Here is a 110513-nt window from a genome sequence, read left to right on the forward strand (position 1 = left end):
CTGTGCGGTGGGCTCATCCGCCTTCTCACATCAGCTTTGACGGCCTCGCTGTAACGACGCATTGGTCATGTCCTCAAGCCCCCGGGTGTACTGATTAGGGGGTGACAACTTTCCTGAAACTGGGGGGGATGCGCCCCATAGCTTCTCTATAGCTGATGCTGGCGTAGCTATCTGGGTTGTATTCGGGCTGATCGATGTCCACGAAAGCGAGTTTCAGCTGCTCCCCATGGCGCTGCCTGTCTTTGCGGCCAAGTAGCTCCACCTCCCGCAGGCATAGGGGGCAACCCCCGTCATAGAGAAGGGTAAGAGCCGGGCAATTGGCTGCCTTGAAGTGTTTGTGGCTAGAAGAATTCACTTTTTGCGGCAGTAGTTTCCGCCTACGTTCATCCACCCTTCAGCGCAGGCCTTGCCATTGGTGGGTTGCACCGTGTATGTCATCAGACCCAAGGTGCTGCACTTGCCGTTCAGCATGTCTACGTACCCCATGGGACAGATGTCGCCTATTTTCGAGACTTGGCGCTGGGCTTGGGCGGCTGGGGCGGTACCTGCCAGGCCAGGTAAAACGATCAACAAGGAAAGAAATATGCGCATGGCAGCCCTTCGGGGCACTGGATAAGTATCAACCCTATCTTAGGGAGCATGCTATGGATGATCTGAAACATATCCATCTGTATGCTTCGCCAAAGCCTCGAGACCCTGCGGGTGGTGACCCTAGGCGAGGGCTTTACCGACCTCACTGGCCGTCTTAATGCAGCCTTGGCCTCCAGTGGCATGGAGCAAGGGCTGCTCAACTTGGTTTGTCTGCACACCTCATGCAGCCTCACTATCAACGAAAACGCCGACCCCCGCGTACTGCGCGACCTTTCCAGCTACCTGCGAGCCCTCGTGCCCGAGGAGGGCATACGTCCGGTCAGCGGCCGTGGTGAACTGCGCCCATACGTACACGCTGATGAAGGCTCCGACGACATGCCGGCTCACATTCGTACGGCCCTCACCACCAGTCAGCTCAGCCTTTCTTTTGAGGCTGGCCGTCTGTTACTTGGCACCTGGCAGGCTGTTTATCTGTGGGAGCACCGCAGAAGGGGCAGCGAGCGGCTGCTGACACTGCACCTATTGGGTTCTTAGGACTCCGTTTGTTTGGTTAGATCCATGAGCAGCACCCCCTGTCCTATCTGCAGAATCCATGACGATCCCGCAGCGCGGGGAGCCTATGAAATCGGTCGCGGTTCGCTTTGGCTGTTGCGCCACCATCCCGACCCCGCCCCCCTGGTTGGTTGGCTGCTCCTAGATAGTCTCCGTCATGTAGCGGGCCCCGCTGATTTCAACGACCAGGAGGCAGCTTCCTGGGGGCTTGCTGTGCGCTACGCCAGCGCTCTGCTCAAGGAGCAAACCGGCTGCGACAGGGTTTATGCGATTGCTTTTGGCGAGGGTGCGCCCCATTTGCACCTCCACTTAATCCCCCGCTTTGCTGGCGATCCCCGCACCAGCGCCTGGTTGGTGGCAGATCATTACCGTGCAGTGGCGGCTACAGAGCTGGAGCCCGCTCCTCCTGAGCAGCTGACGGACCTGGTGGACCGGGCCCGCAGCAGCTTTTCGTACGTGCTTTTACAATGACCTACACCAGCACCGGTAGCTTGGCCGGATCGCTTTGCTGGAAGCGCAGCTGGCGTGCCTCGCCTTCGGTTGCAACATCCACCGTGATGGTGTGGCCGCTGGTGAACGTCCCGGCCAGGATTCCCTTGGCTAAAGGGGTTTCCAGCTCCCTTTGGATGGCCCGCTTGAGCGGCCGGGCTCCATACACCGGGTCGTAGCCCACACCGGCCAGCCAGTCGAGGGCATCAGCATTGAGTTGCAGTCCCAGTTTTTTGTCCTCCAGCCGCCTGGCCAGCCGCTGCACCTGCAGCTCCACGATCTCGCGCAATTCCTCCTGCTTGAGGCTGTGGAAGATGATCGATTCATCAAGCCGATTGAGGAATTCAGGCCGGAAGTGACCTCTGAGGGCCTCATTCACCCGGGCTTCCATTTCGCCGTGGCGGGCTGGATCACCTGCCAGATCCAGGATCGAGGCGCTGCCGATGTTGCTGGTGAGGATTAGCACCGTGTTGGTGAAGTCCACCGTGCGGCCCTGGCCATCGGTGACGCGGCCGTCATCGAGGATCTGCAGCATCACGTTGAACACATCCGGGTGGGCCTTTTCCACCTCGTCGAACAGGATCACCGCGTAGGGCCGGCGCCGCACCGCTTCGGTGAGTTGGCCGCCCTCTTCGTAGCCCACGTAGCCAGGAGGTGCCCCGATCAGCCGGCTCACCGCGTGTTTCTCCATGTATTCGCTCATGTCGATGCGCACCATCGACTCCTCGGAATCAAACAGCTGGGCTGCCAGGGCCTTGGAGAGCTCGGTTTTGCCCACACCCGTGGGGCCAAGGAACAGGAAGCTGGCAATTGGCCGGTTGGGATCGCTCAGGCCTGCCCTTGATCGCTGAATTGCATCGGCTACAGCTGTGACCGCCTGGGCTTGACCGATCACCCGGGTGTGCAGCTCCTCCTCCAGGTGCAGCAGCTTCGCCATCTCGCTCTGCACCAACTTGGCCACGGGGATGCCGGTCCATTTGGCGATCACCTCGGCGATGTCGTCTTCGGTGACCTCTTCACGCAGCATGGTTTTATCGCTGCCGCTGGCATTAAGCGCCTCTTCTTTGGCCGCCAGTTTCTTGTGCAGCTCGGCCAGGGTGCCGTATTCGAGCTCGGCGGCCTTGTTGAGGTCGTAGTTGCGCTTGGCCTGCTCCACCTGCAGCTGCACCTGCTCAATCTCCTCCTTGATCGCGCCAAGCTCATCAATCGAGCTCTTTTCTGCCTGCCATTGGGCATTGAGGGTGCTCTGCTGTTCGCTGAGATCGGCAAGCTCTTTCTCCAGTCGCTCCAGCCGATCCTTGCTGGCGGGGTCGGATTCGCGCCCCAGAGACAGCTTTTCCATCTCCAGCTGCAGGATGCGGCGATCGAGCTCGTCGATCTGCTCCGGCTTGGAGGTGATCTCCATCTTTAGGCGGGCGGCCGATTCATCCATCAGATCGATGGCCTTGTCTGGCAAGAAGCGATCGGCGATGTAACGGCTGGAGAGCACGGCCGCTGCTACCAGGGCGTTGTCGGCGATGCGCACGCCGTGGTGCACCTCGTAGCGCTCTTTCAGGCCGCGCAGGATTGAGATTGTGTCCTCCACCGTGGGTTGATCCACGAACACCTGCTGGAAGCGGCGTTCCAGGGCCGGATCCTTCTCGATGTGCTGTCGATGCTCGTCGAGGGTGGTGGCGCCGATGCAGCGCAGTTCGCCCCGGGCCAGCATCGGCTTGAGCAGGTTGCTGGCATCCATGGCGCCGCCGCTGGCGCCGGCCCCCACCACCGTGTGGATCTCGTCGATGAACAGCACGATCTGCCCCTCCGAGGCGGTGACCTCCTTGAGCACGGCCTTGAGCCGCTCCTCAAATTCACCGCGGTATTTGGCGCCAGCGATTAGGGCGCCCATATCGAGCGACACGAGCTGGCGGTTCTGCAGAGCCTGGGGCACATCGCCATTGACGATCCGCTGGGCCAGCCCCTCCACGATCGCCGTTTTGCCCACACCGGGCTCGCCGATCAGCACTGGGTTGTTCTTGCTGCGGCGACTGAGGATCTGGATCGTGCGGCGGATCTCCTCATCGCGGCCAATCACCGGATCGAGCTTGCCCTCGCGGGCTGCGGCCGTGAGATCCCGGCCGTATTTCTCCAGGGATTCGTAGGTGCCTTCTGGGTTCTGATCGGTCACGTTTTGGGATCCGCGGATGGCCTGTACGGCTTCTTTGAGCTGGTTGGTGTTTGTGCCCGCTTGAGATAGCAATTGCTTACCGCAGCGGTCGTCTATCGCTAGCGCCAGAAGTAGGTGCTCAATCGCGATATAGCTGTCGCCGTAGGACTGTTTGAGCTCCTCAGCCTGGTCAAGAACGGTATTGAGTCCCTTGCCCAGATAGACGTTGTCTGGAGCGGCACTAAGGCTTGGCTGAGCAAGGATCCAGGCTTCCACCTTCTGACTAAGGGTGCCCACATCCACGCCGGCCTTTTCCAGAATGCGGCCGGCCAAGCCCTGCTGGCTTAGTAGGGCGGCGAGCAGATGCTCGCTTTCCATCTGCTGCTGACGCCGCTGCTGCGCCAGTTGCTGGGCCGCCACCACGGAGGCCCAGGCTTTTTCGGTGAAAAGTTCGGCGGTGGGATGCATGGCCACTTGCCTCGTTTGAGCTGCTGGATTAAACGTATGTCCGTTGTCACAATTCAGCAGCGAGGAGAACCGACCGGATTGATTCGGTCCTCCCCCGAGCTGGTGGGCCTAGTTCTTCGGGAGCTGAATCACACCAGCATCGGCGCCGCACATGCGCAGCGGACAGCCATCCGCTCCATACATCGCGTCGGCGGGGGAGAGGCAGCCCATCGCGTTCTTTGCCTGCACTTGATTGGCTTGGATCCGCCTGGGCTGGAGCAGTTTCTGGCTGGCGGGCACCACTAGGGGACAGGAGGGCTTAGGCAAGGCCTGAGCCTGAGCCTGGCCGTTGAAGCTGCCCAGCAGCCCACCCCCGGCGATGGCGAGTCCAAGCAGCAGTTGGGCCTGGGGCGATGGGGTATGGGCTGCCATGCCGATGCACTAGTTCAGACTGCTCCCACTCTGGCCCCCCGCATGGGGGATCGCTGCCGTGAACGACATCTGGAACGACCCCTTAATTGAGCAACTGGCTGCTGAGTCCCGAGAGTTTGATGGCACTGGTCGGGATTCGGAGCGCAACTGCTGGCTGGCCGTGCATCGCTATGTGCACGGTGTACTTCCCAGCGAATACGACATCCGCGAGGTTCCGGAGGAGCTTTATCTGGCCGTGCTGGCTGCCCGCCGAGGCCAGAACTGAGATCCGGGCAGAGTTTTTCCCGGATTTTCGCTCAGCTACGGAGGCCAACAAAAAACCCCGACCTTGGCCGGGGTTTGCTGAAGGACTAATTGGATAATTGAGTCAGGAAGACCAGCCCAGGAACACCGGCCCCGGAAGACCAGCCCTTAGATCAGGCCCAGCCCTTAGAAGACATGTCTTCGACGTAGGCAGCGACATCAGCGATGTCACCTTCGCTGAGCTTGCCACCGAAGGCAGGCATGGCGTTCTTGCCGTTGGTTACCTGGTAAGCAATGGCAGCTTCGTGGCCTTCGCTGTAGTTGGCCAGGTAGGCCGTTAGGGCATCCTGCTTAAGGGTGCGCTCGGCGTTAACAACGTTGCCACCACCCATGTGGCAAGCGGCGCAGTTGGCGGAAAAGATCTGGCCGCCATGGGCCACATCGGCAGCGAAGCTAGGAGCAGCACCCAGCACGAGCGCTAGGCAGAGAGCGATCAGAGAGAAGAGACGGCGCATGGGGGGCGCTTAAAAGCATGGGCAACTCGACAAAATTAAGGCGTGAACGGGGCTGATGTGACCTCTGGCAACCAGGTTCGAAACAATTGCCACAAAGTTGGCTGTGAGGTGGGATCAGCTAGGTGCCAAGACGTTGATTTCAGCGGTCATCCCTGCTGCCCGATGGGGCTCACACCAGATCGCGTAGCGGCCGGGCATATCAAATTTTTGCTCCCAGCTTTCGCCCAAAGCGAAGCTGAGGGGTTCATGGCTCCATTCGGGATGGCCTGCCACGATCAAGTTGTGGGGGCCGAGCCCCCGCACTTCAAAGCTCACTGTGTCGCCGGCGTTGATCGTCAGCTGTTCGGGTTGGAACACCAGAAAGCCTTCGTCGTTGCCCAGCAGCATCGTGAACACGAGGCAGCCCAGCAGCAGCCTCCCGACCAGCCAACCATGCCTGTGCTTGCTCATCTGTGCGGCAGGCCAGCGGTTTCGAACACCGCTTGGAGCGTTGGTGCATAGCTCACCAGGCCAAAGCGTTCTGGTGGGCTCACCGGCTCGTGCACGAAGTGGCGCTGGCGAATTGAGAAGCGATCCCAGGCATTGACTTCAATGCGTAGCAGTTTGATCAGGGCTTCGATTAACCAGCCTTGCAGGTCGATCCCAAAGGATGGCTGCCAGCTGCGGCGCCAACGGCAGAGCTGGGCCACGGTGTCATTGACGCTGATCGGCGCCTGGCCGAGCACCAGGCGCCGCAGAGCTCCCTGGTTTGGTTCCGGATTGGGTTGATGGGGCTGGGTGGCCAAATGGGCGCACACCAGGGCTATGTCGGCGGCGTGGATGAAGTGGAAGCTGGCTTCGGTGCGCAGCCACTTAGCAAGCCACAACCAGCGGGTTGCCTCCTTAATCCCGGCGGTGAGATAGCTGGTGGGATGGCGGTCGCCCGGACCCACCTGACCCCCAAATACCAGGGTGGGAAATACGGCCACAATTTTGGCGGCTAGGGGGTGGGCCTCCAGTTGCTGCAGACAGAGGGCCTTGGTTTGGATGTATTCCGTGCCAAATTCCGCTGCCTCGGGCAGCAGCTGCAACTGCCGATCCAGAATTGAGGCGGTGGAGAAGTAGATCACCTGCTCCAGCCATACAGGGCTGGTGAAAGCCAGCAGCTGCTTGACCGCGTCCACGTTCACCTGCTGGGCTCTTAGGGGATCGCCCCAGGCGGTGGCCGTGTGGATGATGCGAGTAGCGGTGGCGATTGCACCGGCATGGGGCGTTAGCTCCCGCAGGTCACCGACCAGCAGGGTGACCCGAGGATCAGCTGCTGAAACAACCGTGAGCTTGGTTGGATCACGGAGCAGGAGCAGCAACTCCGCATCGCTGTGGCGATAGAGCTGCTCGGTGATGTATTGGCCAACGCAGCCACTAGCCCCTGTGATCAGGATCCGCTGGGGTCGGGATCCTCCCGCGGGGCTGCTCAAGCCGCCGCTCCGATGCGCTCCATCACACTCTTGCCGGCTTCAAAGAAGGCACGGCCGTTTTCTTCTGGAGTGCCCGGCAGGATGCCGTGGCCCAGGTTGAGAATGTGCTTGCGGCCGCGGGCTTTGCGCACGGTGTCGTCGATGCGGGCCTGTATGGCCGCTGGGGTGCCGAATAGCAATCCGGGATCCACGTTGCCTTGCACGCCAATGTGCTCGGGTAGGCGGGCCAGGCCCTCGGCCATGTCCACGGTCCAGTCGAGAGAAATGATGTCTACCCCGGTGCGTGCCATGCGCTCAAGTACGCCGGCGCTGCCGGAGATGTAGAGGATGAAGGGGGTATCGGGGTGGGTTTGCTTAACCAGATCCACCACTTTCTTCTGGTAAGGCGCCGCGAAGCTGTCGTAATCCATGGGGCTGAGCTGGCCGGCCCAGGAATCGAACATCTGCACCACCTGGGCGCCGGAATCGATCTGGTAGCGCAGGTAGGTGGCAATTGACTCGGCGAAGTGGTCTAGGAGCTTGTGCAGCAGCTCCGGCTCTTTGAAAGCCATCGCCTTGATCACGGCGTAGTTCTTGCTGCTTTTGCCCTCCACCACATAGGCGGCCAGGGTCCAGGGGGCACCCACGAAGCCGAGTACAGCAGCTTCATTGCCAACCGATTGACTTAAACGGGTGAGCACTTCACCCACAAACGGCATGCTCTCGGCCGGCTCCAAGGCTCGCAAAGCCTCTACTTGGGCAAGGTTGCGGATTGGGTCCTGGATCAGGGGCCCCTGGCTCTCAATGATGTCGAAGTTGATCCCCATGCCCGGTAGGGGCGTGAGGATGTCTGAAAAGAGGATCACGCCGTCGGGCTTGAAGGCGTGGAAGGGCTGCATGGAGATCTCGTAGGAGAGATCTGGGTTTTCTGAGCGCTCGCGGAAACCGGGATGGCGGTCGCGTAGGTCGCGATACACCTTCATGTAGCGCCCGGCCTGGCGCATCATCCAAACCGGGGGCCGCTCCACCTGCTCACCTCGGGCGGCGCGCAGCAGCAGGGGGGCGGTTTCGGTCATGGTTGCAAGCAGAGCGAAGCGAGAACTTACCCGAGCAGGGCCCCGGAACCGGTGGCTTCGTCACAGGTGTCTTTATCCAACTGCTGGCTGCGCTTTTCATCGCGACGGAACACCAGCACTGAAAGGGGTGGTAGGCAGAGATCCAGAGATTGCTCATAGCCATGGATGCCCCACTGGTCGGTGAATTTGCCGCCCAGGTTGCCAAGGTTGCTGCCGCCGTAGCGCTCAGAATCTGTGTTGAAGGCTTCCTCATAGAAGCCTTCCAGCGGTACTCCAACTCGGTAGTGGGAATGGCTCTGGGGAGTGAAGTTGGCCACCACCACAATCCACTTGCCCGTGGCACTTTCACGCCGCATGAAGCTGATGATCGAGTGGCGATTGTCGTTGCAATCGATCCACTGGAAGCCGAATTCGCTGAAGTCGTCGCCCCAGAGAGCCCGCTCCGATTTGTAGAAGACGTTGAGATCGTCGACGAGACGCTGTAGCCCCTGGTGAGAGTCGTGCTGCAGCAGCTCCCACTGCAGGTCGCCCCATACATTCCACTCAGCCCTCTGGCCAAATTCCATCCCCATGAAGATGGTTTTCTTGCCGGGATGGGTCCACATGTATGCCAGCAGTGCCCGCACGTTGGCAAATTTTTGCCAGTCTTCACCAGGCATTTTATGCAAGAGGTTGCTCTTGCCATGCACCACTTCGTCGTGGCTTAACGCCAGCATGAAGTTCTCGGTGAAGGCGTACCAGATTGAGAAGGTGACGTTGTTCTGATGGAACTGGCGGAACCAGGGATCTAGCTCGAAGTAATCGAGCATGTCGTGCATCCAACCCATGTTCCATTTGAGGTTGAAACCGAGGCCGCCAATATTGGTGGGCTGGGTAACCATGGGCCAGGTGGTGGATTCCTCGGCGATCGAGAGTGCTCCAGGAAAGTGCTCGAACAGCACGTGGTTGGCCTGTTGCAGGAAAGTGACTGCCTCGGTGTTTTCACGACCGCCATGGTCATTTGGCAACCATTCACCATCTGGGCGCAGGTAGTCGCGGTAAAGCATGGAGGCCACCGCATCTACGCGGATGCCGTCGATGTGGAACTCCTCAAACCAATAAACAAGGTTTGCCACAAGGAAGTTGCGCACTTCGTTGCGGCTGTAGTTGAAGATTAGGGTGCCCCATTCCTTATGCTCGCCGATGCGCGGATCGGCATGCTCATAAAGATGGGCGCCATCAAAGAAGGCCAGGCCGTGGGCATCTTTGGGGAAGTGGCCTGGCACCCAGTCGAGGATCACGCCAATGCCTTCGGCGTGGCAGCGATCCACGAAGGCGCGGAATTCATCCGGTGTGCCAAAGCGGCTGGTGGGGGCGTACCAGCCCGTGACCTGGTAGCCCCAGGAACCATCGAAGGGATGCTCCGAGATGGGCATCAGCTCGATGTGGGTAAAGCCGCGGGCTTTCACGTAGGGGATGACCCGATCAGCTAGCTCCGGATAGGTGAGCAGGCGAGCGCCGGGTTTGAGATCGGCTGCAGGCACCGGCGGGCGCGGTGTGCCGTCAGCTTCGATGTAGGGCTGGTCGGCAGCGCCGTGCATCCAGCTGCCCAGATGCATTTCATACACAGACACCGGCTGGTCGAGGGGGTTGCGGCTATCCCGCTCCTGCATCCAGCTCGAGTCTTGCCATTGGTGCCCCGCAAGGGACTCAACGATCGAGCCATTGTTGGGACGAATCTCATGGCGGAAGCCATAGGGGTCTGCTTTTTGATAGCAGTGCCCGTTTTGAGCTCTTACTTCGTATTTGTAGATCTCACCTGGCTTAAGCCCGGGAATGAATAGCTCCCAGGATCCACCCACCCTTGCCTGCATCGGATGGTGGCGGCCATCCCAGCCGTTGAAATTGCCCAGCACCGCCACGCTGCGGGCATTGGGGGCCCAGAGGCAGAACTGAACGCCCTTGACGCCGTTGTGCTCCACCACGTGGGCACCCATACGGCGCCATATGTGGTGGTGGTTGCCCTCTGCAAACAACAGGCGGTCTAGTTCGCCCATCCATTCATGGCGAAACGACCAGGGATCGGGCTGCACGTGTTCGATGCCGCCGCGGTTTACCCGCACTTGGTAAGCGGTACCGGGATCACTGCCCCAAGCTGCTTCGAAAATCCATGGGTGATTCGGAGTGGCCATCGGCAGCGATTGGCCATCGATCAGCAGCTCAACACGCTCTGCCTCAGGCATCCAGACGCGTAGCACCCATCCGCCCGATTCGAGGGGCTGGGGCCCCAGCACCGCAAACGGGTGGTCGTGCCGGCATTCAGCCAGCCGCTGGCAATCGTCCGCCATCCAGTTAAGGGTGAGCAAGGACATGTACCAGCAGCGATCGGAAGGCGAGCTTAGGCGGCTCGGGGCTCAGCGCACCGGCTTGGGGGTGATTGGATCGCTGGGAAAGTCGATGCCGATTATTTCGTTGTTGGCATTAAGGATCACAAAGAGGGAATCGCTAAGACGATTGAAATCGGTATTTACCAGTACAAGGCGCTGGTCGCCGCCGCCCTCGGCCACTACAACTTTGCGGATCCGTACAAATTCGCCGGTTTGACGTTGCAGCTGCTGCCAGCGCACCTGCAGGCTGCTTGCGGAGATCTCCTTCTGCAGTGACAGGCTCAAAAAGCTACGTGCTGAGATGAACTGGCCACTGGTTAGGGCGGTGACAAATCTTTTGGCAACCACGCTCGGTGCCTCATCGGTTACATCCAGGTGGTAACCAGCGAGCTTGCCTTCGGGGTTGAGCACTATGAACAGCTCTCGCTTGCCCATGGTTGTGGTGATGCTGGCCTCAACGGTGGTGTTGCGCAAACCCCCTTGCACGCTGAGCAGGGTCCAGCTCAACAGTTTCGGTTGGGTGCGCATTGTCTCCGCCACCATCGAAGGGCTGCTAACCGCCTTGAGTTCCTCTGAGAATTGGCTGTAGCGCAGGTTGGGATCGCGGCTTTTAACTGCTGCCAAAATCCGATTGGCTGCATCGCGGGCGGCTTCGACGCTGAGGGCTGGACGATCCACACCACCGCTCTGGCTCTGGGCCAAAGCCGCACTGCCTGATGTTCCTGGCGCTGCGGCCATGGTGATGCTCAGGCCGGTGGCCAGCGCAAGCATGCCGAGAGCCATGCGGCTGAGGGCCTGGGGCTGTTGAACAAAGCGCAGGTGGCGCAGCGACATCGCAAAAACAAACATTTGGATCAGTGTGCCCCAAATTTGCCGCCCAAGAGGGGCAGCAGCTGCAATTGGGAATCAGCCAGTTCAAGCTCCAGCGTGATGACTCGATGGTGCGGGCCGGTAGGCCCGAAGGTCTCGAGGCCATCTCCGGGGTTTACGGCAATCTGCGGCCAGGCCGCTCCCGCTAGGGAGAGTCGCAACCGTTCCCCGGGGCAGAGCTCAGCTAGCAGGGGCTGCAATTGAACTCGCAGCAGCTTTTTTTCGCCTGCTAGCTGCTGCGTCCTGGCCACACCCGTGCTCAGTTGGAGCACCCTTCCCTGGGGATCAATCACCGAGAGAGCTGCACAAAGGTCAAAGCTGGGTTGGTCGGCCCGCACAGAAATGGTCAATAGGGGCCGTCCCTCAAGCTCCAGGTGCGTGCTTAGTGGTGAACTGCTGAAGCAGATGACATCACTACGGCGGTCCAGGTCGCCGCGTTCACACGGGCCTGGATCGAGGCCAAGGTGGCCGCCCCGGCCTGGAACTGGTCGCCAGGGATCATGCACTAGGGCGACCTCGCCGCTGCCAAATTGATCGAGCAGCAATTCGCCCTCCTCCACGTCGATTGTGGCCAGGCCACGACTGCGTAGCCCCCAGCTCAGGTTGCTGCTGTCTGAATTGGGGGGCCGCCAATGGAGGCTTGAGTTCTTGCCGTTTGTAAGGGGGGCTTTTTCTACAAGAACGGCAGCGCTGAGTTGTTCTGGAGCGGCTTGATCCTGAAGATGGTGCTGAAAGAAGGCCAGTTGCAACCGATCAAGGCCGCCGTTCCAGTCGAGGTGGGTATAGGCACCAATGCGGAGCAGCGGCGAGCCACCTGCAGCGCTAGCAAGTGCAAAGAGGTTCAAGATGCCGCGCAGATGGGGGTCGTACCAGCCACCGATCAGCAGCATCGGGCGCTGCAATAGAGCTGCGACTGGTTGGTGGCTAACCCACCTAGGGGCCTCGCTTGCCGGCAGCTGCAGCCAGCGGCAGGCCATGCCTTGGGGGTCATGGCGCTTGAGCAGGTCAAAGCCTTCAGACAGAAAGTCGCCCGAGTCGATGCTGCGGCGAATCTCTTGCCAGCCGGCATCGTCCCCAAGTTTCTTGCAGCGAAGGGCTGCCAATTGCAGTCCCCAGCCGATGCCTAGGGCCCACCAGTGGGCTCCTCCCTCGCAGGCCCAGTCACCGCGCTCGTCCAAACCAGCCATAGCCGGTGCCAGGCAGTCGGGCAGGGCCGCTGGATCGTCGCTTAGCAGTTGGGTCAGGCCTTGGTATGAAAATCCATAGCAACCGACTCTTCCGTTACTGCCTTCAAGGTTGCGAACCCAGCGGATGGTGTCTGCCCCATCGGATAACTCCTGCTCGAATCCTTGGAACGTCCCTTGGGAAGCACCTTGACCGCGCACATCCTGAACAACTACCAGAAAGCCATGGGCTGCGTACCAGCTGGGATGGGCATAGGTAATAGTTGAGGCGATCGCTCGGCCGTAGGGCTGTCGCATCAGCAGCACCGGCCATGATCCTTGGTCGGCTGGTTGCCAGACTCGGCTGATCAGCTGGGTGCCATCCCGGCAATCCATGGCCTCGTCTCGCCGTCGAACCTGCAAAAGGTTTGGCGCCGGGCTGCTCACTCAGCGCACATCGGGGCAATAAAGCCCAATCACATAGGTGATAAGAACCTCAGAATCCATGGGACTGAGGTTTTCTTGGCGGGCGATCTGGCTCACGGCCGAGCTGGATGTAGCGGAGAGCCCCTGGGCGTTGAAGCCCTGAAACTGGCTGCAAAGCGCCTTCGCCCGCGCCGGGTTTTGCTTCACGGACTCAAGCAATTGGGATTGGGCCAGGGCAGGTGACCACAGAGCTGCCAGGCTGATCAGCAGAAGCGGCACCAGGCCGAAGATGTAACGGCCGCAGGTCGAATTACTGGGTGGGGAGTGGAGATTTGACAACGTATGCAGCCCCAAGGCACTTCCATTTGAGCCACCTGGGGCGGCGGCTGGTGGCTGCTCTGGATCAGTTCGTGGGGCGGCGCTGAGCGCGCCGGATCCATTCGCTCAAGGTGGTCAGATCGAGCAGGGGGGAGGCCATGCCGGTGAGGCTTCGTTGCAGCCGGCCCATCTGTACCAAGAGTTGGTGCGGGTCACTGGCCGCCAATCCAGCCCTGCTAGCGATGCCGGCGTAGAGCAGCAGGGCGGCTTCTGCCGGCTCGATTCCCACTTCTACCACTAGCCGGGCCTGGCCCCGAAGCTTGATCAGCCGGGCCTCGCTGGCGCCGCCGCTGCGGCCGAGCCGGCGCAGGTCCTGGTCTTGGAGTCCGGCGAGTTGGGGCCAGCTATCGATGCCGGCCAGCTCCAATTGGCGTTGTTCACGCTGAAAGTGAATCGGCAGTTGCCACATGGCTAGGGCTGTAGCTCAACATCACCACTTGTCAGGCTGCGCGTGGCTTCTGCCAGCACCACTGGCTTGCTCAGCCCCGGGGCGATCGTCTCGACGCGGCGCAGTCGCACGTGCACCAGGTTGTCGGCGCTGCTGCGGCCGCCACCCCTGAGGTTTTGGGCGACTTGCTGAACTGTGGGTGCGGCGGCCCCATCCGCTATGCCGTCTGGCGCTGCTGCCACCACCAGGTCGATGCCGTTGTCAAACACCACCGGCACGCTCACGGCCCCAGCTAGCTGCACGCGAGGGGTATAGCTCACCGCAAAGGCAAGGCAGGAAACGGCGAGCAGGGCCGTGAAGCTGGTGACACCAACCAGCCGAAAGCGAATCCCCCAGCGGCTCACATAACCAAGAATCGTGGTCAAAGCCAGGACCCCACTGGCGGCCCCCAGCCATTTGCCCGCTGTCAGCAGGATTGGATCAGCGGCCATAGGGCTGGATGTTTGGGTTAGTGCCTTTATATTGCGCCCGTCGCAGGGGTGGCAGCCCACGGGAATGGCGGAGTTGCCAGAACAGAACCCTGGGCCAGTCCCCGCTTTGCCGTCACTTGCACCCCCAACCTGGCCACGGGGCCCCGGCGGAGTCCGCTTTCTGGCGGCGTTTACAGGCGTCTGCGGTGCCCTGATTCTGCTGGTCTGGGGCGGGGATCAGGCCCTGAGAAAGCTCTACGAGCACTGGAGACCTCGGGTTGATCAGTCGCTCAGCCAGCTTTCTGGCCATCCCGTTGAGCTTGGCGACTATCAGGGTCTGGGCTGGGGTGGTCTGCGCATTGGGCCCAGTCGCATCGCCCCTGGGCGGCTGGATGGCTCCTCAGTCTTGGTGCGTTCGGTTTTGGTGAGCTTGGATCCGCTAGCCAGCCTGCGCCAGCGGTTGCCAGTGGTGCATGTGGGCCTGACTGGTGTGCGCGCTGAGTTGCGGCGCAACTCCCAAGGTCAGTATTGGGTGCCAGGGCGCCTTGCTGTAGGCAGCGAGCCGCCGCGCCTGGATCTCAGGTTGCGCCTGGTGGATCCCGCCTTGCTCAACCTGCAGCCTTCCGGTATGAGCCTCCGCCTCACGGGCCGTGGTGCAGTGCTGCCCCATCGCCGGGAGGTTGAACTGGCGGCTTGGCTGCGCTCGGAGGTGGCCGCTGGCGAGCTGGCCATGGAGCTCCAGGGCAATTGGCAGAGGCAGCGCTGGGATGGAACCCTGCGGACAAAGGCCTTGCAGCTACCCCCTCTGCAGCGCCTGTTAGGCCTGCCTGGTCAACTTGCGGGTCACGCAGATGGCAAGTTCGCCTTGGCCTGGAGGGATCGCCAGCCCTTCTGTCGAGGTGGAGCCCAGCTGCGCCAATTGCGCTGGCGGCCTGCGACCGGCGTATCCCGACTGGAGTTGCCATTCAGCCAACTGCGCTGCAGCGGCCAGGCGCTCGAGTTGGACCGCTCTGCCTGGCGCTGGGGAGCACCGGGCAGCAAGGGCCTGCAGGGCACCCTGCGGCTTGAGGGGCTGTGGCAGCGAAACCAGCTTCAGCTGCGCCAGTTTGAGCTGGCCCGCGGTCGCTCCTGGCTAAAGCTCAAGGGGAGCTTGGCCAGGCGTTTTGATCTGACGGGGCAATGGCAGCTCCGGCCCGGTGACCTTCCCCTGCAAGCCGGCACCCCTGAGTGGCTGTTGAACCAACAGGTAAGCGGCTCAGTTTCGGCCAGGGGGCCGTGGCGCCTGCCCCAGCTCCAGGCCCGCTTTGGTCAGCCCAGTAACCCGTTGCTGGGTCGCTGGGATGCGGTTTTGGATTGGCGCGATAAGCGCCTAGTGCTGCAGCGTTTCAGTAGTGCCCACCTCTCCGCCCGTGGCGTGTTGCCCCTGGGCCTGCGGGCCGGTGAGGGGCTGGTGCCAGGCCAGCTCGATCTCAACTTGGAGCTGCAGCGCTACCCCCTCGAGCGGCTCGATTTGCTTGTGGGCACCCAATTGCAGGGAATCTTGCAGGCCACTGGCCGGGTTCGGGGCCCTCTCAAAGCCTTGAGGCCAGACCTGGATCTCCAGATCGACCAGCCCGGTGCGGGCCCCCTCAGCTTGCGGGAAAACTGGCATGGCCAGTGGTTTGGTGATCCGGCTGGTGGTGGGCGCCTACGCATGCAAGCTCTCGCCCCTGCGCCGGTGGGGGTGCTTACGGCCCGCCTCGATTCCCGTTGGGTCCCCCGTGCAGTTCGCCTTGACCGGGCCGGCGGCACTCTGGAACTCAACGGCAGCCCTCGGGCCTACCGCTGGCAGGCATCCCAGTTGCCCCTCGACGGATTGCAGCTAGCCCTGGGGCCAAATTCGAGGCGTCAACCCCTGCAAGCCCGGCTGAGCGGTCAGGGCCTGCTTGAACTCCAACCCCTGGCCTTCAGCGGTAGCGCCCAGCTTGATCGGCCGGTGTTTTTGGGCGTCTGGGGGAAATCGGCCCAGGCGAATATCCGCTATGCCAAGCGTCGCTACTCAGTCCAAGGAGCTATCTCTCCCCTTGCTGGGGGCAACCTTGCCATCGATTGGAGTGGCGTGTGGCATGGCGCCTTCCGAGCCCGCCTTCAGGGTGAGCGATTACCGCCGCTGTTTTTGCAGCAGTTGGTCAGGGCCTGGCCCCAGTGGCGCGGAGGGAGCGCGCCGATCCTGGGCCGGGCCAGCGACATCGGCACCCTGCTGATCGATACGTTTAGCGGCAGCGTGCAGGGCCAGCTGCGCGCCCTGGAGCTTGCTAGAGCTCGCCTGAGCTCTGCCCGGCTGGAGCGTGACCGGCAAAGCAGCCCCCAGGAGCGACTGCAGCGGCTGGCAGGTCAGATCGATGCAGACCTGCGCCTTGACGGAGCCAGCCTGCTGGAAGCCCGCGCCGACCTCCAGGCCCGCGCCCACCTCTGGTTGCCTGAGGCAAACCAGGACCAGCCCCTTACCTCTGTGCCGGTGCTGGTGAAGTTCACCGGGCCCCTGCGCCGGGGGGCTGGCAATTTCAGCCTGGCTGACCTGCCCCTTGAGCTGTTGGCGCTGCTTACCCCTGTGCCCGCCGGATTGCGTGGCCGCCTATCTCTGCAGGGGCGCTACCGCCTCGGCACTCCCCAACCTGAGCTTGCCCTCAACATCAACCTGGTTGATGGCTATCTAAGGGAAACGGCTTTGGTGCTGGAGCGGAGCACCATTCAGCTGGAGCAGGCCAGGCTGCTCCTCGATCTTTCTTTGCGGGCGGCCGGGGCTTCAACCAGCGTCGAATTGGCGGGTGTTGTGCCCTTGGATCCGGGGAGGCAGGGTCTTGAACTGCGCCTGGCTAGTCGTGACGACGGCTTGCGCTTCCTGGCGGGGCTTGCCCAGCCTGCCCTGCAGTGGAATCAGGGCAGCGGCGACCTCCAACTGCTGGTGCGCGGCAGCGTTAGAGAGCCGATCGCTAACGGATTTTTGCGTTTTCGGGGTGCTCAGTTGCAGTTCATCGGCCAAAAGGTTCGTGACGTCGATGCCACCGTGCTGTTCGACTTTGAGCAGCTCCTGCTTCAGGAGTTCAACGCCAAGGTGGGAGATAAGGGAGTGGTGCGTGGTCAGGGAAGCCTGGGGCTGTTTCGCCCTGAGGCCACAGCTGATGGCAAAGACGCCACGCTGAAGGTAGAGCTTGAAAAGGTGCCCTTTGCCATGTCTCGGATCAAGGCCGTGGCTGATGGGTCCCTTCAAATCGGAGGCAGCGTTGCTGCCCTTGATATTGGCGGGGAGCTGGCTATATCCCGGGGCAGCATCAACGTTCAGCCGGCTCGACTGGCCAGTGAAGCCAATCTGGCGGCACCGGTAGCTAGCGCTGCTGAATTGCTCGAATCCAGCTGGAATTACGACCAGCCCTTGGTGCTGCTCGGTCCCGATGTGGAGAGCAACGCCAGTGAGGCCCTGCGTGCCGCCGTACCTAATGCCAGCTTTGTGGGTTTCGACGACCTGAGGTTGAAGCTGGGCCCCGACCTGAAGGTTGGCATCCCCAACCTGGCCAGCTTTGGCACCAGTGGTTTGCTGCGACTTAATGGGAGGCTTGATCCGAGCCTGCGCTTGCAGGGTGTGGTGCGATTGCTGAACGGGCGACTAAACCTGTTCACCACCACGTTTGGTCTCGACCCCGACTCCCCAAACGTTGCGGTGTTCACACCCTCGATGGGATTGATTCCTTTTTTAGATATCTCGCTGCGTACCAGGGTCTCCGACAACCTGCCGACCACCAGTGGTATTGGGACCGCCGGCAGCCTTTCATTGCAGGACTTTCAGGCGGTTGGCGCCACCAACTCCCTCGACCAGCTCAACTTGGTGCGTGTTTTTCTGAGTGTGAGCGGCCCGGCGGACCGTCTTGCCGACAACCTGGTGCTGCGCAGTTCGCCGCCGCTCTCGGAAGATCGGCTGCTGGCCCTGATCGGCGGCAATACCCTGGCCGGCCTGGCGGGATCTGCAGGCGGCACCGTGCTGGCTACCGCCCTAGGACAAACCCTGCTCTCGCCTCTGCTCGGCACCCTCGGCGATGCCTTCGGCCAGCGACTCAGCTTTGCCCTTTATCCCACCTACGTGAACCAAGGTGTGGCCAGTGGCGCCGAACGTCGCTCAGGTCGGGTGCCGCCCCAGCTGGTGCTGGGAGCTGAGTTAGGTCTTGATCTCACGGAACGCTTCAATGCATCTGTGTTGGCTGCCCCCAACCGCTCCGACGTCCCCCCCCAATTAAATCTGAATTTCAAGGCCTCAGAATTGCTCAACCTGCAGGGGGCTATCGACTCCCAGGGTGCCTGGCAGACCCAGTTGCAGCTGTTTTTCCGCTTCTGAGCTTGTTTTGTTCGATGCAGCGATTCCGATGAACCAGTTGATCGGGGTGGATCTCGGTGGTAGTGCCATCAAGTTGGGGCGCTTCAGCGAAGCCGGCGACCTGCTTGCGGAGTTGCAGGTGCCTACTCCCCAGCCAGCGGTCCCTGGTGCTGTGACAACGGCGATCGTGGCGGCGGTACAGCAACTAGATCCTCAGCGGTTGGCCGATCGGATTGGGGTCGGCCACCCCGGGCCCAGCGACCAAGCCGGCCGGGTGGCGCGCATCGCCATAAACCTGCCGGGTTGGCTGGATGTGCCCTTGGCCAATTGGCTCGAGCCCCTGCTGGAGCGCCCTGTGACCCTGGCCAATGACGCCAACTGCGCCCTGATCGGTGAGCACTGGCGCGGGGCAGCCCGGGGAGTTGGCGATGTCTTGCTGCTCACCTTGGGCACGGGCGTGGGCGGTGCGGTGTTGCTCGATGGCCAATTGTTTACAGGTCATCGGGGGGCGGCCGCCGAGCCCGGTTTGATAGGCCTCGATCCCGCTGGTCCGCCCTGCAACAGCGGTAACAACGGCTCCCTGGAATCCTTCTGCAGTCGCCGCGGCTTCGATCGCCTATCCAGCCTGGATCCGGCCGAACTCTGCCGCCGGGCCACTGGCGGCGATGGCGAAGCCCTGGCGGTGTGGCGGGCCTATGGCCAGCTGCTGGGGCAAGGTTTGAGCTCGCTGCTTTATGTGCTCACACCGGAGCTAGTGCTGATTGGTGGTGGCCTCAGCGGCGCCAGCGATCACTTCCTGCCAGCGGTGTGGCAGGAGGTGGAGCAGCGGGTGCAGGCAGCCAGCCGGGAGGGTCTGACGATTCGTCGCTGCAGCCTCGGCAACGGAGCCGGCCGGCTGGGGGCGGCTCGCCTGGCGCTGCAACGTTTGGCGCCCAGCTTGGGATGATGGCTTGATGATTCCTGATCCCTCCCCAGACCTGCTGGCCCGGGCCGCCCAGGTGCGCCGCTGCGCCATGGCCCTTGGCCAACTCGACGATGGCAAGCGCCGTCAGGCCGTGCTGGCCATGGCAGAAGCCCTAGAGCAGGGCAGTGAAGCCATTTTGGCCGCCAACCAGGCCGATCTTGAGGCCGCTGCCGCCGAGGAGCTGGCGCCGGCGCTGGTGGCCCGGCTCAAGCTCGATGGTCCCAAATTGGCAGGGGCGATCGCGGGTGTGCGCCAGGTGGCGGAGCTTGCCGATCCGGTTGGCCGCCGTCAGCTCCACACCGAGCTAGATGAGGGGCTGGTGCTGGAGCGGTTAACGGTGCCCCTGGGGGTGCTGGGCGTGATCTTTGAGGCGCGGCCAGATGCGGTGATGCAGATCGCCTCCTTGGCTATTCGCTCCGGCAACGGCGCCCTGCTCAAGGGTGGTCGCGAAGCAAGCCGTAGCTGTGAGGCCATTCATGCAGCGCTGCGCCGTGGCCTGGCCGCTAGTGCGGTGCAGCCCGATGCCCTGGAGCTGCTCACCAGCAGGGAGGAAAGCCTGGGGCTGCTCAAGCTCGACGGCCTGGTGGACTTGATTATTCCCCGGGGCTCCAATGCCCTGGTGCGCTTCATCCAAGACAACACCCGTATTCCAGTGCTGGGTCATGCCGATGGCATTTGCCACCTGTTTGTGGATAGGGCCGTGGATCTGGATCTGGCACTGAAGGTGGCGCTGGATTCCAAGACCCAATACCCGGCAGCTTGCAACGCGATCGAAACCCTGCTGGTTCACGCGGAGACAGCTGCCGATTTTCTGCCCAGGGCCGTGCTGGCCTTCGGGGCAGCCGGGGTTGAATTGCGCGGCGATGCCGCCGCCATGGCGCTGGGTGTGAGCCATGCCGCCTCAGACGACGACTGGAGCACCGAATATTCAGACCTGATTTTGAGTGTGAAGGTCGTTCCCGACCTCGAGGCAGCCCTCGATCACATCGCCCGCTACGGCTCCCGTCACACCGATGCCATCTGCACCCGGGATGCTGCCATGGCCGACCGCTTCCTGGCTGCGGTAAACAGCGCCGGCGTCTACCTCAATTGCTCCACCCGCTTTGCCGATGGCTTCCGCTACGGCTTCGGCGCCGAGGTAGGCATCTCTACCCAAACCATGCCCCCCCGGGGCCCCGTTGGGCTGGAGGGTTTGGTGACCTACCGCTACCGGCTGCGCGGCGAGGGCCACATCGCCGCCGATTACGCCGGCGGCGTGCGCCATTTCAGCCATCGCCCCCTGCCCCTTTGAATTTCCTGCCATGAGCGATGCGATTCAGGTGCGCGGCCTGCGGCTTTGGGCCCATGTGGGGGTGCTCGATTTCGAGCGCAGGGATGGCCAGTGGTTTGAGCTGGATCTGGAATTGGGCGTGGATCTCAGTGCTGCTGGGCGCAGTGATGCCCTAGGCGACACCCTCGACTACAGCCAGTTGATCACCGCCCTGCAAAAACAGGCCCGCAGCCTGCGCTGCCAAACCCTGGAGCACTACAGCGAGAGGATTCTCGAACGGATCGAGGAGCTTTATGGCCCGGTGCCGCTCCGCCTTGAACTGCGCAAGTGTCAGGCCCCGGTGTCAGGCTTTGGCGGGATTGTGGCGGTGCGGCGCAGCCGGCATCACTAGGCAAATTTGAGGCAGAACCCGCTTCTGTGGTGAAAGTCAGGTTCGCTGCCAGGATGGGCCACGGCCCAGTAGGCCAGCTCTCCGCTGGAGCTTTGGAGTACGGCGGAGACCCCAACTTCGATCCCCTCAGCTGCCCGGTGGCTGGCCAGCGCTGGTGGCAGCGCGCAAGTAAGGCTCAAGCTCAATTGTTTGTCATCACCCATCACACTGAAGGGGAGTTGCTTGTAAGCAGGTTCCTCAGCTAGCCCCTGCCGGTAGCCCTCTAGGTGATAGACGTTCCAGTGACCGGCGGGCGAAAGGTTGTACTCCCAGTAGTCGCTGTTACCTGCAGCGGCAAGAAAGAATTCCAGGCAGGTTGCTTGCCAAAGAAGGTCTTGTCGCAGTGGTGGGCCGCTGCTATGAGCAATCCTCAACTTGGCTAGTTCGCCCTCAAGCTGGAATGTGATCTGCAGAGTATTCTCAGCCATGCTGAGTTGGCCATGGAGTGAGTAGAGGGCAAGTTCTCCCTGCATTTCGGCTGCAAAAGGAATTAATTTGAAGCTGGTGGTGTTCATCGCAGTTTTGCCACAATCTGCCGGATTTGTTCTTCCTGGGCCTCAATGCTTTCGGTGAGACGAAATTGGACCAAAGCCCTATCGAGGTTGTGGTTTGCATGGGTGGTACGAAAGTAGACATTGCCTGCTAGATGGTCGCTTAAGAAGCGCAGGCCTAGCTCGAAGCTGATCAGCCTTGCCGACACGTAGATGTAATCCAGGTCTGTATCGCTTAGGAATGTTCTTGCCGCGTCCAGGTAGCCCTCTAGGAGGATCTCGCAGAGATCGAGATCAAATTTGACGCTATCAGGTTCACAGGCTTCTTCCCCCGCTGGATTGCAGGCTGAACGCAAGCAATCACCAATGTCGTAGTGCACCAGGCCTGGCTTAACTGTGTCTAGATCCACCATGCTCACGGCAGTTCCCGTGTGGGCGCAGAGCATCACATTGTTGATTTTGGGGTCGCCGTGAATAGGCCGCAGCTGCAGAAGGCCCGCTTTATTGGCGTCCTCAAGGATCGGCGCCAGTTCGCGGCGTTGCTCCACGAATGCCGCACACCATTGCTCCCGATCGTCATGACCTATTGGGCTGCATAGCAAAGCTTGGTCGTAGGCCGCCAGGTAGGTCGGTGTGACGTGGAAACCCGGCAGGGTGTCGGCTAGTTGCTCTGGGGGCAGGTCGCTGATCAGGAAGTGGAATAGCCCTAGGCCGCGGCCTACCTGCCGGGCCTGCTCCCGGTCCGTGATCGCCTCAACCGTCACGGCCTCTTCGATGAAGCTCTGTAAACGCCAAAATTGGCCCTCTGCCCATAGCCAGGGTCGGCCGGTATGACGGTTTGCGATTAGCCGCGGCACTTCCCATCGTTGTCCGATCAGAGGGTGCTGCTCGGCATGTTCGCTGAGCGCCTCCAGGTTTTGCATCACCAGCTCCGGCTGGGGAAACACCCGGGTATTGAGCCTTTGCAACACGTAGCGGCGTGCTGCTGCCCCCCCCGAGTGCACCTCCAATAAATAGGTGTCGTTGACGTTGCCGTTACCTAGGGGCGCAATCGTTGTGACAGGTCCGGGGAGGGCGAAGGCCTCGGCGACCGCCACCAGCTCCGGTGCAGGAGTGGCCATCAGGCGGCCACCAGCCCGGAATGGCGGATAAGAGCCTCGCTGCTTGGCTGACGCCCTCGGAAGGCTTCGAACACCTCAGCTGGGGAGCGGCTGCCACCGAGGCTGAGCACGGTGTCGCGGAAACGGCGGCCGGTGGCCACGATCTCCTCCTCCTGCTCCAAGCCAACCTCCTCGAAAGCGCTGAAGGCATCGGCGCTGAGCACCTCAGCCCACTTGTAGGAGTAGTAGCCGGCCGCATAGCCGCCGGCGAAAATATGGCTGAAGGCGCAGAGGAAGGCGTCCTCGGCTATGGGCTCAAGCACCGTTGTGGTGGCAGCGATATGGCGGCGCAGTTGATCGGGACTATCACCGCTGTCGGGGGTCCACTGGCTGTGCAGGCGTAGATCGGTGAGGGCGAAGTGCACCTGGCGCAGGGTGGCGCCGCCAGCCATGAAGGTGCGAGCTGCCAGCAGCTTTTGGTACTCGGCCTCCGGTAGAGGTTCGCCGCTCTGCCAGTGGCGGGCCATGCCCATCAAGGTGGCACGGTCGTAGCACCAGTTCTCCATGAATTGGCTGGGTAGCTCTACCGCGTCCCACTCCACGTTGTTGATACCGGCGGCCTGGGGCCGCTCCACCGTGGTGAGCATGTGCTGGAGGCCGTGACCAAATTCGTGGAAGAGGGTTTCGACCTCGTCGAAGGTCATCAGGCTGGGGGTGTCCCCCACCGGTGGGCTCTGGTTGCAGATCAAGTAGGCCACCGGCAACACGGGCTCGCCGGTGGCGCTGCGGGAGCGGCCGAGGCATTCATCCATCCAGGCACCACCGCGCTTGCTGCCAGGGCGGCTATAGGGATCAAGGTAAAAACCTGCCAGGGGCGCCCCGTTACGGGCTTCGAGCACTCGGAAATAGCGCACGTCGCTATGCCAGATCGGCGCCTCCCCATCTGCGGCCACTATTTGTATGTCGAACAGGCGCTGGCAAAGAACAAACAGCCCCTGCAATACCTGCTCCAGGGAAAACCAGGGTCTTAGGGCCTCGCTGTTGAGCTCGAAGCTCTCCTGACGCAGCACATCTGCCCAGTAGCTCACGTCCCAGGGCTTGAGCTCAGCTGCCTCTGGTGCCCCGTGGCGGCTGGCGCAGGCAGCAAGGGCGGCGAGCTCCTGCTGGGCCACTGGAAAGGCTGCAGCGCGCAGGTCTTCAAGTAGGTCTTCCACCTCTTGCACCGAGCCGGCCATCTTCGAGGCCAGGCTTACCTCGGCCCAGTTGGCATAGCCCAGCAGCTGGGCTTGTTTCAACTTCAGCTCCAGGATTTGGGCAATCAGGGGATTGTTATCCAGTTCACCGCTGGCGGCCCTGCCCACCTGGGCGCGGTAGACCTTTTCGCGCAGGTCCCGGCGCTCACTGAATTTTAGAAAGGGCACCACCCTCGGCATATCTAGCCCCAGGCGCCAGCCGCTTTCACCAGCATCTGCCGCAGCTTGGGCCAGCAGCTGCCGCAGGCTGGCGGGTAGGCCGGCCAGTTCGGCTTCGCTGTTCAAAGTGAGGCTCCAGCCGTTGGTGGCATCGAGCACGTGGTTGCCGAAGGCGGTGGCGAGTTCGGCGAGCCGCTCACAGGCGGAGTTGAAGGCTTGCTGCTCCTGCCCCTCCAGGCCCACGCCTCGCAACTGCATGTCCCGTAGCTCCGCCGCCAGGATGCGGCTCTGGGTGGCATCGAGCTGGCTGGGATTGGCTTGCAGTGCCTCGAGAGCCCGATATATCGGACGCGATTGCCCAGCGCGGTTACCGAATTGCACCACGGCCCCCTGCTGCTGTTGGTGGGCCTCCCGCAGGGCTGGTGTGTTGCAGACGCCATTGAGATGGCTCACCACCCCCCAGCTCCAGCGCAACCGCTCACCAAGCTGGTGTAGAGGATCCATAACCTCCTCCCAGCTGAGCGACTCGGATTGTCCTAAGCGCAGCTCAAGGCTGGCTTCCAGGGCGGAAAGCGATTCGTTGAGCTCGCTTAGTAAGGCAGGGATCGCCTGCTCTACCTGCTCCGGCGTGATCACATCGAAGGGCGGAAGACCCTGACCAACCAGCAAGGGCAGGGGTGCGCTCAGGGTCATGGATGGGGGATTTGGTGCACCCATTCCAGCCGATCCAGCAAGCTTTTGTGAATTAGCCCAGGGCGGTGACCCGGCCCATGGCAACCAGGGCAGTTGCACTCAATTGCTGGGCAAGGGCGTTGGTTGAGGCCTCATAGACATCGATTGCCAGCCGCGGCCAAAAGCCAATCGCCAGCGTTGGTATCAGCAGGGTGAGACCAATAAAAAGCTCCCTTGGACGCATGTCGCCCACCACTGCTAGGGCTGGGATTCTGGGACCGAAGAACACCCGGCGGCAGAGGCTGAGCAGATAAACAGGAGTAAGCACTAATCCGATCGCTGCCAGCACGATGGCGATCACCCGGAAGCCGATGGTGAAGTCGTCGTTCGCGGTGATGCCGAGAAACACCGTGATCTCGCTCACAAAGCCACTCATGCCGGGCAGGGCAAGGGAAGCAAGAGAGCTGGCCAGGAAAAAAGCGAAGGTGATCGGCAGGGCTTTGGCGAGGCCGCCCATGTTGGGGATTGAAAGGGTTTTGGTTCGCTCGTAAAACACCCCGGTAACAAAAAACATGGCAGCTGCGATCAGGCCATGACTGATCATCTGCAACATGGCGCCGCTAATGCCAAGGGCATCTACTGCGCCAATACCGAGCAGCACAAAACCCATGTGGCTCACGGAGCTGCAGGCAATTCGCCGTTTGACATTGTCCTGGGCAAAAGCATTCAGGGCGCCATAGACGATGTTGACAATGCCGAGCACAATTAGGGCTGGTGCCAACCTGAGATGAACCTCCGGAAGCATCTGCACGTTGAAGCGCAGCAAGGCGTAGCCACCCATCTTCAGCAGCACCCCTGCAAGCAACATCGATACGGGCGCATTGGCTTCACCGTGGGCGTCGGGCAACCAGGTGTGCAGGGGGAACATTGGCAATTTCACCCCGAAGCCCACCAAGAAGCCCAGATAACAGAGCAGGCCAAAGGTGCCACCGGGGGAACGGCTGGCGAGATCTGAGAGGTTGAAGCTGAAGCTGTCGCCTGAGAAGGCAAGAGCAAGGCCGCTCAACAAGATCAGCAGGGAGGCTGTGGCGGTATATAAAATAAACTTAGTGGCCGCATATTGACGTTGCTTGCCACCCCAGATTGCTATTAATAGATATACAGGAACCAGCTCAAGCTCCCAGGCAAGGAAGAAAAGCAGAAAGTCTTGGGAGAGAAAAACCAGGCCCTGGGCTGAGGCCTGAACCAGCATCAGGGCGAAATACAGGCGCGTTTTGGTCTTGATGTTCCAGCTGGCTGCCACCGAAAGCAGGGTTACCAGGCCTGAGAGCAGCACCAGCGGCGTGGAAAGGCCATCAGCTGCCAGGGACCACTCCAGGCCCATGGCCGGCACCCAACTGACCCTTTCCACCAGTTGCAAATCACTGCTGGAGCCATCGAAGTGCCTGCTAAAGCAGAACACCATCAGGCCAAGGTCAATCGCCAGGGTGGCGAGGGCCAGGGTGCGGGGCCACTTGGGGTCGCTGCCATCTCCCGGCAGCAGCGGCATTACCAGGGCGACTGCTGCTGGCAGCAGCACGATCAGGCTCAGCCAGGGAAAGGCCGATTCCGCTGCTGGAGCGACCAGGCTGGACGCGGCTAGCAGGGGCATGTTGACGTCCATCACGGCCCGATTGCAGATCTGGTGATTCGCTGAACAAGGCCGAGGTCAGGCGGTGTTCAAATCGAGTACCAACCTATCAGCCCCAGTCGCTCGACTGAGTAAATTTACTCACTGGCGCCCAGCTTCTGGTCTGGCAAGTGCTCCCAGCGGCTGCCCAGTTGCTGGATAGCCAGCACCTCGGAGCGGGACTCAACCCCGGCTTGGTGCCAGGCCCGAACCATCGCCCTGCCGACGTTCTCGGCTGCTGGTTTTGGGCAAAGGGCAAGCAGGCTTGGACCGGCGCCACTGATCACGCAACCCCAGGCTCCCGCTGCTAGGGCCGCCTCCCTCACAGCCTTGCCACCGTGGATCAGGCCCCAGCGGTAGGGCTCATGCAGGCGGTCGTGCATGCCATCGGTGATCAGGTCGCCATTGCCGGTGCGCAGCCCCTGCAGCAGCAAGGTGAGGGAGCCCAGGTTGATCACCGCATCCCCCACCGGAATTGATTTGGGCATGGCCCGCCTTGCTTCGCTGGTGGTGAGCCGGATAGCGGGGATTGCCACTACGGCCTGTACCAGGGGCGACCACTCACAGCGCACCACTCGCCATCGGTGGGACGCCGCTTTGGCTGTCATGCACAATCCCCCCACCAGGGAGGGCACCACGTTGTCGGGATGGCCTTCGATATCGATGGCCAACTCCAGCAGTTTCTCGCGGCTGAGGGGCTCGCCCACCAGCGCATTGGCGCCGATCAGCCCAGCCACGATCGCTGTGGCGCTGCTGCCTAGACCTCGGGCAGGCGGCACCGCCAGCCGCACTCTTGCCTCAAGGGCCACCGGCTCCTCGCCAGCTTCTTTCCACACCCGTTGGGCCGAGCGATACACCAGGTTGTCGGGCCCACCGCGAAGGTGGGCTCCTTCGCTGCCTTCAATAATCAGATCAAAGCGCTCGCTGCCTCCCTCGATGCAGCGCATCTGGAAGACATTGTCGAGATCCAGGGCAGCCCCCAGACAGTCAAAGCCGGGGCCCACATTGGCGGTGGTAGCGGGAACGTGAACCTCAACCCCTTGTCCGACCCGGGGGCGCACCATGGGACAACTTCTGCTGCGCCCAGTGTCTCAGGCCAGCAGCATGCGCGCCCGGCAGGCCGCGCTGAATTGGCCAATGGCCGGATCAACCACGGCCGTGATCGGCATGCTTGCCAGCACCGGCTCTAGCCGACCTTTATTAAGGAAAGCCCGGTTAAAGGTGGGCGAGCGCAGGGTCTCCAGCAGTTTTCCTGCGGTGCCGCCGGCCAACCACACCCCTCCCCGGCTCAGACCAGCCAGGGCCAGATCGCCACACACACTGCCGTAGCAGCCGATCCAGATCTCCAAGGCTTCGCAGGCCAGGCTTTCCCCTAGGGCAGCGCTGGCTGCCACGGCAGCGGGCAGTTCCGACCCCTCGGCTAGCGGCAAAAGGGGATGGTCTCCGCCGGGGTGGCGGATGTGAAGCAGCCAGCGCGCCACTTCGCCCAGGCCCGTGCCGCTCACCACCCGCTCGATCGAGACTCGCTCCAGGCCCCGCTCTTGGGCGAGCCACCGTTTGAGTTCCCATTCCTGCTGGCTGCGGGGGGCGAATTCAGCGTGGGCGGCCTCACTGGCCACCGCTATCAGCCCAGTTGGGGTTGGTACCCCGTAGGCCACCCCCAGACCCGTTCCCGCACCTAGCACCAGCAGGGGCGCCTCAGGCCTCGCCACCCCCGGGCGGATTGGCGCCTGTTGCTGTGAGGTGAGGTGGGGCAGCCCGTAGATCAATACGGCGAAATCATTGACCAGCTCAAACCGCCCTATACCTGTGGCAGCAGCCAGCTGGTTGCCATCGAGCTGCCAGTGGAGGTTGGTTAGTTGGGCTTGACCCGCCTCCACCGGCCCAGCCACCGCCAGGCAGGCGGCAGCTGGGGTGGGCTTGCCAACCCCTAGAAAGCTGTCAAGCATTGGGGCTAGGTCGTCCCAGTCGGCGGATAGGTAGCGCTCACTGCGCAGCAGCTCCAATTCACCCCCGGCCTGCAGCTGATACAGGGCGAGAAGGGTCTTGGTGCCGCCGATGTCCCCAGCTAGAAGGGTGGTCACTGGCCGGGTGAAGGGATCGCCGGTAGGCCCAGGCCAGCTGCCCGCTCGACATTTGCCTTCACTGCTGCAGCCAGCAGATTGGCCACGGTCACGCTGCCGAGCTCGCCTTCGCGTCTGCTGCGCAGGCTCACGGCACCTGTTTCAGCCTCCTTGGCGCCGATCACTCCCAACAGGGGGATTTTCATCTGTTCGCCGTTGCGAATCAGCTTGCCGAGGCGCTCGCCGGAATGGTCCAGGGTGGCACGGATGCCAGCGGCCTTGAGCTGCTCCAGTAGCTGCTCGGCGTAGGGAATCACCTCATCGGTAACGGGTAGCAGCCGGATCTGCTCGGGCGCCAGCCAGAAGGGGAAATCGCCGGCGTAGTTCTCGGTCATGATCCCGAAAAACCGCTCCAGCGAACCGAAGATGGCCCGGTGAATCATGATCGGGCGCATTCTTGAGCCATCTGCGGCTACGTACTCCAGTTCGAACCGTTCTGGCAGGTTGAAATCGAGCTGGATGGTGGAGCACTGCCACATTCGCCCGATGGCATCCTCGATTTTCAGGTCGATCTTGGGTCCGTAGAAGGCGCCGCCGCCTTCATCGATCTTGTATGCCCAGCCCTTGCGATCGAGGGCCTCGATCAGGCCTTGGGTTGCCAGTTCCCACACGGCATCTTCGCCGATTGATTTCTCCGGCCTGGTGGAGAGGTTTATTTCGTAGGTCTTGAAATCGAAGGTGGAAAGGATCTCCTCTGTGAGATCAAGAATGCGCAGGATCTCATCGCTGATCTGCTCTGGAAGGCAAAACACGTGGGCGTCGTCCTGGGTGAAGCCGCGCACCCGCATTAGGCCGTGCATCACACCCGGGCGCTCGTAGCGATAAACGGTGCCCAATTCGGCCCAGCGAATTGGCAGCTCCCGGTAACTGCGCAGGGTGCTTGCGTAAGTGAGCACGTGAAAGGGGCAGTTCATGGGCTTGAGCTGGTATTGCCGCTCATCTACTTGCATGGGGCCAAACATGCTCTCGGCATAGAAGTCGAGGTGGCCTGACGTTTTCCACAGGCTGATATCAGCCACGTGTGGTGTGTACAGCAGTTCGTATCCAGCTGCGAAATGGGCCTGACGCCAAAAATCCTCGATCAACAGGCGCATCCGCGCCCCGCGGGGATGCCAGAACACAAGCCCAGCCCCGGCCTCATCCTCGATCGAGAACAGATTCAGGTCGGTGCCCAATCGCCTGTGGTCCCGTCGTTTGGCCTCTTCCTTGCGCCGCTTGTGTTCCGCCAGTTGTTCAGCTGTTTCCCAGGCGGTGCCGTAGATGCGCTGCAGCTGGGCTTTGGTTTCATCGCCACGCCAATAGGCGCCGGCGACGCTCTCAAGCTCGAAGGCCTTGGGGTTTAGCTCGCTGGTGTTGGCTACGTGGGGCCCCGCGCAGAGGTCCCACCACTCCTCGCCCAGGGTGTAAAGACTTATGGGCTCCTGGATCCCTGCCAGGATCTCCAGTTTGTAAGGCTCGTTTTGGGCTTTGATCCTGGCCTCGGCTTCAGTGCGGCTTACTTCGATCCGCTCAAGCGGAAGACGCCGGCCAATGATCTTGCCCATCTCCTTTTTTATTGCCTTGAGATCGGCCTCGGTGAAGGGATCGGGATTGTCGAAGTCGTAATAGAAGCCGCTCTCCGTCCAAGGGCCAATGGTGACTTGGGCCTGGGGAAAGAGCTTCTGCACCGCCATGGCAAGCACATGGCTCATCGAGTGACGGATGCGCAGCAGCTGGTTGCTTTCGCTGGTTTTGGGCAGGGCGATCGGTGCGGGCTCGGAGCTGCTTGGGTTCACGGGCACTGATCGCGCGGCTAACTAAGGCGAATCTCGATCCTACGCAGCGCTCCTAAGCTGGATCTATGGGTTTTTCTCCTCCAACACCTGAGCATGAATCCCCCGGCGTCCTGCTTGATCAGCTGCTTGGGTCCTTGCTCGACGACTTCAGTTCCTGTTTTGAACGGGGTTTGTTGCTGCTAGATCACTGTCCGGAAACCGTGATGCCCCAAGACCAGCAGCTGATCCTGCGCGATCACCTAGTGCAGGCCCGCAAGGAACTCTGCGCCGCCACAAGCTTGCGCCAGGCGGCTCCGATACCAATGGCCCTCGAGATGGAAACCCTGGCTCCCTGGCATCAACTTGTGTTGTCGGTGTGGAATCTTTCGGCGGCCCTGCGCCGGCATGGAGTGACCCTGCCGTGATGGTCGAGCGCCGCAACCTGGCTTTGAGCTACGTCCTCTGGGCCCTAGGCCTGGTGGGAGTGTGTGGCGTGCATCGCTTTTACAACCGCAAGCCCCTCAGCGGCACTCTCTGGTTGCTCACTTTTGGCCTCTGCTTCGTGGGCCAATTGGTTGATCTCTGGTTGATGCCCGAACTGGTTGATCAGGCCAACCGGCCTTTGGTGTTATCAGGCTCGACCCTCTCGGTTGAGCGGCAGCTAGTTCATCTGGCTAGGCGCAGAGGTGAGCTGGGCTTCACCCTCAATGACGCCCTCGTCGAGATGGAGTTGCCGGCTGGGGTGGAGAGTCGCCAGGTGCGTGATGAGATCCAAAGGTTGCTCCATGCTGAGCTGCTGGATGTCGGCAATGACGATCGGGGCCGGGTGATCTACAAGGAGCCTTGAGACAGGGACGTTTTTTGCTGTTGATAGGGCTGGCGGCTGGAGCGTCGGTGCCCATGGGGTTGTGGAGTTGCCCCCTGCGTCAGCTCACGGGCATACCCTGCCCCACCTGCTACTTAACGCGCTCCGTGCTGGCGACTCTGCATGGCGACCTCGCCCAGGCCCTGGAGTGGCATGCATTTGGCCCGGTGCTGGTGGGGCTAGCGCTGGCCCTGGGGCTCTGGACTCTCTTAGGTGGCCGCCTGGCGTCTCGGCAGCTGCTGCAGTTGGCCTGTGCCGCTGCGCTGCTCGCATTTGGCTACTGGCTGCTGCGGCTCTGGGGCTGGAGCCAGGGCCAGCCTTTGCCGGCCTGAACTGCCGAGAAAGTTCCTAGGCGGGCGGCAAGAAACCCAGAGTTTCCCGCACCCGTTTGAGGGTCTCATCGGCCACGGCCGCAGCCTTGTGTTGGCCATTGCGCAGCACCTCTGCCACCGCGCCTGGCTGCTGCCGCCACTCCTGATAACGCTGCTGCACTGGCCTCAATGCTTCTACGGCAGCTTCTGCCAGCAGGGGCTTAAAGGTGCCCCAGCCCATGGCGCCGCACTGCTCGGCTGCCTGCTGCCGGCTTTTGCCGGACAGCAGGGCGTAGAGCCCCAAAAGGTTGTCTGCTTCAGGGCGCTCGGGATTACCGAATTCCAACCCCATGGTGGGGTCGGTTTTGGCCCGTTTGATTTTTTTAACCACCAGTTCCGGCGGATCCAGCAAGCTGATCCGCGAGCCCTCGTTGGGGTCGCTTTTGCTCATTTTTGAGCTGCCATCGGTGAGGCTCATCACCCGGGCCCCTTCGCGCAGGATCAAGGGCTCGGGCACCTTGAGCACTGGAATTAGCTCACCGTCTGGATTGCGCTTACCAAAACGGGTGTTGATGCGCTGTTGAGCAATGTCGCGGGCGAGTTCAAGGTGCTGCTTTTGGTCCTCCCCCACCGGCACCAGATCAGCGTCGTAGAGAAGGATGTCGGCAGCCATCAGCACCGGGTAATCCAACAGGCCCACAGACACCTGGTCTCCCTGTTTGATGGCCTTTTCCTTGAACTGGATCATCCGCTCCAGCCAATTGAGCGGGGTGACGCAGTTGAGCAGCCAGGCAAGTTCGCAGTGGGCGCTCACGTGGCTCTGCACGAACACGGTTGAGCGATCGGGATCTATGCCGCAGGCGAGATAGAGAGCTGCTGTTGAGAGCGTGTCCTCGGCGAGCTGGGCTGGCTGATGGGGAACTGTGATCGCATGAAGATCCACCACACAAAAAAAGGTGTCGTGGCTGCTCTGGAGATCAACCCAATTACGGATTGCGCCCAGCCAGTTGCCGAGGTGCAGAGCCCCAGTGGGTTGCACCCCAGACAAAACCCTCGGCCGTGCCATGGGACTCAGCTCTCGGTGCTCTCAGAGGTTTCGGTGCTCTCAGCGCTCTCAGGGGCCAGATCTTCAGCGGCAAGATCTTCGGCGGCAGCTTCGGTCTGCTCGTCCGCGGCAGCCTCTTCAGAGTTGGTTTCGATGGGCTCTGCCACGGGAGCAGGAGGCTTGCTTGGGCGAGCAAATGGATCGATTCGAGGTGCCCGCTCCTGGCGGATCACCCGGCTCTCGCCACCCCCCGGCCGGCGCTCCGCGCGGGGGGCATCACCCCGTGGACCGGCCTGGGCCCTTTGCTGAGCGACTAGTTCGTCGAGCTTTCCATCCTCGAGCAGCTGGGCCACTGTCCGAATGGCGAAGCCCAGGGCAGCCACTGTGGAGCGCAGCGCGAAACCCTCCTGAATGGCTCTGGCGGCACGCATCTCGTTGTCGCTGAGCCGGATGCGGAATCCGCCGGGTTCGCGGTTGCCTGGCGAGCGGCCGCCACCGGCGCGCCCTCCCTGGTCATCGCGAGATTGAGAGGGGGTGGTTTCGTCGGCCATCGCCTCAGTCTGTGCAGTCTGGGGCAAGTGTGCCGCATCGGCTGGCCAAAGGGGGGGTGAGCCAGTGCAGCCGATGGGGCTCCCGCTGCCCGCTGCGAGCCAGCACGATCAGGGGCAAGGACCGCACGGTTCCTGGTTGAAACTGGTTTCTATAGGTCTCCAGCAGCTCCAGATAGGCAGTAAGAGTCCAGCCGTGGTTGCCTCGCTCCTGGTGACCCCAAAAGTGGCGCAGCGCCTCCTGGCAAGCCGGTTGACCGAATTCCTGCCAGCAACGCAGCTGGGCTGACCAGGCCGGCTGTCCGGCGGCGATCCAGGCCCGATAGCGCACCAACTCTGGTGCTTCAGCACTGGCATCTGGCGGCAGCACAAGGGCGAGCTGCTCCAGTGATATGCGGCGCAGCCTCAGCCAGCAGCGCTCAAGCAGGGCCACCGGCAGGCTGCCAACCCAATTGGGAGCAGCCTGCAGTTCCACTGCCCAATCCAGCAGCTGGGCCTGCTGCTTAAGGGTCAATTGCGGGAGTGTCAATTGCGGCTGTGTCAGTTGCGGCAGCTGCTCAGCCATGGGTGCCCTTAAAGGTGATTGCGGCGCTTGCGTATTCGCGGGGTTCGAGGTGGATCGTGCAGCGCACCCGACCAAAACGGGCCTCTAGGTGCTCCTCCACCAATTCGGTGATCCGGTGCGCCGTTGGCAGGTCATTGGCGTCCACCACCATGTGCATGTCGATAAACACCTGCTGGCCGAGCACCCCGCGGCTGGCGATGTCGTGGCAGTTGAGCACCCCAGCAACTTCCATCGCGACCTGGTGAATGGCCTCCGGAGCAATGGCGATCTGATCAACCAACTGGGGCAGGTTGGTTCGCAGCACCGACCAGCACACCCGCACCAGCAGCAAGCACAGCGGAATTGCTAGGGCAACATCGAGCCAACTGAGGTTGAGCCACAGCGCTCCGGCCAGGCCCACCAGCACCACCGCCGTTGTCCAGATGTCGCTGCTGGTGTGGGCCGCATCTGCCTTGAGGAGGGGACTGCCTAGCCTTCGCCCCTCGGCCCGCTCGTAGCTAGCTAACAGAATGTTGATGCCGAGCACGAGCAGTAGTACCAGTAGCTCCCGGCTGTCCATTCGCAACGGCTGTAGTCCGTTGCGAAGACGTTCGAGGGCGGCCTGCAGGATCTCGAAGGCAGTGAAGAGGATGAAGGCTGCAATAGCCAGGGCACCGACCGCTTCGTACTTGTGGTGCCCGTAGGGATGGTCCCGGTCTGGTTCGGGATCCGAAAGTCCATTGGTCACAAGTCCTAACAGACTCGAAAATCCGTCAGTGGCACTGTGCATGGCATCCGCCAGCACGGCTAGTGAGCCACTCAATAGCCCCAGCAGCAATTTCAACAGCGTCATGCTGATGTTGACGGCTAGGGCCACCAGCAGCACTCGCTTCACTTGTTCTCGGGTGTCCTGGCGAACCTCTATTGGGTTGTCCCTTACTCCTGGAGTTGGCAAGGCAGACCCCCGACTCGCGCCCAAGCTATTGGCATTTGCCGCCTGCGCAGCGTCTCAAGGTGAGCTAGAGATGCATCAGCTTGTCCAGCGCCGTTGACGCCGCCGGTGACCCTCCCCCAGCTCGCCGGGTTAGCCATGGTCCGCCAGGCCATGCCCACGACCATCAAACCTTGGCTGCCGGCTATCGGCACCGGGGTCATGGGCTGGTTTGCCCTCGATGGGCTGCTGCGGTTGAGTCACCTGCCCATCGCCTCTGGCCTCACCTTGGCTGGCCTGGGCCTGGGTGCTTCGCTGCTACGCCGCCGCCAACCCCGGGGGCCAGCCCCTACGGATTTGCCCGGCTGGCTGGGGCGCCTGGAGCAGCTTGAGGGCCAGTTTTTACGGTTGGCAGCGGAGCCAGCCCCAGCCAAGGCTGAGCTAGCCAGCCGGATGCGCAAGAACCAACTGGCAGCCCTGCGCCAGGAGCTGGATCGGCAGGGCTTGCAGTTGGCCTTAGTGGGTACCTGTCCTCCGGCTCTGGCTCTGCAACCAGATCTGATCGAGGCCCTGCGTGGTTCCGAGATCCTCCAGCTGCACTGGGCCCACCCCTTGCCGGCATGGAGCAACGATTGGTCTTGGCCTGAAGCATTTGCTGCCTGCGACCTGCTGATCCACCATCTGCGCACTCCTCTCTCAGCTGCCGATCTGCGCTGGCTCGAGGCCCTACCCGCCGCTCAGCCCGCCTGGCTGCTGGTGGAATTCAGCAGAGGTGACCAGACTCTCGAAGGTCTGGCAGCTGAATTGCGCTCCCAGCTTGGACAGGATCTTTCCCAGCGTCTGCTCTTTTGGAATGGCCTGCCCACGACTCTTGCAGCCAGCATTTCGCCCCTAGCCCGGCACCTCGCCAGTGCCGGAGCGGAGCTGCGCCGCGGCCGCCAGCTGCGTCGTCTTGAGCAATTGCATGGCCTTTGGCAGTGCGAGCTCGAGCAGCTGCGGCGCCAGCACTTTCTGCCACTTCAGCGGCGCACCCAATGGCTGGTGGCGGCCGGGGTGGTGGCGGCCCCCCTGCCCAGCCTTGACCTGCTGGTGCTGGCGGTGGCTAATGGCTTGATGCTGCGCGAGATGGCTCGCCTCTGGGATTGCCCCTGGACCTTCGAGCAACTGCAGGCCGCCGCTAGCGAGCTCGCCAAGGCAGCCCTCGCCCAAGGGGTGGTGGAGTGGAGCAGCCAGCTTCTTACTGGCCTAGTCAAATTGCATGGCGCTACCTGGCTGGTGGGGGGGGCGTTGCAGGCGCTCAGCGCTGCCTATCTCACCCGGGTTGTGGCCAGGTCCATGGCTGACATGTTGGCCCTCTCTGCGGGGGTGAGCGAGCCGGATCTCGCCGAGATCAAACGCCAGGCACCCCTGTTGGTGGCCAAGGCAGCGGCGGCTGAAAAACTCGACTGGCCTGCCTTTCTCGAGCAGGGCCGGCAATGGCTTCGCAACCAGTCTGAGACTGCCTCCCTGGCCGAAAGCGTCTGAGGGAGAGGGCTCAGAACTGCATGAATTCAAATTTATTCGCTAATGCTGCGTTGTCCTTCGCGAGGTTTCGGCAGGATTCAAGATTCAGGCAGGCCACCGCGCTCCTCTTCCCGGCCCTGCTGGTCGGCATGCTGACCGGCTGCCGCCAGCCTCTAGCCGGCTCCTCGGCCTCCACAAGCGATGGACGCCCCCTGGTACTCACCACCTTCACCGTGCTGGCCGATATGGCCCGCAATGTGGCCGGAGACCGCTTGCAGGTGCGCTCGATCACTCGGCTGGGAGCAGAAATCCACGGCTACGAACCCAGCCCCAGCGACCTGGAGGCCGCCCAGGGGGCAGACCTCATCGTCAGGAACGGGCTGGGGCTGGAGCGATGGGCCGATCGCTTCATCCAAGCCGCTGGTAATGGAGCCGAGGTCACGCTCAGTGATGGCATGAGACCCCTGTTGATTGAGGGAGATGCCTATGCCGGCAAGCCCAATCCCCACGCCTGGATGTCGCCCCAGCGAGCCCAGCATTACGTGAACCGGCTGGTGCTGGCCTTCTCAACCCTCGATCCGGCCGGGGCTGCCAGCTTTCGGGCCAATGGCGAGACCTACAAGCGCCGGCTGGGTCAGCTGGATGCGGACCTGCGGGCGGCCCTGGCGAGGGTTGCGCCCGCCCAGCGCCTCTTGGTCAGCTGTGAGGGTGCCTTTTCTTATCTGGCCCACGACTACGGGCTTGAGGAGGCCTATCTCTGGCCTGTGAATGCGGAGAGCCAGGTCACCCCCCGACGCATGGCCCGTCTCATTGAGACGGTGCGCAGGCGTCGAGTGCCCGCTGTTTTCTGTGAGAGCACGGTGAACGCCGATGCCCAGCTTGAGGTGGCCCGAGCCGCCGGTGCCCGCTTCGGCGGTACCTTTTACGTGGATTCGCTCTCGGATACTTCCGGCCCCGCTCCCACCTTGCTGAAGCTGCAGCGTCACAACGTCGATCTGATCGTCAAGGGTCTAGGACCCGACGCAGTTGGCCGCTGATGCGCATCGAAGCCGACCACCTCTTCGTCGACTACAACGGCATCGTGGCCCTATTCGATGCTTCGTTGCGGCTGCCCGCCGGTTGCATCTGCGGCCTCGTAGGCATGAACGGCGCAGGCAAGTCCACATTGTTCAAATGCCTGACGGGCTTTGTCCGCCCATCCAGGGGCCGCATCCTCATCAACGGCCAGAGCGTTGCCCAGGCCCAGCGTTACCAGGCGGTGGCCTATGTGCCCCAGAAGGAGGGCATCGACTGCAGTTTTCCCATCTCTGTCTGGGACGTAGTGATGATGGGTCGATACGGCGCGATGAACCTGCTTCGCCTGCCCCGCTCCGCGGATCGGCTGGCAGTGGGTGAAGCTCTTGAGCGGGTTGAGCTGCTCGATCTGAGCGACCGGCCGATCGGGTCCCTCTCCGGCGGACAGCGCAAGCGGGCTTTTCTGGCCCGCGCCATCGCCCAGGGAGCCTCTGTGCTGTTGCTCGACGAACCCTTCAACGGAGTAGATGTTCGCACCGAGAAACTGATGGCTGCTCTGTTTCTCCAGTTCCGCCAGGAGGGAAGGACGATTCTGATCTCATCTCACGACCTAGAGCAAGTGCGCGATTTCTGTGATCTGGTGGTCTTGATCAACAAGACCGTGCTCGCCTTCGGCGAGACGGCAAAGGTGTTTACCCCCGAAAATCTAGCCCTCGCATTTGGCGGTTTACCAGCGGATCTGCTGGTGCTGGTGAACGGCAGGCATGAGGAAACCGGCCCATGACCTTGCTGTTGGAACCCCTCAGTCACGCCTTTATGGTGCGGGCCTTACTGGTCAGTGCCCTGGTTGGTGGCAGCTGCGGTCTGCTCTCCTGCTATATGACCCTCAAGGGCTGGGCCCTGATGGGCGATGCCGTCTCCCATGCGGTCATGCCTGGAGTGGTGGTTGCCTACTCCCTGGGTCTGCCGTTCTCACTGGGGGCATTTGTCTTTGGGGTGGGATCGGTGGCCTTGATCGGCTTCGTCAAGCAGAAGTCGCGGATTAAGGAAGACACGGTGATTGGCCTGGTGTTCACCGGTTTCTTTGCCCTTGGGCTTGTTCTTGTGTCGAAGGTGCGCAGCAATATCGATCTCACCCACATCCTTTTTGGCAACGTGCTGGGCATCTCCAGTTCTGACATCTGGCAGACGTTGTTGATATCGGTGCTGGTGGTGGTAGTGCTCTTGGTGCTGCGGCGGGATCTGCTGCTTTTCTGTTTCGATCCCACCCATGCCCGCTCGATCGGCATCAACACCGGCCTTTTGCACTACACCCTGCTCTCGGTGCTCTCACTGGCGGCCGTGGCGGGGTTGCAGACCGTAGGGGTGATCCTTGTGGTGGCGATGCTGGTCACCCCGGGAGCTACGGCCTACCTGCTCACCGATAGCTTCGATCGCATGACCCTGATCGCCATCGCCAGCAGCGTCTTCTCCAGCCTGCTGGGGGTCTACATCAGCTACTGGAGTGACAGTTCCACCGCCGGCTGCATTGTTCTAGTGCAGTTCGGCCTGTTCCTGCTGGCTTTTCTGCTGGCCCCCCGTTACGGCATCTTGAGAGGCAAAGGCCTCCAGGATCCCTAGGCATGCCGGACCAGTTCTGGCCCTGGTGGCCCCTGTTGCCGCTCTACCCCTATGGACGCCGCCGCACCTTGGTGCGCGAATTAATCCCTGACCAGGTTTGGAGTTTCGAGCAGCTCCAGGGCGTGTTTTACGTGGCAGTGCCGATCCGGATGACGGTGGTGCGTTTGCGGGCTGGTCTGTTGCTCTATGCCCCCGTGCCCCCCACTGGAGAGGTGCGGGCAGCGCTTGCCGCGCTGGAACACCGCTACGGGTTCGTTTGCACGATCGTGCTGCCCACCAGCTCTGGCCTCGAGCACAAGCTGCCTGTGCCGGCGATGGCAAGGGCTTTCCCTGCTGCCCAGGTGTGGGTAACACCAAGGCAGTGGAGCTTCCCCTTGCCGCTGCCGCTGGCCTGGTTGGGGTTCCCGGCCCAGCGCACCCGTGTGTTGTTTGAGCAGGGCCTTCCCCATGCCGATGAGCTGCACTGGCTACCGCTCGGGCCCCTAGACCTAGGCCTGGGCACCTTCATGGAGGCGGCCTGCCTGCACCGCGCTAGCGGTTGCCTGCTGCTCACCGATGCCCTAGTGGCCATCAGTGAGCAGCCCCCAGAGCTATTTGATGCCGATCCGACGCCGCTGCTTTTCCATGCCAGGGATCGCGGTGATGCGCCCCTGCTCGACACTCCTGATTGCCGCAGACGGGGCTGGCAGCGACTGGTGTTGTTTGCCTCCTATCTCCGCCCAGATCATTTGCAGGTGCCTGGCATCAGGGAGTTGCTTGCCGGCCTGCTGGCCGTGGGGGTGCGCTCTCCGCGGGCCTATTTCGGCCTCTATCCCTTCCGCTGGCAGGAGGGCTGGCAGGCTGAATTTCGGAGTTTGGTGCCCGGCCCTGAGGCCGCACTGCTGGTGGCGCCTGTGTTGGAGCGGCTGGTCTTTCCCCGCTGCCGGGCCGCCCTGGTGACTTGGATCCGCACTTTGGCTGGCCAATCCGAGATCCGCTGGCTGGTGCCAGCCCATTACGAAGCTCCGGTGGCCTGCAGCCCTCAGCAACTAGGGGAGCTTGCAGACTGCCTTGAAGCCCGAGATTGGGCACCTGATAGGGGCAGCTGGGCCTACCTGAGCGGCATTGACAAAACCCTCCTGCGCTTTGGAGTGGTGCCAGAGCAGCCCGCGGTGCCTGGACCATGGTTTCTGGATTAGGGGATTCTGGATTAGGGATTTCTGAGTTTGAACTAACTCAGAGCCTGAGCTCGCCTGGGTCGGCATCGAGGTCGCTGTCCAGATCTCCGCAGCCCAGCAGGCTCGTGTCCAGTTCCATGCGCTGTTCCATCTGGCGCAGGAAGTAACCGGTCATCATGGCCGAAGCCAGCAGGCCAGCCAGGTTTTCTCGGTTGGTCTGAATCTTGACCTCGAACTGCTCACCGGGGAGCATCCCCAACAGCCCTTGGACGTTGTGGCGAATGATGTCCTGGATGTCGCCACTGGCTGAGCGAGCAACCCTTTGCAGCACATCAGGAGACTGCTCCTGCAAGTACTGAATCAACGAGTTACCGCTGATTGCTTCGTTATCGGTGGTCAGGAACTCCGGGTTGAACATCGCCGGCGTGCGCTGCATCCATATTGCACCTTACCCCAGCTCAATCGTCGTACCAGGGGGGTGGCCCATGGCGGAGATCCGTAACCAGCCAAGCCGATTAAGGGGCCAGTAGCGAAGCACCGCCGTGCCGATCAAGGCCTTTTGAGGCAGGGGCCCCCAGAGGTGGGAATCCAAGCTGGCATTGCGGTTGTCTCCCAAAACCAGCAGATGGTCTGGGGGCACCGTGAGGGGTTCCAGCTGGTAGTCCATCGGTTCAGCTGACCAATCAATCGCCGCCTTGCTGCCGTTGCGCCAAAGCACACCATCGCGCACCTCCACTTCATCGCCCGCTTGGCCCACCACCCGCTTGATCAGTGCCGCCTTGGGGTCGTAGCCAGCGGCAATTAGGGCTGTGGGGGGATGGAATACCACCACGGTGCCGATCGGTATGGGGCGATGCAGCCGGGCGCGCAGCTTCTCCACCAGCACCCGATCCTGCAGCTGCAGGGCCGGGAGCATTGATCCCGAGGGAATCCAGCGGGGTTCCAGCACCGCCCAGCGCAGCACCAGGGCCAGCAACACCCAGACCAGCACTGGCACAACCTGGCGGCGCAGGGTTTCGACCAGGCTGGGAGTGCTGCTGCGGGGCGAGGACGACAAGGGAGCAGGGGAGACTGGTTCAATCCATCCTGAACCGCCCTGGCGTGGAGTTGGCCCGTCGCAATCTCGAGGCGGCGCTGCTGCTGCTGAAGGCCCTGATGGGCCAGGGGCTCAGCCAGGCTGTGTTGTGTCCGGGCAGTCGCTCCGGTGCCCTGGCCCTGGCCCTGGGCGTGCTCGAGCCGCGCGGGCTGGAGCTGTACACCGCCATTGATGAGCGCTCTGCCGCCTTTTTTGCCCTGGGATTGGCCAGGGCGACTGGAAAAGCGGTTGCGGTTGTGACCACCTCGGGCACCGCTGTGGCAAATCTGCTGCCCGCCGCGGTGGAAGCGGACTATGGCGCCATCCCCCTATTGCTGATCAGTGCTGATCGCCCCACCCGGCTCAAGGGCTGTGGGGCAAACCAGACCGTGAACCAGGAAAGCTTTCTCGCCGCCAGTGTGCGCTGGTTTGGCCAGGGCGATGGCACTGGACTGGCTGCCATGACGGACGCTGCCATCGCCGCCCTGGCTCTCCAGGCATGGTCTGCCACCCGGCCCCCTGGCCTGGCCCCGGGGCCAGTGCACCTCAACCTTCCCTTTGCCGAACCCCTACATGCGGACGGGCCGGCGCTGCTTGAGGCAATCGCCCACGGTTCCCTTGAGACAACTCCACCCTCATTGGCCGAGCTCGCCCTGGGAGCTGCTGGATCAGGGATACAGGCAACGCCCTTCAGCCCCGCTCCCGATCCAGGCCAGCCAGGCGTGGTTGTGGCTGGTCCCTGGCGCGGCCTGCCCCAGCACTGGCCTGGTTACGTGGAAGCTTTGCTGCGCTGGCAGCGGCGCACGGGCTGGCCCGTGCTGGCAGATGCACTCAGCGGGCTGCGGGGGTTGGCTGACCTCGATTTGATCAGCAGCTACGACCTACTGCTCGAGGCTCCTGAACCCATGCTGCGTTCAGCCCAGGTGCTGCGCCTTGGCCCCTTGCCCGCCAGCCGCCGCTTGCAGCGCTGGCTGGCCGACCAGAACGCTCTCCAGTGGCTTGTCAGTGAGGGCGAGCCGAGATGTCTTGATCCGCTCGGCAGCGGATTGCACGGCAGCGGATGTCAGCAGAGCGCCGCCGGTTTGGCCGGCTGGAGCGCCAGCTTGCCTCCAACTATTTGGGCCGGCGGCCCCAGTGCCGAGGCCCTGCAGTTTGGGGCGCGCTGGCGCCAGCGGGAGCAGCAATTGCAGCTCTGGCTAGATCAGCAGCTGGTCAGCGGTGATGGGGCAGAAATCGGCGTTAACGAGCTTTGTTTGGCGCGCCAGCTGGGGCTCCTGCTGCCTGCCAGCTTGCCGCTGGTGCTTGCCAACAGCAGTCCAGTGCGCGATTGGGAGAGCTTCGCCAACCCCGCTGCCCCGTGGCGACCGGTTTATGGCTTCCGAGGGGCATCCGGCATCGATGGCACCCTCTCGATCGCCTGCGGGGTCGCTGAGGCCCATGGCCAGGCGGTGCTGCTCACGGGTGATCTGGCCCTGCTGCATGACAGCCATGGCTGGCTCTGGCAGCGCCAACTAAAGGGGCGACTCACCGTGATCCTGATCAACAACGGCGGTGGCGGCATCTTTGAGCAGCTCCCAATTCGCACCACGCCTGAGCAGGCCCTGGATTTCGAGAGGCTGTTTGCCATGCCCCAGCAGCTTGATCACTTGGCTTTGGCTGCAGCCCATGGCGTGCCGGGGCGCAGGGTGGAGCAGCTCGCTGACTTGCCATCCCAGCTGGACTGGGCGCTGAATCAGCCGCTGGCACTGCTTGAGCTGGTGAGCGATCGCCGCGCCGATGCACTCAGGCGCCAGACCTTGCGCAGAATGGCCGCCCAAGCCCTGATGAAGTCTTGAGCCCTTCCTCCCCGACCCCGTCAGCGGTGCAGTGGCAGCCCGCCGGCTCCTACGAGGACATTCTTTTTGACCTGTGCGAGGAGGGGATCGCCCGCATCACGATCAACCGACCCCACAAGCGCAACGCCTTCCGGCCCCGCACCGTGCAGGAGCTTTGCGACGCCTTTTCGCGTGTTCGCGACAACCCTCGGGTTGGGGTGGTGTTGTTTACCGGAGCCGGCCCAGCGGCTGATGGTGGCTGGGCCTTTTGCGCTGGCGGCGATCAAAGCGTGCGCGGCGATGGGGGCTATCTCGACGAGTCGGGTTTGCCCCGTCTCAATGTGCTGGATCTGCAGCGCCTGATCCGCAGCTTGCCGAAGGTGGTGATTGCCTTGGTGGCCGGTTACGCGATCGGTGGTGGCCAGGTGCTCCACCTGCTGTGCGATCTGAGCCTGGCAGCTGAGAACGCCGTATTTGGCCAGACGGGACCGCGGGTGGGCAGTTTTGATGGCGGCTTTGGCGCCGGCTACCTTGCCCGGCTGGTGGGCCAGCGCAAGGCACGGGAGATCTGGTTTCTCTGCCGTCAATACGGGGCCGACCAGGCTTTGGCCATGGGCTTGGTGAATGGGGTTGTGCCTCTAGATCAGTTGGAGACGGAGGGGATCAGCTGGGCGCGCGAGGTGCTGCAGCACAGCCCCACGGCGATCCGCTGCCTCAAGGCTGCCTTCAACGCTGAAACCGACGGCATGGCAGGAATTCAGGAACTGGCCGGCCAGGCCACCCATCTGTTTTATCGAACAGCGGAGGGCCAGGAGGGCCGCAATGCCTTCCTTGAGAAGCGACCGCCGGACTTCTCCGATGCACCCTGGCTACCTTGAAAACAAACAGATTTCATCTCAGGGCAGTGGGTTGGTTGGGGCTGCTGCGATTGCTTTCGCTCCTGCTTGGGGGAGCCGACTTATTTGCGCCACCCCTTGCCGTTGCAGCTGTGGAGCCATCTCAGCAGCGTCGGCTCGTACTTGACCGGCGCCAGCGCCAGTTGTTGGTACTAGAGGGCAACCAGGAGCGCAAACGCTTCCCGGTGGGTGTCGGCCGGCCGGGTTGGGAGACCCCGGTGGGTCAGTTTTCGGTGATCGAGCTAGCGGTAGATCCCACCTGGGAGCACCCAGCCACCGGCCAACGCATCCCGCCTGGACCTGCCAACCCCCTGGGTAGCCGTTGGATTGGCTTTCACCGCGACTGCAAGGGCCGCGCCGGCTTTAACGGCAGCGAGCACCTTGTGGTGAAGGGTTGCGTCAGTGCTGGCTTCCACGGCACACCCCAGCGGCACAGCGTGGGGCAGGCCTTATCGCACGGCTGCGTGCGCCTACTTGATGAGCATGTGCGGGAACTGTTCGACTTGGTGGAGATGGGCACGCCCGTGACGGTGCTGCCCTAGCGCCAACCGTAGAGTTGCGCCCACCTCCGGTAACTCTGGGATGCGGGTCTTGTTTGCGGCGGCCGAATGCGCGCCGATGATCAAGGTCGGGGGCATGGGTGATGTGGTGGGCTCTTTGCCCCCGGCCCTAGCTGCCTTAGGCCACGATGTACGCATCATCCTGCCGGGTTACGGCAAGTTGTGGTCGAAGTTGAAGGTTTCGCCCGAGCCCATATGGCGTGGCCACACGATGGGCAATGACTTCGCTGTCTTTGAGGCCCGCCATCCCACCAACGGCCTAATTCTCTATTTAGTGGGCCATCCAGTTTTCGATCCGGAGCGCATCTACGGCGGTGAAGACGAGGATTGGCGCTTCACTTTCTTTGCCAGCGCGACTGCGGAATTCAGCTGGCATCACTGGAAACCTCAGGTGCTGCACTGCCACGACTGGCACACCGGGATGTTGCCGGTGTGGATGCACCAAGACCCTGAGATCAGCACCGTTTTCACAATCCACAATCTCAAGTATCAGGGACCTTGGCGCTGGAAGCTTGATCGCATTACCTGGTGTCCCTGGTATATGCAAGGGGACCACACGATGGCGGTGGCCTTGCTGTATGCAGATCGGGTCAATGCGGTGTCTCCCACCTATGCGATGGAGATCCGCACGCCCCAATACGGCGAGCATCTTGATGGCTTGCTGAATTTCATCAGTGGCAAGTTGCGCGGCATTCTCAACGGCATTGATACCGAAGACTGGAATCCAGCCACTGATGCTAGCCTGCCAGCCCAGTTTTCGGCTGCGGATTTAGCTCCCCGTGCCATTAATAAGCAGGCCCTGCAGGAGCGCTTTGGCTTGGCTGTGAATCCCCGCTCCTACCTAATGGGAATGGTGAGCCGGCTAGTCGATCAAAAAGGTGTCGACCTGCTGCTGCAGGTTGCTGATCGGGTGTTGGCCTACACCGACAGCCAGGTTGTTGTTCTGGGCACGGGAGATCGCACCTATGAGTCGGGGCTATGGCAGATGGCAGCGCGCCATCCCGGCCGCTTCGCCGTTTTCCTCACCTACGACGATGCCCTCTCTCGGCTGATCTATGCCGGCAGCGACGCCTTCTTGATGCCGAGCCGCTTTGAGCCCTGCGGTATTAGCCAGATGCTGGCGATGCGCTACGGATCGATTCCGGTGGTGCGGATGGTGGGTGGTCTGGTGGACACCGTGCCCCCCAACGACCCCCTGGCTGGCAGCGGCAACGGCTATGGCTTCGATCGCTATGAACCAATCGACTTCTACACGGCGATCGTGCGCTCCTGGGAGGCCTACCGCAATCAGGCCAGTTGGCAGGAACTCCAGCGCCGGAGCATGGGCGTGGACTTCAGCTGGGCCCGCTCGGCGCTCGAATACGACGCCATGTACCGCGACGTCTGCGGGGTAAAGGAGCCAACCCCCGAGGCTGCCGCCGTTGAGCGTTTCTCCCAGGGTCAAGATGCGGACCCCAGCCGGCGGGGCCTGGCTTCCCTGCTGAAGCGTCGTTGAACACCTTTTGGTGACGCCACCCACCTCAGCCCCCGACAGATCGGGCCGTTCGGAGCCGCCAGCTCCCTATCCGGCCCCTTACGTAGAACCTTGGGGCCGTCTTGCAGGGGACCTGCGTGCCGCCCTTGCCAGCACGGTGCTCAAGCTGAGGGAGCTGGTGCGCCGCAACCGCGAAGGGGACTTGTCGGTGCCTGGCTTCTGGCCCCAATCACTAGCGGCTTTTTTTTGGCCGGTGCTGTTAGCCGTGGGCTTGGCAGTGGTGGCGTGTTCGCTGACGCTGCTGATAAAGACTGTCTTCTCTAGCCCCACCCCCACCACTTTTGATATTGCTGATAGTTCAGCCTCTCAACCAGTTGTTGAACAAGTTGCTGAACGACTTGCCCCCCGTTCTGAGCTGCCTCTCCCGCAGGCCCTAGGCCAGCCAGCTGCTCGCTCTGTTGGTTCAGCGCCAAGCTCCCCTGAGCCTCCTGAGCTTGCAGAGCCTGCTACTGCCGTGCGCCTTGATCTAGACCCCCTGCTGGCCCTGCTCTCAAACGATGACCCCGATGGCAGCATTTCTTCTGCGCGCCCCCACCCCGAGCAGGGGCTGCTCGACCTGGAGCTGGTGAGTACCTGGGCAGGCTTGCCATTGCAGCGACGCCAACAGCAAGCCGATCTCTGGCTGCAGCGCAGCCGTGAGTTGGGTTACGAGCGTCTGCGCCTGGTAGCACCTGGCGGCAATCTGCTGGCTCAGGCCGCCCGGGTGGGTAGCGGCATGGTGCTGTTGGAGGCGGAGACAATTCCTCAGGCATGATCCTCCGCATCGCCCCCGACTGCCGACGATGAGTCTGCGTTTAGCCCAGTTGCAGGAGCTCTGGGGTCAACCCGCCACCGGCCCCCTGGCCGTGGATCAGGCGGAGCTGAAGCTTGCCCCCCAGGCCATCTGCACCGATAGCCGCCAACTGAGCGGCGGCGACCTTTTTCTGCCGCTGATTGGCGAGCGCTTCGATGGCCATGGCTTCCTTGCCGCTGCCCTTGAGGCGGGTGCGGCCGCTCTCATAGCCCAGGCGGGCCACCTTGCGCCAGCCTCCCAAGCCAGTGTGTTGGCTGCTGCCGCCAAAGCTCACGTTCCCGTTTGGCTGGTGCCGGACACCCTGCAGGCTTATCAGGACCTGGCGGGTCTCTGGCGCCTGCAGCTTGCAGCGCCAGTGGTGGCGGTGACCGGTTCTGCCGGTAAGACCACCACGCGGGAACTTATCCGTGGTGCCCTGGCTCCGCTTGGGCCGATTTGGGCCTCCAGCGGCAACGAAAACAACGACGTAGGCGTTCCCCTGACCTTGCTTGGCGCAGGCCCTGATCAGGCGGCCTTGGTTGTGGAAATGGGCATGCGGGGCCTCGGTGAAATCGAACGGCTGAGTCGCTGCGCCAGCCCCGATGTGGCAGTGATCACCAACATCGGCACAGCCCACATCGGCCGGCTTGGCAGTCGCGAGGCAATCGCAACGGCTAAGTGCGAAATCGTGGCTGGTTTAAGGCCCGATGGCTTGGTGGTGATCCCGGCTGGTGATCCCCTGCTGGACCGTGCCCTAGCCAGGGTGTGGTCTGGCCGGGTAGTGCGGGTTGCCCTGCAGGGAGAAGGCCATGAAGCTGCAGCAGATCTGGTGGGCAGCCTTGATTGCCAGGGGGAGATTCTGGAGTTGGCCGGAGTGGCCCTGCCCGTGCCGCTAGAGGGAGTGCATCACGCCCGCAACCTGATGCTTGCCATGGCGGTAGCTCGAGAGCTCGGCCTTGAGCCTGAGCGTTGGCGGCCCTTACAGGTGGATCTGCCCGGAGGACGTAGCCGCCGTTTGCACCAAAATGGCGTGCTGGTACTTGACGAGACCTACAACGCCTCACCGGAGGCGGTGCTTGCCGCCTTGGAGCTGCTGGCCCAGCAGCCTGGCCGCCGTTTCGCGGTGCTCGGCACGATGCTCGAGCTGGGCGAGCAGAGTCTCGCTCTGCACCGCAGCGTGGCCGAGAGGGCAAGGCAACTAGACCTTGATGGGCTGGTGATCGTGGACCAGGGTGAGGAAGGGGCAGCCATGGTGGCGGCGGCCACTGGCCTATCGCGTTTAAGGCAGGTGGATTACCCGGAGGCTGCGGCAGAGCCATTGCTGCAATGGCTGCAGCCTGGAGATGTGCTTCTGCTCAAGGCCAGCCGGGGTGTTGCTCTGGAGCGCTTGATTCCGCTTCTCTAATAGGGCACGGCGGGCTCGACAATGGGGCTCGCCGTGCTCGACGCGATCGGTCATGATGGCAGTGGAGCAGCATTTCACGATGTTGTGCCTTCGGGCGAAGGTCCTGGGTGGTGGTTCACTCGGGGCCTTTCTGCTTTCAGCCCAGATACCAATGCAACATGGCGGCCAGCTGGCCCACCATGCCCTTGCCGGTGAGAAGCTCGCCGGCGATTGCTGCGGCAAAGCCCAGCATGGCCATCCGTCCGTTTAATAATTCCACCCCTGCCAGGGCAGCCTTGTTCCAGGGTTTGGGGCTGGTCATGCTCTCGCCAAACCGTTCTACCGGCTCGTAGAGAAAGCCCTCCTTATCTGGTGAAGCCGCAGGACGCCTGTCGCGATTCATAAAAGCTGGGGAAGATTGGCGCAGCCTATGGGGCTGGAGGGCTCGGCTGGTTTAACTGGCTGGACCAGTTTTCCTTGACAAGTTGGCGAGCACGGCCCAAGGCGAGCGAGCCGGCCGGCACGTCTTTAGTGATCGTCGAGCCGGCACCAACGGTGACGTTTTCGCCCAGGGTCAGTGGTGCTACAAGCACGGAATTTGCCCCGGTTTTGCTGCCGGCGCCCACCACGGTGCGGTGCTTGCGCACGCCGTCGTAATTGGCGGTGATTGTGCCTGCTCCCACGTTAACGCCAGCGCCCAGATCTGCGTCGCCGATATAGCTTAGATGGTTTACTTTCACGCCATTGGCAAGACTGCTGTTTTTTACTTCCACAAAATTGCCGATGTGACAGTGCTCTGCCAATGAGGTGCCGGGGCGTAGCTGGGCGAAGGGGCCAATGGCGCAGTGATCAGCCACCTGCACTTGTCGCAGCACTGAATAGAGCACGGTCACACCTGCTCCCAAGCTGCTGTCTTCGATCAAGCAGCCGGGCCCGATGCGGCAGCCATCGCCGATGGAGCTGCTGCCGCGAAAATGGCACTGGGGTTCAACAACAACATCCTGACCAAAGCGGCAGTCTTCGCTGAGGGTGCAGCTAGCTGGATCGACAAAGCTCACACCCTCAGCCATCCAGTAGCGCTTTAGCCGTTCCTGCAGTGCCGTCTCACATTGGCTGAGCTGAAGCCGGTCGTTGATACCGGCGATTTCGTCAGCATCTGCCACCTCTCTGTGCATGGCCGGCCGGAGCAGAGCCACCGTATCGGTGAGGTAGAGCTCGCCTTGGTCGTTTTCGGTGGTGAGCTGAGGTAGCACCTCGGCCAACTTGGCCCAGTTGAAGCAGTAGATACCGGCGTTGGTTAGGTGGTTGAGACGCTGCTGGTCATTGCAGTCGCGGTGCTCCACGATTGCGCTAACGGAGCCGTTGGCATCGGCAAATACTCGCCCGTAGCCACTGGGATCGTCCAGCCTGGCCGTGAGCAGAGTCACGGCAGCGCCACTGCTGCGGTGTTGCTCCAGCAGGGCCGCAAGGGTTTGGGGGCGTAGCAGCGGCACGTCGCCATTGAGCACCAACAGATCGCCGCTGAAGTTATTTAGCGGTTCGAGCAGTTGCTGCACGGCGTGGCCAGTGCCGTTCTGGGGCTGTTGCAGCACGAATTCAAGGCCGCTTAGGCCCTGCAGCTGCTGCTCCACCCGCTCGGCCTGGTGGCCAACGATCAGCAGGCGCCGCTCTGGCTGAAGCTGCTCGCAGCTCGCCAGTACCCGCTCCACCAGGGTGGCGCCGGCTAGGGGCTGGAGCACCTTGGGCAGGGCGCTCTTCATGCGGGTGCCCTTCCCTGCGGCCAATACGGCAACGGCGAGCATGGGCAGGTGGTAACGACTGGCCGGGAATCTACGTGGACTACCTATCAACTTGCCTGCTGCTTGAGGCGGGCTAGGTCGTCCCAGAAGCCCGGATAGGAGACGGCTGCCGCTTCCGGCCGGTGCAGCAGGGTGTCCCCCCGGGCGATGCCGGCAGCAACCGCCAGACTCATGGCAACCCGGTGGTCGGTTTCACTGTCAACCTCTGCGCCGTGCAGTTCGGTGCAGCCACTGATAGTCATGCCGTCTGCGAATTCCTCGATGCGGCCGCCCATCTCACCGAGCTGCCTTGCCATGACCGCGAGGCGGTCTGTTTCCTTGACCCGCAGCTCCTCAGCGTCACGAATACGGCTGATGCCCTGGGCGCAGCAGGCGGCTACCGCCAGTACTGGGATTTCATCCACGAGCCGGGGGATCAGTTCGCCACCAATATCAAAGGCTTGCAGCGGGCCGTGGCAAACCCGCAGGTCTCCCACCGGCTCTCCGGCCACATCCCGGCGGTTGAGCACGCTTATTTGGGCGCCCATCTGCTCCAGTACCTCGAGGATGCCGGTTCGGCTGGGGTTGAGCCCCACGTTCTGCACTGTGATCTCAGCGTCTGGGGTGATGGCACCGGCCACCAGCCAGAAGGCGGCGGAGCTGATGTCACCTGGCACTACCACCGCTTGACCTTTGAGCGTTTGCCCCGGGATCAGGGTCACAACCGTGTTGCCCGCACCGCCCACAGACAACTCGGCGCCGAAGGACCGCAGCATTCGTTCGCTGTGATCGCGGCTCTGGGCCGGTTCGATCACGGTGGTGGGTCCGTCAGCGGTGAGGGCGGCAAGCAGGATGGCGCTCTTCACCTGGGCTGATGCCACCGGGGTGTGGATGGTTGTGCCGTGCAGGGGCTGTCCCTGCACCGCTAACGGTGCGAAGTTGCCGTCGCCGCGACCACAGATCTGGGCACCCATTTGGGCCAGGGGAGCTCCGACCCGCCGCATCGGCCTGCCCCGTAGGGAGCCATCACCAGTGAGCACGAAGTGGCGGCCAACCCGGCCTGCCAGCAGCCCCAGCATCAGCCGCATGGTGGTGCCCGAGTTGCCGCAATCGAGCACATCGCCAGGTTCCTGGAAGCCATCAAGGCCGGCGCCTTGCACAGTCACAGGCTGGCCTGCCTGAATCGGCGACACCTCCACTCCCATGGCCCGCAGGCAGGCGGCCGTACTGAGCGGGTCCTCCGCTGGTAGCAAGCCCTCGATGCGCGTTTCTCCTTCTGCGATAGCCCCAAACAAAAGGGCCCGGTGAGAGATTGATTTATCGCCGGGTACCTGCACGGTTCCCACCAGAGTGCCGCCGCCAGCCAGGCTGAGCGGGGCGGATTTAGCGGCGGAATGGGCCACGAAGCACTGACGGCAGTTGGCCGATCCTATGGAGCGCGCCGCTGCCCGACTGATTCATAGGCGTGCCAGTGGCATAGAGGACCGTGACCAGCGCCAATGGCGAGGGCGGAGCGCAAGCCGCCTTCCACGTAGCGCTTGGCCTCGATCACGGCCTCCTGAAGGGATCTCCCGAGGGCCCGCTGGGCGGTGATCGCTGCCCCTAGTGTGCAGCCACTGCCGTGGGTGTGGGTGGTGCTGATTGGCGCGTGGCTGAGCCACTGCCCTGGGGCATGGCGCTGCAGCAGGAAGTCGCGGCCGCGCAGCTCTGGCCGGCCGCCGCCCTTGACCAGCACCGCTGCTGACCCCAGCTCCAGCAGGCTCTGCGCCGCTTGCTCAACCGCACGCTCCAGATCGGTAGCTGCCTCGATCGTCACGCCGCTGAGTAGCTGGGCTTCATGCAGGTTGGGGGTGAGCAGCTCGGCTTGGGGCAGCAGCAGCCGGTAGGCAGCGATGGCGCTGGGTTCAAGAAGCACTGAACCTGCCCGCGACACCATCACCGGATCGATCAACTTCGGGATCGTCAGCGGCGCCAAGGCGGCAGCAGTGGCCTCAATTAGGCCGACGTTGAGCAACATGCCGGTTTTAAGGGCCGCTACCGGCAGGTCTGTGATCACCGCGGTGATTTGGGCGCTAAGGGCCTCTGGCGACAGAGCGTCCACGCGGCTGACACCTGTGCTGTTCTGGGCGGTGATGCAGCTGATGGCCGAGCAGCCGTACACCTTCATGCTCGTGAAGGTCTTGAGGTCGGCCTGGATGCCGGCGCCGCCGCTGGAATCACTGCCGCCGATTGTCATAGCGATGGAGGGAGTCATCGGCTTGCTCCAGCAATGAACTGTGGGGAGGCCCATGGCTTAACCAAGCATCACCCCACCCTCGCCATCGGATCCGGCCACGGCGCTGCGCAGGTCGAACAGCAGGTCTTCGAGACTGAGTTCCGCCAGCGCCTTCTGTCGGACCCGCTCTAGCCGTAGCTGCAATGCATTGGTCACTTGATCGGCTGGAGAGTTGGCCGGCTCCGACGTTGCAAGCCGGTGCGCACTGTCTGTCAAAGCTTCGCCAAGCCCCGCCAAAATCAGCTCCATTGAAATTGCCCGGGCTGGCCTGCTAAGTCGGTACCCCCCCACCCGACCTCGCCTCGCCTCCAGTAGTCCGGCCCGCCGTAGACGCAGCAGCAGCTGCTCAAGCATTGGCTCGGGTAACTGTTGGGCCGTGGCCAGCGCGTGGGTTGACTGCCAATCCAAGGGCCTTGCTGCCAGCTCCAACAGGGCCTTAAGAGCATGGTTGGCCTGGCGAGAAAGCATTACGCCTTAGCCGTTGCCCGCCCCGCGAGCCGCTCCAGCACGTGCTCCAGGGTGTAACCAAATAGGGCTGGATCTGGCTCGTCTTTACCGATATCTGCCAAGCCAAGCTCGGCCCAACGGGCATCGAGCCTGGACTCCAGCTCGGCGGGACGGCTAAGCGGTTCGCCCCAGGGGTGGCGCTTCTCCGGACCAATCTTGGTGGTGGCATCGATCGCCAGCCTGCCGCCCAAGCCCAGGCGCTCGCTGGCGAAATCGAGGCTGTCAAAAGGGGTGTCTTCGAGCACAAACAAATCCCGCTGCGGATCCACTTGGGCACTGATCGCCCAGATCACTTGGCGCGGGTCGCGGATGTTGATGCTTTTATCCACCACCACAACAAATTTGGTGTAAGTGAACTGGGGCAGGGCGCTCCAGAAGGCCATCGCCGCCCGCTTGGCCTGGCCTGGATAGGCCTTATCGATGGCAATCACAGCCAGTTTGTAGCTGAGCCCCTCCATCGGCAGAAAGAAATCGACGATTTCAGGGATCTGCTGGCGCAGGATCGGCGTGTAGATGCGGTTTAGGGCGATCGCCAACATGGCGTCTTCCTTGGGGGGCCGGCCACTGAAGGTGGTGAAGTACACCGGATCACGTCGCTGGGTGACGCACTGGATCTGGACGAGGGGCGAATCTTCGACGCCGCCGTAGAAGCCCATGTGGTCGCCAAATGGTCCGTCAGCCAGCTCAGAGCCAGGGGTGATATTGCCTTCCAGCACCACCTCACTGTGGCTCGGTACCTCCAAATTCACCGTTTTGCACCTAGCGAGCCGGACGCCCTCGCCGGCGTAGATGCCAGCAAATAGCCACTCGCTCAACTGCACCGGGATCGGCGTGGCGGCCGCCATCACCAGCAGCGGATGCACGCCGATGGCAATGGCGATTTCAAGCTTTTTGCCCATCGCCGCCGCCTTGCGCAGGTGGCGGGCGCCACCGCGCACGCTCAGCCAGTGCACGGTCATTGAGTTCAGCGACTGTTGTTGCAGCCGGTACACGCCCACATTGGGTGTGCCAGTTTCTGGATCCTTGGTGATCACCAGGCCCAGGGTGATGATCCGGCCGCCGTCGCCGGGCCAGGGCCGCAGCAGGGGCAGGGCATCAAGATTCACCGCCTCGCCCTTAAACACCTGCTGGTGACAGGGAGGGGTGAGGTCGAGATCGGGCCGGGCTTTGAGCACATCCAGCAGCACCGAGCCAAAGCGCAGCGCCTCCCTGGCCCCTTTAGGGGGTCGGGGTTGCTGCAGCAGGGCCAGGCGCTCGCCGAGCCGTTCCAGCTCCTCTGGTTGCTCCATGCCCATGCTCCAGAGCACCCGCTCCTGGGTACCCAGCAGGTTCACAGCCACCGGCATGGTGGAGCCAATCACATTTTCAAACAACAGGGCCGGGCCGCCAGCTGCCAGCACCCGGTCGGCAATCGCTGCTAACTCCAGGTCTGGATCCACCGGCGCGGTGATGCGCCTCAGCCGACCCCGTTGGTCCAGGAGGTCGATGAAGCCGCGCAAATCCCGGCGACTGCGTTGACTAATTCCCTTATTCGGCATCGACTTTTATGAGCGGTGACTACTGTGACGCACCTGAACTGGGGCCGCGGCTGTGCAAATTTCCTACTTCCACTCCTCTGAATGCGTGCCACCCGTCAGGTCCCTGGCGGAGGGTGGGCCAGATGCTGCAGTAGTTATCGACGTTCTACGGGCAACGACCACGATTGCTTGGTCCTTGCAGAACGGAGCTGAGGCGATCGAGGCCTTCGCCAGCCTGGAGGAGCTTGAAGCAGCAGCGGCTGCCTGGCCGGCGCAGCAGCGACTGCGTGCCGGTGAGCGAGGCGGCCAGAGGGTGGCGGGCTACGACCTAGGTAACTCTCCCCTTGCGGTAACCCCCGAGCTGGTGGGTGGCAAACGCATATTCATGAGCACCACCAATGGCACCCGCTCCTTAGCGGCCGTCAAGTCGGTGCCTCTGTTGCTGACGGCCTGTCTCCCCAACCGCACCGCAGTAGCACGGCGTTTGCTTGATCAGGAGTGCTGCCGGGTCTGGATCGTGGGCAGTGGCTGGGAGGGCGATTACTCCCTCGAAGACAGCCTCGCTGCAGGTGCCGTTGCTTCTGCGGCGATTGAGATGGCGGTGGCTCCCCATATCGGTGTGAGCTTCGGCAACGACGAAATGCTGGCGGCCCTTGCTCTCTGGCAGCAGTGGCACCTCGATACCGAGACCTGCTTGCGCACTGCAAGTCACGGTCAGCGCCTGATCAATCTCGGCGACCATGACGCCGATTTTGCTTGCTGCGCAGCTGTCGACAGCCTGCAACTAGTGCCCTTCCAGGCCGAACCCGGGGTGCTTAAGGCCAGTTAATCCCAGCTGCGCGAACCGCCTCCTGGCAGTTCCTTTAAAGTCTGACGGATTGGTTGGGGCAGTGAGTGGGCAGTTTTCTGGCGGCAGCTGTGCAACTCACCAGCACCCCGGATCCGGATGCGAATTTCGCCTCAGCGGAAGAGCAGATCGAGCTGGCTGCCCGTCGCGGCGCTGAGTTGGTCGGGCTCCCTGAAAACTTCGCTTTCATGGGGGAGGACGAGCAGCGCCTTGAACTGGCCGCATCCTTGGCGGAGCGCTGCAGCAGCTTCCTTGTCACGATGGCGCGCCGCTATCAAGTGACCTTGTTAGGTGGAGGCTTTCCCGTCCCAGCTGGACCGGGGCAGACCTTCAACCGCGCTGAGTTAGTAGGAACGGAGGGCCAGCTGCTGGCTCGCTACGACAAAATCCACCTCTTCGATGTCGACTTACCCGATGGCAACACCTATCGGGAATCGGCCACGGTGCAGCCCGGAGACCAACTGCCCCCTGTAGTTGATGTGCCCGGTCTTGGCAGGATTGGCCTGTCGATCTGCTACGACGTTCGCTTCCCTGAGCTTTATCGCCACCTGGCCCAGTCAGGGGCTGATGTTTTGTTTGTGCCCGCAGCATTTACCGCTTTTACCGGCAAGGACCACTGGCAGGTGTTGCTGCAGGCCCGGGCGATTGAAAACACTGCCTACGTGGTCGCCCCCGCCCAGACGGGCCAGCACTACGGACGCAGGCAGAGCCACGGCCATGCCTTGGTAATCGACCCTTGGGGCACGGTGCTGGCAGATGCCGGCGTAAGTGTCAGCGCTGCCATTGCCCCGATCGATCCGGGCCATGCCCAGAGGGTGAGGGCCCAGATGCCCAGCCTTAGGCACCGCCGGCCGGCCCTGTTCTGACTGTCCCGATGCCCTGGTCCGTCAGATTCCGCTGGAGTGCTGCTCTGGCAGCGGTTGCTTTGCTGATGCCCGATCTACCGGCCTGGGCTTCTTCCCTCGCGGCCTGGCGCGTTTCCCGCAGTGGTCAGCTGGAGTTACGTACCAGTATAGATGTACGCCCCCAAGCCTTTTTTGAGGCTGGTACTGGCTTTAGGGGCCCCCGGGTCTGGGTAGACCTGCCCGGTGCCCCATCGCGGACACGCACTGTGCGAGGCAGTGGTGCCTTGCGTGAGGTACGGATTGGTCGTCCAGATGGCTTCACAACCCGCCTGGTGCTGGAATTTGCGCCAGGTACCCAGCTCGATCCATCTGGCCTGCGCCTGGTGGGCACCTCCCGCGACCGCTGGCGCATGGAGTTGCCGGGTCTTGGCAACCAAGCTGGGCTTGGCCTCGGCGAGGGAGACCTCGATGCTGTCGCCAGCTTTGGCGCCGATCAGCAGACCTTCTTCCCCACCGCAGCTACGCCCCTCTCCGCCGATGGTTTGCCGGTTGTGCCCCGAGGCCGCTTCAAGGTGGTGATCGACCCTGGCCATGGGGGCCCCGATCCAGGTGCTGTCGGCATTGGTGGCCTACGGGAAACCGACGTAGTGCTTGATGTTTGTCTGCAAATCGCCCGGCTATTGCAGGCCCGCGGCGTCCAGGTATTGATGACACGCACCTCTGAGGTGGACGTTGACCTGCCTCCCCGGGTGGCCCTGGCCAACAGCAGCGGTGCCGATCTGTTTGTGAGCGTGCACGCCAACGCCTTGAGCATGGCCCGTCCCGATGTGAATGGCATCGAGACCTTTTTCTTTGAGGGTGCGGGATCGCCCTCCCGTCGCCTGGCTGCGGCCTTGCAGGAGCAAATGGTGGCCATTTCCCCTGGCAGTCCTGATCGCGGCGTGCGCACCGGACGCTTTTTTGTGATCCGCCGCACGGTGATGCCCTCCGCCCTTGTTGAGATGGGCTTTGTCACCGGTGAACTCGATTCCCGGCGCCTCGCCGATGCCAATTTTCGTCGTCGCATGGCTTTAGCCCTGAGCGCTGGGATTCTTAACGCCCTGCAGGGTCAGCCATGAGCGCTTTGGTGGGGCTATTTGACAGCGGCTTGGGGGGGCTCACGGTGCTGCGGAGGCTTCAGGAGCGCTATCCCCATTCCTCCTGCCTTTATCTCGGGGATACGGCCCGAGTTCCCTACGGCCAGCGCAGCGTCGCCGATATTCGCTCCATTGCCGCTGAGGTGGTGGGCTGGCTGCGTCACCAACAGGTCGGGGTTCTGGTGATGGCCTGCAACACCTCCAATGCCCTCGCTCTTGATGTGGCCGTGGCGGAGGCCGGCGTTCCCGTGGTGGGCCTGATCGACAGTGTTGCTGCCGACCTAAACAGCGAGTGCGTGGGGGTGTTGGCTACTCCCGCCACAGCCGCAAGCGGTGCCTACAGGCGGGCAATCCATGCCTGCCGGCCCCACACCTCTGTGCTCGAGGTGGGCTGTCCCACCTTCGTGCCCTTGATCGAGGCCGGTGATCTCCAGTCTCCAGCCCTGATAGGGGAAGCCAAGGCATACCTGGAGCCCCTACTCGCAGCCGGTGTCGACACGGTGGTGCTGGGCTGCACCCACTACCCGATGTTGCGCCCCTTGCTCACGGCCCTGCTGCCTCCCCATGTGCGGCTTGTTGATCCAGCTGAATCGGCGGTACGGCGCCTAGGGCCCCTTTTGGCAAGCATGGGCGGCATGCCGGAGGGCGAACTCGCAGCGGTGGAGGTGGTGACCCCAGCCGAGCGCACCCGGGTCTGCGTCAGTGGATCTGCGGAGGCCTTTGCCGACGGGGCGAGCCGCTGGTTGGGTTACCGGCCTGCCGTTGAGCGGGTGGACCTGCGGTCGATGGGGCAAGCCTTCTAGGATCACGCCACGGCGGAGGTGTTGTGGCAACGGTTGCAGAGCTGCTCCAGCCCGTAGAGGCTGACCTAGATGCCCTGCTGGCCGACCTGCGCAGCCTTATAGGAGCTGGCCATCCAATTTTGCAGGCTGCAGCAGAGCATCTGTTTGCTGCAGGTGGCAAGAGGCTGAGACCCGGCATTGTGCTCTTGCTATCGCGGGCAGTAGCCCCCGACGGTGAGCTGGGGCCCCGCCACCGCCGTCTGGCGGAGATCACTGAAATGATCCACACGGCTTCGCTCGTCCACGACGACGTTGTCGATGAGGCTGCAACCCGGCGTGGAGTTGACACGGTTCACAGCCGTTTCAATCATCGAGTGGCGGTGCTTGCGGGGGATTTCCTTTTTGCCCAGGCCAGCTGGCATTTGGCCAATCTCGATGATCTCGAGGTGGTGAAGCTGCTCAGCCGGGTGATCATGGATTTGGCAGACGGCGAGGTGAAACAGGGCCTTTTCCGCTACGACACCGGCCAGAGCTTCGAGACTTACCTCGAAAAGAGCTACTGCAAAACAGCCTCGCTAATTGCAAACAGCGCTAGGGCAGCTGGGGTGCTTACCGGTTTGCCAGGGGCCCAGCTCGATGATCTTTATCGCTTTGGCCGCCAGTTGGGTTTGGCCTTCCAGGTAGTGGACGACATTCTCGATTTCACTGGCAGTGATCAGCAGCTCGGCAAGCCAGCTGCAAGCGATCTGGCCTCCGGTTATCTCACCGCTCCAGCCCTTTATGCACTCCAGGAGCGCCCTGCCCTGGCCGGCTTGATTGAACGCGAATTTTGTGAGGAAGGTGATCTCGAGCAAGCTCTTGCACTGGTGAGGGGTTGCGAGGCCATTCCCCGCACCAGGGCCTTGGCTGAAGGCTTCGCCCAGGAAGCAGCTCAAGCCTTGGAATGGCTAGTCCCCTCCGAACCGCGCAGCGCCTTGCGGGCCCTGCCTGATTTCGTCCTTAGTCGCCTCTACTGACGCTGTTCAGCCAGCTACCAGCGCACATCTCTGAGGGAATTGAGGAGGGTCACTCCGGCAGGTGTGGCTTGGTCATCTGCGTCGCTTGGGAGAAGGGCATACACCTGACAACCGGCGGCCACTGCGGCCTCGATGCCGGCTGCTGAATCTTCGAAGGCCCAGCAGTCGCCGGGATTGCGGCCTAGGCGTTTAGCTGCAAGCAGAAATGGGTCCGGCGCCGGTTTGCCCGCCGCCAGGGCTGGATCATCGCCGTAAACCCTTACCTGAATCAGCTGCAGCCATCGGTGGGGTTCAGCCTTACGCCGCACCGCGTCCTGGGTGCTGCTGGTGACGAGGGCCATGGGGACCTGGTGATCCCTGCACATCTGCACCAGTTCGGCGGCGCCGTCCATTGCGGCAGCGGTGGGCACCAAGGCATCGGCCAGGGGTTGGCGCACGGCCAGCAAAGCCTCACAACTCGGGGGATTGGAGCCTGAAGCTTCGATCCAGCGGCATACCAAGGCAGCACAATCCAACCGGCGCTGGCCCCGCAGCCTGAGCAACTGTTCAGCACCGAGCTGGCAACCAAAGTGGGCGGCGGCTTTTTGCCAAGCCATGGCTTGCAGTGGTTCGGTGTCTAGAAGCAGGCCGTCGAGATCGAACAGGCAGGCGGCAGGACCCATGTATCTATCCTGCATCACGACGGCCCATTACATGCCGGTGCAAGGAGCCTGAGACTGCGGCGCCAGCTGGTTTAATTTTTCTATGGCAACCGCCCGTTAGAGACCGCCTGTTAGAGACCGCCCGTCAGTAACCGCCTGTCTGCCTCCCATGCCTGATGCCACAACGGGCCCGACGATCGAATCGGTGCTCCAGGAGCAACGGTTGTTTGCGCCGCCAGCTGAGCTGGCCGCCTCGGCCCGTATTGGCTCTCTGGATGAATACCGGGCCCTATGCAGCAAGGCGGAAAGTGATCCCGATGCCTTCTGGGGCGACCTAGCCCGCAGTGAGCTGCACTGGTTTGAGCCTTTCGATTCGGTGCTTGATTGGAGTGATCCGCCTTTCGCCAAGTGGTTTGAGGGAGGCACTACCAACCTGAGCTTCAATTGCCTCGATCGCCACCTCGATAGCCCTCGCGCCGATAAGACAGCCCTGATTTGGGAAGGGGAGCCCGGAGACAGCCTCAGCTTTACCTACCGCCAACTGCATGCGGAGGTGTGTAAGGCGAGCAATGCACTCAAGGCTCTTGGCATCGGTAAGGGGGACCTAGTTGCCCTTTACATGCCGATGATTCCGGAGGCAGCCATTGCCATGTTGGCCTGTGCCCGCATCGGCGCCCCCCACTCGGTGGTGTTTGGCGGCTTCTCGGCCGATGCCCTGCGGGATCGGCTGATCGATGGCCAGGTGAAGGCTGTGATCACCGCCGATGGTGGCTTCCGTAAGGACAAGCCCGTGCCCCTCAAGCCGGCGGTGGATGAAGCACTCGCGGCTAATGGCGGCGCACCCAGCGTTGGTCATGTGCTGGTGGTTCAACGGATTAAGGGCGACTGCGCCATGACGGCGGGTCGCGACCACTGGTGGCATGAGCTGGTGGATGGCCAGAGCCCAGAGTGCCCCACCGAGCCCATGGCCAGCGAAGACCGCCTATTTGTGCTCTACACCTCTGGCTCCACAGGCAAACCCAAGGGGGTGGTACACACCACCGCCGGCTACAACCTCTGGGCCCACCTCACCTTCCAGTGGATCTTCGACATCCGTGAGGACGACATCCACTGGTGCACCGCCGATGTGGGCTGGATCACCGGCCATAGCTACATCGTCTACGGGCCGCTCTCCAACGGCGCCACCACGGTGATGTATGAGGGTGCTCCCAGGCCGAGCAAGCCAGGTGCCTTCTGGGAAGTTATTCAGAAGCATCGCTGCACGATTTTCTACACCGCCCCCACGGCGATCCGGGCCTTCATGAAGAGCGGCCGAGCCGTGCCCGATCAATACGACATGAGCTCGCTGCGGATCCTCGGCAGCGTTGGTGAGCCGATCAATCCCGAGGCCTGGATGTGGTATCGCGACGTGATCGGCCATAACCGCTGCCCGGTGGTGGACACCTGGTGGCAGACCGAGACCGGCGGCGTGATGATCAGTCCCCTGCCCGGCGCCACCCCCACCAAACCCGGCTCCTGCACCCTGCCCCTGCCGGGAATCGCCGCCGACATCGTTGACATGGACGGCGTTTCCCAGCCGGCTGATGCCGGTGGCTACCTGGCGGTGCGTAGGCCTTGGCCAGGGATGATGCGCACCGTGCATGGTGATCCGGAGCGCTTCCGCAAGAGCTACTGGGAGGAGATCAGACCCGCCGATGGCTCCTACTTGTATTTCGCCGGTGATGGCGCCCGCCGTGACGCCGACGGTTATTTCTGGGTAATGGGCCGCGTTGATGACGTGATCAACGTGAGTGGTCACCGACTGGGCACGATGGAAATTGAGAGTGCTCTTGTGAGCCATCCCGCGGTGGCTGAGGCGGCGGTGGTGGGCCGGCCCGATGAGCTCAAGGGTGAGGGGATCGTGGCCTTTGTGACCTTGGAGGCGGGTCGCAGCGGCGACGACGCCCTGATTGCCGATTTGCGGGCTCATGTGGGCAAAGAGATCGGGCCGATCGCCAAGCCCGATGAAATTCGTTTCACCGATTCCCTGCCCAAAACCCGTAGCGGCAAAATCATGCGCCGCATCCTGCGGGCCCTGGCCTCTGGCCAGGAAGTGACTGGTGATACCTCCACCTTGGAGGACCGTTCCGTACTCGATGCCCTAAGGGTTTAGGGGATTAAGGGAGCCTGGCGAAGCGGTTCGATGAAGGCGACGTCCGTTGACTCAATGGTGATTGGACGTCCAAACCAGTATCCCTGGCCGTAATCACAACCCAATTCGCGCATGCGATTCAGCTGGGCCTCACTTTCCACTCCTTCAGCCACTACCTCCAGTTCGAGAGCCTTGGCGAGGGTGAGGATTGTGGTTGCAATCACCTCATCTTCTGGATTCTTTCCCAATCCGCTCACAAATGAACGATCAATTTTAAGAACCCCTACCGGGAAGCGCTTTAGGTATAGCAATGATGAATACCCCGTGCCGAAATCATCAATTGCCAGTCTTAGGCCAAGATCCCGCAGTGCGTTGATAGTAGCCGTTGTCGATTCAATGTCATCAACAAGGGTTGTTTCTGTAATCTCTAGGTAAACACTAACTGGATTGATCCCTGTTGATTCTAGGATTTCTTTGATACGGTCCTTCACCCGTGGGTCGGCAAGACTGCGGGCAGACAGGTTTGAAGACAATCTCAGATTGCCTAGGCCGTGAATCTGCTGCCACCTGGCGATAGCAGCGCAGGCGATCGCAAACACACACATGTCGATCTCCTGGATCAGGCCACTGTCCTCGGCTTGTTCCAGAAAGGCGGCGGGCATCAGCAGTCCTAGTTGGGGATGTTGCCAGCGAACCAGGGCTTCAAAGCCTGTGAGGGTTTTGTCAACGAGGCGGAAGATGGGTTGTAAAAAGGGTTTTATTTCCCCGTTTTGCACCGCATTGCCGATGGACTCCTCTAACGAGAGACGTTGTTGGGCTTGCAGACGCATGGTCGAATGAAAGGTTGAGTGGCGACCACGGCCTAAGGCCTTTGCCTGATACATAGCCATGTCGGCATTTTCCAGCAGAGTTGATGGGCTATCTCCTAGTTGGGCAAAGCTGATGCCGATCGACACGGTGTGGCTGAGTTCGGAGCCAGCAACATTCACGGGCTGGCGGATTTCCGCGATAATCCGGCTGGCCAATTGACCGGCATCATCTCGGTGGCTTGTTCGGATGATAACGATAAATTCATCTCCCGATAGACGACCGACTAGATCATCATGGCGAACGACGTGTTTTAGGACACGACTGACGTGAATTAGTAGTTGGTCGCCGGCGCTGTGTCCATAGGCATCGTTGATCCACTTGAAGCGATCAATATCGATAAAAAGCACCGCGGTCAAAAGGGAGCTATCTACAGACAGATGATCAACCGCCGCCTGCAGGCGGTCCAGCACCATGCGCCGATTGGGCAGTCCAGTAAGGGCGTCATGAGTTGCTTGAAGAAGGGCGTCCTTACGTGCCTCTCTCTCCGATGTAACAGCCCTAAGCATTTTTATACTTAGTTCGATACTACGAGCCATAGCCCGAAGCAGGGAACGTTCTTCCAAGTCAAAGCGTTCGCCAAGACGGCCCACAAACAGCAGGTCCATGGGCCCCATAGGAGCCCAACAGGTACGTAAAATACCTGAACGTATAGTGATATCGCTGGGTTGATTGTTTAATTCCTCCAGAAGTAGTTGCCGGTCATCTTCTGATAGCCCGATGCACCAGTCAATCGATCGATTGCAGATGATTGCGGCCACCTCGGCATCAACTGACTCAGCCACCCGGTTGAGCACATTGCGGAGATTATCTGGATCCTCCGTGGAGAAGGCTGAGAGGATCTCAGAAAGCATGTGCAGGGACCAGGAGGTGGTCTCCATTAGCCGATCGCCAGAGTTACGAGGGTTTGGTTATGAAAACCTCCTGCGCCTTTTGTGCGGGCAATTTCCCCATAGGTGTAGAACCCTGCCATCGGTATGGCCCCGCAACTACTGGTAATTAAATCAGTTTCTTCATGTACTCGCTCTTCTGTAAATACTGCCCTTCGTGAGACGCAGTCGAATAGCAGTAAGCCAGCCGGCGGAACCCCGTTTAGGGCATCCACAGCCGTAATGCAGGACTGAGCCGCCGCATTAAGAACCGAGTCGAAATTGCCTTCAGTGAGGAAAGCCAAGGCTCCCTGGGGAACCTCTGCCACCAAGATCAGTTCTCGCCTATCGAGGTTGAAGCCGGTGACATGACGCATCTCGATTTTATCTCGCCGGCGTATTCCAATGGGGTGAGTCGCGGCAAAATTGGCGAATGCGGTGGGATCGGTCCGAACAATATCTTCCGGATTGAAGAAATCAAGGTATACATCTAGTGCTGGCTTATCTTCCAAAGTCGACAGAATGTTTCCCTTGCTCCCAGTGACCAACATAGGGTCACTTGCTGGGGTCCAGCCGTGGCTTACGCCGATGCCTAAGGGGCGGTCGGAACTAACTGCTGCTGCCACCACTGCCTGAGTCATAACCCTACGGCCATGGATCTGCCGGGTTCGGCTCATCGCCAGATAGTCGCCGGCGCAGCCTCCCACCAGGGGAACGTCTATTCCAGCTACGTCGTAGGCGCCGCGCACCACATCCATTTGATCACCGCAAAGGCCATCGGAGAGCACGATCAAGACCGTATTGGCCCGTTGCTCAAGATGGTCCAGGCAGTGGGCGGCCTCGGTTGCAGCCTGGCGCAGGCCGTGGGCATCACCCTGACCAGAACCCGTACTCACCTCGATTGCCGAGCCTCCCAGGGCCCACAGCACCAGGGAATTGGCCACCGCACCGTCTGGGGTGATTTCGCCAGATGTTGTGCATCCAATCACCTGCGTATGGGGAAAGGTCCCATGGAGCTGCTCGGCTATCGCCGCCAGATCAAAATTTGGCGCAAGCAGGGCCACGATCAGCTTGGGATCCTGGGGGCACTGCAGAGCCTGAAGTGCCTGCTCAAGGGCCTGGCCGGTGTCGTTTAACGAAGAGGCGCCTACCTTGACCCAGCTCTCAGCAACCATCGAAGTGACCAATGAGGCTGGCTCCTGCTTCGGAGCAAGTCCCCGACTGATACCCACAATTGTCTAGCCCCGAAGGGAAGAGTCAAATCTAGGACCCGCTGGCCCAAGCATCAACCGCGGCTGCGATGCCATCCAGGGATCTTCTTTTAGCGGGATCGTCGGCCCACTGGCCCAGCAGGCTCTGTCGCAGCCCCGCGCTAGCGGGGGCGAGATGATCGCCCGGGAATTCCTTCAGCAGGCTGGCATCTCCACTGCGACCTTGCAGCACCCCCAGCAGCCGTTGGCTTTGGTCGATTTGGTCTCGATTGAATCGCACCAATAAGTTGCGGGGTTGGAGATAGGTGCGAGCCACCTGCTGCAGGGTTTCCTCCGGTGAGGGGCTGAACTCGCTGCGAAAGTTGAACTGCTGACCGAGCTCCGCCAGCAGTGGTATCGAGCGCTCGGCTGAGAAGTTGTTGAAGCTCAAGGCCACTAGGCCGGCGCCCCCCCGCCCCCCATCGGGTGCCAGCAGGTGCAGCTTGCAGCCCAGGCTGTGGCCAAGTCGCAACATCAACCTGCTGGAGTCGCCCTCTTCTCCATCCGCATCACGCAGCTGACGGAACCGGCGCCAGGCGTTATTGGCCTGATCCTGGTGGTCGAAGCCAGGCACATAGGTCCAGGCCCTAATCCGCCAGCCCCTAGCCGCGAGTGCCTCCAGAAGCCGGCGGTAGCTGAGTTGGGGGGTCGCCGCCAGGTAACTGCCACCGATGAATTCGAGCGTGCCGCGGTTGGGTCGCTTGGCCTCCAGTTGCCAGATATCGCCGCGCTGCCGCCAGCCAGTCATGGTCAGAGGGCGAGGCGTTGCAAGGCCGCCCGCGCTTCGTTGCGATGGGCTGCGCCATCAAGAAGGTTGTTAAACACATGGCGGATTACGCCTTCGCCGTCGATCACGTAGGTGGCCCGGCCTGGCAGCAACCCAAGCACATTTGGCACTCCGAAGGCTTTGCGTAGGGCGTTGCCTTGGTCCACCAGAAGCGGGAAGGGCAGGTTGTGACGACTGGCAAAGCGCTGGTGGCTGGCCTGGTCGTCGCCGCTGACACCCCACACCTCAGCTCCCAGGGACTGAAGGTCGGCGTAGCTGTCACGGAAGGCACAGGCTTCAGCGATGCAGCCTGGGGTGTGGTCCTTTGGATAGAAGAACAGCACCAATGCCTTGCCGGCTAGCTGATCGCTGCGGTGCCCCTCACCATTTTGATCATTAAGGGCAACTAGGGGGGCTCGATCTCCGGCGGCAAGTGCCATCTAAATCAAATTGGGCAATCGTTTTCACCCTAGGCAGCTGTCCTGGTTGCCGTAGTCGTTGTTCAAGTCGTAGCTGTTTTTCTAGCGGTGGGCTGGGACGATGGGTTGAGCGACGCAGGCAGATGTGACTGGCCCTATCGAGGAACAGCCAAGCCTCTGGCAGCAGAGCGACCTGCTGAGCCTGGTGAGTGCAACCCCGGCCTTGAGCCCAGCGCCCCAGCCCAAGCAGGTTGTGGTTCGTGATCCCAGCCCTTCCAACTGCGATCCACAATCCCGATCAGCACTTATCAACCTGCTGATCCTGGACACGGAGACCACGGGTCTGGAGCCGGTTTCAGCCCAGTGCATCGAGGTCGGAGCAGTTCTGTTTCATGTACCCAGTAGGTCGGTATTGAGCCAGGTTTCCTTTCTTTTGCCAGCTGCTGCCAACCCGGCGGAGCATGTCAATGGCATTGCTGCTGAAGTGACCAGACTCTCCCAGCCCTGGCAGGCGGGCCTCCAGCATTTCCTTGCCCTGCTCGCCGGGGCCGATGCGGTGCTCGCCCACAACGCAGCCTTTGATGCGAAGTGGTTTGGGCTGGGACCGCTGCCGGCTATTGACAAGCCATGGATCTGCTCGATGGACGATATCGAGTGGCCGCCTGAGCGACACCTGAGGACGGCCCCTTCGGTGCGCGATCTGGCCTTGGCCTACGGGGTGCCGGTGTGGGCTGCCCATCGGGCCCTTACCGATTGCACTTACCTAGTTCAAGTATTGGAGCGATGCGCCAACCTCGAAGACCTCTTGAATGCAGCTATGGAGCCGAAGCTGCTCTATCGGGCCAATCTTCCCTATGCCGAACGGCATAAGGCCAAACAGGCAGGCTTTCGCTGGAATGAACCGGTGCGAGGCGCCTGGAGTCGTCGACTCAGCACGCGCCAAGCCCAGGCACTGGCTTTTGAGGTCCAGAGGGTGGAGGCCGATTCAGAAGTGGCCTGAACGCCCGGAACTGGTGCCCATTAGTCATGGTTTTTCTTCCAATCTCCGAAGCCGAACGGCGCGTTATCGCCATTTGGCCGTGACCGCCACAGGCTGAGTTGGTAGTTGTCATGGATCCATGGCTGGTCGGATGCCGCGGCAGCGGCTGTTCCGCTGGCAGGCCGTGCGCACTTGGGCACGGCTGATCCGCGAAGCCGAGGGGCTTTGGCGGGTCGATGTGCGCGATCTGCGCAGGGTCGGCGCCCATGAGCTGGGTCAGCTGCTGCAGGAGGTGCCGCCCCGGCTGCGACGTCGCGTCAATCTCTGGTTGGAACGTCTGAATGTGAGCACCAGGTTGCCCTAATTGCCTGCATGCCCTAACGGCAAGCGGCGGCGGGGCATAAAAAAACCGGCTGGGGAAGCCGGCATGGAAGAAGGTCACCTTGGTAATCGGTGAATTGTCGAAATCGGAGCGACAGGATTTGAACCTGCGACCCCCACTACCCCAAAGTGGTGCGCTACCAAGCTGCGCTACGCCCCGGCAGATCGAAGTTACCACAGCGCTTTGCGCTGTTTCAGCCGGCGTATCAGCCGTTCTGTGAGGCGCTCCCGTCCCAAAACTGCATACCCAGGAACCCGCAGGCGACGGGCTAGTTGCCGCAGTTCACCGACCCCCAGGCCTGCCAGCCGCAATTCGGGCAAGCGGCTCCATACGGCTGAGGCCGCAGGCAGGTCCGAACCTTTGCGATTGGCTGAGAAGCTCAGCAGGGCGCCGCCAGCCATCCACTCAGGCACCAGCACAAACAACACGGCCAGCAACCCATAGAGCTCCACAAGCCCCTTAGGCAGAGGATGCAGGGGGCGGTTGCGTGGCCTGGGCTCGAGCTTGCTCACAGCAGGGGGGCCTTGGGGTCGTTCAACCAGCCGGACGGCTGACCGGTCGGCTGACCGGAGGGCCTATCGCGCCATTGCAGCTGGGGTTCGGGCCTCGGGTTCAGTTTGACGCTCCAGAAGATCAGGGCAAAGCAGAGCCCCAGGGTGATGAGTAACCCAAGAATCACCAGGCGATCCGGTAAGGGGTTCACAGCGCTTTCCTGCTCATACCTGGTCAGTGCGCAGACACTCCAACCTTCTGAATTGCTGCTCCATAGTCAGCACATCGCCTCTGAGTACCAAGGTCAGTTGCTCGTTGCGATAACGGATGCCTGGTAGGTCTGAGGCCTCGCGAAACATGGTGGAGCGGAAGCGTCCGGTGAGCAGGGAGGCTTGGGCGTCATTGCGCTCCAGGGTGACCCGGCTCTGATCGGGGCAGATGAATTGTTCGGTGATGCCGTAGTCCTCCCACCAGGGCGACCCCATTGAGAGCAAGGCGAGGGCAAGCAGCGGCATGGACATGCTCAGGCCAGCTGAATTGGGGCATTCTCCCCCCGCAACACGCAGTGGGCCACCGTCCAGTCATAGGAAGACCACACCCGTGGATCGAGCTTGTAGGCCGAGCCCGCAAATTCCCCGAGCCTTTGGCCGCTTGGCTGGGCCGAGCAGTAAGGCCGGCTGCCGGGTTTGGCTAGATATTGCTGGTGATATGGCTCCGCGTACCAAAGGGTTTGATTGCTGCGCAGCTCAGTGGTGATCTCCCCAAAGCCAGCACTGCTCAACAGGGCCTGGTAGGCGTCGCGGCTGGCCTCTGCTAGGGCCACCAGACCAGGATCATCCGCATAAATCACCGAGCGGTACTGGCTGCCCCGATCATTGCCCTGGCGATTCCCCTGGGTGGGGTCGTGGCACTCCCAGAACAGCTTCAGCAAATCGCTGAAATCGATCAGGGCCGTATCCCAGACCACCCGCACAACCTCGCTGTGGCCCGTGCGTCCAGAGCAGACCTGGTCGTAGCTGGGTTGCTGGATTGAGCCACCGGCGTAGCCCACGGCTGTTGTAACCACGCCAGGCAGGCGCCAAAAGCCCTTTTCGGCCCCCCAAAAGCAGCCGCAACCGAAAACCACCTCTGACTGGCCGCCCTTTATGGCTGCATCAATTGGGGTGCCCAGTACAACGTGGGGAGCTTGGGCCTGAGGGGTGCCCTGAAACAGGCCGAACACGCTGCTAATTGCAATGAAATCGGAGCCTAGAGAGTCCCTTTAGTTGCCGCGTCGGGCTCAAAGGCAATGTGATTAAGAAGAGTGGTGGTGAAGGCGAACAGCAGGAACGGCAGGGAAAGCACCAGGATCAGGCCCACACCCACAAGGGCAAAGATCGGCTTGCTGGCCCCCATCAAGGCCAAGCCAGCCGCCAGGCTGGCGAAGATCACCAGCATCCAGATCAAAATCTGCCCGTAGATGTCGCCAAAGGTCAGGGTGCAGCGCAGCCGGTAGGGCAAGCCGGTAATCGGGGCAACTGGCTCCATGGATGCTCCTAGGCGTGGAACGCAAAAGGCGACACCATCCACCTAAGCCCCATCTAGGTCACTTGGCTGAACAGCTCAACAAGTATTGAGATCAGCCGGCAGACCTCAACTGTTCCGTTGCCTGCTCCCTATCCCAAAGGCGACGGTAGGTGCCGCGCTCAGCCACAAGCTCGCTGTGGTGGCCCTGCTGCACTAGCAGGCCCTCTTCGAGCACCAGCACTCGATCACAGGCGGCAGCCGCCGACAACTGATGGCTGATCATCAATACGGTGCGACCCAGACCTTGGTCATTTGACTGGGCATTGGCCTGCTCACTGCGAATCGTGCGCAGGATCTCGGCAGCGGTGGTGTTATCGACGCTGGCTAGGGCGTCATCAAGCACCAATAGGGGGGTGCGAACCAGTAGGGCCCGCCCCAGGGCTGTGCGTTGTCGCTGGCCGCCGCTAAGGGTGATGCCTCTCTCCCCCACCAGGGTCTGGTAGCCGTCGGGAAATCCCTTGATGTCGCCCTCAAGCCTGGCCTGGCGAGCTGCTGCCTCGACCCGCTCAAACGGCGCATCCGGCTCGCCATAACGCAGGTTGTCGGCCAGGCTCGCGGTAAACAAATAGCCCTCTTGGGGTACTAAGCCCACCTGTCCCCGCAGTTCAGCCAAATCCAGAGAGGTGATGTCGACCCCATCGAGCCAAAGTTGGCCGGGATCGACCTCGACCATGCGCCCCAGGGCACGGGCCAGGGTGGTTTTGCCGCAGCCCACGGGCCCCACCACTGCCACAAGTTCGCCGGGGTGGAGCTCAAAACTGACGTCCACCAGGGCTGGTCGAGGCGCGTTGGGATACCGCACGGTGAGGCCGCGGGCCTCCACAGCCCCCCGACCGGGCTTGGCTGGGGGAGTTGGTGAAGCTGAAGAAACGATCAAGGGCCGCCGTCGCAGCAGCTCCTCTACCCGCTCCAGGCTCACCTGGCCGGTTTGGAAGGTGTTGAGGGTGAACCCAAGCAGGGCAGTGGGGAACACCAGCCGCTCCACAAACAGAATCAAGGCGACCAGGTCGCCGATGCTGAGGCGGCCACTTTCAAGTTGGCCACTGCCCAAGGCGAGTAGCAGCAGCAGGCTGATGGACGAGATGCCCTCCAGCAGAGGAAACAGGGTGCTGCGGGTGCGGGCCAGATTCAGGGCAGCATCCCGGTAGATGCGGTTGCGACCGGCGAAGGCGGTCTGCTCGGTGCTCTCCTGGCCGTAGATCTTGATGGCGCTGATGCCGGAGAGGTCCTCCTGGATCAGGTCGCTTAAGGAGGCCAAGGCCTCCTGCTGGCGGCGTTGCTGGCGCATCATGCGACCGCCAAACAGGCGCACCACCATCAACATCAGGGGGTAGAGCCCAACCGCCGCCAGGGTCAACCAGCCGTCGATGGAGAGCATCGCTGGCAAGGTGAGCGCGTAGGCCAGCACCGTGTTGGTGAGGCTCAGCACGGCGAAGCCCAGGAGCCTGCGCACGTTTTCGACGTCGGAGGTGGCTCGGCTGATCACCTCGCCGCTGCCTGTGGTCTGCACCCAGCCGGGTTCCTGCTTGAGCAGGTGATCAAAAATCTGTTGTTTGAGCTCGGCCTCCACCTGCCGGCCTACCCCAAACACCAGCATGCGTGAGTAGAGCCGCACCGCCCCCATCACCGTTGCCAGGGCGACGATCAGCGCCGCCTGAGCCAGCACGTCTTGAAGTGCGAAACCATCCTGCAGGTCGTCGATTACCCGCCGCACCAAAAGGGGAATGGAGACGCTCAGCAGGTTCACCACCACAAGGGCGGCGACGCCGATTAACACCACCTTGCGATGGGGCCGAAGGTAGCGACGGATCAGATCCAGCCGTAAGGCTCCCATCAGGGGCCGTTTTCACAGGTCCCACCAACCTAGGCAGCTGCTTTTCCGGCAGGCTGGCCTCAGCAACAGCTGCGCCATGGCTTCCGCTCCTTCCCAATCCGGCAGCAATGATCAAAGCCATCCCCTTTACGCCACGGATCGCGAGGTGGTGGATCGGCTGCTTGCCGCTGAGGTGCCAGCCGACCACCACCTGGTTGATGCTGCCCGTTTGTTGATGCGCTACGAGGCCTTTCCCGGTGCCCGTGATCTCAGCTCAGATTTGGCCAAGACCCTGCGCTTGTGGGGAATTAGCCGTGAAGATCTGCACAGCCGCACCCAGGCAATCTGGGCAAAAGGTTTTCGGCCCGCACCAGCAGCCAGTGAGGCGGTGGGCTCCAGCTTTGACACCGCTGACCAGGAGCAGACCTGACATTTTGCCAAGGCAGTCATCGCCATTTACCCCTTCTTCGGGTGATAGTGGATAGGTCCCCATCACCCGGCCCGGAGTGCTTTGCACCCGGGCTTTTTACTAGCTATGCCCACTGTTCAGTCCTGGCCTGCCCTGTTGGACCAGCTGCTCAATGGCGAGTCGCTGTCGGCCCAACAGGCCACCGCGCTGATGCAGGGCTGGCTGAGCGAACAGATCGATCCAGTGCTTACCGGAGGGTTGCTGGCCGCCTTGCGAGCCAAGGGAGTTAATGGCGAGGAGCTGGCAGCCATGGCTGAGGTCTTGCGAGAAGCTTGTCCGCTGCCGGCTTCCCGCCCTTCTATCGCGCTTGTCGATACCTGTGGCACCGGTGGCGATGGGGCCGACAGCTTCAATATTTCAACGGCTGTGGCGTTTGTGGCTGCCGCCTGTGGCGCCAACGTGGCTAAGCACGGCAACCGCAGTGCCAGTGGTCGGGTGGGATCAGCCGATGTGCTGGAGGCAGTGGGCATTCACTTGCAGGCCCCCCAGGAGCAGGTGATTGGTGCTTTACCAAGTGCGGGGGTGACTTTTTTGTTTGCCCCTGGTTGGCATCCGGCGCTGGTGGGGCTGGCCCCCCTGCGCCGCAGCCTGGGGGTGCGGACTGTTTTCAATCTGCTGGGCCCATTGGTAAATCCCCTGCGGCCTGAGGCCCAGGTGCTCGGGGTGGCCCGGCCTGATCTGCTCGATCCGATGGCTGAGGCTCTGGCCCGGCTGGGGCTGCGCAGGGCTGTGGTTGTGCATGGTCAGGGCGGCCTTGATGAGGCCTCCCTTGCTGGAGTTAATTCGCTGCGACTGGTGAAATCTGGTGTTGTGAGCAGCGACCAGCTCGACCCTGAGGCATTGGGCTTGCAGCTTGCCCCGATCGCCGATCTGGCAGGTGGAGATCTCGCCACCAACCGAGCTATCCTCGAAGCTGTGCTCCAGGGTCGAGCTAGCCGCGCCCAGGCTGATGTGGTGGCCCTCAACGCAGCGCTGGTGCTGTGGGCCGCTGGTTTGACCGACTCAGTCGCAGCTGGTCTGAGCTTGGCCCAGCAGGCCATCGCCAATGGAGCTGGCTGGAAAGTTCTAGAGCGGCTGCGCGCCGCCCTGCCAGCCCCCGTTGCGGGATGATCAAAGCAACTGCCCTGAACCCGTGAGCGAGTCCGCTGCCACTGCCTTGCTGGTGTTGGCCGACGGCACCGTGCTGAGGGGTGAGTCCTTCGGGGCCCGGGGCACGGCCATCGGAGAAGTGGTGTTCAACACCGGCATGACCGGCTATCAGGAGGTCATGACCGACCCGAGTTACTCCGGGCAGTTGGTCACCTTTACCTACCCCGAACTGGGCAATACCGGGATCAACGCCGCCGATCAGGAGGCGGATCGCCCCCACGTGCGTGGGGTGATTGCCCGCCAGCTTTCACCTCGTACCAGTAGCTGGCGCTCAGAGGGTGATCTAGATGGCTGGCTTATACGCCATGGCGTAGTTGGAATTCGAGCAATTGATACGCGAGCTCTGGTGCGTCATTTACGTGATGGCGGCGCGATCAACGGCGCAATTTGCAGTGATGGCACCTCGGCTTCTGCCCTGCTTGATCAAGTCCGCTCGGCCCCTTCGATGCAGGGCCTAAACCTGGCGGCATCAGTTACTACTCCTAATCCTTATCACTGGGATCAAACCTGTGGGGTCGCTTTTGATGCCCGTATGCAATCCCAGCCCGATCGCCCCTACCGGGTGGTGGCCATTGATTTCGGCATCAAGCGGGCGATCCTCGAGCGTCTTGCGGCCCACGGCTGCGAGGTGACCGTGCTTCCAGCCGATGCCAGCTTGGAGCAGGTTCTCAGTTACAAGCCCGAGGGAGTGTTCCTGTCCAATGGGCCCGGCGATCCGGCCGCCGTTAGCTCTGCTATTGAGCTCGCCAAAAGTCTTATCGCCCTGCCCAATCTCCCCCTGTTTGGCATCTGCCTTGGCCACCAGATCCTGGGGCTGGCCCTTGGAGGCACCACTTTTAAACTGGGCTACGGCCATCGCGGTTTAAATCACCCTTGCGGCAGCCCAGGGCAGGTGGAGATCACCAGCCAAAACCATGGTTTTGCCCTCGTACCCGAATCCCTGCCCGCCGACCGAGTGCGGGTAACCCACCACAACCTCAACGACCAAACCGTGGCTGCTCTGGAGCTGCTTGAGGCACCGGTGTTTGGTGTTCAGTACCACCCGGAGGCCAGTCCCGGTCCCCACGACGCCGACCATCACTTCGCGCGCTTCGCCGCCCTGATGGCCAGCCGCCGCTGACACATTTTTGTTGCGTCTTCTGCAGCGGCAAAATTGCTCCCTACACTTCGCCCCAGAACGGATCGAGGACTGGAGCCATCAACGACCTGCAGCGATTGACTGTCTCCCTGCGAGGAGGCTTCGAGCAGCAGGCCCACTGCCAGCTGTTCAGCTTCACTGGTCAGCTGGATGCCTACTCCGACAAACAGTTCGGCGAATTTGTGGCCTCTCACCGCGGCAATGGTCAGCCTTTGGTGATCGACCTCAGCCACATCGACTTCCTCGACTCGTCCGGTCTTGGCGCCTTGGTCCAGCTTGCTAAGCAGTGCAACGGCGATAAGCAGAAATTTTTGGTGGTGGGTAATGCCCGGGTTGTTCAAACCGTGAAGCTGGTGCGCCTAGAAGAATTTCTGCACCTTCAGCCCGACCTCGAAACAGCCCTTGGCAACCTCGCCGCTTGAGCAGGGAAAGGCTGAGCTGCGGCCCGCTTCGAGCTGGCTAGCTGGCCTTGCCCCCCGTCCTCCCCAAGCCGAATTAGGCCCGCTACAGCTGGCCTGGCTGGGTGATGCGGTCTGGGAGCTTCATCACCGCCTGCAGCGCTGTCAGCGTCCAGGCCGTTCCCACACCCTGCACCAGGAGGTTGTGCAGGTAGTGCGTGCCGACGCCCAGGCTCTGGCACTGGAGAAGCTTGATCAACAGCTCACTGATGCGGAGCGAGACCTTGTGCGCCGGGGCCGCAATCGGGCTGGCAGGGGCCCCCGGCGGGGGGATGCGGCGGCCTACGGCCAGGCAACTGGCCTTGAGGCCCTGCTTGGTTGGTTGTTTCTCCACGAGCCTGCTCGGTTAGCCGAGCTGCTAGATCACTTGCAGGAGATCGATCCATAACCTGCAGACAACGCCATGAGCCCACGATTTGAACGCCGTCCCGAGAAGCGGACGGGGGGCGGCGCCCGCGGGGCTGGCCGTCCTCCCCGCTTCAGCGGTCCCAAGCCTGAATGGCGCCGCGATGGAGCTGGTGAAGGCCGTGAGGGCCGTGAGGGAAGAGAAGGCCGTGAGGGCCGTGAAGGGCCAAGAGATCGGGAGCCCCGGCGAGAGACCGGTGCACGACCCGCCCCCCGGGGTGTCTCCCGCTTCCAGCCCCGCCGCGATGGGCCAGCCGACCGCCCCAGTAGTCGCGGCGAGCGCCGCCCATTTGAACGGCGTGGTGACAGCGAGCGACCATCGTTCGACCGTCCGCCTGCTCCCCGTTTTTCCAGCGATCGCTCCGGCTCAGACAGCAAGCCCTACGAGCGGCGACCCGGCGGCCGCTTTGAAGGTCGTCCCCAAGGCCGCCGTCCCGACTCTGGTCGCCCAGATAGCCGTCGTTTTGAGGGTGGGGGTCGCTTTGAAGGGGCCGGTCGCCCTGATGGTCGCCCTGTTGGCCGACGTTTTGACACGGGGAACCGCCCAGCGCCTGGCAGGTTTGCTGGCAAGCCGCTGATCGTCGACGCCGATACCCTGCCCCCAAGTGGTGATGCGGAGCGCCACAGCGTCGATCCCAGCGCCGATTTGATCTGGGGCCGGCATCCAGCCCAGGCGGCACTTGAGAGCGGTCGACCGATTCATCGCGTCTGGTGCACTCCAGAAATGCGCTTCAGCCCCAAGTTTCTGCAGCTGCTGCGAGAAGCCAAGGCATCGGGAGTATTGGTTGAGGAGGTCACCTGGGCGCGCCTGGGTCAGCTCACCGGAGGTGCCGTGCACCAGGGCATCACCCTGCAAACAGCGGCAGCTGAGACCCTTGATCTACAGACCCTGATGGAGGGCTGCGCAACCATTGGTGAGCCGGCCTTGCTGATGGCGGTCGACGGTCTTACTGATCCCCAGAACCTCGGCGCAATTGTGCGTAGTGCCGAAGCCCTGGGTGCCCATGGCCTGGTTTTGCCCCAGCGCCGCAGCGCTGGACTTACGGGCTCGGTGGCCAAGGTTGCAGCAGGTGCTCTTGAGCACTTGCCCGTGGCAAGGGTGGTTAACCTCAACCGCGCCCTCGACACCCTCAAGCAGGAGGGTTATCGGGTAGTGGGTCTGGCAGCCGAAGGCACTGTCAGCCTGGAGGAGGCCGATCTAGCTGGGCCTTTGGTCATTGTCACCGGCTCTGAGGGTGACGGTCTCTCCATGCTCACCCGCCGCAACTGCGATCAGCTGGTGCGCATCCCTCTGCGTGGCGCCACACCAAGCCTTAACGCCTCTGTGGCTACCGCCCTGCTGCTCTATGAGGTGGCACGGCGTGGCTGGATGAAGGGGTTGAGCGGTTCCCAGCCCGCGCCCCGCTTGGTGCGCCCCCAGCTGCCGGCTCCAGCCGCCAGCCCTGAGCCTGAGGAAGAGCCCACGGCAACCGAAGCGAGTTCTGCAGAAGCCCAGCAACTGCCCACAAGCCAGCCGGATAGATCTCCTGAGCTTCTTCACGATCAGGAGCCCGAGCTGGAGCAAGAGGTAATGCCGGAAATCGAGCCAGAGGATCAGTCAGAGCTATCGGAAGAGCACCAGATTGCTGCAGCGATCACGCTCAACCAGGAACTTGCCAACCAGGAACCGGTCAACCAGGAACCGGTTATTGACCTGGGTATGGAGCCAGCCGCCAAATCTGGTTTCCTTGGGGATATTCAACTGTGACTCAACCCTCAAGCCACGGTACCGACGCCGGGCAGAATGGATTACAAGCCGCTCCTGCCTCATGAATCCCCTGCTGTGGCCAGTGCGCAGCTGCGCTAATGGTCTGGGCCTGGCCTGGTGGGCACGGGTAGAAACCCACTCTCCCAAAGCTGTTTATTGGTTTGGCCCCTTCGTGCGTCGCGGCACCCTGGAAAGCCATCTGCCGGCTTTCTTGAACGACCTCCGAGCTGAATCTCCGGGTTCTCTGGATCACCAGTTACTGCGCACCCGGCGCGGCGAACCGCTCACCGAGCTCGACTGAGGGCTAGTGGCCGTTGCCGCTGGCTGATAGCGTCCAATCCAACAGGCAACAGGGTTGATGGGGATCGCTGATTCACTCGAACAGGGGATTGCTCAATGGCGTCAGCAGCTGCGCAATGGTGAGGTTTCAGCCCGTGAACTCACCGATCACCATCTGGCCCGCATCCAGGCGGTTGATCCCACCGTTCACGCCTATCTGGAGATAACTGCCGAGCGGGCCAGGGCAGATGCGGATCGGATCGACACCCGCCGCGCTGCTGGAGAAGATTTGCCACCCCTGGCAGGTATTCCTCTGGCAATCAAGGACAACCTCTGCACTAAGGGGGTCGCTACCACCTGCTCCAGCCGCATGCTGGAGCACTTCGTTCCCCCCTACGAGAGCACTGTTACCGACCGACTTTGGCAGGCGGGAGCTGTCTTGCTTGGCAAGACAAACCTCGATGAGTTCGCCATGGGCAGCTCCACCGAGACCTCAGCCTTCGGCCCCAGCCGCAACCCTTGGAATCCAGAGAGGGTGCCTGGTGGTAGCTCCGGTGGCAGCGCCGCCGCGGTGGCTGCAGGCGAGTGCATCGCCGCCCTTGGCTCCGATACCGGCGGATCGATTCGCCAGCCCGCCTCCTTCTGCGGGGTGGTGGGATTGAAGCCCACCTATGGCCGCGTCAGCCGCTACGGCCTGGTCGCCTTTGCCAGCTCCCTCGACCAGGTGGGCCCGTTCACCAACTCGGTGGCGGATGCGGCCGAGCTGCTGCAGGTGATCGCCGGTGCGGATCCTCGCGATGCCACCTGCCTGCAGGCCCCCGTGCCCGATTACGTCGCCGCTCTTGACCAACCTGTTGCAGGTTTGAGGGTAGGCATGGTGCGCGAGTGCTTCGAAGCTGAGGGACTTGATCCCCAGGTGAAGGCTGCGGTGCTGGCCGCTGCCGCCCAGTTGGAGGCCCTGGGCTGCGAGCTGGTGGATGTGAGCTGCCCCCGCTTCAACGACGGCATCGCCACCTACTACGTAATCGCGCCATCAGAGGCCTCTGCAAACCTGGCCCGCTACGACGGTGTCAAATTCGGCTACCGGGCCCCGGATTCCACCAGCCTTGCCGAGATGACCGCCCGCAGCCGGGCTGAGGGCTTTGGCGACGAGGTGCAGCGCCGCATCCTGATCGGCACCTACGCCCTCTCGGCCGGATATGTGGACGCCTACTACAAGAAAGCCCAGCAGGTGCGCACCTTGATTCGGCGCGACTTTGACCGGGCCTTTGAGGCAGTGGATGTGCTGCTCACCCCCACCTCGCCCACCACGGCCTTTGGCTTTGGCGCCCACAGCGACGACCCCTTGGCTATGTACCTCGCCGACCTGCTCACCATCCCGGCGAACATGGCTGGCCTGCCTGCCATCAATGTGCCCTGCGGCTTTGATCTCGAGGGCCTGCCGATTGGTCTGCAGCTGATCACAGGAGTGCTTGAAGAGCCGCGCCTGCTTCAGGTGGCCCACAACTACGAACGGGCCGCCCAGGTGATGCAGGCTCGGCCAGTGGCCCCATTTGTGCCCTAGGGACTGACCCCAGATCTAGTGGTTTTGCGCCGGTCTGGCGCGCAAATGACACTGGATCTTGCGTGGTCGCCTAGCTTGGGTTGGCTTCCGACGCCTTCCGGCTAGACCTGCCCTTGGCCTTCGTTCCGCTCCACAACCACAGCGACTACAGCCTTCTAGACGGGGCGAGCCAGTTGCCGGCGATGGTGGATCGGGCTGTGGAGCTGGGCATGTCAGCCCTTGCACTCACCGATCACGGCGTCATGTATGGCGCCATTGAGCTGCTCAAGCTTTGCGCCAAGGCCGGGATCAAGCCGATCATCGGCAATGAGATGTATGTCATCAATGGCTCCATTGATGATCCTCAGCAGAAAAAGGAGCGCCGCTACCACTTGGTGGTGCTGGCCAAAAATGCGGTCGGCTATCGCAACTTGGTCAAGCTCACCAGCATCAGCCACCTACGCGGCATGCGAGGCCGGGGCATCTTTGCCCGTGCCTGTATCGACAAGCAATTGTTGAGCCAGTACAGCGAAGGTTTGATCGTGGCTACTGCCTGTCTGGGAGGCGAAATTCCTCAGGCCATTTTGCATGGCCGGCCAGATGCGGCGCGAGAGGTTGCCAGCTGGTATAAACATACTTTTGGCGACGACTTCTACCTCGAGATCCAGGACCATGGGGGCATCGAAGACCGCATCGTTAACACCGGGATTGCCCGCATCGGTGCCGAGCTGGGCATTGAACTGATCGCCACCAATGATGCCCATTACCTCAGTGCCAACGACGTAGAAGCCCACGACGCGCTGCTTTGCGTACTCACAGGCAAGTTGATCAGCGACGTGAAACGTCTGCGCTACACGGGTACGGAATACATCAAGGGGGAGGCCGAGATGCTCTCCCTGTTCAATGACCACCTTCCTGCCGAGCTGATTGAACGGGCTGTTGCGAACACAGCCAAGGTGGCTGAAAAGGTGGAGGCCTACGACATCCTCGGCCGCTATCAGATGCCCCGCTTCCCGATCCCGACTGGGCACACAGCGGTGAGCTATCTCACTGAGGTGGCCGAGCAGGGCCTCCGGCAGCGCCTACGCCTGACTGATGACGTTAGCTTCGAGCCCCAATATGGCGATCGCCTCGCCTTTGAGCTCCAGGTAATGGAGCAGATGGGTTTTCCCACCTACTTCTTGGTGGTGTGGGACTACATCCGCTTCGCCCGGGACAACGGCATACCTGTGGGGCCGGGTCGTGGTTCAGCTGCGGGTTCCTTGGTGGCCTACGCCCTAGGGATCACCAACATTGACCCGGTTACCAATGGCTTGCTTTTTGAGCGGTTCTTGAACCCTGAGCGCAAGTCGATGCCGGATATTGATACGGACTTCTGTATCGAACGGCGTGGCGAAGTTATCGACTATGTAACTAAGCGCTATGGCGAAGAAAAGGTGGCCCAGATCATCACATTCAACCGCATGACATCAAAAGCGGTGCTCAAGGATGTGGCCCGCGTACTTGACATTCCCTATGGCGATGCAGATCGCCTTGCCAAGTTGATCCCTGTGGTGCGGGGCAAACCTGCCAAGCTCAAGGAAATGATCGGAACCGAATCACCGGCTCCAGAATTTCGCGAGAAATATGAAAAGGACCCAGTGGTACAGCGCTGGGTTGATATGGCAATGCGTATTGAGGGCACAAACAAGACCTTTGGCGTACACGCGGCTGGTGTGGTGATTGCAGCGGAGCCCCTTGATGAATTGGTCCCCCTGCAGCGCAACAATGATGGCCAGGTGATTACTCAATACTTCATGGAAGATGTGGAGTCGATGGGTCTATTGAAAATGGACTTTCTCGGCCTCAAAAACCTGACAATGATCGATAAAACTGTCGATCTTGTGCAGCAATACAGCGGCATCAAGGTTGATCCTGATGATCTGCCTCTTAACGACGCAGGTACCTATGCCCTGCTTGCTCGTGGTGATCTGGAGGGCATCTTCCAGCTTGAATCCAGTGGCATGCGCCAGATTGTGCGCGATCTCAAGCCTTCATCGCTTGAGGACATCTCTTCTATTTTGGCCCTATACCGGCCCGGTCCGCTTGATGCAGGTCTGATCCCTAAATTCATTAATCGCAAGCACGGTAGGGAGGTAATTGATGTAGCCCACGAGAAGCTTGAGCCGATCCTTAAGGAGACTTATGGGATCATGGTTTACCAAGAGCAGATCATGAAGATCGCTCAGGAATTGGCTGGCTACTCCCTTGGCGAAGCAGACCTGCTGCGGCGGGCTATGGGTAAGAAGAAAAAGAGTGAGATGGAGAAACACCAGGGACTTTTTGTTAGTGGCGCCACGGAACGTGGCGTCGAACCGCGAATAGCGGAGGCACTTTTTGAGCAGATGGTTTTGTTTGCTGAATACTGTTTCAACAAGAGCCATTCCACCGCCTACGGAGCGGTTACCTATCAGACGGCTTACCTAAAGGCCCACTACCCTGTTGCCTACATGGCGGCGCTGCTCACAGTCAATGCCGGAGACTCGGCCAAGGTGCAGCGATATATCGCCAACTGCAATGCAATGGGTGTCGAGGTGATGCCCCCTGATGTAAATGCTTCCGGCATCGATTTCACACCCGTTGGTGATCGGATTCTTTTTGGTCTTTCGGCCGTTCGCAATCTGGGTGATGGGGCGATTCGACAGTTGATTGAGGCCCGCTCTGGCGATGGTTGTTTCAACTCCCTAGCTGAGCTATGCGATCGCATTCCTGGTCAGCAGCTCAACCGCCGCGCCTTGGAGGCCCTGATCCATTCAGGAGCACTTGATGCCCTCGAGCCTGTGGGCAATCGCGCCCAATTGATGGCGGATCTGGATCTGGTGATCGACTGGGCCAGCTCCCGTGCCAAGGATCGGGCCAGCGGTCAGGGCAACCTCTTTGATTTGTTTGGCGCCACCCCCGCAGCCGACTCTGCTGGGGGTTCCGATGCCACCGGCCTTGGCGATATCAGCACCGCCCCCAAGGCGGCTCCGGTGCGCGATTATCCCCCAACCGAAAAACTCCGCCTGGAAAAGGAGTTGGTCGGCTTCTACCTATCAGACCACCCCCTGAAGCAGCTGGCCCAGCAGGTGAAGTTGCTATCGCCGGTCGCTCTGGGCAATCTCGAGGAGATGGCCGACAAGGCCAAGGTGAGCGCAATTGTGATGGTGCCTGAGCTGCGCCAGGTGAACACCCGCAAGGGCGACAGGATGGCCGTGCTTCAGCTTGAGGACCTAACCGGCAGCTGTGAGGCGGTCGTGTTTCCTAAAAGCTATGCCCGTTTAGCCGACCACCTAATGGTGGATGCGCGCTTGCTGGTGTGGGCCTCGGTAGATCGCCGTGATGATCGAGTCCAATTAATTGTCGAAGACTGCCGCTCCATTGACGATCTGCAGTTGTTGATGGTCGATTTGCCTGCCGATCAGGCCGCCGACATAGCCATTCAGCACCGCCTGCGCGAGTGCCTCCATCGCCACAAGCCGCCACAGGACGAGGCTGGCCTGCGAGTGCCTGTGGTGGCACTGGTTCGTCAGGCGGGCCAGACCCGCTTCGTGCGGCTTGGCCCCCAATTTTGCGTAGGCGATGTGGGCGCAGCCCTTGATACCCTCACCGCTGCCGATTTTCAGGCCCGAATCAGCTCACCGCTCTTGGCGGCCTGAGCTGGTTGGCTGATTACCCGCACCATTGCGCATCGACTTAATCGAACTGCGCAAGCGGCTGATATTTAGTCCGATTTGCTCGGTGCCGAACAAGCTGCCTGGCTTCTCTTCCCAGCTTGCGGAAAGCACACCAAAGCTCAGGCCCAACAGCCCTAGAAAAAAACATCCACCCGATGCCGCCAAGGTGGCACTTGGTGGAACGTCAAAAATTTGGCGGCTTACTAGCAGGTAGCTACCAACAAATACGCCCATGCCCATGACAGTGGGAATGCCGGTGCCGATTGCAATTCGGCGAGCCATGCGATTGGCAACCGCATCAGGGATTACCTGCTGGCTGGGGCCGGAACGCCGGGGCGGTTTTGGGTTGCCTTTGCCCGATTGGGCGCGACCCTGCATTCCCTTTCCGGCCATGGCTACCTCGATCAGCCCCGGATGCCGAGCTTGGCGATCAAAGCGCTGTAGCGCTCCTTGCTGATGCCATTTAGATAACCAAGCAGGCGCTTACGGCGTCCGATCATCTTGAGCAGGCCTTGGCGCGAAGAAAAATCGTGCTTGTTTTTCTGCAGATGGCCGGTCAGCTGGCTGACCCGCTCACTGAGCATGGCCACCTGGACTTCCACCGATCCGGTGTCTGTGCCATGGGTCTGGTGACCGTTGATCAGTTCCTGCTTTTTGGTGGTGGTGAGCGGCATGGGCTGGGGAATAAAACGCAGGCTGGGCCCGGTTTGGGGACCTACGGTGCAAGTTCCCACCATACCTTCTGACGGACATTGGCATTCCGTCTCAATCCATTGGGCGGGATAGCCAGCGCAAGCACTCTCGGATCCAATCTTCTGCCCCGGCCGACTCCCCCATGCCGGCGGCGGCTATCGCGCGCAGGGCGCGATGGATTTCAAGGGCTTCGTAGCCCAGAGCGGCCAGGGTTAGCTGCACTTCATCTCGGCCTTCTGCCGGCAGCAGGGGGCCGTCCGCCAGCGAATCCGGATCGCCGTGGTTTTCCAGTTGCCCCAGAAACCGCTGCTGCAGTTTGGTCCGCAGCTCAACAGCCAAGCGCTCGGCTGTGCGCTTTCCCACCCCGGGTGCCTGGCAGAGCCGCCGCAGATCGGTCTGCACGATGGCTTGCACCAACTCCCTGGGATCCATCACTCCCAGTAATCCCAGGCCCATTTGAGGCCCTACGCCGCTGACGGCAACCAATTCCCGAAACAGATCCCTTTCGTGGCGCTCACCAAAGCCGTAGAGAATCCAGGCGTCGTCGCGGATGGCCAAGTGGGTGTGCAGCCCCAGCGCACTGCCCTCCTGCGGCAGCTGCTGCCATTGCCGCTGGCTCACCTGAACCTCATAACCCACCCCCTGACACACCAGCAGCAGGCCATAGCGCTTGTCCTGCTGCCAGGGATGGTTGAGTTGCCCTTGCAGCCAGCCGATCATGGAGTCAGTAATAGGTTCCCCATCGTGCCCGCCGTGTTCAGCCGTGCCCAGCCCCTGCCGCTTCCCCGGTTGAGCGCCTGGTTGCTGCCATTGCTGTTGACGGTTTGCATAGTGCTCACTGGTTGCAGTGCTTCCGCTCAGCCGCCGCGATCGGTGTTATTGCAGGCCCTGGAGTTGCAGATTCAGCTCACCCAGGGCGCCATCGCTGATGCCCTGGCCCTAGATGCCGGCGGCATGCCGGAGGTGAGTCGGGTGCGGGTGGCTCAGCAGCAGCCGATCGGGATCGGTGAGGCCAAGGGGCTGCGGCTGGAGGGCCAGTTCGACTGGCGCCTCGCTGGCGATCCGATCCGGGTGGACAGTCCCTTTGAGCTCTATCTGCAGCGGGGCGAGCGCGGCCAAAGCTGGCGTTTGGCCCGCCCCGTGGGCCCTGCCCCATCTACCGGCGCTGACGGGCAGCAGACCTGGATCACCGACCCCTTACCACTCAAGCCAAGGGGCTGATCAGCAACACTTAAATGATGGATACGAGCCCACCTGCCTGGCTGCCTGAGACAGCCGCCCGCATCTACCCCGGTTGGGTGCAGCGCAAGGCTGTCACCCTGTGCAAGCGGGATCAGAAACGTGGCGGCAGTAGCAACGTCCAGGAATACCGCATCGCCATTCACAACGCCGTGGTTGCATCGGGCGGCCTGGACCACTGGACCGGCGAGCAGCTCGACTGGCATCTGATTGGCACCTACGACAACCGGGAAGCTGAAGCTGGAAGCGGCGCACACAAGAAGCTGTACGCCCTACTTCCCACAATCGATCACCATTCCAATCTTCCCGAGCCAAATTTCGTTATCTGCGCCTGGCGAACCAATGACGCCAAACACGACATGACGCCGGAGGAGCTGGTGGAGTTTTGCCGCCGGGTTCTGGCCCATCACGAGGCTAGGACCGCTTCTGTTGCTGACTGTGGCTAAGGCTTACCAGGGTGGCTGCCAGAACGAGGCCAGCCCCGGCGATGGTCCAGCTGTCGATTGACTCACCAAATAGCAACCAGCCCCAGCCACCGGCAAACAGCACTTGCACGTAGCTGATCGCCGTTGCTCGCGCCGCCGGCAGGGCAGTGAGGCTGCGGGTCAAATACACCTGACCAAGCTGGGTGAAGACCCCAACCCCGACCAGCCAAAGCAGCTCCGCTGGGGTGGGAAGCACGGGATTGAGGGCCACCAGCGGCAAGCTCAAGGGCAGGGCCACCAAGGGGAAGTAAAAAACGATCACCAGCGGGTGCTCGCTCGTGCCGAGGGAGCGCACGCTTACGTAGGCAAATGCGGTGAACAGGGCACCGGCAACGGCGATGAGTACGGGAACAAGCGCCAGGGTCGCGCCACCCTGCAGCAGGCCGGCCGGTTGGGCAACGAGCAACACCCCGAGCCAGCCCAGGGCCATGGCCGCCAGCACCCGCTTGCCGATTGGCTCACCGAGCATCAGCCAGGCCAGCAGGGCCGTGAACGGCGGGTAGAGGTACTGCAGCACCGTGGCCGCAGCCAAGGGCAAGGCCGCTAGGGCGGCATAAACACACACCAGGGCGGCCGTACCGATCGCTCCGCGCCAGATCAGTAGCCAGCGCCTTTTGCCCCAAGCTGGAATCCCGGCTCGGTGCAACAGCCACCAGCTCAAGGCCACGCTCACAATCGCCCGGGCGAACACCACCTCGGCAACGGGAATGCGTCCTCCCACCTGCTTGACGCAGACGCCCATCAGCGAAAAGCTCAGGGCACTGGCAACCATGCCGAGCATGGCTTGCCTTCCCTGGTCAGAATCAGGCTTCGCTTCAGCGCCCACCGCAAATAGCCCCTTCCTTGAGCCTGCCGCGTCTCCACCCCCGCACGATTGAGGCCGTCAAGGAGCGGGCTGACATCGTTGATGTGGTTGGTGAGCACGTAGTGCTCAAAAAGAAGGGGCGTGAGTACGTAGGCATCTGTCCCTTCCACGACGACACATCACCGTCGATGACGGTGTCCCCGGCAAAGCAGTTCTACTACTGCTTCTCCTGTGGTGCCGGCGGCAATGCCATCAAGTTTTTGATGGAGCACCAGCGCCAGAGCTTCAGCGATGTGGTGCTGGAGCTGGCGCGCAAATACCAGCTGCCGATCGAGACCCTCGATGGCCCCCAGCAGGAGCGGCTGCGCAAGCAGCTCTCGCGCCGCGAACAGCTGCACCGGGTACTCAGCCTGGCGGCTGGTTGGTTCCGCAGCCAATTGCGAGCCCCTGAGGGAGCCGCCGCTCTCACTTATCTACGCGAAAGTCGCGGCCTGAATGAAGCCACCCTGGAGGCCTTCGAGCTCGGCTTTGCTCCCGACCGTTGGGATGGCCTGCTAATCCACCTGCAGCAGGTTGAGGGGCTCGGGCCGGAGCTGCTGGAGGAAGCAGGCCTGGTGGTGCCACGCAAGGGCGCCAGTTCCCAGGACGGCCGTGGTTTCTACGACCGCTTTCGCGGCCGGGTAATGGTGCCGATCAAGGACCGCCAGGGGCGGGTGATCGGTTTCGGTGGCCGCAGCCTCGATGGCGGCGAGCCCAAGTACCTCAACTCTCCGGAGACTGAGGTGTTCGAGAAGGGCAAGCATCTTTTTGGCCTCGACAAAGCCGCGGCCTCGATCCGCAAGGACGACCGAGCCGTGGTGGTGGAGGGCTACTTCGACGTGATCGCCCTGCACGCCGCCGGTATCACCAATGCGGTGGCGTCTCTTGGCACTGCCCTAAGTAGCCAGCAGATCACCCAGCTCTGCCGCTGCTGCGAGGGGCGGCGGATGGTGCTCAACTTCGATAGCGATGGCGCCGGTGTGCGCGCTGCCCAACGGGCCATCGGCGAAGTGGAGCAGCTGGCCCTGCAAGGCCAGCTGGAGTTGCGGGTGCTGCAACTGCCCTCCGGCAAGGATCCCGATGAGTTCCTCAAAAGCCAGGGTGCCGGCGATTACCGGGCCCTGCTTGATCAGGCGCCGCTCTGGCTCGACTGGCAGATCGAGCAGGTGCTCGAGGGTCGAGATCTAGCCCGTCCCGACCAGTTCCAGCTTGCGGTGACTGCCCTTGTTGCCCTGCTTGGCAAGCTGCCCCAGAGCGCAGTGCGCAGCCACTACTTGCAGCGGGTGGCCGAGCGCCTCAGCGGTGGTCAGGCTCGTCTGGCGATCCAGCTGGAAGACGATCTGCGTCAGCAGGTCAAAGGCCAGCGCTGGCATGGACGTTCTCAGAAGTGGGAGTTGCCGGGTGAGGCTGGGCTGCGGGAGCGGGCTGAAGCGGAGGTGTTGCGGATGTATCTGCACTGCCCCGGCTACCGCAGTGCGATCCGGGTGGAGTTGCGGCAGCGCGAACTCGACGATTTCGCCCTGAAGCACCACCGCCTGCTTTGGGCTGCGATTAGCGGCCTAGAGGAGGTCAACCTCGGTGTGGGGCGGCTCGAGGCGATCAACCGCGGCCACGACCCCGGCTCAGACCTCGCCGATCTTGATTTGCCTCGGTTGCTGGGCGATCAGCTGGTGGTGGAGCAGAGCGCCCTGCTCTCCAGGCTGACGCCCTTGCTTGAGCCTAATGAGCTGCAGCGCATGGCTTTCAGCCAGCCCCTGCTTCAGCTGCGCGGTGCCACGGCATCTCTGGAGCGCCAGAAGAGTGTCAAACGCTGCCGGCATCTGCTCGATGCCTGGAGCAGTCAGCGTCTTGAGACCCTGGAGCGTTGTATTGCCCGGCTTCTGGAGCAGGAAAGGGAGGAGGCCCGGGCCACGGCCTCAGGCCTGGCACCGCTTAGCGATATGGAATCGCGCATCGAGGCCCTCTTCAGCGAACTCAACAGTGACGCCCTGCGCTTTCAGGAGCTTTATTACAACGAACGCAAACATCTCGAACACCTCGACTCCCAGCGCCGCGCTGGCTACGAGGAGGTGATGGCCCAACCGGCGGCTTAATTAGCGGTAACCACTCTTGTCTTGCCCTAAGACCTTTTCAACACTCTGTTTATCCCCTCGCTTTGATGTTTCTTCCGCGGCTTTCCCTGTTTTTACTGCCATCTTTACTGCTGCCCTTGTGGCTTACCCCTGCCGCGCTTGCCCAGCCCTGCCCCTGCAGCTGTGAGCAACCCAGCCAGGGCGTGATCGGCCCAGATGGTCTGTGTCAGTGCCCCTGTGGGGTGGTGCCGATTCCCGGCATCAACGCCGAAACCCTCTCCGGCCCGCCGAAGCCGCCCCAGGCAGGTGGCCCCACTCCTACCTGGACCGTGGAACCGGGCTATGACGACGATTTTGGCGGCCCTTTCTGGGATGACTGGTGGTGATTTCACCAGAGCGTCAGCAAGTGGGGCAGCCAGCCAACGTTGCGCAAGCCCTCCACCAGTTCAATGATTGCTGTGATTCATACAAACCAGATGTCGCTGAGGATGTGGCGGCGAAACAGACGCGGGTTGCTGCTCCAGCTGGTGGGCTCGCTGTAGAGCCCTGGATTGGGCCAGAAGCGTGGCACCCGCTGCCGGTATTGGCGGAAGGATTCGCCGAATAGTTCTTCTAGCCGTTTTTCCTCCCTAGCCATAATCCCCGGGTAATAAAGACCAAATATCACCAGAAATAGCAGCGGGTAGGTGAGGGTTTCGGTGCTAAGCCCCACTCCCACCAAACCGATGCTGCTGAATACATACAAGGGGTTGCGACTGATCGAGTAGGGCCCCTCAGTGACCAGCTCTCCGTCCTTGCGGCCGGAGATAAAAAATGAACACCAGATCCGCCCTGTTGCTCCAATGGCAGCCAGGCCAAGCCCGGTGCTGAACAGGAACGTGGCCACATCCTCATGGTGCAGCTCCCAGCGGCTCTGGGTGAGTGCTAAGAAGATGAAAGCCAGTGCTGCCACCAACTTCGATAGCCCGGTGCGCTGCTGTTCCCACCAGGTTTTGCCGGCCGCTCTAGGCAATGGCGTCATGGGCTCGTCACAGTCAGCCTTGGTCTACACCTTCCTTTGCTGATCCCCGCATACGCTGCATATCTGCTGATTCCACCCTGGCTCCATGGGGTTTTTCGAGGTGTTCTGGGACGGTGAAGCCATCGGCGATGGCAGCGATCTTGAGGAAGCTCTCACCGCCTATCTCTCCGTGCAGCCTGAAGACATCAGCTGGGCTGAGGCCTGCGCCGCTGCCAGTGCTCCTCCCTGCATCCGGCGCTATGCCTCGTTTGAGGCCTACCTCGACAATGCCGATGAACAGGAGACGATCACCGTTACTGCCGCCATGATCGAAGCCGCCTTGTTGCCATTGTGATCAGGCCCGCAGTGATCAGGCCCGCACTACCGGGATGGCGTCTAGGCGGGTAGTGGCCGCCCCAGACAGTCGTGAGCGCCGCATTCGCCAAGGGGTCTGCAGTCCCGCGGCTGCCCATTGCACGGTGCCGCTGCCGTAGTGGCGGTTGAGCTGGTCGATGGTGGCCATTAGGGCTGTGCGACGGTGTTGTTGCTCCAAGGGCAGTGGCAGCAGCAAGTTGTGCTGGAGGGTCTCCTCTCCCTGCAGTTGCTGCATCAGTACGCCTGCTTTGTGCAGGGGCTTGTGGGGGCTGAACAGCACTGCCACCAGGGGTAGGGCTGCCTGCAGCAGTACGGCGGTGTCATTGCTGGCTAGCGGCAGGCTCACCGTGGCGCTGTTGCTGTAAAAACTGGTGCCATTGAAGGGGTTGCTGCGCACGAACACCGTGATGGCACCAGCCCGTTGCTGTTGCCGCCGCAATTTCTCCGCTGCCCGGCTCAGGTAGGTAGCAACCGCCTCCCTCAGTTCGCTCTGGCTGGTGATCGGCTGGCTAAAGCTGCGGCTCACGCAGGTTTCCCGCTTGGCGGCCGGCAGGGTCTCTAGCGGTAGGCAGGCCATACCCCGCAACTCCTGCTGCAGGCGCAGTCCCACCACGCCGCAGCGGCGGCGCAGTTCGCCACTGGGCATGTCGCGCAGAGCCTTGGCATCGGCGACACCGCGCAGGCGGCACCAGCGGGAGAGCTGGCGGCCCATGCCCCAGACATCCTCGATGGCGACCGCTGCTAGGTGGGGATCGGGGTCATCCATGCTGCCGAGGTCGAAGACACCCGTGGCGCTGGCCGTCGTCTTGGCAAGTCGGTTGGCGAGCTTGGCCAGCACCTTGCTGGGGCCGATGCCTACCGCCACCGGCAGGCCGAGCTGGCAGAGCACGTGGTGACGCAGCTGCCGGCCCCAATCGTGCAGGCTGCGCTGGTCGGCGGGCCGGCTTAGCTGGCCGAAAGCTTCATCGATCGAATAGATCTCCAGCGCTTCCACCCAGGGTTCCAGGGTGGCCATCAGCCGCTGGCTCATATCGGCGTATAGGGCGTAGTTGGAGCTGCGCACCACCACGCCCTGGCGCTCCAGCTCGCGCCGCACCTGAAAGTAGGGCTGGCCCATGCGGATGCCGAGGGCTCGGGCCTCGGCGCTGCGCGACACGATGCAACCGTCGTTATTGGAGAGCACCACCAACGGCCGCCCCAGCACGGCGGGATCCAGCACCGCTTCGCAGGAGGCGTAGAAGTTGTTGCCGTCGATCAGCACGATTGCCTGGCGGCGGCGGCTCCAGGGTTCGCAGGTCATGGCGCTCTACGGCACACCCCAGCCAGGTTCCAGCGTGCGGACCGCGTGCAGGGCCACCGCCCAGATGCGAGCGCCATCAAAGCAATCCAGCTCTAGGGGCGGGTAGGCCGGGTGGGCTGCCTCTAGCCGTAGCCGGCCTTGGTGGGCTACTAGCCGTTTAAGGGTGAAGCAGCCGTCCAGGCAGGCCACCACGATCTGGCCAGGGCGGGGCTCCAGGCCTCGATCGACGATCAGCAGGTCGCCGTGGTCGATTCCGGCTGCCTGCATCGATTCACCACTCACCCGTAGCAACACCGTGCTGGCGCGGCAACGGATCAACTGGGCATCGAGACTGGCGCTTCCCGGCAATGGCGGAAAGACCGGATGGGCTGGGTGTGCCAGGCGCGCGCCGCGGGTCAATCCATACTAGTTCAGGCGTACTGCCGCGCTGTTTTAGTCCGGCTCGCCGGACTCGGGCGTAGTGGTGGTGAAGCGGCGGTAGAGCCAGGCGCCAGCTGCGCCCCACAGCAAGGTCCACAACACAAAGGTGGTGAGGGTGCCGAGCTGGCCGGTCTCGAGGGAATAGACGCCGGCCTGGATTAGGCCCGCATCGATCAGGGAGCCGCCGATGCCCCAGCCGAGCACCCAGCTGAATAGAAAGCCGATCGCCTGAAGATTGCCGGTCATGGGGTGGAGGTTAGGCGCTGGTTGAAGCGACTAATGAACAGTGCTAGCGGCATCGGACCGCAACGGCGTTGCCAGCCCAGCCCTTCCGGATAGCGCCGCCAGCAGGACAGGCGGCCACCGCGGCGGTCCAGGCAGATCAGGTAGCGGTAGGTAGCAACAGGTGTTGGAGAAAGGTTTTCCGGTGCTGGCAGCGGCGCCAAGGGCAAGAAAACAGCATGCAGCTCCTGCCAGCTGCTGGGCGGCCTGCCGCTGCTGCGCAGGGGCGAGCCAAGCAAGCTGGCTAGCTGCTGGGGGAAGCCGGCGTCTGGCAGCAGCCAGTGGCCCTGGCGGGATTGGCAGGGTTCGAGCAGGGAGATCACGGCGGCACAGGCCATGGGCAGAAAAGGGCAGGACCCTTCTCCAGTGCCCGGCCTGTCCCACGGTCAGCCGCGGTGGGGTAGCTCCCGGATCAGACCCGGCCCTAACCCACGCTTTCCATATGGCGCATTAGGTCGAGGCACTTGCAGCTGTAGCCCCACTCGTTGTCGTACCAAGCCACAACCTTCACGAAGGTGTCGGTGAGGGCGATACCGGCTCCGGCATCAAAAACCGAGGTGCAGCTCTCACCCAGAAAGTCGGTGCTCACAACCTCGTCTTCGGTGTAGCCAAGAATTCCGGCCATGGGGCCTTCGCTGGCGGCCTTCATGGCGGCCTTGATCTGGTCGTAGCTGGCGGGTTTGGCCAGGTTCACGGTGAGGTCCACCACCGATACATCGGGGGTGGGAACGCGGAAGGCCATGCCGGTGAGCTTGCCGTTGAGCTCGGGGATTACCCGGCCAACCGCCTTAGCAGCACCGGTGGAGCTGGGGATGATGTTTTGGGCTGCGCCGCGGCCACCACGCCAGTCATTCACCGAAGGGCCATCCACGGTTTTCTGAGTGGCGGTGGTGGCATGCACCGTGGTCATCAAGCCATTGACGATGCCGAAGTTGTCGTGGAGCACCTTGGCGACAGGTGCCAGGCAATTGGTGGTGCAGCTGGCATTGGAAACCACGTCCTGGCCCGCGTAGCTGCTGTGGTTCACACCCATCACGAACATTGGTGTGGCGTCCTTGGAGGGAGCGCTCATCACCACACGCTTGGCGCCGGCATTGATATGGGCGCGGGCGGAGTCGTCGGTGAGGAAAAAACCGGTGCTTTCGAGCACGTAGTCGGCGCCAACCTCGCCCCACTTGAGGTTGTTTGGATCTCGCTCGGCGCTGATACGGATCACCTGGCCATTCACCACCAGCTGTCCGTTTTCGACGGCCACCTCACCCTGGAAGCGGCCATGGGTGGAGTCGTAACGGAGCATGTAGGCCAGGTAGTCGACCTCGATCAGGTCGTTAATACCAACGATCTCCACGTCCGCCAGGGTCATGGCACGGCGGAAGGCAAGGCGGCCGATGCGGCCAAAACCGTTAATGCCGATGCGAATGGTCATGGTGGTGCTCCCTAAACCCTGTGGCGAAAGTATGGGGGCACCATACGGGGGATGGATCAGCTCAGGGCCTGGCTCAAGGCCGCCAGACCAAACACCAGAAACAGGCCGCCACTGAGGCGATAGAGCAGGCGCTCATTCACCCATTGACCAATCCACTTGCCGGCGCCTACGGCAAGCCAGGTGACCAGGGCATGACCTAACAGGGTGCCGGCGAGGAGGCCGCCAAAGCTGAATACCTGGGCCGGCGCAGTGGCCATAAAAATCGTGGTGAACTGGGTTCGGTCGCCTAGCTCAGCGATAAACACCAGTACGAAGGCCTCCCAGATCACGGCCCAGGCCGTGTTGAAGGCCTTGCTGCTGTCCGCCGTATTGATCGCCTGCTCAGCCTCCTCCTTCTCCTCGGTAGCCGCATTGGCAGCCATGCCCTGGGCATCGATCAGCAGCTTGATGCCAAAGCTGAGGAAGAGCACGGCGGCCAGCCAGGGCACCAGGCTTTGGGGTAGAAGCTCCCGCAGGCCGTATCCAAGGGCAAGGGAGATCAGGGTGACCGCGGTTAGGGCGGCAAATGAGCCAATAAATACCCAGCGGGCGCGGTGGCGCACCGCCAGGATCAGCGCCATGAAAAAGGTTTTATCGCCCAGCTCGGCCAGGGTGATGGCGGTGAGGCTGGAGCCGAAGGCAGCCAGGCTGGGATCGCTGGAAAGGGTTGGAGCCATCACTTATCAATAGCCGAGGGGATGTCCTCCTCGTCCTCCAGCAGCAATTGCTGGAAGGCGGTGTATAGATCGCCATATTCCGCTGCGGTGCGCCGATCTGCCCGGCCAGCGGTGTTGCGACCACGGAGCTTGGTGGGGCTGGCGGCAATACTTGGCGCCGGCGCAGGGGTAACGCTCTGGCGGCGGCTCTCCAGCTCGCGCAGCCGATCCATCAGGTGGGGCGGCACCGTGCCATCGGGGCTGACCTGCATCAGCTCCCGGAACAGGGCCTCCGGGTTTTGCTCCAGCTCCACCTTGTGGCGTCTATCGCTGGCCTTGGTTTGGCTTTGCTGAGGCGGCTCAGGCTTGGGTAGGGGTTGGGGCAGACTGCGGCCCAACGCCTGGAGGCGTTCGCGACTACGGGCGTCGAAGCTCATCGATTCAGCTCAACTGCAGCCCAGGCTGGCGCGGGTGTCGCGGCCGGTCACCGGGTTGGTGCCACTGGCAAGGCCACAAAGGGTTTTGAGCGCATCACCCCGCAAAGGCACATTGGTGAAATCTGCCCCCTCAATCACCACATTTGTGAATTTGGTGTTGAAGGCAAAGGCGTCTTCCAGCACTGCATTGGTGAGGTTGGTGCCATCGAAGATCGCCGAGTCGAGCGTTGCCTCTTTCAGGTTGGTGTTGCTTAGGTCAGCGTCCTGAAGCTTGGCGCCAAACAGGCTGGCCCCCTGCAGGTCGGAGCCGGCAAAGGTGGCATCCCGCAGATTTGTGAGGTTGAAGGTGGCACCCCGCAGATCCTGGTCATGAAAATCAGCGCCAATTAGCACCTGTTTGGCCACATCCATGGCCGCCTGGGCGGGCAGGGGGGAGACCAAGGCCAAGCCGATGGCACTGACCAGGGCGAACAACAGCGCCAGCACCCCGCCGGCCAGGCTGCCCGGAGAACGACCGGAACGGGATCGACCGGAAAATAAAAGGGGCAACATGACGGCTGGGTGGGTATCTCAAGCCTAGGCAGGCCACCTAGCAGCGCACTGCGTGGGAACCCTGGGAGCTGCTGTTACAGGCCTATGGCTCGCACCACTGCACGCCGCCAGGGCGACTGGGCCGAGCAGCGGGTGCTGCGCCTACTGCTCGGCAGGGGTTGGCGGTTGCTCTCACGCCAGTGGGCATGTCGCTGGGGAGAACTGGATCTGGTGCTGGAAAAAGGGGGCCGCCTGTTGCTGGTGGAAGTGAAAGGTCGCAGCCGTTGCGGGCCAGATAGTTGGGGTGCCGGCGCCCTGCGCCGCGGCAAGCGTCAGCGGTTGGAGCGTGCCTGGCACTGCTGGCTGGAGGACCATCCGGTTTGGGCGGAGAGCTCGGTGGAGCTGGTCTTTGCCTTGGTGCCCCTGGCACCGGCGCCCGGACCTGTTCGCTGGATCCGCGCCGATCACTGATCGGTAGTGGCCGCCGGCGCTGGCTGGCTGAACTCGACAGTGCATAAATAGCGATAGTTGCCCATCCCTACCTCCGTTTCCTGGCAACGCTCAGCAGTAACAACCGCACCAGCTGGAAGCTGCTGCCTAGCCCGTTCAATGGCGTTGCTTTTGTCCCAGATCGAGGATGCGGTAACGCTGCCTGCCTGAGCGGGAAGGGTCAGGAACGGCAGCGAGGCAACTATGGCCGCAGCGCAAATTAATGCCTGCGGATGAATGCCTGAATCTGGGGCAACAGCCATTGTGGATACCTGACGACTTCAAGATGACATTTACTGCCCACCGCGCCCGCAAACGCTTCGGCCAGCACTGGCTGATTGATCAGGGGGTGCTCTCACGCATCGTGGCGGCCGCAGAGCTTGAAGCCAGCGATCGGGTGTTGGAGGTGGGGCCGGGCCGGGGAGCTCTCAGCGAGCGGCTGCTGGATACACCGGCGGCGGCAGTGGCTGCAGTGGAGCTTGACCGCGATCTGGTGCTGGGCCTGCAGGAGCGCTTTGGCGACCAGCCGCGCTTCCAGCTCACCTCGGGGGATGTGCTGACAGTGGAGCTTCCTGCCGCCAACAAGGTTGTGGCAAACATTCCATACAACATCACAGGCCCCCTACTAGAGCGGCTGGTGGGCCGGCTCGATCGACCGGTGGCCCACCCCTACGACCGCCTAGTGCTGCTGGTGCAGCGGGAGGTAGGGGAAAGGATCCGCAGTGAGCCTGGCGCCAGCGCCTTTTCGGCTCTGAGCGTGCGCATGCAGCTGCTGGCCAACTGCCACTCCGTTTGTGCTGTGCCGCCGCGCTGTTTTCAGCCGCCGCCCCAAGTGCACTCGGAGGTGATCCTGTTGGAGCCGCTGCCAGTGGAGCAGCAATTGGCACCCCAACTAGCCCGCACGGTGGAGATGCTTTTGAAGCGCTGTTTTGCCGCTCGCCGCAAAATGGTGCGTAACTCCCTGGCAGGTCTGCTGCCAGAAGCTGAACTTGCTGGGTTGGCGGCAGCAGCGGGCATCGGCCTCCAGCAGCGGCCCCAGGAGATCGCGCCAGCAGCCTGGGTGGCGTTGGCGGGCAGCTTGAATCAGGTCATTGCTGCGCCCGCTGCCGCCCCTACCCATGGCTGATCTATGCGTGCGTGCCCCCGCCAAGATCAATTTGCACTTGGAGGTGCTGGGCCTGCGCCCCGATGGCTTCCACGAGCTGGCGATGGTGATGCAGTCGATCGATCTGGCCGACAGCCTGCGGTTGCGGCCCACGGCGGATGGCCAAATCAGCCTCCAGTGCAATCGGGTAGACCTGCCCACTGACAGCAGCAATTTGGTCGTCAAGGCAGGTGAGATGTTGCGTGCCCGCTCAGGTTTTGCCGAGCTTGGGGCCCAGATCGTGCTCGAGAAGCGCATCCCGATCGGCGCTGGCCTTGCGGGCGGCTCCAGTAATGGAGCGGCGGCGCTGATTGGTCTCAACGAGCTATGGGGACTGGGCTTTAAGAGTCAGGAGCTGCACAGCATGGCGGCTGAGCTTGGTTCAGACATGCCGTTTTGCCTTGATGGCGGCACCCAGCTCTGCTTTGGCCGCGGTGAGCTGTTGGAAGCCTTGGCCTTCAATTCAACCCAGCCTCCGGCGCTACTGCTGCTCAAGCACCCGGGGGTGAGTGTCAGCACTCCCTGGGCCTACGGACGCTGCAAGGAGCTACGCGGCGATTTCTATCTCGAGGCTGAAGCCGACTTTGAGCAGCGCCGTCAGGCCCTACGTCAGGCGCCCTTGCTAGGTGCCATCGCGGGGAATGGGAGCTGGCCACCACTACGCAACGACCTGCAGGCCGTGGTGGAACCAGAGGTGGAAACCGTGCGCCAGGGCCTGGCATTGCTGCGCCAGACCGAGCAACCTTTAGCTGTTGCCATGAGCGGTTCTGGCCCCAGCTTGTTCGCCCTGTTCTCCAGCCTGGACCAAGCCCGCAGCGCCCATGCAGACCTAGCCGAACGGTTTGAACGGGACGGCTTTGAGTCTTGGTGTTGTGGCTTCAGCGATCGGGGTGTCAGCCTGCTTCAGTGACAAAATCCGAATCCCCCATCAAGCCCAGTGATCCAGCGCCCCGTAAAGGGCCGCTGAGTTTCCTCTCGGGCTCGCTCACCGCTGGTCTGCTGGCCTGGCTGGCCTTGGGTCTGAGCCAGAAATTGGTGGCGTACTACGCACTGCATCCACCCAGCTACGGCTCGGCAATTGCCCAGAGCATCGCCACGGCCCTCAAAACGCTGATTGTTGGCATGTCGTTTCTTGCCACCTTCAGCTTTGCCTTCATTGGCATTGGTCTGGCGTTGGTGTTCCTGCGCAACTTGGTGTCCGGTTCCGGATCGGCTCCAGCCGAAGCGGCTGAAAAGCCCTAGCTTCGCTCCATGACTCCCCACGACCTGGGTTTGCTGGTAACGCTGCTGCTCCCCGGCATGCTGCTTTCGGTGTTGCTGCTCTCAACCTTCGCCGCCGGCGGCTGAGATAGGTTGGCAGCTAAATGGTGCAAGCCCAGACGTGGCAGAGACGCTGCTGTTCAATGCCCTTCGGGAAGCCATCGACGAGGAGATGGCTAGAGATCCATACGTTTGCGTGATGGGTGAGGACGTCGGCCAATACGGCGGCTCTTACAAGGTCACCAAAGATCTCTACGAGAAATATGGTGAGCTGCGGGTGCTGGACACCCCGATCGCCGAAAACTCATTTGCTGGCATGGCGGTTGGTGCGGCGATGACGGGGCTGCGCCCAATCGTCGAAGGCATGAATATGGGCTTCCTGCTGCTTGCCTTCAACCAAATCTCCAACAACATGGGGATGCTGCGTTACACCAGCGGCGGTAATTACACCATTCCCACTGTCGTGCGGGGGCCAGGCGGGGTTGGTCGCCAGCTGGGCGCTGAGCACAGCCAGCGACTTGAGGCCTATTTCCATGCCGTACCCGGCATCAAAATTGTGGCGGTGAGCACTCCAACCAATGCCAAAGGCCTGATGAAGGCAGCAATCCGCGACAACAACCCCGTGCTCTTTTTCGAGCACGTGTTGCTATACAACCTTTCGGAAGATATTCCAGAAGGTGATTACATCTGTGCCCTTGACCAGGCCGAGGTTGTGAAGGCTGGATCGGATGTCACGATTCTCACCTACTCACGCATGCGTCATCACTGTCTCAAGGCTGTCGAGCAGTTGGAGAAGGCCGGGGTGAGCGTGGAGCTGATCGATCTAATCAGCCTCAAGCCCTTTGATATGGAGACCATATCCGCCTCGATTCGCAAAACTCACAAGGTGATTGTGGTGGAGGAATGTATGAAGACAGGCGGCATCGGGGCTGAATTGCTCGCCTTAATTACGGAAAATTGTTTTGATGAGCTTGATGCCCGGCCGATTCGGTTGTCTTCCCAGGACATCCCCACTCCCTACAACGGTGCCCTGGAAAACCTGACGATCATTCAGCCCCATCAGATTGTTGATGCGGCCCAGCAGCTCGTCGCAGGAAAGATCTAGATATGGCTCGTCAACAGGGGTGGTTTGCCCTGATCCTTGCCTTGGCAATTGCGGCCGGGGCCTTGCTCTTCAACTTTCCTTTGCAGCTGGGACTGGATCTGCGTGGCGGCAGCCAGCTCACCCTGGAGGTGCTTCCTGCCGGTGCTGTCAAGACAGTTCAGAAAGAACAACTAGAGGCGGTCAAGGAGGTGCTGGAGCGGCGCATCAATGGCCTGGGCGTTGCCGAGTCCACTCTCCAGACCGTTGGTGAAGACCAACTGGTACTTCAGCTCCCAGGAGAACAGGACCCAAGCCGGGCCGCAAAAGTACTAGGAACCACGGCCCTGTTGGAGTTCCGGGCCCAGAAGCCAGGCACTGAGCAGGAGATGCAGGGTTTGTTGCAGCTGAAGCGTCAGGTGCAGTCCGTGCTCAACCAGAAACGTGCTCGAGCAGCGGCGGCCTCCGATCGTCAGAGCCCACCTCCCGAGATTCAACTCAAGGCTGAGGATCTTGCCCTGGCTATGCAGAAGCTAGGCCTCAGCGTGCCCGCCGGCAGCAGTGAAAGTGACCAGCTCGATTTGTTGTTGAGCACCGTAAACAGCAAGATCGTCGCCCTCTACGAACCTGCCACACTCACCGGCAAGGATCTCACCACAGCCGGGCGTCAACAGCAACAAACGGGCTCAGGGTGGGATGTGACCCTTTCGTTCAACCGGGAGGGAGGTGACAAGTTCGCTGCCCTCACCAAGTCGATCGCCGGCACGGGACGTTTGCTTGGGATTGTCCTGGATGGCCGCTCAATCAGCGAGGCCAGTGTTGGCCCTGAGTTCAAGGTTGCCGGCATCTCTGGCGGATCAGCCAGCATCACCGGCAATTTCAGCGCTGAAGAGTCCCGTGACCTGGAGGTGCAACTGCGGGGTGGCTCCTTGCCCCTTCCGATCAAAGTGGTGGAGGTCCGCACGGTCGGTCCCTCCCTGGGGGCCGAGAACATCCGCACCAGCTTGGTAGCCTCTCTATCCGGTCTGGCCCTGGTAGCGGTGTTCATGGCCGTGACCTACCGACTGCCGGGCATCGTGGCAGTGGTGGCACTAAGCCTCTATGCACTGTTCAACCTGGCTGTCTACAGCCTGATTCCAGTCACTCTCAGCCTGCCGGGGATTGCTGGGTTCATCCTTTCGATCGGCATGGCTGTTGATGCCAACGTGCTGATCTTCGAGCGCATCAAGGAGGAGCTGCGAGCAGGAAATACCCTAATTCGCTCTATCGATACTGGGTTTTCCCTGGCCTTGTCCTCGATCGTGGACGGCCATGTCACCGGTCTGATCAGCTGTGCAGCGCTGTTCGCGCTTGGCACCGGCCTTGTTAAGGGGTTTGCCGTGACCCTCGCCATCGGTCTGCTGCTAAGCCTCTTCACCTCACTTACTTGCACCCGCAGCTTGATTCGGGTCTTGATGAGCTATCCGGCCCTGCGTCGCACCATCTATTTCCTGCCCCATGCCCAGTTGCCCCTGGGTGCCAAATCCTGATGGCCAGTTCCGTGTCTACCACCACAGCACCAACCCCCCGTTTTCGCATCAGCCGCTATCGCCAGCTTGCATGGTGGGTCTCGGGCCTGGCCTGTCTATTTAGTCTGCTGGGATTGCTGCTCTGCTTGCTCAACCCGGCGATTGCCTCCCCCTTGAAGCCGGGTCTTGATTTCACTGGCGGCACCCAGATTCAGATCGAACGGAGCTGTCCCGCTCCTGCCTGCTCCGCCATCACCGCTGCACAGGTTCAGTTGCAACTGGCCGGTGTCACCTTGCCACCCCAGCCAGGAGATGCCCCGCCCCGCTTGACTGGGACTGCTGTTCAGGTGCTCGACCAGGGACGCTCCTTGGTGATTCGGCTGCCAGCCCTGAGTCCAACCCAGAGCAACGCCGTGATTGCAGCGATTTCAGTCGCCATTGGTCCCCTGGACCCGGCAGGCACATCGGTAAATACCATTGGTCCAACGCTCGGGGCTCAGCTTCTGCAGGGCAGTCTGATTTCTCTGCTGGTGAGTTTTGCGGCTATCTCCCTCTACATCGCCGTCCGCTACGACTTGCTATTCGCCTTCCTTGCATTGCTTTGCCTGGCCCATGACGTGTTGATCACTTGCGGGGTGTTTGCCTGGTTGGGCCTAGTGGCGGGCATTGAGGTCGATTCTCTGTTTGCTGTTTCCTTGATCACTGTGGCTGGTTATTCGGTCACCGACACCGTGGTGGTATTCGACAGAATTCGCGAGCAGAAGACCAGCCTGGCCCACTTACCGCTTCAGCAGCAGGTGGATGTGGCGGTGGATGCAACCTTGACCCGCTCCCTCTACACCTCTTTGACCACCCTGTTGCCCCTGCTGGGTCTGATTTTCTTCGGGGGCAGCAGCTTGTTCTGGTTCTCCGTGGCGTTGGCCATCGGTATTGCCGTGGGCAGCTGGTCCAGCATTGGCGTGGCCCCCACTTTGTTACCGGTATTGTCCCGTCGCTAATCAGCCCCCTGCTCATGTTGAAAGGCTGGGCCGCCGCAGCCTGAGGGGCTCCATTGTGCCCATCTTGCTCGCTCTGCTTGCTCTTCTAGATCTGCGAGTCGAGCTGCAGCTACTGGCAGACCACTTCACCTTGTCTTCCTTGGCGGCAGCGGTTCGCAATCATCTCCTGGCTACCGCAGTGCTGTTTTTATTGCCATCGCTATTGCGTCACTACCGCCAAAGGCCATAGTAATAATTCTAGTGACCATTCCAATTGATCACTCTTGGTGATCAATTCCAGTGATCCATTACTTCCTTTACCAATACTTCTTCAAAGAGAACTTGCAGTACAACCACTAAGGGCAAGGCAAGTAGCACTCCTGGCAGCCCAAGCAGAGCTCCCAGGCATAGCTGGGCAGTGAGTGCGACGGTGGGCAACAAATTGACGGTTCGCCGCAGCAAAACAGGCGTAAGCAAAAAGGCTTCGGCGTTCTGCAAAATGAGCCGCAGCACTAACACCTGCAGCATTTTTGCTGGTGATACCAGCAACCCCACCGCCAGGGGCAACAAAGTGGCAGCGGTGGGGCCAATCGTGGGCACGAAGGTAAGCAGGCCGCAAACCAGGGAGCTCAATAGGGCCAGCGGGACGCCCAACAGGGCTAGCCCGGCCCAGGTGAGCAGAAACACGCTCACGGCAGAAAGGGTCATGCCAGCTAGCCAGCCACCAAGAGCCTGGCGGGATTCACCCAGCAGATGTTTCATCTGGGGGCGCCAGAAGCTGGGAGTTAGGGAAACAATCACCTTTTGATGACTGCGTGGATCCAGGGCCAGCAGAATCGCCAGTAAGGCCATCAACAGCATCTGGATAGTGGTGTTTGCGGCGCCGCCGGCTAGGCCAAGCAACTGGCCGCCTAGGGGCTGGAGGCGCTCCCATGTACCAAGCGCCATCAACTGCTGCTCCAGATCAGGCAGCCAATCCACCTGGCGGGCCAGGCTGCTCAGTCGTAAAGCCAAGACAGGCAAAAGGGTGGTCAATTGTTTGATCTGCTCCAGCAGCTCAGGCAGCAACAGCTGGCCCAGCACCCCGCCTAGCAACACCAGTGAAACCAGCACCACAATTAAGGCGGCTGGGCGGTTCAGAGGCAGGAGGCGTCGCAGCAGGGTGATCGGTACGTCAAGGGCGACAGCCAGCACCACGGCACCGAACAGCACAAGCAGCACCCACCGCAATTCCCAGGTGAGCAGCCCGATAACAACCAGGGCTAGTGCTCCAAGCACTGTGCGGCCGTTCATTGCGTCAGCCCGTCAGGCGCAGGCGTTTCCATGGGTCCAGGATGTCGTGAATCAGCAGTTCGCGCACAATCACCTGCAGGCAAACGGCTAACGGCAAGGCCAGCAACAGCCCCAGCGGTCCAAACACAACCGTGAACAACAGCTGGGCCGTGAGGGTGAAGCCAGGCAGCAGCTTGAGCTGGTGATGCATCACCGAAGGTGTAATTAGATAGCTCTCCAGGTTTTGAACAGCGACATAAAGCGCTAGCACCGCTGCTGCTTTCCAGGGAGCATCTAGTAGGGCCACGGACATCGGAAAAACCGTGCTTAGGGTTGGTCCAATGTTGGGAATGATGTTGAGCAGGCCTGCAAGCAGGGCATTTGCTGCCACCAACTTCACCCCGAGCAAACTCAGACCGATAGACGCCAAGATGCCGACGCAAAGTGAGCTGATTAACACCCCCACCATCCAGGCACTTAGGGCATCACCGCATTGCACCAAAACCTGACGGAAGCGGCGCCGGTAAAACGATGGCACGAGCAGCACACCCACCTCTAGGTAGGCAGTTGGCTGCACAGCCACCATCACAGCAACGGCAACTACAAACAGGATCTGCAGCAGGCCGGTGCCAACTCCACCTGCAAGCCCAAGCAGGCGCAGGGCGCCGCTGCCCAAGCTGCTGCTCAGGCGGGGGGAGAGGCCTGGCACACCACCAGCGTCGCTACCAACAAGCCCATCTCGCAGCCAGGAAAGGTCACCATCCCCGCTGCCATAAATCATTTGAGATACCTGCGATAGACCATCTCTCAAGAGATCCAGCAGGGTTTCGGCTGCTGCCGGCAACTTGCCGAGCAACTGGCTGAATTGGTCAACGAAAGGGGGGATCACCACCGTGGCAGCCACGGCCAACACCAGAAGTACCGTGCCCAGGCTGAGCAGGAAAGCCAGCGGCCTGGAGCATCCGAGCCGGGACCGGATAGATCCCACCAGGGTGCAAAGGGCCATAGCCAACACCACGGCGGCAAACAGGTAAATCAGGCTCTGACGCAAGCTCCAAAGCAGCACCAGAGATGCCACCAATGCGAACAGGCCTAACCACTGGCCGAATTTCAAGGTCTCAGGCCTCGTCCTGCTCGGGCTGATCATCATCTTTATTACCCGAGAAGCCCAGGTCGTGGCTGTCGGCGTAGCGCTGGGCGAAGCGCATGAAGCGATCAAAATCCTCCGTGCTCTTCCAAGTGAAGGTGCACTCCAAGGCGCTGGCCTTGCCGTTGACGAAGCGGGCCTTCACTTCACGGGTCACCAGCTCGCCTTCCTCATCCACCAGAAACATGCCGGTAATGTCGCCCATGCTTTCGGGGGCAAGGGCATCGGGCTCGTCGAACACGAAAAGGGCCTGGCCGGTACGGCCGTCCCGCGAGCGGGTGAGGCGGATGTCGGGCACGACCGGCTCATCCACCCCACGGAAGAACTGAATGGCGGCGCCCATGGCAAGCGGGAACAAAAATCAATCCTAGGAGCCCGCCTTAACTGACTCCCCACAGACCTGCTCCCACCAGGGAGCTGGTTGCAGCAATTCAGCTGCAGCTGCATCGGGGTCTAGTCCGCCCAAATCGAAGCTGGCCAACAGGGCTTTAGCTCGCCTGCTGAGCTCGTTGTCGTAGCAGCGATCGTAGTAGTCGAGCATTTGCAGGCAGGCAGTAGCCCAGTCATGAGCGGCGATCGCCTCCAGAGCTGTTGCCGTGCGCTGGGGGCCAAGCCGCCGGGCGATGCGTTCGGTGGCGAGGCGCAAGTACTCCTCCCCTTGATTGCCGTATACCGCAACCAGTTGCTCAACCCGCTCCGCCATAGGACGTTGGATCTCAACAGCCGGCGCCTCACCCATTTGGCGCCACAAGCCCGCGGGTATACGGCAGCGACCGACTTGGGCGCTTTCGGCCTCAAGCCAGATCGGTGCCTGGCCGGCGCTGGCCGTAAGGCTTGCAGCCAGGAGGTTCTCGTAGTGCTCCGTGCTCGGTTGAGGGGGTTGGCCCAAGCCGCCGAAACTGCTGCCGCGGTGATTGGCTAATCCCTCCAGATCAACGACCGCCTGCCCTCTTTGCCGAAGGGCATGCAACAGGTCGGTTTTGCCCGTGCCGGTGCGACCGCCGAGCACCAGTAGGGGCCAGCCGGACTCAAAGCATTCCAACACCCAGCGTCGGTAGGCCTTGTAGCCGCCTTCCAACAGCAAAACGGGCAGCTCCAAAGTGCTCGCCAGCCAAGCCATGCTGCCTGAGCGCATGCCACCTCGCCAGCAGTGCAGGCGCAGGGTCTTGTCTGCATCAGCAAGCTCCAATAGGGCCTGGGCAAGGGATGGCAACTTCAGGCCAACCAGTTCCAGGCCCAGTTGCACGGCAAGCTGCCGTCCCTGTTGCTTGTAGACAGTGCCAACTTGAGCTCGCTCGTCGTTGCTAAACAGCGGCAGGTTGACCGCTCCGGGCACATGACCCTGTTCAAACTCCCCTGGGCTGCGCACGTCCACGATCGGCCCCTCGGCCGCCAGGAATGCGTTCACATCTTGGGGAGGGCAGGAGCCCGACATCACTGTTGAGGATCTCAGCTGACATAGTGGGCCACGCTGGCACTGCTTCAGGCTCGGCTTCCATTTCCATGCTTTCCGGACCTCCGGTCACCGCCACTACCGGCACCAGCCCTAGTGCCCTGCTTGAGCGCTTTCAGGCCGGCAATACCCGTCAAAGGCGTTCCTTGCTGGCCACCCTGCAGCAGCAGAGCCATGCGTTACGGCCCCTAATCCCAGACCATCTGGCTGGCGTTGATGCCACCGGAGATGACTGGGCAGCTGGTTTTTTAATTCAGCTCCTGCTCGATGAACAGGATGGGCTGCGCGAAGAGTTTCTGGCCCGCTACCCCGATGGCTGGCTTGCCACGGTGTCGGCCCGCGGATTGGACTACGCACCCCTTCAACGGGCCCTGATGGCTCAGCAGCTTGAGGAAGCCGACCGAATCACCAGCAGCTTGCTCCGGGAGCTGGCCGGCCCAGAAGCCGTACGCCGCGGCTACGTGTATTACAGCGAGGTGCCGCCGATAGCCTCCGCCGACCTAGACAGCCTCGATCGGCTCTGGGTCTGTTTTTCACGCGGCCGTTTTGGCTTCTCGGTGCAGGGCAGGTTGCTACGCAGTTGCAATGGCCGTTGGGAGCTGCTCTGGCCCAAGTTGGCCTGGAAGGACGCAGGCCGCTGGACTCGCTACCCCGGCTCCTTCCAGTGGTCCATTGAGGCCCCTGAGGGCCACATGCCCCTTGTCAATCAACTGCGCGGTGTGCGGCTGATGGATGCCCTGCTCAACCACCCAGCTCTGCAACAGCGGATCAGGCCCTGAGCAAGGGTGCAGGCAGCGGCGTATGGTCAAAACGGCACCTGCGTATCTCAGCCCGATGGCCCTGCGCTGGTCGGACTTCATCACGCCTTCAACGCTGCAGCTAGCACCGCTGTTGGAACTGTTGATTGAGCCCATTCGCTGCCTGCAGCTTCAGGGCCAGGTGCAGCTTGGCCTGCAAGAAGCACTGGTCAATGCGGTCCGCCATGGCAACGGGTGCGACCCAGCCAAATGCTTGAGAGTGCGCCGTATTGAAACCCCCAACTGGCTGGTGTGGCAGGTGCAGGATGAGGGAGCCGGGGTGCCACCAGCGGCTCGCAGCACAAGCCTGCCTGAGCAGCTAGATGCTGCGGGTGGTCGCGGGCTGTTTTTGATTCATCACTGCTTCGACGACGTGCGCTGGAGTAACCGTGGCAACCGGTTGCAACTGGCAGTCAGTCGGCAGCGAGCTTCGTTGCTGGTGCCGGTCGGTGGCTGGGGCAACCAGGATCGTTCAACTCAGCCTTGAGCCAGCCGAGTCCATGCTCAACCAACTCGATGGCCTGGCGGCGTGCGTCTGAGGATTGAGGTGCCCCGGGATCATCACCCCTAAGCAGCAGCACCAGGGCTGCAGCAAGCTGCTCAGCGCCGCGCCGGGGGCGTTGGGACTTGAAGGCGTGCCATTCCCGGTCGCCTATGGCCAGATGTCGCTGCAAAGCGACAGCCAGCTCTAAGGAGCCTTCTGGCCAGCTTCGTTTTTGCTTGGACAACGGGGTTTGCACTGGACGGCTACAGGCTCAAGGTTCCATCCTGAAGCCTGTAACGCCTCGTTGGGAGCTGGCCATGCCGACGCGACCATTGGGCCACCACTCGGTGCGCCAACCAATTCGCCTACTGCACCTGCTGGATGGGCTGCTCACCCAGGCATCTTTGACAGCTAAAAGCTCCGGGGTCAATCAGCGGCGGCAACGCCAGCGCCTTGAGCTAACCCAGAGATTGCTTGATCCCCTGCCCGAGCAGCTAGCTCCCCCCTACCGCCAGGAGGTGCTGTTTTGGCGTGGGCTGCGCTGGGCCACCGCCGGCCTGCTCCTGGCCTGGATTCTGAAGCGCTAGCGAGGTTTGCGGGCCGTCCAGACCCGAGTCATGAAATGGCTTTGGGCCGTGATGCCCTCAAAGCCAGGCTGGGCAAGACGAGCTCCGATGTCATCAGAGATGTAATCGCGGTAGTAGGGCTCATGGAAAACCCGCCGGAAGTTCTCCATTACGGCACTGAATTGGGGTGAATCAGCCAGTTGTACGGAGTCGGCAATGACCACAACCCCTCCAGGCTCCAACACCCGGTAGGCCTGATTAATCACGTTCTGACGTGCCTGCCCCGGCAGCTCGTGGAACAGAAAAACGCAGGTGACCGCTTGAAAGCTTGCGTCGGCAAAGGGCAGTGCCTCAGCGTTGCCTTGGGTTAGCTGGGGAAGTTCACCGGGCAGCTGACTAAGCCATTTATTGGCTTGGCGCAGGTAGGCACTGGAAAGATCCAATCCCACCAATTGGGCCTTGGGTAAAGCCGCCCTGATCTGACGCAGGGTGCGGCCGGTGCCGGTGGCAAGGTCGAGCACGCGCACCTGGCCAGCTGGGCGATCGGCGAAGGCTTTGATACCCCGCAGCAGGGGAGCCAGAACCCGCCGCCGCATTGGGTCGGCAGTGCCATTAAACAGAATTTCAACCTGCAGGTCGTAGAGCGCCGCGGAGTGGTCGCTTAGGTAGCCGTCGGTCTGGTGATGAAAATTTTGAAGGTAATAGTCGGGGTAATTATCTTGATCAACACTGCTGGGCAAATCGCGCACATTGCGCTCCCGGCGGCGATTCCAGGTGCTGGGCATATCGAGCCACACCATTGGATACCGACTCGCCCAATCAAGCCAAGGGGCATCGAACAGCAGGGATGGCGGGTAAAGGCCCTGTTCTGCTTCCTGCCAGTCGCGCTCGTGCAATGAATCCATGGCCTGCCTGAGGCTGCCCATTAATTCAGGCGGGATTGGCACGGTTTTGGGGGTGCCATCTGGAGCAAGCAACCCCATAAGCCTGGTGCTCACCTCCTTATGGGTGACCCCAAGGAGCGCCCTGCCCTGCTGCATGGTTTGGTAGGCCAACTTTGTGAGCTGATCGGGCATGGCTAGGCAATGGCTTGCCTCCATTTCAGCGAATTTGTACTGACACCGCGATTGCTGAAGAGCTGTGAAGCTATGGCTGTTTCGTAGCAACCGCTACCAAAACAGCTGCAGACTGGATCCAGAGAGAGGGGAGCGCGACATGACCATTGCCCGCCTGCAGAGCCAGCATGCCGATCCTGAATTTCAAACCTGGAGCCTGTTGCACGCCCGTGACAACCGCCTCCATGGCGCCGAACTGGCCCAGATAACCAAGCACCACGATCCCAACCCCGCCGGGGACGCCCTGCATCAGCTCCAAACCTGGGCTAGGCGCCAGGCCCGCGAAAAGCAAATGCAGGCAAGCGCTATCGCCCACCTGCGCTATTGCCCACCGGCGTCTTAGCCAGCAGGCGTAGTTGCTTGGTACCTAATCAAGCGTCGTAGTACATCACGAACTCGTGGGGGTGGGGCCGCTGGCGTAGCTGCTGCACTTCCTCGTATTTAAGGGTTATCCAGTTGTTAATGAAGTCTTCGGTGAAGACGCCACCAGCTAGCAGGTAATCCTTGTCTGCATCGAGGGCCTCAAGGGCACCATTCAGTGAGGCCGGCACAGTGGAGATGCGAGCCAATTCCTCTGGCGAGAGCTCGAACAGATCAACATCGGTGCCATCGCCCGGGTCGATTTGGTTCTTGATGCCATCGATGCCTGCCATCAACATTGCCGCGAAGCCGAGGTAGGGGTTGGACAGGGCATCGCCGGAGCGGAATTCCAGGCGTTTGGCCTTGGGGCTCGGGCCCGTAAGCGGAATGCGAACCGCCGCGGAACGATTGCCCTGGGAATAAACCAGGTTCACCGGAGCCTCGAAGCCTGGCACCAATCGCTTGTAGCTGTTGGTGGTGGGATTAGTGAAGGCAAGGAAACTGGGAGCGTGCTTCAGCAGCCCTCCGATGTACCAACGGGCAGTCTGGGAAAGGTTGGCGTAGGTGCCTTCACCGAAAAACAGGGGATTGCCGCCTCTCCAGAGGCTCTGGTGTACGTGCATGCCGCTGCCGTTATCGGCGAACACGGGTTTAGGCATGAAGGTGGCCGTCTTGCCGTACTTACGGGCAACGTTGCGCACTACGTATTTGTAGATCATCACGTTGTCGGCTGCGCTGACCAGCTCGGCAAACTTGATACCCAGCTCATGCTGGGCTGTTGCCACCTCGTGGTGCTGCTTCTCGATCGGCACGCCCAGGCTGCCCATGGTGAGCAACATCTCCGTGCGCATGTCTTGAAGGGTGTCGTTGGGGGCGACCGGGAAGTAGCCCTCCTTCAACTGAATCTTGTAGGCAAGGTTGCCACCCTCCTCGAGGCGGGCGCTATTCCAAGGAGCTTCAACTGAATCGACGCTGTAAAAGCTGCTGCCGCTGCCTGAGCTGTAGCGGACGTCGTCGAAGACAAAGAATTCAGGTTCCGGCCCGAAGTAGGCGGTATCGGCGATGCCGGTGGAACCGAGATAGTTGAGGGCTTTCTGGGCCAACGCCCGGGGGCAACGGCCATAGGGCTTGCCACTGCGGGGCTCCTGGATCGAGCAGATCAGGCTCAGGGTTTTGTGGCTGTAAAAGGGATCGATCCAGGCAGTGTTGGGGTCCGGCACCATCGCCATGTCCGATTCGTTGATCGCCTTCCAGCCCCGAATCGAGGAGCCGTCAAAGGCAACGCCATCGCTAAAGGAGGCCTCGTCGATCAGGTCGCGGCAGACCGTCAGGTGCTGCCACTTGCCATGCAAGTCGACAAACTTGAGGTCGATCAGCTCGATTCCCTCCTCATGGATCTGACGGAGTACGTCCTGGGCTGTTTGGGCCATTGCGAACAAGAAGAATGGGTGCCGACCGGTTTCGGCGTCGCCGGACCGTACGGATCGGCCAGAAGCTAATTGGTATCGACTGTAACCAAACTGAAGGCGAGGATTGCGTAACCGTTTCTGTCAACTTCCCCAGAACCCATCCCTGGCCTGGGATTTGGCGGAATGTGAGTGCTAGTTTCCGATGCAGGTGCGTCGATTTAATTCCGCCATGCGCGATGCCATCACTGGTCTGATTGGCCGTTATGACCAGCTCGGCCGCTACTTAGACCGCAATGCGATCGACCGCATCAGCGCTTATTACTCCGAATCCAGCGTGCGCCTGGCTGCGGTGGAGCTGATCAACCGAGAGGCGGCGACCATCGTGCGCGAGGCGGCGCAGCGTCTCTGGCTTGCTGATCCCGAGCTGATCCTGCCCGGTGGCAACGCCTACACCACAAGGCGCCTTTCGGCTTGCCTGCGGGACATGGATTACTTCCTGCGTTACGTCAGCTATGCCCTGATCGCCGACGACGCATCGATCCTCAACGAGAGGGTGCTGAATGGTCTTGACGACACATACAAGAGCCTTGGCGTGCCGACCGGCCCCACCGTCCGCAGCATTGCCTTGATGGCTGATGTGGTCTGCGAGATGCTGCTCGACGCCGGTGTGGCATCCGCGGCAGTGGTTCGGGCCCCCTTTGACCATCTCTGCCGTGGTCTTGGTGCCACCAATCTGCGGGCCCGCTAGGCCCCGGAATTGTTGCTTAGGCTCGATTTACCCGCTCCATCCTGGTCTTGGTTCCCCTGCCCGTGCTGCCACCAGTTAATTCAGCCCATCGCCGGACGCTGGCCCCAATAGCTACGCCAGATCGTCTGCTGCTCGGTCCTGGCCCCTCCAATGCCCATCCCACCGTGCTTCAGGCCCTGGCCCGAATGCCGATTGGTCACCTCGACCCTCTCTACGTCGAGCTGATGGGTGAGGTGCAGGAGCTGCTCCGCTACGCCTGGCAGACCGACAACCGCCTCACCATTCCAATGAGCGGCACCGGCAGTGCGGCCATGGAAGCCAGCCTGGCCAACACGATTGAGCCTGGAGACACCGTTTTGGTGGCCGTCAAGGGCTATTTCGGCCTACGTCTGGCCGACATGGCCGGTCGCTACCGGGCCAATGTTGTGACGATCGAGAAGCCCTGGGGGGAAGCATTCAGCCTTGCTGAACTCGAGAACGCCGTAGCCACCCATCGGCCCAAAATTCTGGCCATTGTCCACGCCGAAACATCGACCGGGATCTGCCAGCCCATGGAGGGCATCGGCGATCTCTGCCGTCAGCACGACTGCCTGCTCTTGCTTGATACCGTCACTTCCCTTGGTGCGGTGCCCCTCTACCTCGATGAATGGAAGGTAGATCTGGCCTACAGCTGCAGCCAGAAGGGCCTCAGCTGTCCTCCAGGACTTGGTCCCTTCACCATGGGCCCGCGAGCCGAAGCAAAAATGATGGCCCGGGCCGGCAAGGTCCCCAACTGGTACTTGGACGTCACCCTGCTGAATCAGTACTGGGGCAGCGATCGGGTGTACCACCATACGGCGCCAGTCAATATGAATTTCGGCATGCGCGAAGCCCTGCGCCTGCTTGCCGAGGAGGGGCTGGAGGCAGCCTGGGCACGCCACCGCAGCAATTCCGAGCTCCTATGGGCTGGTCTCGAAGCCCTCGGGCTCGAGCTGCATGCCCCGGCAGAACTGCGCCTACCCACCCTCACCACGGTGCGGATCCCCGCAGGAGTTGATGGAAAAGCCTTCTCCCAGCACCTGCTCACTAAGCATGGCATTGAGGTAGGTGGAGGCTTGGGAGCGCTGGCGGGCAAGGTTTGGCGGATCGGCTTGATGGGTTACAACAGCCAGCCTGAAAACGTCGACCTCCTGCTCAACCTGTTTGAAACAGAGCTGCCGGCCTTCAGGCCCGCAGTTGCCCCTGCTGCCGTCGCCGCCTAAACCAGCTCGCCAGCAGACCGCTGGCCTCTTCGCCCAAAACCCCTCCGATCACGGTCATGTGGTGATGGGCACTGGCATTGCTGGCTAAGTCAAGGCAACTGCCGAGGGCGC

General features: G+C 61.9%; 121 protein-coding genes and 1 tRNA gene (1 of these 122 running past the window's edge). 56 read left to right on the top strand and 66 right to left on the bottom strand.

Annotation, left to right across the window (positions count from 1 at the left end):
- Positions 1 to 94 precede the first annotated feature (94 nt).
- Both KBZ22_RS00030 and KBZ22_RS00035 read right to left on the bottom strand, forming a co-directional pair.
- Positions 95 to 355, bottom strand: a complete 261-nt coding sequence (locus KBZ22_RS00030; protein WP_315858582.1) for a DCC1-like thiol-disulfide oxidoreductase family protein — start codon at positions 353 to 355, stop codon at positions 95 to 97.
- On the bottom strand, positions 352 to 591 hold the full coding sequence (locus tag KBZ22_RS00035) for a hypothetical protein (protein ID WP_255020550.1): 240 nt from the start codon (positions 589 to 591) through the stop codon (positions 352 to 354). The genes KBZ22_RS00030 and KBZ22_RS00035 overlap by 4 nt, the downstream gene beginning before the upstream one ends.
- Before the next feature lie 81 nt (positions 592 to 672).
- Between KBZ22_RS00035 and KBZ22_RS00040 the strand changes: the two genes are divergently transcribed.
- The gene (locus KBZ22_RS00040; protein WP_255020551.1) at positions 673 to 1125 is read left to right on the top strand and encodes a secondary thiamine-phosphate synthase enzyme YjbQ; all 453 of its coding nucleotides are present in this window, start codon (positions 673 to 675) and stop codon (positions 1123 to 1125) included.
- Between the two features lie 24 nt (positions 1126 to 1149).
- Positions 1150 to 1614, top strand: coding sequence for an HIT family protein (locus tag KBZ22_RS00045; RefSeq protein ID WP_255020552.1), 465 nt, complete (start codon positions 1150 to 1152; stop codon positions 1612 to 1614).
- 1 nt (position 1615) lies between these two features.
- Here the strand turns inward: KBZ22_RS00045 and clpB are convergent, their stop codons facing one another.
- Together clpB and KBZ22_RS00055 are read right to left on the bottom strand one after the other, a co-directional pair.
- Positions 1616 to 4246: an ATP-dependent chaperone ClpB gene (clpB, locus tag KBZ22_RS00050; RefSeq protein ID WP_255020922.1), complete on the bottom strand. Its 2631-nt coding sequence runs from the start codon at positions 4244 to 4246 to the stop codon at positions 1616 to 1618.
- Positions 4247 to 4354: 108 nt separating this feature from the next.
- Positions 4355 to 4657 carry a hypothetical protein gene (locus KBZ22_RS00055; RefSeq protein WP_255020553.1) on the bottom strand — a complete coding sequence of 101 codons (303 nt, stop codon included), beginning with the start codon at positions 4655 to 4657 and terminating at the stop codon, positions 4355 to 4357.
- Positions 4658 to 4715: 58 nt separating this feature from the next.
- On the opposite strand from KBZ22_RS00055, the gene KBZ22_RS00060 reads away from it, so the two are divergent.
- Positions 4716 to 4922, top strand: a complete 207-nt coding sequence (locus tag KBZ22_RS00060; protein ID WP_255020555.1) for a hypothetical protein — start codon at positions 4716 to 4718, stop codon at positions 4920 to 4922.
- 151 nt (positions 4923 to 5073) lie between these two features.
- Here the strand turns inward: KBZ22_RS00060 and KBZ22_RS00065 are convergent, their stop codons facing one another.
- From KBZ22_RS00065 to KBZ22_RS00110, 10 genes are all read right to left on the bottom strand, one after another.
- Complete coding sequence (locus tag KBZ22_RS00065) at positions 5074 to 5415, bottom strand: c-type cytochrome (RefSeq protein ID WP_106501929.1); 342 nt, start codon at positions 5413 to 5415, stop codon at positions 5074 to 5076.
- A gap of 114 nt (positions 5416 to 5529) precedes the next feature.
- On the bottom strand, positions 5530 to 5865 hold the full coding sequence (locus tag KBZ22_RS00070; protein WP_254941224.1) for a plastocyanin/azurin family copper-binding protein: 336 nt from the start codon (positions 5863 to 5865) through the stop codon (positions 5530 to 5532).
- Positions 5862 to 6872, bottom strand: coding sequence for an NAD(P)-dependent oxidoreductase (locus KBZ22_RS00075; protein WP_255020556.1), 1011 nt, complete (start codon positions 6870 to 6872; stop codon positions 5862 to 5864). The genes KBZ22_RS00070 and KBZ22_RS00075 overlap by 4 nt, the downstream gene beginning before the upstream one ends.
- Positions 6869 to 7927, bottom strand: coding sequence for a uroporphyrinogen decarboxylase (hemE, locus tag KBZ22_RS00080; protein WP_254941226.1), 1059 nt, complete (start codon positions 7925 to 7927; stop codon positions 6869 to 6871). Before hemE ends, KBZ22_RS00075 begins: the two co-directional genes overlap by 4 nt.
- A gap of 26 nt (positions 7928 to 7953) precedes the next feature.
- Entirely contained in the window at positions 7954 to 10278 is a 2325-nt protein-coding gene (gene glgB, locus KBZ22_RS00085; protein ID WP_255020557.1) for a 1,4-alpha-glucan branching protein GlgB, read from the bottom strand.
- Between the two features lie 42 nt (positions 10279 to 10320).
- Complete coding sequence (locus tag KBZ22_RS00090; RefSeq protein ID WP_255020558.1) at positions 10321 to 11127, bottom strand: DUF3887 domain-containing protein; 807 nt, start codon at positions 11125 to 11127, stop codon at positions 10321 to 10323.
- 20 nt (positions 11128 to 11147) lie between these two features.
- On the bottom strand, positions 11148 to 12722 hold the full coding sequence (locus tag KBZ22_RS00095; RefSeq protein ID WP_255020559.1) for a CocE/NonD family hydrolase: 1575 nt from the start codon (positions 12720 to 12722) through the stop codon (positions 11148 to 11150).
- A gap of 51 nt (positions 12723 to 12773) precedes the next feature.
- Positions 12774 to 13091, bottom strand: coding sequence for a hypothetical protein (locus KBZ22_RS00100; RefSeq protein WP_315858583.1), 318 nt, complete (start codon positions 13089 to 13091; stop codon positions 12774 to 12776).
- A 64-nt stretch (positions 13092 to 13155) separates the two neighbouring features.
- Complete coding sequence (locus tag KBZ22_RS00105) at positions 13156 to 13539, bottom strand: DUF4332 domain-containing protein (protein WP_255020561.1); 384 nt, start codon at positions 13537 to 13539, stop codon at positions 13156 to 13158.
- A gap of 2 nt (positions 13540 to 13541) precedes the next feature.
- Entirely contained in the window at positions 13542 to 14009 is a 468-nt protein-coding gene (locus tag KBZ22_RS00110) for a Ycf51 family protein (protein WP_255020563.1), read from the bottom strand.
- A 64-nt stretch (positions 14010 to 14073) separates the two neighbouring features.
- Between KBZ22_RS00110 and KBZ22_RS00115 the strand changes: the two genes are divergently transcribed.
- From KBZ22_RS00115 to KBZ22_RS00130, 4 genes are read left to right on the top strand one after another with little or no spacing between them, the layout of a single operon-like run.
- A complete protein-coding gene (locus KBZ22_RS00115; RefSeq protein ID WP_255020564.1) occupies positions 14074 to 18354 on the top strand; it encodes a translocation/assembly module TamB domain-containing protein in 4281 nt (1426 codons plus the stop codon).
- A gap of 28 nt (positions 18355 to 18382) precedes the next feature.
- Positions 18383 to 19279, top strand: a complete 897-nt coding sequence (locus KBZ22_RS00120; protein ID WP_255020565.1) for an ROK family protein — start codon at positions 18383 to 18385, stop codon at positions 19277 to 19279.
- 7 nt (positions 19280 to 19286) lie between these two features.
- Positions 19287 to 20588, top strand: a complete 1302-nt coding sequence (locus KBZ22_RS00125) for a glutamate-5-semialdehyde dehydrogenase (protein WP_255020566.1) — start codon at positions 19287 to 19289, stop codon at positions 20586 to 20588.
- A 10-nt stretch (positions 20589 to 20598) separates the two neighbouring features.
- A complete protein-coding gene (locus KBZ22_RS00130) occupies positions 20599 to 20958 on the top strand; it encodes a dihydroneopterin aldolase (RefSeq protein WP_254941235.1) in 360 nt (119 codons plus the stop codon).
- Here KBZ22_RS00130 and KBZ22_RS00135 read toward each other — a convergent pair.
- The 7 genes from KBZ22_RS00135 to thrS all read right to left on the bottom strand — a co-directional run bounded on the left by KBZ22_RS00135 (position 20955) and on the right by thrS (position 30155).
- Positions 20955 to 21512 (bottom strand): DOMON-like domain-containing protein, encoded by a 558-nt coding sequence (locus KBZ22_RS00135; RefSeq protein ID WP_255020567.1) that lies wholly within the window; start codon positions 21510 to 21512, stop codon positions 20955 to 20957. The genes KBZ22_RS00130 and KBZ22_RS00135 overlap by 4 nt on opposite strands.
- Positions 21509 to 22609, bottom strand: coding sequence for a phosphotransferase enzyme family protein (locus tag KBZ22_RS00140; RefSeq protein WP_254941237.1), 1101 nt, complete (start codon positions 22607 to 22609; stop codon positions 21509 to 21511). The genes KBZ22_RS00135 and KBZ22_RS00140 overlap by 4 nt, the downstream gene beginning before the upstream one ends.
- Positions 22609 to 24693 (bottom strand): M3 family metallopeptidase, encoded by a 2085-nt coding sequence (locus tag KBZ22_RS00145; protein ID WP_255020568.1) that lies wholly within the window; start codon positions 24691 to 24693, stop codon positions 22609 to 22611. The genes KBZ22_RS00140 and KBZ22_RS00145 overlap by 1 nt, the downstream gene beginning before the upstream one ends.
- A gap of 52 nt (positions 24694 to 24745) precedes the next feature.
- Positions 24746 to 26335: an NAD(P)H-quinone oxidoreductase subunit 4 gene (locus KBZ22_RS00150; protein WP_255020923.1), complete on the bottom strand. Its 1590-nt coding sequence runs from the start codon at positions 26333 to 26335 to the stop codon at positions 24746 to 24748.
- 104 nt (positions 26336 to 26439) lie between these two features.
- Complete coding sequence (gene thrB / locus KBZ22_RS00155) at positions 26440 to 27405, bottom strand: homoserine kinase (protein WP_255020569.1); 966 nt, start codon at positions 27403 to 27405, stop codon at positions 26440 to 26442.
- 27 nt (positions 27406 to 27432) lie between these two features.
- Positions 27433 to 28425 (bottom strand): glucokinase, encoded by a 993-nt coding sequence (locus KBZ22_RS00160; RefSeq protein WP_255020571.1) that lies wholly within the window; start codon positions 28423 to 28425, stop codon positions 27433 to 27435.
- On the bottom strand, positions 28422 to 30155 hold the full coding sequence (gene thrS, locus KBZ22_RS00165; RefSeq protein ID WP_255020924.1) for a threonine--tRNA ligase: 1734 nt from the start codon (positions 30153 to 30155) through the stop codon (positions 28422 to 28424). The genes KBZ22_RS00160 and thrS overlap by 4 nt, the downstream gene beginning before the upstream one ends.
- Positions 30156 to 30304: 149 nt before the next feature.
- Here thrS and KBZ22_RS00170 point away from each other — a divergent pair, with 149 nt between their 5' ends.
- Genes KBZ22_RS00170 through KBZ22_RS00180 form a run of 3 tightly spaced genes read left to right on the top strand, consistent with a single transcriptional unit; the run spans position 30305 to position 31415 of the window.
- On the top strand, positions 30305 to 30643 hold the full coding sequence (locus tag KBZ22_RS00170; protein ID WP_255020572.1) for a DUF2605 family protein: 339 nt from the start codon (positions 30305 to 30307) through the stop codon (positions 30641 to 30643).
- Entirely contained in the window at positions 30643 to 31065 is a 423-nt protein-coding gene (locus tag KBZ22_RS00175) for a TM2 domain-containing protein (protein ID WP_254941242.1), read from the top strand. The genes KBZ22_RS00170 and KBZ22_RS00175 overlap by 1 nt, the downstream gene beginning before the upstream one ends.
- Positions 31062 to 31415 (top strand): DUF2752 domain-containing protein, encoded by a 354-nt coding sequence (locus KBZ22_RS00180; protein ID WP_254941243.1) that lies wholly within the window; start codon positions 31062 to 31064, stop codon positions 31413 to 31415. Before KBZ22_RS00175 ends, KBZ22_RS00180 begins: the two co-directional genes overlap by 4 nt.
- Positions 31416 to 31431: 16 nt before the next feature.
- Here the strand turns inward: KBZ22_RS00180 and trpS are convergent, their stop codons facing one another.
- From trpS to KBZ22_RS00200, 4 genes are read right to left on the bottom strand one after another with little or no spacing between them, the layout of a single operon-like run.
- Positions 31432 to 32460, bottom strand: coding sequence for a tryptophan--tRNA ligase (gene trpS / locus KBZ22_RS00185; protein ID WP_255020573.1), 1029 nt, complete (start codon positions 32458 to 32460; stop codon positions 31432 to 31434).
- A 5-nt stretch (positions 32461 to 32465) separates the two neighbouring features.
- Positions 32466 to 32990 (bottom strand): hypothetical protein, encoded by a 525-nt coding sequence (locus KBZ22_RS00190; RefSeq protein WP_255020575.1) that lies wholly within the window; start codon positions 32988 to 32990, stop codon positions 32466 to 32468.
- 4 nt (positions 32991 to 32994) lie between these two features.
- A complete protein-coding gene (locus KBZ22_RS00195; protein ID WP_255020576.1) occupies positions 32995 to 33516 on the bottom strand; it encodes a hypothetical protein in 522 nt (173 codons plus the stop codon).
- Between the two features lie 28 nt (positions 33517 to 33544).
- Positions 33545 to 34486, bottom strand: coding sequence for a cation diffusion facilitator family transporter (locus tag KBZ22_RS00200; protein WP_255020577.1), 942 nt, complete (start codon positions 34484 to 34486; stop codon positions 33545 to 33547).
- Between the two features lie 105 nt (positions 34487 to 34591).
- Between KBZ22_RS00200 and KBZ22_RS00205 the strand changes: the two genes are divergently transcribed.
- The 5 genes from KBZ22_RS00205 (at position 34592) to KBZ22_RS00225 (ending at position 39777) form a co-directional block, all read left to right on the top strand.
- On the top strand, positions 34592 to 35986 hold the full coding sequence (locus KBZ22_RS00205; protein WP_255020578.1) for a YcjF family protein: 1395 nt from the start codon (positions 34592 to 34594) through the stop codon (positions 35984 to 35986).
- A gap of 128 nt (positions 35987 to 36114) precedes the next feature.
- Complete coding sequence (locus KBZ22_RS00210) at positions 36115 to 37002, top strand: metal ABC transporter substrate-binding protein (protein ID WP_255020579.1); 888 nt, start codon at positions 36115 to 36117, stop codon at positions 37000 to 37002.
- Positions 37002 to 37763 (top strand): metal ABC transporter ATP-binding protein, encoded by a 762-nt coding sequence (locus tag KBZ22_RS00215; RefSeq protein ID WP_255020580.1) that lies wholly within the window; start codon positions 37002 to 37004, stop codon positions 37761 to 37763. Before KBZ22_RS00210 ends, KBZ22_RS00215 begins: the two co-directional genes overlap by 1 nt.
- Positions 37760 to 38599: a metal ABC transporter permease gene (locus KBZ22_RS00220; RefSeq protein ID WP_255020581.1), complete on the top strand. Its 840-nt coding sequence runs from the start codon at positions 37760 to 37762 to the stop codon at positions 38597 to 38599. Before KBZ22_RS00215 ends, KBZ22_RS00220 begins: the two co-directional genes overlap by 4 nt.
- Before the next feature lie 2 nt (positions 38600 to 38601).
- Complete coding sequence (locus KBZ22_RS00225; RefSeq protein ID WP_255020582.1) at positions 38602 to 39777, top strand: DUF4336 domain-containing protein; 1176 nt, start codon at positions 38602 to 38604, stop codon at positions 39775 to 39777.
- A 37-nt stretch (positions 39778 to 39814) separates the two neighbouring features.
- Here the strand turns inward: KBZ22_RS00225 and KBZ22_RS00230 are convergent, their stop codons facing one another.
- Positions 39815 to 40174, bottom strand: a complete 360-nt coding sequence (locus KBZ22_RS00230; RefSeq protein WP_254941274.1) for a DUF760 domain-containing protein — start codon at positions 40172 to 40174, stop codon at positions 39815 to 39817.
- A gap of 30 nt (positions 40175 to 40204) precedes the next feature.
- Positions 40205 to 40780: a signal peptidase I gene (gene lepB, locus KBZ22_RS00235; RefSeq protein ID WP_255020925.1), complete on the bottom strand. Its 576-nt coding sequence runs from the start codon at positions 40778 to 40780 to the stop codon at positions 40205 to 40207.
- 77 nt (positions 40781 to 40857) lie between these two features.
- Between lepB and menD the strand changes: the two genes are divergently transcribed.
- The 6 genes from menD to murF are packed head-to-tail and all read left to right on the top strand — an operon-like array spanning position 40858 to position 47812.
- Positions 40858 to 42666, top strand: a complete 1809-nt coding sequence (menD, locus tag KBZ22_RS00240) for a 2-succinyl-5-enolpyruvyl-6-hydroxy-3-cyclohexene-1-carboxylic-acid synthase (RefSeq protein ID WP_255020583.1) — start codon at positions 40858 to 40860, stop codon at positions 42664 to 42666.
- Complete coding sequence (gene menB / locus KBZ22_RS00245) at positions 42663 to 43523, top strand: 1,4-dihydroxy-2-naphthoyl-CoA synthase (RefSeq protein ID WP_255020585.1); 861 nt, start codon at positions 42663 to 42665, stop codon at positions 43521 to 43523. Before menD ends, menB begins: the two co-directional genes overlap by 4 nt.
- Positions 43524 to 43573: 50 nt before the next feature.
- Positions 43574 to 44083 (top strand): L,D-transpeptidase, encoded by a 510-nt coding sequence (locus KBZ22_RS00250; protein WP_255020586.1) that lies wholly within the window; start codon positions 43574 to 43576, stop codon positions 44081 to 44083.
- Positions 44084 to 44123: 40 nt separating this feature from the next.
- Positions 44124 to 45596: a glycogen synthase GlgA gene (gene glgA / locus KBZ22_RS00255; protein WP_255020587.1), complete on the top strand. Its 1473-nt coding sequence runs from the start codon at positions 44124 to 44126 to the stop codon at positions 45594 to 45596.
- A 10-nt stretch (positions 45597 to 45606) separates the two neighbouring features.
- Positions 45607 to 46389 (top strand): hypothetical protein, encoded by a 783-nt coding sequence (locus tag KBZ22_RS00260; RefSeq protein WP_255020588.1) that lies wholly within the window; start codon positions 45607 to 45609, stop codon positions 46387 to 46389.
- Positions 46390 to 46417: 28 nt separating this feature from the next.
- Positions 46418 to 47812, top strand: coding sequence for a UDP-N-acetylmuramoyl-tripeptide--D-alanyl-D-alanine ligase (gene murF / locus KBZ22_RS00265; RefSeq protein ID WP_255020590.1), 1395 nt, complete (start codon positions 46418 to 46420; stop codon positions 47810 to 47812).
- Positions 47813 to 47948: 136 nt separating this feature from the next.
- Here murF and KBZ22_RS00270 read toward each other — a convergent pair whose 3' ends face one another.
- The 6 genes from KBZ22_RS00270 to KBZ22_RS00295 are packed head-to-tail and all read right to left on the bottom strand — an operon-like array spanning position 47949 to position 53889.
- Positions 47949 to 48194: a chlorophyll a/b-binding protein gene (locus KBZ22_RS00270; RefSeq protein ID WP_255020591.1), complete on the bottom strand. Its 246-nt coding sequence runs from the start codon at positions 48192 to 48194 to the stop codon at positions 47949 to 47951.
- 25 nt (positions 48195 to 48219) lie between these two features.
- Complete coding sequence (glmU, locus tag KBZ22_RS00275) at positions 48220 to 49593, bottom strand: bifunctional UDP-N-acetylglucosamine diphosphorylase/glucosamine-1-phosphate N-acetyltransferase GlmU (RefSeq protein WP_255020592.1); 1374 nt, start codon at positions 49591 to 49593, stop codon at positions 48220 to 48222.
- A gap of 44 nt (positions 49594 to 49637) precedes the next feature.
- Entirely contained in the window at positions 49638 to 50972 is a 1335-nt protein-coding gene (aroA, locus tag KBZ22_RS00280; RefSeq protein WP_255020593.1) for a 3-phosphoshikimate 1-carboxyvinyltransferase, read from the bottom strand.
- Positions 50973 to 50998: 26 nt separating this feature from the next.
- The gene (gene thiD, locus KBZ22_RS00285) at positions 50999 to 51823 is read right to left on the bottom strand and encodes a bifunctional hydroxymethylpyrimidine kinase/phosphomethylpyrimidine kinase (RefSeq protein WP_255020594.1); all 825 of its coding nucleotides are present in this window, start codon (positions 51821 to 51823) and stop codon (positions 50999 to 51001) included.
- Between the two features lie 39 nt (positions 51824 to 51862).
- On the bottom strand, positions 51863 to 52312 hold the full coding sequence (locus KBZ22_RS00290) for an Rrf2 family transcriptional regulator (protein ID WP_255020595.1): 450 nt from the start codon (positions 52310 to 52312) through the stop codon (positions 51863 to 51865).
- The gene (locus tag KBZ22_RS00295; RefSeq protein WP_255020597.1) at positions 52312 to 53889 is read right to left on the bottom strand and encodes a UbiD family decarboxylase; all 1578 of its coding nucleotides are present in this window, start codon (positions 53887 to 53889) and stop codon (positions 52312 to 52314) included. Before KBZ22_RS00295 ends, KBZ22_RS00290 begins: the two co-directional genes overlap by 1 nt.
- 52 nt (positions 53890 to 53941) lie before the next feature.
- On the opposite strand from KBZ22_RS00295, the gene KBZ22_RS00300 reads away from it, so the two are divergent.
- The 5 genes from KBZ22_RS00300 to sds all read left to right on the top strand — a co-directional run bounded on the left by KBZ22_RS00300 (position 53942) and on the right by sds (position 58494).
- Positions 53942 to 54697 (top strand): 2-phosphosulfolactate phosphatase family protein, encoded by a 756-nt coding sequence (locus KBZ22_RS00300; RefSeq protein ID WP_254941260.1) that lies wholly within the window; start codon positions 53942 to 53944, stop codon positions 54695 to 54697.
- A 65-nt stretch (positions 54698 to 54762) separates the two neighbouring features.
- Positions 54763 to 55581 carry a carbon-nitrogen hydrolase family protein gene (locus tag KBZ22_RS00305; protein ID WP_255020598.1) on the top strand — a complete coding sequence of 273 codons (819 nt, stop codon included), beginning with the start codon at positions 54763 to 54765 and terminating at the stop codon, positions 55579 to 55581.
- A gap of 8 nt (positions 55582 to 55589) precedes the next feature.
- On the top strand, positions 55590 to 56678 hold the full coding sequence (locus KBZ22_RS00310) for an N-acetylmuramoyl-L-alanine amidase (RefSeq protein WP_255020599.1): 1089 nt from the start codon (positions 55590 to 55592) through the stop codon (positions 56676 to 56678).
- On the top strand, positions 56675 to 57499 hold the full coding sequence (gene murI / locus KBZ22_RS00315; protein ID WP_255020600.1) for a glutamate racemase: 825 nt from the start codon (positions 56675 to 56677) through the stop codon (positions 57497 to 57499). Before KBZ22_RS00310 ends, murI begins: the two co-directional genes overlap by 4 nt.
- Positions 57500 to 57522: 23 nt before the next feature.
- Entirely contained in the window at positions 57523 to 58494 is a 972-nt protein-coding gene (sds, locus tag KBZ22_RS00320) for a solanesyl diphosphate synthase (RefSeq protein ID WP_255020601.1), read from the top strand.
- Between the two features lie 14 nt (positions 58495 to 58508).
- Here the strand turns inward: sds and KBZ22_RS00325 are convergent, their stop codons facing one another.
- On the bottom strand, positions 58509 to 59156 hold the full coding sequence (locus tag KBZ22_RS00325) for an HAD family phosphatase (RefSeq protein WP_255020602.1): 648 nt from the start codon (positions 59154 to 59156) through the stop codon (positions 58509 to 58511).
- Positions 59157 to 59304: 148 nt separating this feature from the next.
- On the opposite strand from KBZ22_RS00325, the gene acs reads away from it, so the two are divergent.
- Positions 59305 to 61287, top strand: coding sequence for an acetate--CoA ligase (gene acs, locus KBZ22_RS00330; protein WP_255020603.1), 1983 nt, complete (start codon positions 59305 to 59307; stop codon positions 61285 to 61287).
- Here acs and KBZ22_RS00335 read toward each other — a convergent pair.
- The 4 genes from KBZ22_RS00335 to KBZ22_RS00350 form a co-directional block, all read right to left on the bottom strand.
- Positions 61284 to 63014 (bottom strand): bifunctional diguanylate cyclase/phosphodiesterase, encoded by a 1731-nt coding sequence (locus KBZ22_RS00335; protein ID WP_255020605.1) that lies wholly within the window; start codon positions 63012 to 63014, stop codon positions 61284 to 61286. The genes acs and KBZ22_RS00335 overlap by 4 nt on opposite strands.
- A complete protein-coding gene (locus KBZ22_RS00340; protein WP_255020606.1) occupies positions 63014 to 64177 on the bottom strand; it encodes an FIST signal transduction protein in 1164 nt (387 codons plus the stop codon). The genes KBZ22_RS00335 and KBZ22_RS00340 overlap by 1 nt, the downstream gene beginning before the upstream one ends.
- 88 nt (positions 64178 to 64265) lie before the next feature.
- Positions 64266 to 65000, bottom strand: coding sequence for a DUF1350 family protein (locus KBZ22_RS00345; RefSeq protein ID WP_255020608.1), 735 nt, complete (start codon positions 64998 to 65000; stop codon positions 64266 to 64268).
- A gap of 2 nt (positions 65001 to 65002) precedes the next feature.
- A complete protein-coding gene (locus KBZ22_RS00350; RefSeq protein WP_255020609.1) occupies positions 65003 to 65458 on the bottom strand; it encodes a peroxiredoxin in 456 nt (151 codons plus the stop codon).
- A gap of 124 nt (positions 65459 to 65582) precedes the next feature.
- On the opposite strand from KBZ22_RS00350, the gene KBZ22_RS00355 reads away from it, so the two are divergent.
- Entirely contained in the window at positions 65583 to 66437 is an 855-nt protein-coding gene (locus tag KBZ22_RS00355; protein ID WP_255020611.1) for a 3'-5' exonuclease, read from the top strand.
- Positions 66438 to 66567: 130 nt separating this feature from the next.
- Positions 66568 to 66780 (top strand): hypothetical protein, encoded by a 213-nt coding sequence (locus KBZ22_RS00360; protein ID WP_396111391.1) that lies wholly within the window; start codon positions 66568 to 66570, stop codon positions 66778 to 66780.
- A gap of 103 nt (positions 66781 to 66883) precedes the next feature.
- On the opposite strand, the gene KBZ22_RS00365 is transcribed toward KBZ22_RS00360, so the two are convergent.
- The 7 genes from KBZ22_RS00365 to KBZ22_RS00395 all read right to left on the bottom strand — a co-directional run bounded on the left by KBZ22_RS00365 (position 66884) and on the right by KBZ22_RS00395 (position 70690).
- Positions 66884 to 66957, bottom strand: a tRNA-Pro gene (locus tag KBZ22_RS00365).
- A gap of 11 nt (positions 66958 to 66968) precedes the next feature.
- Positions 66969 to 67310, bottom strand: coding sequence for a hypothetical protein (locus KBZ22_RS00370; RefSeq protein ID WP_254931489.1), 342 nt, complete (start codon positions 67308 to 67310; stop codon positions 66969 to 66971).
- On the bottom strand, positions 67307 to 67501 hold the full coding sequence (locus tag KBZ22_RS00375) for a hypothetical protein (protein WP_254997140.1): 195 nt from the start codon (positions 67499 to 67501) through the stop codon (positions 67307 to 67309). Before KBZ22_RS00375 ends, KBZ22_RS00370 begins: the two co-directional genes overlap by 4 nt.
- A 13-nt stretch (positions 67502 to 67514) precedes the next feature.
- Positions 67515 to 67811: a hypothetical protein gene (locus KBZ22_RS00380; RefSeq protein ID WP_106501877.1), complete on the bottom strand. Its 297-nt coding sequence runs from the start codon at positions 67809 to 67811 to the stop codon at positions 67515 to 67517.
- Between the two features lie 2 nt (positions 67812 to 67813).
- Positions 67814 to 68512 (bottom strand): peptide-methionine (S)-S-oxide reductase MsrA, encoded by a 699-nt coding sequence (gene msrA / locus KBZ22_RS00385; RefSeq protein ID WP_255020613.1) that lies wholly within the window; start codon positions 68510 to 68512, stop codon positions 67814 to 67816.
- A gap of 26 nt (positions 68513 to 68538) precedes the next feature.
- The gene (locus KBZ22_RS00390; RefSeq protein ID WP_254961114.1) at positions 68539 to 68817 is read right to left on the bottom strand and encodes a hypothetical protein; all 279 of its coding nucleotides are present in this window, start codon (positions 68815 to 68817) and stop codon (positions 68539 to 68541) included.
- A 91-nt stretch (positions 68818 to 68908) separates the two neighbouring features.
- Entirely contained in the window at positions 68909 to 70690 is a 1782-nt protein-coding gene (locus KBZ22_RS00395) for an ABC transporter ATP-binding protein (protein ID WP_255020615.1), read from the bottom strand.
- A gap of 76 nt (positions 70691 to 70766) precedes the next feature.
- Between KBZ22_RS00395 and KBZ22_RS00400 the strand changes: the two genes are divergently transcribed.
- The 9 genes from KBZ22_RS00400 (at position 70767) to KBZ22_RS00440 (ending at position 81534) form a co-directional block, all read left to right on the top strand.
- Entirely contained in the window at positions 70767 to 71099 is a 333-nt protein-coding gene (locus KBZ22_RS00400; RefSeq protein ID WP_106501873.1) for a DUF3288 family protein, read from the top strand.
- 105 nt (positions 71100 to 71204) lie between these two features.
- Positions 71205 to 72248: an anthranilate phosphoribosyltransferase gene (gene trpD / locus KBZ22_RS00405; protein WP_255020617.1), complete on the top strand. Its 1044-nt coding sequence runs from the start codon at positions 71205 to 71207 to the stop codon at positions 72246 to 72248.
- A 22-nt stretch (positions 72249 to 72270) separates the two neighbouring features.
- Entirely contained in the window at positions 72271 to 73407 is a 1137-nt protein-coding gene (gene carA / locus KBZ22_RS00410) for a glutamine-hydrolyzing carbamoyl-phosphate synthase small subunit (RefSeq protein ID WP_255020620.1), read from the top strand.
- 95 nt (positions 73408 to 73502) lie between these two features.
- Positions 73503 to 73847 carry an STAS domain-containing protein gene (locus KBZ22_RS00415; RefSeq protein ID WP_254997131.1) on the top strand — a complete coding sequence of 115 codons (345 nt, stop codon included), beginning with the start codon at positions 73503 to 73505 and terminating at the stop codon, positions 73845 to 73847.
- A 16-nt stretch (positions 73848 to 73863) separates the two neighbouring features.
- Complete coding sequence (locus KBZ22_RS00420) at positions 73864 to 74271, top strand: ribonuclease III domain-containing protein (RefSeq protein ID WP_255020926.1); 408 nt, start codon at positions 73864 to 73866, stop codon at positions 74269 to 74271.
- 15 nt (positions 74272 to 74286) lie between these two features.
- Positions 74287 to 76035, top strand: coding sequence for a 23S rRNA (guanosine(2251)-2'-O)-methyltransferase RlmB (gene rlmB / locus KBZ22_RS00425; protein WP_255020621.1), 1749 nt, complete (start codon positions 74287 to 74289; stop codon positions 76033 to 76035).
- A gap of 61 nt (positions 76036 to 76096) precedes the next feature.
- Positions 76097 to 76336, top strand: a complete 240-nt coding sequence (locus KBZ22_RS00430) for a DUF1816 domain-containing protein (RefSeq protein WP_254942822.1) — start codon at positions 76097 to 76099, stop codon at positions 76334 to 76336.
- Positions 76337 to 76393: 57 nt separating this feature from the next.
- A complete protein-coding gene (gatA, locus tag KBZ22_RS00435) occupies positions 76394 to 77878 on the top strand; it encodes an Asp-tRNA(Asn)/Glu-tRNA(Gln) amidotransferase subunit GatA (RefSeq protein WP_255020622.1) in 1485 nt (494 codons plus the stop codon).
- 113 nt (positions 77879 to 77991) lie between these two features.
- Positions 77992 to 81534 (top strand): DNA polymerase III subunit alpha, encoded by a 3543-nt coding sequence (locus KBZ22_RS00440; RefSeq protein WP_255020927.1) that lies wholly within the window; start codon positions 77992 to 77994, stop codon positions 81532 to 81534.
- On the opposite strand, the gene KBZ22_RS00445 is transcribed toward KBZ22_RS00440, so the two are convergent.
- From KBZ22_RS00445 to ruvA, 3 genes are all read right to left on the bottom strand, one after another.
- Complete coding sequence (locus KBZ22_RS00445) at positions 81514 to 81945, bottom strand: PAM68 family protein (RefSeq protein WP_396111396.1); 432 nt, start codon at positions 81943 to 81945, stop codon at positions 81514 to 81516. The genes KBZ22_RS00440 and KBZ22_RS00445 overlap by 21 nt on opposite strands.
- An 11-nt stretch (positions 81946 to 81956) precedes the next feature.
- Positions 81957 to 82226, bottom strand: a complete 270-nt coding sequence (rpsO, locus tag KBZ22_RS00450; protein ID WP_106501986.1) for a 30S ribosomal protein S15 — start codon at positions 82224 to 82226, stop codon at positions 81957 to 81959.
- A gap of 91 nt (positions 82227 to 82317) precedes the next feature.
- Entirely contained in the window at positions 82318 to 82965 is a 648-nt protein-coding gene (gene ruvA, locus KBZ22_RS00455) for a Holliday junction branch migration protein RuvA (protein WP_255020623.1), read from the bottom strand.
- A gap of 21 nt (positions 82966 to 82986) precedes the next feature.
- Between ruvA and KBZ22_RS00460 the strand changes: the two genes are divergently transcribed.
- Positions 82987 to 83466, top strand: coding sequence for a hypothetical protein (locus KBZ22_RS00460; RefSeq protein WP_255020929.1), 480 nt, complete (start codon positions 82987 to 82989; stop codon positions 83464 to 83466).
- A 14-nt stretch (positions 83467 to 83480) separates the two neighbouring features.
- Positions 83481 to 83930 (top strand): hypothetical protein, encoded by a 450-nt coding sequence (locus KBZ22_RS00465; RefSeq protein WP_255020624.1) that lies wholly within the window; start codon positions 83481 to 83483, stop codon positions 83928 to 83930.
- Here the strand turns inward: KBZ22_RS00465 and KBZ22_RS00470 are convergent.
- On the bottom strand, positions 83899 to 84750 hold the full coding sequence (locus tag KBZ22_RS00470) for a DMT family transporter (RefSeq protein WP_315858584.1): 852 nt from the start codon (positions 84748 to 84750) through the stop codon (positions 83899 to 83901). The two genes, KBZ22_RS00465 and KBZ22_RS00470, sit on opposite strands and share 32 nt — an antisense overlap.
- Before the next feature lie 62 nt (positions 84751 to 84812).
- Here KBZ22_RS00470 and dnaG point away from each other — a divergent pair, with 62 nt between their 5' ends.
- Entirely contained in the window at positions 84813 to 86906 is a 2094-nt protein-coding gene (gene dnaG / locus KBZ22_RS00475; RefSeq protein ID WP_255020625.1) for a DNA primase, read from the top strand.
- Between the two features lie 116 nt (positions 86907 to 87022).
- Entirely contained in the window at positions 87023 to 87271 is a 249-nt protein-coding gene (locus tag KBZ22_RS00480; RefSeq protein WP_254959909.1) for a hypothetical protein, read from the top strand.
- A gap of 77 nt (positions 87272 to 87348) precedes the next feature.
- Here KBZ22_RS00480 and KBZ22_RS00485 read toward each other — a convergent pair whose 3' ends face one another.
- Positions 87349 to 87906, bottom strand: a complete 558-nt coding sequence (locus KBZ22_RS00485; protein ID WP_255020627.1) for an isoprenylcysteine carboxylmethyltransferase family protein — start codon at positions 87904 to 87906, stop codon at positions 87349 to 87351.
- Positions 87907 to 87991: 85 nt separating this feature from the next.
- Here KBZ22_RS00485 and KBZ22_RS00490 point away from each other — a divergent pair, with 85 nt between their 5' ends.
- Entirely contained in the window at positions 87992 to 88240 is a 249-nt protein-coding gene (locus KBZ22_RS00490) for a hypothetical protein (protein WP_254942455.1), read from the top strand.
- Between the two features lie 15 nt (positions 88241 to 88255).
- On the opposite strand, the gene KBZ22_RS00495 is transcribed toward KBZ22_RS00490, so the two are convergent.
- The 8 genes from KBZ22_RS00495 to KBZ22_RS00530 form a co-directional block, all read right to left on the bottom strand.
- Positions 88256 to 89560 (bottom strand): Y-family DNA polymerase, encoded by a 1305-nt coding sequence (locus KBZ22_RS00495; RefSeq protein WP_254959913.1) that lies wholly within the window; start codon positions 89558 to 89560, stop codon positions 88256 to 88258.
- Positions 89561 to 89566: 6 nt separating this feature from the next.
- Positions 89567 to 89941, bottom strand: a complete 375-nt coding sequence (locus KBZ22_RS00500) for a LexA family transcriptional regulator (RefSeq protein WP_241518138.1) — start codon at positions 89939 to 89941, stop codon at positions 89567 to 89569.
- A gap of 51 nt (positions 89942 to 89992) precedes the next feature.
- Entirely contained in the window at positions 89993 to 90226 is a 234-nt protein-coding gene (locus tag KBZ22_RS00505) for a hypothetical protein (protein ID WP_254936852.1), read from the bottom strand.
- On the bottom strand, positions 90223 to 90600 hold the full coding sequence (locus KBZ22_RS00510; RefSeq protein WP_255020629.1) for a hypothetical protein: 378 nt from the start codon (positions 90598 to 90600) through the stop codon (positions 90223 to 90225). Before KBZ22_RS00510 ends, KBZ22_RS00505 begins: the two co-directional genes overlap by 4 nt.
- An 86-nt stretch (positions 90601 to 90686) precedes the next feature.
- Entirely contained in the window at positions 90687 to 91688 is a 1002-nt protein-coding gene (gene gap / locus KBZ22_RS00515; protein ID WP_255020630.1) for a type I glyceraldehyde-3-phosphate dehydrogenase, read from the bottom strand.
- Between the two features lie 56 nt (positions 91689 to 91744).
- Complete coding sequence (locus tag KBZ22_RS00520) at positions 91745 to 92404, bottom strand: TMEM165/GDT1 family protein (RefSeq protein ID WP_255020631.1); 660 nt, start codon at positions 92402 to 92404, stop codon at positions 91745 to 91747.
- Positions 92404 to 92820, bottom strand: coding sequence for a hypothetical protein (locus KBZ22_RS00525; RefSeq protein ID WP_255020633.1), 417 nt, complete (start codon positions 92818 to 92820; stop codon positions 92404 to 92406). The genes KBZ22_RS00520 and KBZ22_RS00525 overlap by 1 nt, the downstream gene beginning before the upstream one ends.
- A 9-nt stretch (positions 92821 to 92829) precedes the next feature.
- Positions 92830 to 93372, bottom strand: a complete 543-nt coding sequence (locus KBZ22_RS00530; RefSeq protein ID WP_255020634.1) for a pentapeptide repeat-containing protein — start codon at positions 93370 to 93372, stop codon at positions 92830 to 92832.
- A gap of 84 nt (positions 93373 to 93456) precedes the next feature.
- Between KBZ22_RS00530 and KBZ22_RS00535 the strand changes: the two genes are divergently transcribed.
- From KBZ22_RS00535 to secF, 7 genes are all read left to right on the top strand, one after another.
- Positions 93457 to 93822: a YraN family protein gene (locus KBZ22_RS00535; RefSeq protein WP_255020635.1), complete on the top strand. Its 366-nt coding sequence runs from the start codon at positions 93457 to 93459 to the stop codon at positions 93820 to 93822.
- A gap of 304 nt (positions 93823 to 94126) precedes the next feature.
- Entirely contained in the window at positions 94127 to 94966 is an 840-nt protein-coding gene (gene rsmA, locus KBZ22_RS00540; RefSeq protein ID WP_255020637.1) for a 16S rRNA (adenine(1518)-N(6)/adenine(1519)-N(6))-dimethyltransferase RsmA, read from the top strand.
- Positions 94959 to 95894 (top strand): 4-(cytidine 5'-diphospho)-2-C-methyl-D-erythritol kinase, encoded by a 936-nt coding sequence (gene ispE / locus KBZ22_RS00545; protein WP_255020638.1) that lies wholly within the window; start codon positions 94959 to 94961, stop codon positions 95892 to 95894. The genes rsmA and ispE overlap by 8 nt, the downstream gene beginning before the upstream one ends.
- The gene (locus KBZ22_RS00550; RefSeq protein ID WP_255020640.1) at positions 95891 to 96226 is read left to right on the top strand and encodes a DUF3082 domain-containing protein; all 336 of its coding nucleotides are present in this window, start codon (positions 95891 to 95893) and stop codon (positions 96224 to 96226) included. The genes ispE and KBZ22_RS00550 overlap by 4 nt, the downstream gene beginning before the upstream one ends.
- A 139-nt stretch (positions 96227 to 96365) precedes the next feature.
- On the top strand, positions 96366 to 97349 hold the full coding sequence (locus KBZ22_RS00555) for a pyruvate dehydrogenase complex E1 component subunit beta (RefSeq protein ID WP_255020642.1): 984 nt from the start codon (positions 96366 to 96368) through the stop codon (positions 97347 to 97349).
- 2 nt (positions 97350 to 97351) lie between these two features.
- Positions 97352 to 98854, top strand: a complete 1503-nt coding sequence (gene secD, locus KBZ22_RS00560) for a protein translocase subunit SecD (RefSeq protein WP_255020643.1) — start codon at positions 97352 to 97354, stop codon at positions 98852 to 98854.
- Complete coding sequence (gene secF, locus KBZ22_RS00565; protein ID WP_255020645.1) at positions 98854 to 99831, top strand: protein translocase subunit SecF; 978 nt, start codon at positions 98854 to 98856, stop codon at positions 99829 to 99831. The genes secD and secF overlap by 1 nt, the downstream gene beginning before the upstream one ends.
- 270 nt (positions 99832 to 100101) lie before the next feature.
- Here secF and KBZ22_RS00570 read toward each other — a convergent pair whose 3' ends face one another.
- The 4 genes from KBZ22_RS00570 to mnmH are packed head-to-tail and all read right to left on the bottom strand — an operon-like array spanning position 100102 to position 103664.
- Positions 100102 to 101103 carry an AI-2E family transporter gene (locus KBZ22_RS00570; RefSeq protein ID WP_255020646.1) on the bottom strand — a complete coding sequence of 334 codons (1002 nt, stop codon included), beginning with the start codon at positions 101101 to 101103 and terminating at the stop codon, positions 100102 to 100104.
- Between the two features lie 4 nt (positions 101104 to 101107).
- On the bottom strand, positions 101108 to 102196 hold the full coding sequence (locus KBZ22_RS00575) for an AI-2E family transporter (RefSeq protein WP_255020647.1): 1089 nt from the start codon (positions 102194 to 102196) through the stop codon (positions 101108 to 101110).
- A gap of 4 nt (positions 102197 to 102200) precedes the next feature.
- Positions 102201 to 102572 carry a photosystem II reaction center protein Psb28 gene (psb28, locus tag KBZ22_RS00580; protein WP_106501844.1) on the bottom strand — a complete coding sequence of 124 codons (372 nt, stop codon included), beginning with the start codon at positions 102570 to 102572 and terminating at the stop codon, positions 102201 to 102203.
- A gap of 24 nt (positions 102573 to 102596) precedes the next feature.
- Entirely contained in the window at positions 102597 to 103664 is a 1068-nt protein-coding gene (gene mnmH / locus KBZ22_RS00585) for a tRNA 2-selenouridine(34) synthase MnmH (protein ID WP_255020648.1), read from the bottom strand.
- 68 nt (positions 103665 to 103732) lie between these two features.
- Between mnmH and KBZ22_RS00590 the strand changes: the two genes are divergently transcribed.
- The gene (locus tag KBZ22_RS00590; RefSeq protein ID WP_255020649.1) at positions 103733 to 104461 is read left to right on the top strand and encodes a GUN4 domain-containing protein; all 729 of its coding nucleotides are present in this window, start codon (positions 103733 to 103735) and stop codon (positions 104459 to 104461) included.
- 22 nt (positions 104462 to 104483) lie between these two features.
- Positions 104484 to 104966 (top strand): ATP-binding protein, encoded by a 483-nt coding sequence (locus tag KBZ22_RS00595; RefSeq protein WP_255020650.1) that lies wholly within the window; start codon positions 104484 to 104486, stop codon positions 104964 to 104966.
- Here KBZ22_RS00595 and KBZ22_RS00600 read toward each other — a convergent pair.
- Positions 104893 to 105219: a DUF6439 family protein gene (locus tag KBZ22_RS00600; RefSeq protein WP_315857937.1), complete on the bottom strand. Its 327-nt coding sequence runs from the start codon at positions 105217 to 105219 to the stop codon at positions 104893 to 104895. The genes KBZ22_RS00595 and KBZ22_RS00600 overlap by 74 nt on opposite strands.
- Positions 105220 to 105280: 61 nt before the next feature.
- On the opposite strand from KBZ22_RS00600, the gene KBZ22_RS00605 reads away from it, so the two are divergent.
- Complete coding sequence (locus tag KBZ22_RS00605; protein WP_106501840.1) at positions 105281 to 105550, top strand: hypothetical protein; 270 nt, start codon at positions 105281 to 105283, stop codon at positions 105548 to 105550.
- Here KBZ22_RS00605 and KBZ22_RS00610 read toward each other — a convergent pair.
- On the bottom strand, positions 105547 to 106605 hold the full coding sequence (locus tag KBZ22_RS00610) for a class I SAM-dependent methyltransferase (protein ID WP_255020651.1): 1059 nt from the start codon (positions 106603 to 106605) through the stop codon (positions 105547 to 105549). The genes KBZ22_RS00605 and KBZ22_RS00610 overlap by 4 nt on opposite strands.
- A gap of 139 nt (positions 106606 to 106744) precedes the next feature.
- Here KBZ22_RS00610 and KBZ22_RS00615 point away from each other — a divergent pair, with 139 nt between their 5' ends.
- Entirely contained in the window at positions 106745 to 106987 is a 243-nt protein-coding gene (locus KBZ22_RS00615; RefSeq protein ID WP_255020652.1) for a hypothetical protein, read from the top strand.
- A gap of 28 nt (positions 106988 to 107015) precedes the next feature.
- Here KBZ22_RS00615 and glnA read toward each other — a convergent pair whose 3' ends face one another.
- Positions 107016 to 108434, bottom strand: coding sequence for a type I glutamate--ammonia ligase (gene glnA / locus KBZ22_RS00620; RefSeq protein WP_255020653.1), 1419 nt, complete (start codon positions 108432 to 108434; stop codon positions 107016 to 107018).
- A gap of 208 nt (positions 108435 to 108642) precedes the next feature.
- On the opposite strand from glnA, the gene KBZ22_RS00625 reads away from it, so the two are divergent.
- Both KBZ22_RS00625 and KBZ22_RS00630 read left to right on the top strand, forming a co-directional pair.
- Entirely contained in the window at positions 108643 to 109161 is a 519-nt protein-coding gene (locus KBZ22_RS00625) for an allophycocyanin subunit beta (RefSeq protein ID WP_254941092.1), read from the top strand.
- Positions 109162 to 109208: 47 nt separating this feature from the next.
- Positions 109209 to 110402 (top strand): pyridoxal-phosphate-dependent aminotransferase family protein, encoded by a 1194-nt coding sequence (locus KBZ22_RS00630; RefSeq protein ID WP_396111407.1) that lies wholly within the window; start codon positions 109209 to 109211, stop codon positions 110400 to 110402.
- Here the strand turns inward: KBZ22_RS00630 and KBZ22_RS00635 are convergent.
- Positions 110365 to 110513: the end of a nucleoside deaminase gene (locus KBZ22_RS00635; RefSeq protein ID WP_255020932.1), read on the bottom strand. 340 nt of this gene lie beyond the right edge of the window; only the last 149 of its 489 coding nucleotides appear in the window; the start codon falls outside the window, past its right edge; the stop codon is at positions 110365 to 110367. The two genes, KBZ22_RS00630 and KBZ22_RS00635, sit on opposite strands and share 38 nt — an antisense overlap.

It is taken from the genome of Cyanobium sp. L1E-Cus, from assembly GCF_024345755.1.
Lineage (GTDB): Bacteria > Cyanobacteriota > Cyanobacteriia > PCC-6307 > Cyanobiaceae > Cyanobium_A > Cyanobium_A usitatum.

Coding starts and splice junctions, on each gene's coding strand:
- KBZ22_RS00430 (WP_254942822.1), top strand. CDS start 76,097: ATGAATCCCCTGCTGTGGCCAGTGCGCAGCTGCGCTAATGGTCTGGGC.
- KBZ22_RS00335 (WP_255020605.1), bottom strand. CDS start 63,014: ATGGAGACCACCTCCTGGTCCCTGCACATGCTTTCTGAGATCCTCTCA.
- glgA (WP_255020587.1), top strand. CDS start 44,124: ATGCGGGTCTTGTTTGCGGCGGCCGAATGCGCGCCGATGATCAAGGTC.
- KBZ22_RS00525 (WP_255020633.1), bottom strand. CDS start 92,820: ATGAGCTTCGACGCCCGTAGTCGCGAACGCCTCCAGGCGTTGGGCCGC.
- KBZ22_RS00490 (WP_254942455.1), top strand. CDS start 87,992: ATGGGGTTTTTCGAGGTGTTCTGGGACGGTGAAGCCATCGGCGATGGC.
- KBZ22_RS00445 (WP_396111396.1), bottom strand. CDS start 81,945: ATGGCCGGAAAGGGAATGCAGGGTCGCGCCCAATCGGGCAAAGGCAAC.
- thiD (WP_255020594.1), bottom strand. CDS start 51,823: ATGACTCCCTCCATCGCTATGACAATCGGCGGCAGTGATTCCAGCGGC.
- KBZ22_RS00535 (WP_255020635.1), top strand. CDS start 93,457: ATGGCTCGCACCACTGCACGCCGCCAGGGCGACTGGGCCGAGCAGCGG.
- KBZ22_RS00400 (WP_106501873.1), top strand. CDS start 70,767: ATGGCTTCCGCTCCTTCCCAATCCGGCAGCAATGATCAAAGCCATCCC.
- rpsO (WP_106501986.1), bottom strand. CDS start 82,226: ATGCCGCTCACCACCACCAAAAAGCAGGAACTGATCAACGGTCACCAG.
- KBZ22_RS00520 (WP_255020631.1), bottom strand. CDS start 92,404: ATGGCTCCAACCCTTTCCAGCGATCCCAGCCTGGCTGCCTTCGGCTCC.
- KBZ22_RS00505 (WP_254936852.1), bottom strand. CDS start 90,226: ATGACCGGCAATCTTCAGGCGATCGGCTTTCTATTCAGCTGGGTGCTC.
- KBZ22_RS00345 (WP_255020608.1), bottom strand. CDS start 65,000: ATGACTGGCTGGCGGCAGCGCGGCGATATCTGGCAACTGGAGGCCAAG.
- KBZ22_RS00390 (WP_254961114.1), bottom strand. CDS start 68,817: ATGGAGCCAGTTGCCCCGATTACCGGCTTGCCCTACCGGCTGCGCTGC.
- KBZ22_RS00230 (WP_254941274.1), bottom strand. CDS start 40,174: ATGTTCAACCCGGAGTTCCTGACCACCGATAACGAAGCAATCAGCGGT.
- KBZ22_RS00615 (WP_255020652.1), top strand. CDS start 106,745: ATGACCATTGCCCGCCTGCAGAGCCAGCATGCCGATCCTGAATTTCAA.
- secD (WP_255020643.1), top strand. CDS start 97,352: ATGGCTCGTCAACAGGGGTGGTTTGCCCTGATCCTTGCCTTGGCAATT.
- KBZ22_RS00140 (WP_254941237.1), bottom strand. CDS start 22,609: ATGGCCACTCCTGCACCGGAGCTGGTGGCGGTCGCCGAGGCCTTCGCC.
- KBZ22_RS00360 (WP_396111391.1), top strand. CDS start 66,568: ATGCCGCGGCAGCGGCTGTTCCGCTGGCAGGCCGTGCGCACTTGGGCA.
- KBZ22_RS00510 (WP_255020629.1), bottom strand. CDS start 90,600: ATGGCCTGTGCCGCCGTGATCTCCCTGCTCGAACCCTGCCAATCCCGC.
- KBZ22_RS00095 (WP_255020559.1), bottom strand. CDS start 12,722: ATGGATTGCCGGGATGGCACCCAGCTGATCAGCCGAGTCTGGCAACCA.
- KBZ22_RS00595 (WP_255020650.1), top strand. CDS start 104,484: ATGGTCAAAACGGCACCTGCGTATCTCAGCCCGATGGCCCTGCGCTGG.
- KBZ22_RS00065 (WP_106501929.1), bottom strand. CDS start 5,415: ATGCGCCGTCTCTTCTCTCTGATCGCTCTCTGCCTAGCGCTCGTGCTG.
- thrB (WP_255020569.1), bottom strand. CDS start 27,405: ATGGTGCGCCCCCGGGTCGGACAAGGGGTTGAGGTTCACGTTCCCGCT.
- trpS (WP_255020573.1), bottom strand. CDS start 32,460: ATGGCACGGCCGAGGGTTTTGTCTGGGGTGCAACCCACTGGGGCTCTG.
- KBZ22_RS00045 (WP_255020552.1), top strand. CDS start 1,150: ATGAGCAGCACCCCCTGTCCTATCTGCAGAATCCATGACGATCCCGCA.
- KBZ22_RS00190 (WP_255020575.1), bottom strand. CDS start 32,990: ATGGCCGACGAAACCACCCCCTCTCAATCTCGCGATGACCAGGGAGGG.
- KBZ22_RS00485 (WP_255020627.1), bottom strand. CDS start 87,906: ATGACGCCATTGCCTAGAGCGGCCGGCAAAACCTGGTGGGAACAGCAG.
- KBZ22_RS00130 (WP_254941235.1), top strand. CDS start 20,599: ATGAGCGATGCGATTCAGGTGCGCGGCCTGCGGCTTTGGGCCCATGTG.
- KBZ22_RS00145 (WP_255020568.1), bottom strand. CDS start 24,693: ATGACCCTGAGCGCACCCCTGCCCTTGCTGGTTGGTCAGGGTCTTCCG.
- KBZ22_RS00470 (WP_315858584.1), bottom strand. CDS start 84,750: ATGCTCGGCATGGTTGCCAGTGCCCTGAGCTTTTCGCTGATGGGCGTC.
- KBZ22_RS00290 (WP_255020595.1), bottom strand. CDS start 52,312: ATGCTTTCTCGCCAGGCCAACCATGCTCTTAAGGCCCTGTTGGAGCTG.
- secF (WP_255020645.1), top strand. CDS start 98,854: ATGGCCAGTTCCGTGTCTACCACCACAGCACCAACCCCCCGTTTTCGC.
- KBZ22_RS00210 (WP_255020579.1), top strand. CDS start 36,115: ATGCTGACCGGCTGCCGCCAGCCTCTAGCCGGCTCCTCGGCCTCCACA.
- KBZ22_RS00340 (WP_255020606.1), bottom strand. CDS start 64,177: ATGGTTGCTGAGAGCTGGGTCAAGGTAGGCGCCTCTTCGTTAAACGAC.
- glmU (WP_255020592.1), bottom strand. CDS start 49,593: ATGCTCGCCGTTGCCGTATTGGCCGCAGGGAAGGGCACCCGCATGAAG.
- KBZ22_RS00125 (WP_255020566.1), top strand. CDS start 19,287: ATGATTCCTGATCCCTCCCCAGACCTGCTGGCCCGGGCCGCCCAGGTG.
- KBZ22_RS00380 (WP_106501877.1), bottom strand. CDS start 67,811: ATGTCCATGCCGCTGCTTGCCCTCGCCTTGCTCTCAATGGGGTCGCCC.
- KBZ22_RS00225 (WP_255020582.1), top strand. CDS start 38,602: ATGCCGGACCAGTTCTGGCCCTGGTGGCCCCTGTTGCCGCTCTACCCC.
- KBZ22_RS00055 (WP_255020553.1), bottom strand. CDS start 4,657: ATGGCAGCCCATACCCCATCGCCCCAGGCCCAACTGCTGCTTGGACTC.
- rlmB (WP_255020621.1), top strand. CDS start 74,287: ATGAGCCCACGATTTGAACGCCGTCCCGAGAAGCGGACGGGGGGCGGC.
- ruvA (WP_255020623.1), bottom strand. CDS start 82,965: ATGATCGGCTGGCTGCAAGGGCAACTCAACCATCCCTGGCAGCAGGAC.
- KBZ22_RS00175 (WP_254941242.1), top strand. CDS start 30,643: ATGGTCGAGCGCCGCAACCTGGCTTTGAGCTACGTCCTCTGGGCCCTA.
- acs (WP_255020603.1), top strand. CDS start 59,305: ATGCCTGATGCCACAACGGGCCCGACGATCGAATCGGTGCTCCAGGAG.
- glnA (WP_255020653.1), bottom strand. CDS start 108,434: ATGGCCCAAACAGCCCAGGACGTACTCCGTCAGATCCATGAGGAGGGA.
- KBZ22_RS00610 (WP_255020651.1), bottom strand. CDS start 106,605: ATGCCCGATCAGCTCACAAAGTTGGCCTACCAAACCATGCAGCAGGGC.
- KBZ22_RS00310 (WP_255020599.1), top strand. CDS start 55,590: ATGCCCTGGTCCGTCAGATTCCGCTGGAGTGCTGCTCTGGCAGCGGTT.
- rsmA (WP_255020637.1), top strand. CDS start 94,127: ATGACATTTACTGCCCACCGCGCCCGCAAACGCTTCGGCCAGCACTGG.
- KBZ22_RS00325 (WP_255020602.1), bottom strand. CDS start 59,156: ATGGGTCCTGCCGCCTGCCTGTTCGATCTCGACGGCCTGCTTCTAGAC.
- murI (WP_255020600.1), top strand. CDS start 56,675: ATGAGCGCTTTGGTGGGGCTATTTGACAGCGGCTTGGGGGGGCTCACG.
- clpB (WP_255020922.1), bottom strand. CDS start 4,246: ATGCATCCCACCGCCGAACTTTTCACCGAAAAAGCCTGGGCCTCCGTG.
- KBZ22_RS00625 (WP_254941092.1), top strand. CDS start 108,643: ATGCGCGATGCCATCACTGGTCTGATTGGCCGTTATGACCAGCTCGGC.
- hemE (WP_254941226.1), bottom strand. CDS start 7,927: ATGACCGAAACCGCCCCCCTGCTGCTGCGCGCCGCCCGAGGTGAGCAG.
- KBZ22_RS00105 (WP_255020561.1), bottom strand. CDS start 13,539: ATGTGGCAACTGCCGATTCACTTTCAGCGTGAACAACGCCAATTGGAG.
- KBZ22_RS00115 (WP_255020564.1), top strand. CDS start 14,074: ATGGCGGAGTTGCCAGAACAGAACCCTGGGCCAGTCCCCGCTTTGCCG.
- ispE (WP_255020638.1), top strand. CDS start 94,959: ATGGCTGATCTATGCGTGCGTGCCCCCGCCAAGATCAATTTGCACTTG.
- gatA (WP_255020622.1), top strand. CDS start 76,394: ATGGGGATCGCTGATTCACTCGAACAGGGGATTGCTCAATGGCGTCAG.
- KBZ22_RS00530 (WP_255020634.1), bottom strand. CDS start 93,372: ATGTTGCCCCTTTTATTTTCCGGTCGATCCCGTTCCGGTCGTTCTCCG.
- glgB (WP_255020557.1), bottom strand. CDS start 10,278: ATGTCCTTGCTCACCCTTAACTGGATGGCGGACGATTGCCAGCGGCTG.
- KBZ22_RS00135 (WP_255020567.1), bottom strand. CDS start 21,512: ATGAACACCACCAGCTTCAAATTAATTCCTTTTGCAGCCGAAATGCAG.
- KBZ22_RS00090 (WP_255020558.1), bottom strand. CDS start 11,127: ATGTCGCTGCGCCACCTGCGCTTTGTTCAACAGCCCCAGGCCCTCAGC.
- KBZ22_RS00120 (WP_255020565.1), top strand. CDS start 18,383: ATGAACCAGTTGATCGGGGTGGATCTCGGTGGTAGTGCCATCAAGTTG.
- KBZ22_RS00465 (WP_255020624.1), top strand. CDS start 83,481: ATGATGGATACGAGCCCACCTGCCTGGCTGCCTGAGACAGCCGCCCGC.
- KBZ22_RS00295 (WP_255020597.1), bottom strand. CDS start 53,889: ATGCCGAATAAGGGAATTAGTCAACGCAGTCGCCGGGATTTGCGCGGC.
- KBZ22_RS00220 (WP_255020581.1), top strand. CDS start 37,760: ATGACCTTGCTGTTGGAACCCCTCAGTCACGCCTTTATGGTGCGGGCC.
- KBZ22_RS00070 (WP_254941224.1), bottom strand. CDS start 5,865: ATGAGCAAGCACAGGCATGGTTGGCTGGTCGGGAGGCTGCTGCTGGGC.
- psb28 (WP_106501844.1), bottom strand. CDS start 102,572: ATGGGCGCCGCCATTCAGTTCTTCCGTGGGGTGGATGAGCCGGTCGTG.
- murF (WP_255020590.1), top strand. CDS start 46,418: ATGAGTCTGCGTTTAGCCCAGTTGCAGGAGCTCTGGGGTCAACCCGCC.
- KBZ22_RS00035 (WP_255020550.1), bottom strand. CDS start 591: ATGCGCATATTTCTTTCCTTGTTGATCGTTTTACCTGGCCTGGCAGGT.
- KBZ22_RS00605 (WP_106501840.1), top strand. CDS start 105,281: ATGCCGACGCGACCATTGGGCCACCACTCGGTGCGCCAACCAATTCGC.
- KBZ22_RS00150 (WP_255020923.1), bottom strand. CDS start 26,335: ATGGACGTCAACATGCCCCTGCTAGCCGCGTCCAGCCTGGTCGCTCCA.
- KBZ22_RS00215 (WP_255020580.1), top strand. CDS start 37,002: ATGCGCATCGAAGCCGACCACCTCTTCGTCGACTACAACGGCATCGTG.
- trpD (WP_255020617.1), top strand. CDS start 71,205: ATGCCCACTGTTCAGTCCTGGCCTGCCCTGTTGGACCAGCTGCTCAAT.
- KBZ22_RS00270 (WP_255020591.1), bottom strand. CDS start 48,194: ATGAATCGCGACAGGCGTCCTGCGGCTTCACCAGATAAGGAGGGCTTT.
- KBZ22_RS00170 (WP_255020572.1), top strand. CDS start 30,305: ATGGGTTTTTCTCCTCCAACACCTGAGCATGAATCCCCCGGCGTCCTG.
- mnmH (WP_255020648.1), bottom strand. CDS start 103,664: ATGTCGGGCTCCTGCCCTCCCCAAGATGTGAACGCATTCCTGGCGGCC.
- KBZ22_RS00110 (WP_255020563.1), bottom strand. CDS start 14,009: ATGGCCGCTGATCCAATCCTGCTGACAGCGGGCAAATGGCTGGGGGCC.
- KBZ22_RS00350 (WP_255020609.1), bottom strand. CDS start 65,458: ATGGCACTTGCCGCCGGAGATCGAGCCCCCCTAGTTGCCCTTAATGAT.
- KBZ22_RS00570 (WP_255020646.1), bottom strand. CDS start 101,103: ATGAACGGCCGCACAGTGCTTGGAGCACTAGCCCTGGTTGTTATCGGG.
- KBZ22_RS00395 (WP_255020615.1), bottom strand. CDS start 70,690: ATGGGAGCCTTACGGCTGGATCTGATCCGTCGCTACCTTCGGCCCCAT.
- gap (WP_255020630.1), bottom strand. CDS start 91,688: ATGACCATTCGCATCGGCATTAACGGTTTTGGCCGCATCGGCCGCCTT.
- KBZ22_RS00590 (WP_255020649.1), top strand. CDS start 103,733: ATGCTTTCCGGACCTCCGGTCACCGCCACTACCGGCACCAGCCCTAGT.
- KBZ22_RS00495 (WP_254959913.1), bottom strand. CDS start 89,560: ATGACCTGCGAACCCTGGAGCCGCCGCCGCCAGGCAATCGTGCTGATC.
- KBZ22_RS00040 (WP_255020551.1), top strand. CDS start 673: ATGCTTCGCCAAAGCCTCGAGACCCTGCGGGTGGTGACCCTAGGCGAG.
- thrS (WP_255020924.1), bottom strand. CDS start 30,155: ATGAGCCATGTGCTTGCCATGGCGGTGCAGAAGCTCTTTCCCCAGGCC.